The organism is Streptomyces sp. NRRL WC-3605 (genome assembly GCF_001509795.1).
GTDB lineage: Bacteria > Actinomycetota > Actinomycetes > Streptomycetales > Streptomycetaceae > Streptomyces > Streptomyces viridochromogenes.
Map to the genome: position 1 here is coordinate 1 of NZ_LLZN01000057.1, position 89,474 is coordinate 89,474.

General features: G+C 72.7%; 71 protein-coding genes and 1 other RNA gene. 37 read left to right on the forward strand and 35 right to left on the reverse strand.

The features are described 5' to 3' along the window. Positions 1–97: biotin carboxylase N-terminal domain-containing protein (locus ADL34_RS34900; RefSeq protein WP_279617129.1), on the reverse strand; the 97-nt coding region annotated here is incomplete at its 3' end. A 299-nt stretch (positions 98–396) separates the two neighbouring features. Next, positions 397–1,128 (reverse strand): response regulator transcription factor, encoded by a 732-nt coding sequence (locus ADL34_RS17960; protein ID WP_370686470.1) that lies wholly within the window; start codon positions 1,126–1,128, stop codon positions 397–399. A gap of 571 nt (positions 1,129–1,699) precedes the next feature. Between ADL34_RS17960 and ADL34_RS17965 the strand changes: the two genes are divergently transcribed. Then, positions 1,700–2,410 carry a ScbR family autoregulator-binding transcription factor gene (locus tag ADL34_RS17965; RefSeq protein ID WP_159038934.1) on the forward strand — a complete coding sequence of 237 codons (711 nt, stop codon included), beginning with the start codon at positions 1,700–1,702 and terminating at the stop codon, positions 2,408–2,410. Here the strand turns inward: ADL34_RS17965 and ADL34_RS17970 are convergent. Further along, complete coding sequence (locus ADL34_RS17970; RefSeq protein WP_079034208.1) at positions 2,347–3,375, reverse strand: NAD-dependent epimerase/dehydratase family protein; 1,029 nt, start codon at positions 3,373–3,375, stop codon at positions 2,347–2,349. The two genes, ADL34_RS17965 and ADL34_RS17970, sit on opposite strands and share 64 nt — an antisense overlap. Continuing rightward, positions 3,372–4,463: a ScbA/BarX family gamma-butyrolactone biosynthesis protein gene (locus ADL34_RS17975; protein ID WP_079034209.1), complete on the reverse strand. Its 1,092-nt coding sequence runs from the start codon at positions 4,461–4,463 to the stop codon at positions 3,372–3,374. The genes ADL34_RS17970 and ADL34_RS17975 overlap by 4 nt, the downstream gene beginning before the upstream one ends. Before the next feature lie 119 nt (positions 4,464–4,582). On the opposite strand from ADL34_RS17975, the gene ADL34_RS17980 reads away from it, so the two are divergent. Then, a complete protein-coding gene (locus ADL34_RS17980; protein WP_062668755.1) occupies positions 4,583–5,278 on the forward strand; it encodes a ScbR family autoregulator-binding transcription factor in 696 nt (231 codons plus the stop codon). A 44-nt stretch (positions 5,279–5,322) separates the two neighbouring features. Here ADL34_RS17980 and ADL34_RS17985 read toward each other — a convergent pair whose 3' ends face one another. Continuing rightward, entirely contained in the window at positions 5,323–6,078 is a 756-nt protein-coding gene (locus ADL34_RS17985; RefSeq protein ID WP_062668756.1) for a response regulator transcription factor, read from the reverse strand. A gap of 65 nt (positions 6,079–6,143) precedes the next feature. Continuing rightward, positions 6,144–6,836 (reverse strand): antibiotic biosynthesis monooxygenase family protein, encoded by a 693-nt coding sequence (locus tag ADL34_RS17990; RefSeq protein WP_062668757.1) that lies wholly within the window; start codon positions 6,834–6,836, stop codon positions 6,144–6,146. Positions 6,837–7,059: 223 nt separating this feature from the next. Here ADL34_RS17990 and ADL34_RS17995 point away from each other — a divergent pair, with 223 nt between their 5' ends. Genes ADL34_RS17995 through ADL34_RS18005 form a run of 3 tightly spaced genes read left to right on the forward strand, consistent with a single transcriptional unit; the run spans position 7,060 to position 9,372 of the window. Then, on the forward strand, positions 7,060–7,503 hold the full coding sequence (locus tag ADL34_RS17995) for a nuclear transport factor 2 family protein (RefSeq protein WP_062668758.1): 444 nt from the start codon (positions 7,060–7,062) through the stop codon (positions 7,501–7,503). Beyond that, a complete protein-coding gene (locus tag ADL34_RS18000) occupies positions 7,500–8,810 on the forward strand; it encodes a cation:proton antiporter (protein WP_062668815.1) in 1,311 nt (436 codons plus the stop codon). The genes ADL34_RS17995 and ADL34_RS18000 overlap by 4 nt, the downstream gene beginning before the upstream one ends. Before the next feature lie 13 nt (positions 8,811–8,823). Then, positions 8,824–9,372, forward strand: coding sequence for a flavin reductase family protein (locus ADL34_RS18005; protein ID WP_079034211.1), 549 nt, complete (start codon positions 8,824–8,826; stop codon positions 9,370–9,372). Positions 9,373–9,376: 4 nt separating this feature from the next. On the opposite strand, the gene ADL34_RS18010 is transcribed toward ADL34_RS18005, so the two are convergent. After that, on the reverse strand, positions 9,377–9,796 hold the full coding sequence (locus ADL34_RS18010; RefSeq protein WP_079034212.1) for a winged helix-turn-helix transcriptional regulator: 420 nt from the start codon (positions 9,794–9,796) through the stop codon (positions 9,377–9,379). Between the two features lie 164 nt (positions 9,797–9,960). On the opposite strand from ADL34_RS18010, the gene ADL34_RS18015 reads away from it, so the two are divergent. The 3 genes from ADL34_RS18015 to ADL34_RS18025 all read left to right on the forward strand — a co-directional run bounded on the left by ADL34_RS18015 (position 9,961) and on the right by ADL34_RS18025 (position 13,505). Continuing rightward, positions 9,961–11,442, forward strand: coding sequence for an MFS transporter (locus tag ADL34_RS18015; protein ID WP_062668759.1), 1,482 nt, complete (start codon positions 9,961–9,963; stop codon positions 11,440–11,442). Positions 11,443–11,457: 15 nt separating this feature from the next. Then, the gene (locus ADL34_RS18020; protein ID WP_062668760.1) at positions 11,458–11,853 is read left to right on the forward strand and encodes a pyridoxamine 5'-phosphate oxidase family protein; all 396 of its coding nucleotides are present in this window, start codon (positions 11,458–11,460) and stop codon (positions 11,851–11,853) included. Between the two features lie 179 nt (positions 11,854–12,032). Beyond that, positions 12,033–13,505, forward strand: coding sequence for an FAD-dependent monooxygenase (locus ADL34_RS18025; RefSeq protein ID WP_062668761.1), 1,473 nt, complete (start codon positions 12,033–12,035; stop codon positions 13,503–13,505). Here the strand turns inward: ADL34_RS18025 and ADL34_RS37245 are convergent. Next, positions 13,418–13,630 (reverse strand): PGF-CTERM sorting domain-containing protein, encoded by a 213-nt coding sequence (locus ADL34_RS37245; RefSeq protein WP_360558227.1) that lies wholly within the window; start codon positions 13,628–13,630, stop codon positions 13,418–13,420. The genes ADL34_RS18025 and ADL34_RS37245 overlap by 88 nt on opposite strands. Between ADL34_RS37245 and ADL34_RS18030 the strand changes: the two genes are divergently transcribed. After that, complete coding sequence (locus ADL34_RS18030; protein ID WP_234375044.1) at positions 13,536–15,263, forward strand: NAD(P)/FAD-dependent oxidoreductase; 1,728 nt, start codon at positions 13,536–13,538, stop codon at positions 15,261–15,263. The genes ADL34_RS37245 and ADL34_RS18030 overlap by 95 nt on opposite strands. Positions 15,264–15,407: 144 nt before the next feature. Next, complete coding sequence (locus ADL34_RS18035; protein WP_062668762.1) at positions 15,408–16,925, forward strand: FAD-binding oxidoreductase; 1,518 nt, start codon at positions 15,408–15,410, stop codon at positions 16,923–16,925. A 71-nt stretch (positions 16,926–16,996) separates the two neighbouring features. On the opposite strand, the gene ADL34_RS18040 is transcribed toward ADL34_RS18035, so the two are convergent. Continuing rightward, positions 16,997–17,599: a TIGR03086 family metal-binding protein gene (locus tag ADL34_RS18040; protein WP_062668763.1), complete on the reverse strand. Its 603-nt coding sequence runs from the start codon at positions 17,597–17,599 to the stop codon at positions 16,997–16,999. A gap of 64 nt (positions 17,600–17,663) precedes the next feature. On the opposite strand from ADL34_RS18040, the gene ADL34_RS18045 reads away from it, so the two are divergent. After that, a complete protein-coding gene (locus ADL34_RS18045; protein WP_062668764.1) occupies positions 17,664–18,632 on the forward strand; it encodes a helix-turn-helix transcriptional regulator in 969 nt (322 codons plus the stop codon). Between the two features lie 112 nt (positions 18,633–18,744). Further along, positions 18,745–19,590 (forward strand): SDR family oxidoreductase, encoded by an 846-nt coding sequence (locus ADL34_RS18050; protein WP_062668765.1) that lies wholly within the window; start codon positions 18,745–18,747, stop codon positions 19,588–19,590. Positions 19,591–19,726: 136 nt separating this feature from the next. On the opposite strand, the gene ADL34_RS18055 is transcribed toward ADL34_RS18050, so the two are convergent. The 8 genes from ADL34_RS18055 to ftsE all read right to left on the reverse strand — a co-directional run bounded on the left by ADL34_RS18055 (position 19,727) and on the right by ftsE (position 26,442). Beyond that, entirely contained in the window at positions 19,727–20,713 is a 987-nt protein-coding gene (locus ADL34_RS18055) for an alpha/beta hydrolase family esterase (protein WP_062668766.1), read from the reverse strand. A 77-nt stretch (positions 20,714–20,790) separates the two neighbouring features. Continuing rightward, positions 20,791–21,348: a hypothetical protein gene (locus tag ADL34_RS18060; protein ID WP_062668767.1), complete on the reverse strand. Its 558-nt coding sequence runs from the start codon at positions 21,346–21,348 to the stop codon at positions 20,791–20,793. Continuing rightward, positions 21,345–22,355 carry a DUF4232 domain-containing protein gene (locus tag ADL34_RS18065; protein ID WP_062668768.1) on the reverse strand — a complete coding sequence of 337 codons (1,011 nt, stop codon included), beginning with the start codon at positions 22,353–22,355 and terminating at the stop codon, positions 21,345–21,347. The genes ADL34_RS18060 and ADL34_RS18065 overlap by 4 nt, the downstream gene beginning before the upstream one ends. A gap of 147 nt (positions 22,356–22,502) precedes the next feature. Then, positions 22,503–22,871: a transfer-messenger RNA gene (gene ssrA / locus ADL34_RS18070) on the reverse strand. 89 nt (positions 22,872–22,960) lie between these two features. Next, positions 22,961–23,503: an SsrA-binding protein SmpB gene (gene smpB, locus ADL34_RS18075; protein WP_062668769.1), complete on the reverse strand. Its 543-nt coding sequence runs from the start codon at positions 23,501–23,503 to the stop codon at positions 22,961–22,963. A gap of 59 nt (positions 23,504–23,562) precedes the next feature. Continuing rightward, complete coding sequence (locus ADL34_RS18080; RefSeq protein WP_079034213.1) at positions 23,563–24,729, reverse strand: S41 family peptidase; 1,167 nt, start codon at positions 24,727–24,729, stop codon at positions 23,563–23,565. Positions 24,730–24,797: 68 nt separating this feature from the next. Then, positions 24,798–25,715 (reverse strand): permease-like cell division protein FtsX, encoded by a 918-nt coding sequence (ftsX, locus tag ADL34_RS18085; RefSeq protein WP_062668771.1) that lies wholly within the window; start codon positions 25,713–25,715, stop codon positions 24,798–24,800. Positions 25,716–25,752: 37 nt separating this feature from the next. Beyond that, a complete protein-coding gene (ftsE, locus tag ADL34_RS18090; protein ID WP_055624645.1) occupies positions 25,753–26,442 on the reverse strand; it encodes a cell division ATP-binding protein FtsE in 690 nt (229 codons plus the stop codon). A gap of 238 nt (positions 26,443–26,680) precedes the next feature. Here ftsE and ADL34_RS18095 point away from each other — a divergent pair, with 238 nt between their 5' ends. Beyond that, positions 26,681–26,872 (forward strand): hypothetical protein, encoded by a 192-nt coding sequence (locus ADL34_RS18095; protein WP_062668772.1) that lies wholly within the window; start codon positions 26,681–26,683, stop codon positions 26,870–26,872. A 109-nt stretch (positions 26,873–26,981) separates the two neighbouring features. On the opposite strand, the gene ADL34_RS18100 is transcribed toward ADL34_RS18095, so the two are convergent. The 4 genes from ADL34_RS18100 to ADL34_RS18115 form a co-directional block, all read right to left on the reverse strand. Continuing rightward, entirely contained in the window at positions 26,982–27,581 is a 600-nt protein-coding gene (locus ADL34_RS18100) for a hypothetical protein (RefSeq protein ID WP_062668773.1), read from the reverse strand. 302 nt (positions 27,582–27,883) lie between these two features. After that, on the reverse strand, positions 27,884–28,990 hold the full coding sequence (gene prfB / locus ADL34_RS18105; RefSeq protein WP_062668774.1) for a peptide chain release factor 2: 1,107 nt from the start codon (positions 28,988–28,990) through the stop codon (positions 27,884–27,886). Positions 28,991–29,071: 81 nt separating this feature from the next. Beyond that, complete coding sequence (locus ADL34_RS18110) at positions 29,072–30,313, reverse strand: serine/threonine-protein kinase (protein WP_062668775.1); 1,242 nt, start codon at positions 30,311–30,313, stop codon at positions 29,072–29,074. A gap of 236 nt (positions 30,314–30,549) precedes the next feature. Further along, positions 30,550–32,247 carry a serine/threonine-protein kinase gene (locus ADL34_RS18115; RefSeq protein ID WP_062668776.1) on the reverse strand — a complete coding sequence of 566 codons (1,698 nt, stop codon included), beginning with the start codon at positions 32,245–32,247 and terminating at the stop codon, positions 30,550–30,552. 358 nt (positions 32,248–32,605) lie between these two features. Here ADL34_RS18115 and ADL34_RS18120 point away from each other — a divergent pair, with 358 nt between their 5' ends. The 8 genes from ADL34_RS18120 (at position 32,606) to ADL34_RS18155 (ending at position 48,417) form a co-directional block, all read left to right on the forward strand. Further along, entirely contained in the window at positions 32,606–35,890 is a 3,285-nt protein-coding gene (locus ADL34_RS18120; RefSeq protein ID WP_062668819.1) for an FHA domain-containing protein, read from the forward strand. 184 nt (positions 35,891–36,074) lie between these two features. Continuing rightward, positions 36,075–37,454: an ABC transporter substrate-binding protein gene (locus tag ADL34_RS18125; RefSeq protein ID WP_062668777.1), complete on the forward strand. Its 1,380-nt coding sequence runs from the start codon at positions 36,075–36,077 to the stop codon at positions 37,452–37,454. A 4-nt stretch (positions 37,455–37,458) separates the two neighbouring features. Then, a complete protein-coding gene (locus ADL34_RS18130; RefSeq protein ID WP_079034214.1) occupies positions 37,459–38,805 on the forward strand; it encodes a carbohydrate ABC transporter permease in 1,347 nt (448 codons plus the stop codon). After that, positions 38,802–39,716, forward strand: a complete 915-nt coding sequence (locus tag ADL34_RS18135) for a carbohydrate ABC transporter permease (RefSeq protein WP_062668779.1) — start codon at positions 38,802–38,804, stop codon at positions 39,714–39,716. The genes ADL34_RS18130 and ADL34_RS18135 overlap by 4 nt, the downstream gene beginning before the upstream one ends. Before the next feature lie 168 nt (positions 39,717–39,884). Then, complete coding sequence (locus ADL34_RS18140; RefSeq protein WP_062668780.1) at positions 39,885–42,125, forward strand: bifunctional glycosyltransferase/CDP-glycerol:glycerophosphate glycerophosphotransferase; 2,241 nt, start codon at positions 39,885–39,887, stop codon at positions 42,123–42,125. Between the two features lie 168 nt (positions 42,126–42,293). Continuing rightward, positions 42,294–44,501, forward strand: a complete 2,208-nt coding sequence (locus tag ADL34_RS18145; protein WP_062668781.1) for a bifunctional glycosyltransferase/CDP-glycerol:glycerophosphate glycerophosphotransferase — start codon at positions 42,294–42,296, stop codon at positions 44,499–44,501. A gap of 1 nt (position 44,502) precedes the next feature. Beyond that, positions 44,503–46,740 (forward strand): bifunctional glycosyltransferase/CDP-glycerol:glycerophosphate glycerophosphotransferase, encoded by a 2,238-nt coding sequence (locus tag ADL34_RS18150; protein ID WP_062668782.1) that lies wholly within the window; start codon positions 44,503–44,505, stop codon positions 46,738–46,740. Positions 46,741–46,818: 78 nt separating this feature from the next. Next, on the forward strand, positions 46,819–48,417 hold the full coding sequence (locus ADL34_RS18155) for a hypothetical protein (RefSeq protein WP_062668783.1): 1,599 nt from the start codon (positions 46,819–46,821) through the stop codon (positions 48,415–48,417). Positions 48,418–48,429: 12 nt separating this feature from the next. On the opposite strand, the gene ADL34_RS18160 is transcribed toward ADL34_RS18155, so the two are convergent. Beyond that, a complete protein-coding gene (locus ADL34_RS18160) occupies positions 48,430–48,843 on the reverse strand; it encodes an organic hydroperoxide resistance protein (RefSeq protein WP_062668784.1) in 414 nt (137 codons plus the stop codon). A 157-nt stretch (positions 48,844–49,000) separates the two neighbouring features. Between ADL34_RS18160 and ADL34_RS18165 the strand changes: the two genes are divergently transcribed. The 3 genes from ADL34_RS18165 (at position 49,001) to galE (ending at position 52,317) form a co-directional block, all read left to right on the forward strand. Next, complete coding sequence (locus ADL34_RS18165; RefSeq protein ID WP_062668785.1) at positions 49,001–49,459, forward strand: MarR family winged helix-turn-helix transcriptional regulator; 459 nt, start codon at positions 49,001–49,003, stop codon at positions 49,457–49,459. Positions 49,460–49,670: 211 nt separating this feature from the next. Continuing rightward, on the forward strand, positions 49,671–51,281 hold the full coding sequence (locus tag ADL34_RS18170; RefSeq protein ID WP_062668786.1) for a glycosyltransferase family A protein: 1,611 nt from the start codon (positions 49,671–49,673) through the stop codon (positions 51,279–51,281). Between the two features lie 52 nt (positions 51,282–51,333). Next, positions 51,334–52,317 carry a UDP-glucose 4-epimerase GalE gene (gene galE / locus ADL34_RS18175; RefSeq protein ID WP_062668787.1) on the forward strand — a complete coding sequence of 328 codons (984 nt, stop codon included), beginning with the start codon at positions 51,334–51,336 and terminating at the stop codon, positions 52,315–52,317. 60 nt (positions 52,318–52,377) lie between these two features. On the opposite strand, the gene ADL34_RS18180 is transcribed toward galE, so the two are convergent. Next, positions 52,378–53,004 (reverse strand): TetR/AcrR family transcriptional regulator, encoded by a 627-nt coding sequence (locus ADL34_RS18180; RefSeq protein WP_062668788.1) that lies wholly within the window; start codon positions 53,002–53,004, stop codon positions 52,378–52,380. Positions 53,005–53,240: 236 nt separating this feature from the next. On the opposite strand from ADL34_RS18180, the gene ADL34_RS18185 reads away from it, so the two are divergent. The 4 genes from ADL34_RS18185 to ADL34_RS18200 all read left to right on the forward strand — a co-directional run bounded on the left by ADL34_RS18185 (position 53,241) and on the right by ADL34_RS18200 (position 58,961). After that, positions 53,241–54,161, forward strand: coding sequence for an ABC transporter permease (locus ADL34_RS18185; RefSeq protein WP_062668789.1), 921 nt, complete (start codon positions 53,241–53,243; stop codon positions 54,159–54,161). Next, positions 54,154–54,987, forward strand: a complete 834-nt coding sequence (locus tag ADL34_RS18190; RefSeq protein WP_062668790.1) for an ABC transporter ATP-binding protein — start codon at positions 54,154–54,156, stop codon at positions 54,985–54,987. Before ADL34_RS18185 ends, ADL34_RS18190 begins: the two co-directional genes overlap by 8 nt. A 93-nt stretch (positions 54,988–55,080) precedes the next feature. Next, a complete protein-coding gene (locus tag ADL34_RS18195; RefSeq protein ID WP_062668791.1) occupies positions 55,081–57,303 on the forward strand; it encodes a CDP-glycerol glycerophosphotransferase family protein in 2,223 nt (740 codons plus the stop codon). After that, positions 57,300–58,961 carry a glycosyltransferase family 2 protein gene (locus tag ADL34_RS18200; RefSeq protein WP_062668792.1) on the forward strand — a complete coding sequence of 554 codons (1,662 nt, stop codon included), beginning with the start codon at positions 57,300–57,302 and terminating at the stop codon, positions 58,959–58,961. Before ADL34_RS18195 ends, ADL34_RS18200 begins: the two co-directional genes overlap by 4 nt. Here the strand turns inward: ADL34_RS18200 and ADL34_RS18205 are convergent. After that, positions 58,958–60,436: a hypothetical protein gene (locus ADL34_RS18205; protein WP_062668820.1), complete on the reverse strand. Its 1,479-nt coding sequence runs from the start codon at positions 60,434–60,436 to the stop codon at positions 58,958–58,960. The genes ADL34_RS18200 and ADL34_RS18205 overlap by 4 nt on opposite strands. 119 nt (positions 60,437–60,555) lie before the next feature. Further along, positions 60,556–65,490 carry an NAD-glutamate dehydrogenase gene (locus tag ADL34_RS18210; protein WP_062668793.1) on the reverse strand — a complete coding sequence of 1,645 codons (4,935 nt, stop codon included), beginning with the start codon at positions 65,488–65,490 and terminating at the stop codon, positions 60,556–60,558. 670 nt (positions 65,491–66,160) lie between these two features. Between ADL34_RS18210 and ADL34_RS18215 the strand changes: the two genes are divergently transcribed. After that, the gene (locus ADL34_RS18215) at positions 66,161–66,727 is read left to right on the forward strand and encodes a DJ-1/PfpI family protein (RefSeq protein WP_062668794.1); all 567 of its coding nucleotides are present in this window, start codon (positions 66,161–66,163) and stop codon (positions 66,725–66,727) included. A gap of 163 nt (positions 66,728–66,890) precedes the next feature. On the opposite strand, the gene ADL34_RS18220 is transcribed toward ADL34_RS18215, so the two are convergent. Together ADL34_RS18220 and ADL34_RS18225 are read right to left on the reverse strand one after the other, a co-directional pair. Then, the gene (locus ADL34_RS18220) at positions 66,891–67,556 is read right to left on the reverse strand and encodes an HAD family hydrolase (protein WP_062668795.1); all 666 of its coding nucleotides are present in this window, start codon (positions 67,554–67,556) and stop codon (positions 66,891–66,893) included. Between the two features lie 143 nt (positions 67,557–67,699). Next, a complete protein-coding gene (locus ADL34_RS18225; RefSeq protein WP_062668796.1) occupies positions 67,700–68,212 on the reverse strand; it encodes a DUF6912 family protein in 513 nt (170 codons plus the stop codon). Positions 68,213–68,547: 335 nt separating this feature from the next. On the opposite strand from ADL34_RS18225, the gene ADL34_RS18230 reads away from it, so the two are divergent. Beyond that, complete coding sequence (locus tag ADL34_RS18230) at positions 68,548–69,141, forward strand: Rv3235 family protein (protein ID WP_062668797.1); 594 nt, start codon at positions 68,548–68,550, stop codon at positions 69,139–69,141. A 249-nt stretch (positions 69,142–69,390) separates the two neighbouring features. Here ADL34_RS18230 and secA read toward each other — a convergent pair whose 3' ends face one another. Continuing rightward, a complete protein-coding gene (gene secA, locus ADL34_RS18235) occupies positions 69,391–72,240 on the reverse strand; it encodes a preprotein translocase subunit SecA (RefSeq protein WP_062668798.1) in 2,850 nt (949 codons plus the stop codon). 293 nt (positions 72,241–72,533) lie between these two features. On the opposite strand from secA, the gene ADL34_RS18240 reads away from it, so the two are divergent. Together ADL34_RS18240 and ADL34_RS18245 are read left to right on the forward strand one after the other, a co-directional pair. Beyond that, positions 72,534–73,115: a GNAT family N-acetyltransferase gene (locus tag ADL34_RS18240; protein ID WP_062668799.1), complete on the forward strand. Its 582-nt coding sequence runs from the start codon at positions 72,534–72,536 to the stop codon at positions 73,113–73,115. A gap of 73 nt (positions 73,116–73,188) precedes the next feature. Further along, positions 73,189–74,361: a winged helix-turn-helix domain-containing protein gene (locus ADL34_RS18245; protein WP_062668800.1), complete on the forward strand. Its 1,173-nt coding sequence runs from the start codon at positions 73,189–73,191 to the stop codon at positions 74,359–74,361. A gap of 24 nt (positions 74,362–74,385) precedes the next feature. Here ADL34_RS18245 and ADL34_RS18250 read toward each other — a convergent pair whose 3' ends face one another. The 7 genes from ADL34_RS18250 to mtnA all read right to left on the reverse strand — a co-directional run bounded on the left by ADL34_RS18250 (position 74,386) and on the right by mtnA (position 83,556). Next, positions 74,386–75,132, reverse strand: a complete 747-nt coding sequence (locus ADL34_RS18250) for a response regulator (protein WP_062668801.1) — start codon at positions 75,130–75,132, stop codon at positions 74,386–74,388. 198 nt (positions 75,133–75,330) lie between these two features. After that, complete coding sequence (hpf, locus tag ADL34_RS18255) at positions 75,331–76,023, reverse strand: ribosome hibernation-promoting factor, HPF/YfiA family (protein ID WP_062668802.1); 693 nt, start codon at positions 76,021–76,023, stop codon at positions 75,331–75,333. Between the two features lie 315 nt (positions 76,024–76,338). Beyond that, positions 76,339–77,325, reverse strand: a complete 987-nt coding sequence (locus tag ADL34_RS18260; RefSeq protein WP_062668803.1) for a ComF family protein — start codon at positions 77,323–77,325, stop codon at positions 76,339–76,341. Between the two features lie 327 nt (positions 77,326–77,652). Then, the gene (locus tag ADL34_RS18265; RefSeq protein ID WP_062668804.1) at positions 77,653–79,488 is read right to left on the reverse strand and encodes an LpqB family beta-propeller domain-containing protein; all 1,836 of its coding nucleotides are present in this window, start codon (positions 79,486–79,488) and stop codon (positions 77,653–77,655) included. Continuing rightward, positions 79,478–81,556 carry an MtrAB system histidine kinase MtrB gene (mtrB, locus tag ADL34_RS18270; RefSeq protein ID WP_062668805.1) on the reverse strand — a complete coding sequence of 693 codons (2,079 nt, stop codon included), beginning with the start codon at positions 81,554–81,556 and terminating at the stop codon, positions 79,478–79,480. Before mtrB ends, ADL34_RS18265 begins: the two co-directional genes overlap by 11 nt. Position 81,557: 1 nt before the next feature. Next, positions 81,558–82,247 (reverse strand): two-component system response regulator MtrA, encoded by a 690-nt coding sequence (gene mtrA / locus ADL34_RS18275; RefSeq protein ID WP_015659998.1) that lies wholly within the window; start codon positions 82,245–82,247, stop codon positions 81,558–81,560. Positions 82,248–82,404: 157 nt separating this feature from the next. Further along, entirely contained in the window at positions 82,405–83,556 is a 1,152-nt protein-coding gene (mtnA, locus tag ADL34_RS18280) for an S-methyl-5-thioribose-1-phosphate isomerase (RefSeq protein WP_062668806.1), read from the reverse strand. 140 nt (positions 83,557–83,696) lie between these two features. Here mtnA and ADL34_RS18285 point away from each other — a divergent pair, with 140 nt between their 5' ends. The 5 genes from ADL34_RS18285 to ADL34_RS18305 are packed head-to-tail and all read left to right on the forward strand — an operon-like array spanning position 83,697 to position 89,319. Continuing rightward, positions 83,697–85,034, forward strand: a complete 1,338-nt coding sequence (locus ADL34_RS18285) for a glycerophosphoryl diester phosphodiesterase membrane domain-containing protein (RefSeq protein WP_062668807.1) — start codon at positions 83,697–83,699, stop codon at positions 85,032–85,034. A 4-nt stretch (positions 85,035–85,038) separates the two neighbouring features. Beyond that, on the forward strand, positions 85,039–85,815 hold the full coding sequence (locus ADL34_RS18290) for a DUF4129 domain-containing protein (RefSeq protein WP_062668808.1): 777 nt from the start codon (positions 85,039–85,041) through the stop codon (positions 85,813–85,815). Beyond that, positions 85,812–87,020 carry a DUF4350 domain-containing protein gene (locus ADL34_RS18295; protein ID WP_062668809.1) on the forward strand — a complete coding sequence of 403 codons (1,209 nt, stop codon included), beginning with the start codon at positions 85,812–85,814 and terminating at the stop codon, positions 87,018–87,020. The genes ADL34_RS18290 and ADL34_RS18295 overlap by 4 nt, the downstream gene beginning before the upstream one ends. Next, entirely contained in the window at positions 87,020–88,009 is a 990-nt protein-coding gene (locus ADL34_RS18300; RefSeq protein WP_086872004.1) for an AAA family ATPase, read from the forward strand. Before ADL34_RS18295 ends, ADL34_RS18300 begins: the two co-directional genes overlap by 1 nt. After that, positions 88,009–89,319 carry a DUF58 domain-containing protein gene (locus ADL34_RS18305; RefSeq protein WP_062668811.1) on the forward strand — a complete coding sequence of 437 codons (1,311 nt, stop codon included), beginning with the start codon at positions 88,009–88,011 and terminating at the stop codon, positions 89,317–89,319. Before ADL34_RS18300 ends, ADL34_RS18305 begins: the two co-directional genes overlap by 1 nt. Positions 89,320–89,474: the final 155 nt, after the last annotated feature.

Genomic DNA, 89,474 nt, shown 5'->3' on the forward strand with positions numbered 1-89,474 from the left:
CCGCGTAGACGGCCACGCTCGCGATCCCGGCGTCCCGGCAGGCCCGGGCCACGCGGACAGCGATTTCGCCACGGTTGGCGATGAGCACCTTGCGCACGACGGCCCTCTCCTCGCTCGGCTGGAATTCTGGGATGTGTCGAGCGCGCCCTGGGTATTTCGATTTCCTGGGCCGGCGCTCGAATACCTGTCCATCGTCGGTGCCGGAGAGGGCGGTCTTCAACAGGCGCCTTTCAAGCCTTCGGACCAGATCGACAGGGCCCCTACCGCTTTGTTGGCGCAGGGCCAGGCAAGTGTCAGAAAAGCGTCAGACGGCCCGACGGACCGGGAAAGGCGTCCGGGCAGCGAAAAGGGCGGGCTCCCTCGTGGGGAGCCCGCCCTTCGTGCCGGTTCGTGCCGTCAGCCGCTGCCGAAGCGGAATCCCACCCCGCGCACGGTGACGATCCAGTCGCTGCCGCCGAGTTTGCCGCGCAGACTGCTGACATGGGTGTCCACGGTGCGCCGGGACCAGGAACCGCCCCAGACCTGCTGCATGATCCGCTTGCGCGAGATCACGGTCTCCGGGTGGGAGGCCAGCAGGTGCAGGAGGTCGAACTCCTTGCGGGTGAGTTCCACGACGCGGCCGTGCAGGCTGACCTCGCGGGAGGCCGCGTCGATGCGTAACGGACCGCGCAGGACGACCTGTTCGGCCTGGATCTGCGGACGCGAGCGGCGCATCACCGCGTCCATGCGGGCCATCAGCTCCCGGAAGCCGTACGGCTTGACGAGGTAGTCGTCGGCGCCGGCCTGCAGGCCGAGGACGCGGTCGAGTTCCGTCCCCCACCCGGTGACGGCGATGAGCGGGACGTCGCTGAGCGCGCGGATGGAACGGCACACCTCCAGCCCGTCCACGTCCGGCAGTTCGAGGTCGAGCAGGACGATGTCCGAGAGTTGGTACGACTGGAGGGCCGCGTTCCCCGTGGCGACCCCGTCGACATGGTGGCCGTGCCGCCGGAGTCCGGCGGCCAGCGCCTCCCGGTCGCCGGTGTTGTTCTCGACGACCAGGACCCGCCAGTTGGTGGCCGGCCTGCGGATCTGGGACGGGATGGGCTGTCGGATCTCCAGAGTGCTGCTCGTGGCGCGTTGACTCACTGCTCTCCCCCTGAACACGTAGTTCCCGCTCGAGCACTTCGCTGGACGAGCCTAAAAACCTACCTCTCGGTTTGTCAAAAAAAGACTAGGTAAACTTACCATCCGTCACATCGAATGGGGCTTTCGTCGGAGTTGATGCAAAGTGAAGGATCAATTCCGCTGCACAGTGTCACCAGTTTCAGGATCTTCACTTCGCTCCGCGAGTAATTTTCGACCGTGAACCAGGTGCGAACAGCCACTGACGGCGGCCGCGGTATGTTCTTGACGTCCCCCTGAACAACCAGAGGTGCGCAGGCAGGGCCCTGAAACAGTCGCGCCGGACGTATTCCACTCCCTGAGACGCGGTGGTATACCGTCCAGAACGTTCTCGGTCGTCTGATTCCCCGCTTCCACTTCGCCCTCGGCCTGGTCCTGAGGTGGGAAAGTGTGATCTTCTGGGCAGTACTGACAGAGTGTCGACAACGTTGAGGGCCGCCGAACACGCCGACGCTCCCCTGGGGTGGGCACTCGCGCCCGCTAAACAGACCTTCAAGTCCGTTTCGGGACGGGCGGGATGAGAGGAAGCACGCAGGTGGGACTACAACAGGAGAGGGCGATCCGCACCCGGCGGCTGATGCTCAAGTCGGCGGCCGAGGTCTTCGACCGCGAGGACTACGCCTCGGCCAGGCTCTCCGACATCAGCGCACGGGCCAACATGAGCACCGGCGCGCTGCACTTCCACTTCGCGAACAAGGAGGAGCTGGCGGAGGCCGTCGTGAGCGAGGCGCGCGGCACCCTGTGGCACGCCGCCCGCAGTGCCTACGAGCGCAACCCGGAGCCGCTCCAGGCGCTCACGGACATCTCGCACACCCTGAGCCAGCTGCTCTCCTGGGACGTCGTGGCGCGGGCCGGCCTGCGGCTGGACAACGACCGGTCGCGGCGCGGACGGGAGCAGTTCCTGCACGCCTGGCACGCCGCGGTGCAGCGTCTGCTCGACCGCGCGCGGCGGGAGGGCAGCCTGGCGCAGCAGGTCCACCTGCGGGCGGTGACCTGTGCCATCGTCGCCGCCACGACCGGGATAGGGGTGCTGATCAAGGGGGGTGAGGCGGAGCGGACACGGCTCGCCTTCACCGGGTTCTGGCAGGGCTTCCTGCCGGGGCTCGCCGCACCGGACCTGCTCGGCCGGCTGAACCCCGGCGGGACCGACGAGGTGGTGGAGTACGCGGTGTCCGCCTCCCGCTACCTGCCGTGCGCGCCGGACGAGGCACTGGGCGCGGAGAGGGCGGCGTCGGGCGTGTACTGAGCCCGGCCGGGCCCCCGCGGCGGGGCCGGCTCCGGGTTCCGGTACCGGGCCGCGTACCGGGGGAAGCCCTCGGCGAACGACGGGCCGGGGGAGCAGCCGAGCGCGTCCCAGACCGGCGCGTCGTCGAACCAGTGGTCCGCAGCGAGCAGTTCGAGGTGGTGCAGGGCGACCGGATGACCGCGCAGCCGGGCGCGCGCCTCCTCCAGCGGCAGGCCGGGCACGGTCCCCGGAAAGAGACCGTACGTTTCGGCGACCGCGGTCAGCAGATCCGCACCCGGCACCGGCCGGGGATGGTTGACGAACCGGACACCGCCCGCGTGTCCCGGCGGGGCGAGCGCGGCCGAAAGCAGCGCCCTCCCCAGGGCGGCGGCGTCGACCATCGACTGCCGGCCGAGCCGCCCCTCGGGCCGGGCGCCGAGCGTGCGCAGCAGCGTCAGCACGCCGGGCACCACCCAGCGGTCGCCCGCCCCGTACACGAGGTGGGGCCGCAGGACCGTGCCGCCCGCCGCGAGCACATGGCCCTCGGCCGCGGCCCGCGTCCTGCTGGTGGCGGACCCCGGCGCGTAGGGGACCTCGCCGGGCCGGACCGCGCGGAACGGGCCCCTGCCGTGCACCGCCGCCGTGCTCAGGCACACGAACCGCCGGACGCCGGCCCGCCGTGCCTCCTCGACCAGGGCGCGCGTGCCCAGGTCGTTGACGCGCCGCAGCTCCCCGGGGTCGCCGCCGACTCGGGACGCGCAGTGCACGACCGCGTCGACGCCGTCGCAGACGCCGGTGAGCGAGCCGGGCTCGGCGAGGTCGCCGCGTACGAAGGTGACCGGGGTGCCGGCCGCCGGGCCGGGGCCGGGCGGCGGGCCGGTGCGGACCAGCAGCCGCAGCCGTACGCCCCCCGCGGCGCCGGCCGCGGCGACCACGTGGCCGCCGACGAACCCACCGGACCCCGTCACCAGGACGTGCGGGCTCACCCGTCGTCCCGTACGGCGGTCCCCAGGGTCGCGGTGAAGACGGGCTCCTCCCCCTGGACGCCCCGCACCCGTACGACGGGCCCCTGTTCGGGGTCGGTCTCGTGGCCGGCCAGGAGCCAGCAGGGCTCGGCGAGTTCGCAGTACTTGTGGAAGGCGACCCGCATCGAGGCCGGGCTGAAGTCGTGCCCGGGGGTCAGCGCGGTGGCGGCCTGCCGTGCGGCCTCCAGGAGGACCATGCCGGGGACGTGGTCGTTCGGGCGGGCGAAGAGCGTCGGGTGCGCGGTGTTCAGGCGCAGCCGCCAGCCGGGGCGGTGCTTGGACCGGGCGAGGACGACGTCGGCGGGGTCGGTGCGCCCGGTCTCGTGGGCGGGGACGGCGGGCAGCAGCGGCACCGCGCCGGTGACCGCGCCCATGCTCGCGCCGCGCAGTCTGCGGTAGACGCGGGCGGAGGTGCAGTACAGGATGCCCATGCTGGTGGCGAGCACCCGGCCGAGCCGCTGGAAGCGCAGGTCGACCCGCATCCCGACGAGGCGTCCCGCGCGCAGCTGCACGTCCGAGCAGTCGACGACCACGTCGATCGGGCCCGAGGCGGCGAGCACGGTGAACTCGTCGGTCAGCAGGCGGTAGCCGAGTTCCTGCATCACGAACTGGTCGCCGACCGGGACCCCGTACGCGGCGTGCGCCAGCATCATCGTGGCCTGCCGGGTGGTCTCGGCGACCAGCATCGGGTCCTGGCGTCCGCCGGGCAGCGGGGCGAAGAAGCGGTGGGCGGCGGGCCAGTCGACGCCGACGAGGTAGCGGTGCTCGGACAGGCGCAGCCAGTCGACTGGGAAGCGGTCGGCGGCGTCGGGGCGGTGGCAGAGCTCTCCGGTGGCCCGCCCGTCGGGAATCAGAACCGGGGAGTCGGTCTGGTATGCGAGGCGTACGAGGGTCTGTTCGGAGCGGTTCGCCGGGGCGTGTTCGCCGTTCGGGCGGCCCGGACGGGCCGGTGAGGCCCCCGAAACGGTGTCGGATCGTTCCTGCGCCGGGGTCAGATGCGGACGGGACCCGACGAACCTGTCGACTACGGATATAGCGGGATCAGCCATGGAGTGCCCCCTGAGTCGATGCATGCGGGAATAGTTCCCCTCTCGACAAAAGACTGGCAGTCCGGTTCTCTTTGCGGGGGAACCTGACCAAGCTCTGACATAGAAACAGGCACGGGGGCATGGCACGTCAAGCGCGAGCGATCCAGACCCGCACGTCGATCCTGCTGGCGGCGGCGGAGGTGTTCGACGAGCGTGGCTACAGCACGGCCACCATCACGGAGATCATCGCGCGGGCCGGCGTGACGAAGGGGGCGCTGTACTTCCACTTCTCGTCCAAGGAGGACCTGGCCCTCGGGGTGATAGCGGCGCAGCTGGAGCTGGGGCCGCTGCCCGCGCAGCGCACGAAGCTGCAGGAACTCGCCGACCAGGGACTGCTGTTCGCCCACCAGTTGCAGTACGACCCGCTCACCCGGGCCAGTGTGGGGCTGGCGATGGACCAGTGGAGCGAGAACGCGGAGGGCGGCAACCCGTTCCACGGGCGTCCGTTCCAGGAGTGGGCGGACCGGCTGACCGAGCTGCTCGTCGAGGCGCGCGAGCGCGGGGAGTTGCTGCCGCACGTCGATCCGGCGGAGACGGCGGAGCTGCTGTCCGGGGCCTTCACCGGCATCCAGTGGACGTCGCAGGTGCTGTGCCAGCGGCGGGATCTGACGCGCCGGGTCATCGCGATGTTCCGGCATCTGCTGCCCAGCGTGGCGATGCCGCAGATCCTGCCGACGCTGGAGCTGAGCGAGGAGCGGGCCGTCGCCCTCCTCGCCTCGCGCGACGCCGCGCTGGAGGCGGAGGAGGCCGAGGCCGACGGGGACAGCGCGGCCTGACGGGTGGCCCGCGCGCCCCTTGCCCGCGAGGTCTTCGCCGGTGCTCAGCCGGCCATCCCGTCGAGGTGCCCGGCCGGGCCCGCCTCGGTGCCGGGCCCCGCGCGGCCGGGGGCCGGGGCGGTGCGGCCGGGGGCCGGGGCGGTGCGGCCGGTTTCCTCCAGCCGGTAGCCGACGCCGCGCACCGTGGTGATCCAGCCCTCGCCCAGCTTGGCGCGCAGCGCGCTGACATGGGTGTCCACGGTGCGGCTGGAGATGGCCCACTCGTCCGCCCAGACGCCCGCGATCAGGTTCCGGCGGGAGATCACGGTCTCCGGCGCCGAGGCGAGCAGCAGCAGGATGTCGAACTCCTTGCGGGTCAGCTCCAGCGGCCGCTCCCCCAGCCACGCCTCGCGGGTGCCGGGGTCCAGCCGCAGCGCCCCGCAGGACACCCCGGCCGGTCCGCCGGCGGTGGCGACACGGCGGGTCACCGCGTCCATCCGCGCGGCGAGCTCCCGGAAGCCGTACGGCTTGACCAGGCAGTCGTCGGCGCCGGAGCGCAGGCTGAGCACCCGGTCCAGCTCGGTGTCCCGAGCGGTGAAGGTGATCAGCGGTGTGCCGCCGCGCGCCCTGATCTCGGCGCACACCTGCAGACCGTCGAGGTCGGGCAGGTCCAGGTCGAGCAGGACGACCTCGGCCTGCTCCCACGCCTGCAGCCCCGCCCGACCGGTGCGGGCCCGCCGGACCTGGTGCCCGTTGCGCACCAGGCGGCAGACCAGGGGTTCGGCGGACCCGTCGTCCGGGTCGATCACGAGTACGCGCATCTGGACTCCAGTGGGGGTCCGTCAGGCACGGGCGGGTGGTCCCGCCCGGCCGGCACCCCCTGCCCTCACTCCCCCGCCGACCGGGTGTGCACCACGCGGTAGGTGTTGGAGTCCCGCCAGGTGGCCAGCGCGTCCACGGCGGCGTCGGTCTTCTGCCGCTCCGCCGAGCGCTCGGCGGCCGGCTGCGCGAGGAAGGCGTCGTAGGCCTCCTTGCTGTCCCACTGCGAGTAGACGACGACCCACTTGCCCTCGATGTTGCGTCCGCGCAGTCCGCGCAGCACCGTGTGGCTGCGGTAGCCGGGGACCTTCTGGAGCCAGTCCTGGGACGCGCCGAGCGCCTCGGTCAGGTCGTCCTGGTGCTTCTCGGTGACGCCGTACAGGTCGATGACGGTGTAGTCGTCGCGCTCCGGGGAGATCTCGGTCTCGCCGGCGCCGGGCTTCTGCTGGGTGAAGACCACCTCGTTCTGCAGCAGCCGGATGGCGGTGGTGATCTCGCCGAACAGCGGGAGCGTGCGGTGCTTGAACTCCTCGCCGGCGTACCGGGCCTCCAGGTCCTCGGTGGAGCGCCACTGGATGAAGTTGGCGGTGCCGAACTTGGTCTGCCCGCTGTGCACGGTGCTGGACCGCCAGCCCTCGTAGGCCGCGGAGTCGACGATTTCCCGCATCGCGGCGAGCAGGCTGTCCTGCTTCTCCGCGGAGTCCGTGGAGAACAGGTTGAGGACGGTCAGGTTCTTACCATCGGCGGCGATCTTCGGCATTCTCTCTTCTCTTCCGGTCGGTGATGAAAGAAGCAGAACTCGAATGGTGATCGGTGCTTCCGGACCAGCATGACAAGGCCGCAACCGCTGGTGAAGGGCGTTGTGTTCAGGTCTCCGCGTGGATTGTCAGGTCTTTCCCAGCAGCGTCAGATCTTCTGCGTCTACGTCAGGTCTTCGACAAGTGCTCTTGGGTGGTCGCCGTTCCGCGCGCGATGCTCGGGCAATGAATTCCTCCCCTGCGAAAGCCGAAATCGGCGGGCTGCTCGACCGATATCTCATAGGTCTCGACGACGAAAAGCTCGACGACGACTGGGCGCGCGGGCTGTTCACCGACGACGCCCGTGTGGAGTTCCCGATGGCCCGGCACGAGGGCGTCGAGGGTCTGGCCGGCTGGCACCGGCGGGCGCTGGACGCCTTCGCCCGTACCCAGCACCTCAACTCGCCGGCGGTCGTGGACCTCACGGGTGACGAGCGGGCGGTGCTGCGGGCCAACCTGGTCTCCACGCACGTGCACCACCCGGACACCCCGGGCGATCCGCTGTTCGTCTCCGGCACGCTCGTGCGGGGGGCGGCCCGGCGCACCGGTGACGGCTGGCGGCTGACGGAGCTGGCGTTCCACCTGGTGTGGTCGACGGGCAGCCCGCCCCGCCCGTCGGACGCCCGATGAGGGTCCTGGCCGCCGGCGTCCAGGAGGACCGGATCGCCGCGATGCTGCTGGGCATCGGGGTGATCCTGCTGGTCGGCGCCGGTCTGGGGGCGCTCGCCCGCAAGGTCGGCCAGCCCAAGGTGATCGGGGAGATCACGGCCGGCATCGTGCTCGGGCCGAGCCTGCTGGGCCTGTTCCCCGGCGACCTGACGAACCGCCTGTTCCCGCCGGACGTACGGCCGTTGCTGTCGGCGGTGTCGCAGGTCGGCCTGGTGCTGTTCATGTTCGTGGTGGGCTGGGAGTTCGAACGGCGGCTGATCCGGCCGCACGCCCGGCTGGCGGCCGGGGTCTCGCTGTCGTCGATCGTGCTGGCCTTCGGACTCGGGGTGGCCGCGGCAGCCGTGCTGTACCCGCACCACGACACGGTGGCCGGGAAGCACATCTCGTTCCTGGCGTTCGCCACGTTCATGGGCACCGCGATGTCCGTCACCGCGTTCCCCGTGCTGGCCCGCATCCTGACCGAGAACAAGCTGATGGACACCCGGGTGGGCGCCCTGTCGCTGGCGAGCGCCGCGATCGACGACGTCCTCGCCTGGTGTCTGCTGGCGTATGTGTCGGCGCTGGTCAGCTCGGACGGCGACTACGCGGACCTGGCGCGGATCGGCGCGCTGAGCGTCGTGTACGTGGCCGTGATGCTCGTCGTCGTACGGCCGCTGATCTCGCGGCTGGTGTGGCGGTGGGCGGCGATGGAGCGCTGGCCGGCGCTGCTCGCGGTGCTGTGCGCGGGCGTGTTCGCCTCGTCGTGGCTGACGTCGTGGATCGGCATCCACCAGATCTTCGGCGCGTTCCTGTTCGGCTTCGTGATGCCGCGCGAACCGAGGCGGGTGCTCGCGGCGCATCTGCGCCGGCCGCTGGACGACGTCAGCGTGATCCTGCTGCCGGTCTTCTTCATCGTCACCGGCCTCGGTGTCGACCTCGGCGCGCTGACGGCGGCCGACTGCCTGGCGCTGGCCCTGATCGTCGCCGTGGCCTGCGCGGGCAAGCTGCTCGGCGCGATCGCCCCGGCCCGGCTGTCCGGCCTGTCCTGGCGCGAGGCGAAGGACCTGGGCGTGCTGATGAACACCCGGGGCCTGACCGAACTCATCATCCTCAACGCCGCGGTGAGCCTCGGCGTGCTCGACGGGCGGATGTTCACCCTGCTGGTGATCATGGCCCTCGTGACGACGGCGATGGCGGCCCCGCTGCTGTCCCGGCGCGAGCACCTCACGGCCGGCGGCCTTCCCAAGACACCCACGCGTGTCGCGGACGCGACCGCGCCGCGCACCTGACGAGGGGGATCCAGTGATACCCGTCCAGTCGTTGTCCCCGCACGATCCGCAGCCGCGACCACCGGTCGACGGCCGCGCGCTGCGCACGGTGTGCGGCAGTTTCGCCACCGGCGTCACCGTGATCACCACCGGCGGCCCGGAGGAGGGCGCCGCGACCACGGTGAACTCGTTCACGTCGGTCTCGCTGGAGCCGCCGCTGGTGCTGTTCTGCCTGCACCGGCAGTCCCGGCTGCGTCCGGTGCTCCAGCGCTCCCGCGGTTTCGTGGTGAACTTCCTGACGCACCGCCAGGAGGGGCTCGCCTGGAAGTTCGCGGGCCGCGAGTCGGCGCGGCTGGCCGAGGTCCCGTACCACCGCTCGGCCGGCGGACTGCCCGTGCTCACCGAGGCGCTCGCGTTCCTGGAGTGCCGTCTCGCCGAGGAGTACGACGGCGGCGACCACGCCATCGTGGTCGGCGAGGTCACCGCCCTCGGCACCTCCGAGGAGGAGGCCGATCCGCTGGTGTTCTACCAGGGCGCGATGCGTTTCCTGGACGCCGCGGCGCAGGCTCCGGCGCGGGGCTGAGCCGTCAGCGCGGCGCACCGGCCGGCAGGTCGGCGTCGTCGAACTCCCGCCTGGCGCGCTCGACCTTGTGCAGGTTCTCCGCGGACCAGTCGGCGAGGTGGGCGAAGATCGGCGCCAGGCTGCGGCCCAGCTCGCTGATCTCGTACTCGACCCGGGGCGGCACCTCCGGGTGGTACGTGCGCACCACCAGGCCGTCACGCTCCATCTGGCGCAGCCGCTGCGTGAGCACCTTCGGTGTGATGGTGCCGATGTTGCGCTGGAGCTCGACGAAGCGCTGCCGGCCGAACTCGTTCAGCGTCCACAGGATCGGTGTCGTCCAGCGGCTGAAGACGATGTCGACCACCGGGGAGACCGGGCACGCCAGCTCCGAGTCGATCCCTGCGCCGTGCTTCACGGCGCCACCCATCGTGCCCGTGCCGTCCATGCGGATCCTCCCAGGAAGCCACTTTCCTCTAGGTACCTACTTTACCCAGGATGCTAGCTTCCCGGAAGGCGGTGAGCTTCCCCGCTCCCGGCCCCGCGCCATGTCCTTTCCCTCCTTGCCCCGTCCCTACGGAACCCTTCCGTTCACCTCCCACTAGGAGCGACATGTCGACCCAAGAGTCGCTGCGCCTTCCCCACTCCACCGACGCGTCGGCCCCGCCGAGGCGCCCGGGACTCATCCTGGCGTTCCTCTGCCTGGCCGGGTTCATGACCTTCCTCGACGTGTCGATCGTCAACGTGGCCCTGCCGACGATCGAGGACGAACTGCACATCTCCCAGACGTCGTTGCAGTACATCGTCACCACCTACGGCATGCTGCTCGGCGGCTTCCTGCTGCTGACCGGCCGGCTCGCGGACGCCTTCGGCCGCCGCCGGATGCTCCAGACCGGCCTGATCCTGTTCGCCCTGTCCTCGCTGCTCGCCGGGTTCGGCCAGAGCGCGGCCATGCTGATCGTGGCGCGCGGCGCCCAGGGCCTCGGCGCCGCGTTCATCGCGACCGCCGCGCTGTCCCTGCTCGCCAACAACTTCGAGGAGGGCGCCGAGCGCAACAAGGCGCTGGGCGCGTGGGGCGCGCTGAGCGGCATCGCCGCCGTCGCCGGTGTCACCCTCGGCGGTCTGCTGACCGACGGCCCGGGCTGGCGCTGGATCTTCTTCATCAACGTGCCGATCGGCCTCGTCCTGGCCGTGCTCGCGCCCCGCGTCGTCGCCGAGAGCCGGGCCGCCGAGCGCAGCAGCTCCTTCGACGTCGCCGGCGCCGTCACCCTGACGGCCGGTCTGGTGCTGCTCATCTTCAGCCTGGGCCAGACCGTCGACGACTCCGACGTCCCCATGGCCCGCGTCTACGGCGGCTTCGCCCTCTCCGCGGTCCTGCTCATCGCGTTCCTGCTGATCGAGCGCCGCGCCCAGGCGCCGCTGATCCCGCTCGGCGTCTTCAAGCGCAAGTCGCTGCGGGCCTCCAACGTCGTCGCGGTCCTGCTGCTGGGCACCTGCGTCACCCTGTTCTTCTTCGCCAGCCTGTTCATGCAGCAGGTCCTGAACTGGTCGGCGCTGCGCACCGGTCTGGCGTACGTCCCGCTCGCCGTGATCGTGGCGGTCGGCGCGGGCGTCGCCTCCCAGCTGGTGACGAAGGTCGCCGCCAAGCCGGTGCTGATGGTCGGTCTGACCCTGACCAGCGTGGGCATGTTCCTGCTGTGGCGGGCCCCGTCCGACGCCTCGTACGCGGTGGACCTGCTGCCCGCCTTCCTGATCTCCGGCCTCGGCCTCGGCCTGTCGTTCGTGCCGGTGCAGGTGGCCGCGTTCACCGGAACCGAGGAGGACGAGTCCGGCCTGTCAGCCGGTCTCATCAACACCGCGCAGGAGGTCGGCGGCGCCCTGGGCCTCGCCGTCGCCGCGACCTACGCCTTCCGCCAGGTCGAGGAGCTGACCAAGTGGGCGGACGGGGTGCCCGCGCGGGTGACCGAGGCGCGCACCGAGGTCTTCCACGACGCGTTCCTCGCCGGTGCCTGCTTCGCCGCGGCCGGCCTGGTCCTCACGCTGATCCTGCTGCCCCTGACCAAGGCCGCGGACCAGCCCGCCCCCGACGCCTGAGAGGCGGACCCCGGTATGCCGACGTCACCGCGTCTGTCCCCCGCGGCCGAGGACTTCCTCGCCGAGAACCAGCTGTGCGCCTTCACCACGCTCCGCCCCGACGGCTCGCCCCATGTGACGCCCGTGCGCTTCACCTGGGACGGCGAGGCGGGACTGGCCCGGGTGATGACCGCGGTGACCCGGCGCAAGGCCCGCAACGTGCTGGCCGCGCCCGGCGGCCGGGTCTCCCTGTGCCAGACGGCCGGGCCCCGCTGGATCACCCTGGAGGGCACCGCCACCGTGCACGACGACCCCGAGCGGGTCCAGGAGGGCGTCCGGCGGTACGCCAAGCGGTACTGGTCGCCGCCGCCGGAGCCACCGGGTCTGGTCGTCATCGAGATCGACGTGGACCGGGTGCTGGGCCTGCTGTGAACGGGCCGCACACCCGCCGAGGGCGCCGGGCGCGAAACCGCCGGCGCCCTCGGCGTATTTCCGCCCCCTGACCCTGCTGAGAATTCTCTGACGAAACTTGTCAGAGACCTGTACTTACGGCCGTTCAGCTTCCCCGGCTCCCCCGGAATACTGGTAAAAAATCCACTGGGAGAGGAAACATGAACCGTTTTCATGCCGACGTGATCGTCGCCGGGGCCGGCCCGTCCGGACTCATGCTCGCCGGTGAACTCCGCCTGGCGGGACACGAGGTGCTGGTGCTCGACCGGCTGACCGCACCGATGCAGCAGTCCCGCGCCCTCGGATTTTCCGCGCGCACCATCGAGGAGTTCGGGCAGCGCGGACTTCTCGATGAATTCGGTGAACTGGAGACGATACCCTTCGGCCATTTCGGCGGACTTCCCATCGACTACCAGATCGTCGAGGGCGGCAATTTCGGAGTGCGGGGCGTTCCGCAGTCGCGGACCGAGGCGATCCTGCACACGTGGGCCACCGGCCTCGGCGCCGAGGTCCGCCGCGGGCACGAGGTCGTCGGCATGACCCAGGACGACGACGGCGTCTCCGTGGAGGTCGCCGGCCCCGACGGCACCGAGACACTGCGCGCCGCCTACCTCGTCGGCTGCGACGGCGCCCGCTCCACCGTGCGGCGCCTGGCCGGCATCGACTTCCCCGGCACCAGCGCCACCATCGAGATGCTGATGGCCGACGTCGCCACGAACGAGCTGCGCATCCGCCCGACCGGCGAGGTCGGCGAGTCCGGCATGGTCGTGGTGCTGCCGCTGGGCCCGGGGGCCACCCGCGTGGTCGTCTTCGAGCGCGGCGCCGGGGTCCGCCCGACGACGGAGGCACCCACGTTCGACGAGGTCGCCGGCGCGTTCCAGCGCGTCACCGGGGAGGACATCACCGGGTACCGGCCGCTGTGGACCAGCTACTTCACCGACGCCAGCCGGCACGCCGCCGAGTACCGCAAGGGCCGGGTCTTCCTGGCCGGCGACGCCGCGCACATCCACCTCCCGATCGGCGCGCAGGGCATCAGCGCCGGCGTCGGCGACGTGGTGAACCTGGGCTGGAAGCTCGCCGCCGCACTGAAGGGCCACGCACCCGAGGGGCTGCTGGACACGTACCACAGCGAGCGCCACCCGATCGGCGGCCGGATCGTCGCCAACACCCTGGTGCAGCGCTCCCTCTACCTCGGCGGCCCCGAGATGCAGCCGCTGCGCGAGCTGTTCGGCGAGCTCGTCGGCATCGAGGCGGTGCGCAGGCACCTGGTCGGCCTGGTCACCGGCCTGGACATCACCTACGACATGGGCGAGGGCGGCCACCCGCTGCTCGGCCGCCGGCTGCCCGACCAGGACCTGCTGGTCGGCGACGAGAAGACCAGCACGTACGCGCTGCTCACGCGCGGCCGCCCGCTGCTGCTGAACCTGCGCGGCGGCGAGGCCCTGACGGACGCCGCCGCCGGCTGGGCCGACCGCGTGGACGTCGTCGCCGCCTCCCGGCCCGACCCCGAGGCCCCCGCCGCCGACCTGCTGGTGCGCCCCGACGGCTACATCGCCTGGGTCGGGACGGACGGCACCGCCGACGGTCTGGCCACCGCCCTGCAGCGCTGGTTCGGCGCCCCCGCCGCCGGCTGAGCCCCCGACCGCCAGAAGAGGAGTCCCGAGTTGACCGGCAAGGCCGAGACAGAGATGCCCAGCAAGGCCGAGACGCAGAAGACGGCGCCGAAGCCCGGCGAGTGGACCGAGTGCGACGTCGTCATCCTGGGCGCCGGGATCGGCGGTTCGATCACCGGCGCGATCCTGGCCCGGCAGGGCGCGAAGGTGGTGCTCGTCGACGCCGGCCAGCACCCGCGGTTCGCGGTCGGCGAGTCGCAGAACCCGCAGCTCGTGGAGTGGCTGCACATCCTCGCCGTCCGCTACGACGTGCCCGAGCTCAAGCACCTGCTCGACATCAAGGCCGTCACCAAGCACATCGGCGCCCACCACGGCAGAAAGCAGAGCTTCGGTTTCGTGCGGCACGTCCCCGACCGGGAGCCGGACCCGCGCGAGGCGACGATGTTCGTCATCCCGAAGATGCTCACCGAGGCGTCGCACATGTTCCGCCAGGACACCGACACCTACTACTTCAACGTCGCCGCCAAGTACGGCTGCACGCTGCGCCAGAACTGGCGCGCCACCGGCCTGGACTTCGACGACGACGGCGTCACGGTCACCGGCCAGAACGGCGAGGTGTTCCGCGCGAAGTACCTCATCGACGCCAGCGGCTTCCGATCCCCGCTCGCCGAGAAGTTCGACCTGCGCGACAAGCCGACGCGGATCCGGCACCACGCCCGCTCCATGTTCACGCACTACGTCGGCATCAAGCCCTACGACGACGTGTGCAACTACCCCGACGCGCTGCGCCCGCCCGCCGAGTCCCCCTTCCACGGCGGCACCCTGCACCACCTGATCGAGCGCGGCTGGTTCTGGATCATCCCGTTCGACAACTACAAGGACTCCCGCAACCCGGTGTGCAGCGTCGGGCTGACCTTCGACGAGCGGCTGTACCCGCAGCCGAAGGACAAGACGCCGGACGAGGAGTTCCAGCACTACCTCGACATGTACCCGGCCGTGAAGCGGCAGTTCGAGGGCGCCCGCCGGGTGCGGGAGTGGATCTCCACGCCGGACCGCATCCAGTACTCCTCGAAGCAGACCGTGGGCGACCGCTGGTGCCTGATGTCGCACGCCGCCGGCTTCGTGGACCCGCTGTACTCGCGCGGTCTGTCCAACACCTTCGAGGTGGTGGACGCCCTGTGCTACCGCGTCCTGGAGGCGCTGCGCGACGGCGACTTCTCCGCCGAGCGCTTCGAGTACGTGGAGCGCCTGGAGCAGGGGCTGCTGACGTTCAACGACATGATCGTCGACAGCTCGTACATCGCGTTCTCCCACTTCCGGCTCTGGAACGCGGTCTTCCGGGTCTGGGCCTGCTTCACCACACCCGCCACCATGCGCCAGATCCAGGCCCGCCAGGAGTTCGTCCTGGACGGCGACGACCGGCACTTCCGCGAGATGGAGAAGGCGCCGTACCCGGGCCTGTGGTGGCCGGACAGCCACGCCTTCAAGCATCTGCTCGACGTCACCCACGAGACCTGCGTGAAGTACGAGGCAGGCGAGATCGACGGCGACAAGGCGGCCGACATCGTCTTCCAGGCCATCGACGACTGCGAGTCCGTCAACACGCCGTTCGGCTGGAAGGACGGCGAGGACCACCGCTTCTTCCGGGCCACCACCCCCACGATGATCAAGTTCATGTGGTGGGCCAGCACCAACGGCCCCAAGGAGATGCGCGACCTGGGCCGCTCCATGCTCAAGGGCGTCGCGAAGTCCGCCCTGCGCGGCAAGAAGGTCTCCTGACCTCCTCCCCCCGAACCCCCCACTCCCCCCACTCACCCTCCCCCCGATCCGGTCCGCACAGGGCGTGGTGCCACCCCCAAGCGCGAGGCCCTGTGCGGGCCGCTCCCCGACCGTCCGTCACCCGTATCGACTCTGGGACACCGTGTGATCAGTCGTAGAACCCTGCTCGGTGCCGGCTCCGCAGCCGCCGGTCTCGCTCTCGTACCCGCCGCTCCGGTGGCCGCCGAAGGCGCGGGCGTGCCGTACGCCCGGCTCGCGGGCCGCCTCTCGGGCCGGCTCGTGCTGCCCTCCGACCCCTACTACACCGTCGCCCGGCAGGTGGAGCTCGGCCAGTTCGACGCGGTGAACCCGCAGGCCGTCGCCTACTGCCGCAGCGCGGCGGACGTCTCGGTGTGCGTGCGCTTCGCCCAGGACCACGGCGTGCGCACGGCGGTCCGCAGCGGAGGCCACAACTACGGCGGCTGGTCCACGACGCCGGGCCTGATCATCGACGTGTCGCAGCTGAACGCCGTGACGGTGAACAGCGCCTCGTCGGTGGACATCGGCCCGGGCGCGCAGAACGTCACCATCCTGAACGCGCTGGCCCCGCACCATCTGGTGGTCAGCGAGGGCGGCTGCCCGACCGTGTGCGCGGGCGGCTTCCTGCAGGGCGGCGGCTTCGGCTTCCTGACCCGGCCGACCGGCATGGCCTGCGACGCGGTGACCGCCGCGCAGGTGGTGCTCGCCGACGGGCGCGTGGTGACCGCCTCGGCGAAGCAGAACCCGGACCTGTTCTGGGCGATCCGCGGGGGCGGCGGCGGCAACTTCGGCGTCGTCACCCGGTTCACGGTGACCCCGCACACCGGCGACCAGATGGCGATCAGCAACCTGATCTTCCCGTACGACCGGATGGCCGACGTCCTCGACGGCGTGGCCCGCTGGCTGGTGGACGCCCCCCACACGATCGGCGGCGGCGCCTACGTCGTGCAGCCCGACGCGGCGCCGGGCTCGGTGCCGCAGGCCAACGTCTTCCTCGCCTCCCGGGGCACCCCGGCCGAACTGAGCTCCGAGGCGGCCCGGTTGCTCGCCCTGACCGGTGCGCCGGTACAGCGCCAGGACGGCGTGATGACGTACCAGCAGCTCATGATGATGATCTTCGGCTGTGCCACCCTCACCGAGGACCAGTGCCAGCGCTCCGAGAAGACGCCCTCCGGCACGCTGTCCCGCCCCGCCTACGGCCTGGAGCGCACCCGCCTGGGCAGCGCTCCGTACGCGGCGAGCGGCTGGGCGGACGTGATGACGGCGTTCGACGCGGACCGCCGGGCCGGCCAGGCGCGCTACCTGGACTTCCACTTCTTCGGCGGCGCCGCCAACGAGCCGTCCCGCACGGCGACGGCGTACGTGCACCGTGACTCGCTCTTCTCGGTCAACTACCGGGTCCTGATCAACGATCCGGCGCAGGTGACCGACGAGGCCAAGGCCGTGGCGAACACCTGGGTGGACCGGGGCTTCGCCACGATCGACCCGCTGTCCAACGGCGAGAGCTACCAGAACTGGATGGACCCCTCGCTGACGGACTGGAAGCGGTCGTACTACGCGGAGAACTACGCGCGGCTGGCCCGGATCAAGAGCGCCTACGACCCGCACCGGTTCTTCCGCTTCCCGCAGTCCATAGGCGCCTGAGCGCCGGCCGGCCGTCCGCCTCGCGGGTGCCCTCCCCTCCGGGCACCCGCGGGGACGGGACGGCTCCGGGGTCAGGGCCTGCGGCCGTACCAGCCGACCAGGCGGTCGATGGCGGGGGCGTCGTCGGGGACGTCCACGACGGGGCCGAACGGCACCTGGCCGCCGCGCGGTTCGCGGGGCACCGCCCGGTGCATCGCGGCCAGCGGCGCGGCCAGCACGGCGTCGTCCCACGCGGGCTTCTGGCCGGTGGCCTTGGCCAGGTCCCAGGTGTGCAGCACGAACTCATTGGTGTAGATGACCGCGGCGGCGGCGCCGGGGACGGGCCCCCAGGGCAGCCCGATCTCCCGGCCGAGGACCGCCGGATCCGACCAGACCGACCGCAGTTCCTTCGTCCCGGCGGCCCAAGCCTCGGCCCAGGCGCCGTCGGCGACGTCCTCGGCGAAGTGCGGCACGGAGAAGAACTGACCGCCCGCGCCGATCACGGCGACGCGGCGGAGCACGGAGACGAGGTGAAGGGACAGTTGGCGCACCGAGTAGTCCGGACAGGGCGTGGTGCCGTCGTGGTCCTCGGGCCGCACGGCGGCGAGCACGTCACCGGCCAGGTCGACGGCCTTGAACAGGCCGTCGCGGGGGTCGGCGAGCGGGGTGGCGGAAGCGTTCACGGGTTGGGTCATGCCGTCGAGTCTTCCGGCGAAATGGGCCACCCTCCGGCCTGTTTACCCGAAGGGGTGAGCGCTGATGCGCGCTGACCGGCTGGTGGCGGCCCTGTTGTTCCTCCAGGCGCGCGGCCGGGTCACGGCGGCGGAGCTGGCGGCCGAGCTGGAGGTCTCCGAGCGGACCGCGCGCCGCGACCTGGAGGCGCTGACCGCGTCGGGTGTCCCCGTCTACGCCCAGCGCGGCCGGGGCGGCGGCTGGCGGCTGGTCGGCGGGGCGCGTACGGATCTGACCGGGCTGACCTCGCCGGAGGTGCGGGCCCTGTTCCTGGCGGCCGGCTCGTCGGCTGCCTCCCCCGAACTGCGCGCGGCGCTGCGGAAGCTGCTGCGCGCGGTGCCGGAGCCGCTGCGGCCGCACGCGGAGGCGGCGTCCCGGGCGCGGATCGTCGACGAGCTGGACTGGTCGGGCACCGCCGTGACGGCGGCCGACCCGCATCTGGCGGAGCTGGAGGGCGCGGTCCTCGACGGGGTACGGGTCCGGCTGGGGTACGCCCGGCCCGGCGAGGAGCCGGCCGAGCGGACCGTGGACCCGTTCGGCCTGGTCCACAAGGCGGGCCACTGGTACCTGGTGGCCGGCACCGCTGACGGGCTGCGGTCCTTCCGGCTGGGCCGGGTCTCCTCGGTGGAGCCGACGGGCGAGCCGGTGCGGCGGCCCGCCGGTTTCGACCTGGCGGCGGCCTGGCGTTCGCTGGCGACCCGGCTGGAGGACAGGCTGCTCGCGGCGAGCGTCACCGCACACGCCGACCAGGACGCCCTGCCCGTGCTGCAGCGGCTGTTCGGCGGGCGGCTGCGGATCGGGCGGCTGCTCGGCGACGGCCGCCGGGAGATCGAGGCGGCCGGGCCCTCCCTGGAGGTGCTGGCGGCCCAGCTGGCGGGGCTGGCCGACCGGGTGGAGGTGGTGGGCCCGCCGGCGGCCCGCGCCCATCTCGCCCAGCTGGGCCGCGCCCTGCGGGTCCGCTACGAGGAGCTGGAGGAGGCGGCGACGACCTCCTAGTCACTTTCCTCTAGGTACCTACTATACCGAGGATGCTACCGTCGAAGACATCGCACCACATCGCACCACTTGACCCCAACTCACCCTTGTTCATTCCTATTTGGGAGTTCTCATGATCGTTGTCACCGGAGCCTCCGGGAACGTCGGCCGTCCGCTCGTCGAGGCGCTCGCCGCCGCGGGCGAGAAGGTCACGGCCGTCTCCCGCAGTCCCCTCTCCCACGACCTGCCGGAGGGAGCGCGGCATGTCCGCGCCGACCTCGCCGATCCCTCGACGCTCGGCCCCGCCCTGGAGGGCGCCGAGGCGCTGTTCCTGTTGCTCGCCGGTGACCTGCTCGGCGGCGGCGCGCCCGCCACCGAGGTGCTGGCCGCCGCCCGTGAGGCCGGGGTGCGGCGCGTGGTGCTGCTGTCCTCGCAGATCAACGCCACCCGCCCGGACGCCCTCTCGCACGGCCGGCTGCGCGAGTTCGAGGAGGCCGTGCGCGGCTCCGGCCTGGACTGGACGATCCTGCGTCCGGGCGGCTTCGCCTCCAACGCCTACGCCTGGATCGAGACGGTCCGCACCCAGCGTGCGGTGATCGCCCCGTTCGCCGACGTGGCCCTGCCCGTCGTGGACCCGGCGGACATCTCCGCCGTGGCGGCCGTGGTGCTGCGCGAGGACGGCCACTCCGGGCAGACGTACGAGCTGACCGGTCCGGCCGCCGTCACCCCGCGCGAGCAGGCCGCCGCGCTCGCCGAGGCCCTCGGCGAGAAGGTGGGCTTCGTCGAGCTGACCCGCGAGCAGGCCCGCGAGCACATGGCGCGGTTCATGCCGGAGCCCGTCATCGACGGCACCCTCGACATCCTCGGTGAGCCGCTGCCCGCCGAGCAGCGCGTCAGCCCCGACGTCGAGCGCCTCCTCGGCCGTCCCGCGGGCTCCTTCGCGGGCTGGGCCGAGCGCAACGCGCCCGCCTTCGCGTGACCCCCGCCCCCTGAGGCCGGCGCCGGCGTCTCCCCCGTCGCCGGCGCCCCGAACAGCCGCGGCCCTCTCCCACACGGCCGTGGCACCGGCACCGCCCCGGACCCGGAAATCCCCCGTACGGGTCCGGGGCGGGCCATCACCCGTCCAGCCCCCAGGCCCGGCCCATCCGGTAGGCGGCGCACAGGTTCACGTCGAGCAGATACGCCCCGGCCGTCCCGCACTGTTCGCCGCCGCTGCCGGGGTCGACGGGCTGCCCGTGGCCCATCCCGGTGAGGCTGTACGTCTCCACGACCGCGCGCCCGGAGGCGTCCCGGAACACCTGGTGCGGGAACCCGCCGACCGTGTCACTTGCGTCGGCGCTCTGGTCGGTGCCGTGCGCGTCGGTCCACTGCCGGGTCAGGTCGGTCATGTTGACCGGCTTCACGGTGTAGTCGGCCGTGCCCTGGAAGGCGACGAGCGTGGGCCAGGGACCGGTGTACCCGGGCCGCGCGGCCCGCACCCGGTCACCCCACTGCCGTGCGGTCTGGGTGGCGCCGACGTACATGCAGACGTACGGCGAACCGGCGGCCTGCGCGCACCCGTACGGCAGCCCGGCCACGATGCCGCCGGCCGCGAACTTCTCCGGGTAGGCCGCCATCATCACGGCGGTCATGCCGCCCCCGGCGGACAGCCCGGTCACCTGGACCCGGGAGGCGTCACCGGAGGTGTCGGCGAGCTGGCGGTCCACCATCTGAGCGATCGACGCGGCCTCGCCCTGGCCGCGAGCGATGTCCCCGGTCTGGAACCAGTTGAAGCAGGACGAGAGGTTGTTGGCACTCTGCTGCTGAGGCAGCACGACGGAGAACTTCCAGCGGTCGGCGAGCTGGAGCCATCCGCCGCCGGTGCCGTACCCGGCGGCGTTCTGGGTGCACCCGTGCAGCGCGACGACCACCGGCCGGCCGGCGGGCAGCCCGTCGGGGACGTACCGGAACATGCGCAGGGCACCGGGGTTGGACCCGAACCCGGTCACCTCCTGGAGCGAGGCGGCGGCGGCCCGGCCGGGGGCGAGGAGGACGGAGGTCAGGGCGACCAGCAGGGTCACCAGGACGGCGAGTCGAGGGCGTGCGGCTCTGGTCGGTGTCATGCGGACGGACCGTAGAAGCACCGAGGGGACGCCGATATGGGGCCGGACACCACAACGGGCGCCCGTCGCATGGTGGTTCAGTCGCGGCCGGACCACTGGAAGCGGCGTGCCACCGCCCGCGGATCCCGTACGGCCCGGACGAGCCCGAGCGCGAGCAGCGCCACGCTGACGGCCAGGCAGACCCAGAACACGGCCTGGGCGACCGGCGCGAGGTCGAGGGTGCTGCCGTCCGTGAAGCGGCAGTACGCCCGGGGCGGGAAGACCTCGGAGACGCCGGTCCCGCCGTGATGCAGCGAACAGGGATCCTCGCCGGGGTCCTTGAGGGTGTCGTCGGCGGTGACGACCAGCAGCCAGGCCAGCGCCGCCCCCGGCACGGTTCCGAACACCGCGAGCTTCGCCCCGAGCGGCAGCCGGGGGTGCTCCAGGAGGCCGTTCAGCGCGACCAGGACCACCAGGTACACCGCGCCGACGGCGACCGCGACGGCCCGCCGGCCGAACACCTCGTCCAGCAGCCACATCACCGCCGCGACCGGGGGCGCTGTGAGGACGGCGACCTTGAAGCCGGGCGGCACCGGCGCCCTGCCGAGCAGATACAGCGCGGCCGCCCCGGCGAGGACGACGAAGAAGAAGCTCACGGGCGTGCGGTCGCGCCCGGGTCCCGGTACGTCTCGTCCCGCTGCCATGGGCCGACCCCGAGCCGGCCCGTCGTCCCGAGGTCGAGTTCGGGGACGACCGTCACCGGGTCGGCCCCGGGCCTGGCCCACACACGGGCGTAGGGCGCGTTCACCGGCGTACCGGCCTGGGTGGTGTTGCGCCAGGCCAGCGTGGTCCTGGCGGCCTCTCCCGGACGCAGCGTCAGCGGCCGCGGGGCTTCCTGGCCGCCGATCCCGGTGCCGATCTGCTCGGTCCCCCGCAGGATCCGGACGTCCTTCACGGTGTCGTGGTCCTCGTCCTGGATCTCCAGCTCCGGATACCCGTCGAGCGCGTACGGCGTTGTCCCGCAGTTCACCAGGTGCAGACCGACGACCCGCAGCCCCATGGCCGCGTCCCCCCGGTCGGCGTACACCCGCACCCCCGACGCCGGGCAGGGCCCCGACGCCGACGACGCCTCGGCGACGGGGACGCTGCGCACCCTGAGCACCTTCACGCCCGTGACCTCGGCGTCGCCCAGGTTCGTGCTGGTCATGGCGGCGGCGCCCTTGCCGGTCCGGCCGGGCCCGACCGCCTCGACGACGTGCTCCGCGGTGCCGGCCGCGCCCCCGGACGCCGAGCTGAACGAGAGGGTCACGGTGTAAGTGGCCGCGGCGGAGGTCTTGTTGACGACCTCGAACTCCGCGCTGTAGTCGACGCCCACACAGCCGCTCTCCGGACCCCAGGCGTACAGCTTCGTGACCCGTACGCCGTTCTCCTCCGTCACGGGGGACGGCAGGGGCAGCGTGGTGGGGGTGCCCGAGGGGGTCGGCGTCGGCCGGCCCGCCGAGGGCGTGGCCCCGTACTGGGTGTAGTCCGAGGGGCACAGGGCCCGGGCGCGGACCCGCCCGTCACCGCCGTCCGCGCCCGATGAGGCGTCGTGCGAGCCGCACGCGGTCAGCAGCAGGAGGCCGACCAGGACAGGGGGCACGGCACGCGGGAGTCTGGGCATCCGCCCACCCCACCAGGGGAGCGCTCCCAGAGCTGTGACACACCCCACACCAGCCGTCACAGCAGTGTCACAGACGACCAAGGCCCCGCCGCTCGGAAGCGACGGGGCCTGGGCCGACATGGGTTGAGAGGGCCGGAGCCTTCTCGATCGTGGAGATGGCGGGAATCGAACCCGCGTCCAACGGTGCAGAATCAGGGCTTCTCCGTGTGCAGTTCGCTGCGATTTTCTCGGCCCCGGCGATCACGCGAACAAGTCGCCGACGGGCCCAGTCACTGTTTGATTTCCCTCTTCACCCCGTGACCGGGATCAAGGTTTAGTTCCCTAGCTGATGCCAGGATCCGGGTCGGGAACAGCCCCGGGCTGACACTTCGCAAGTCGCTACTTAGGCAGCGAGGGCGAAGGAATCGCGCTTGGTGTTGGCGATTATTTTTTGCGACATATGGTTTACGAGATCATTGCCGCTTCCTCGACACGCTTCCCCTGCTTCGACAGCCGCTGTCGAAACCGATCATCCCCATGTGGTGTTTTCAAGAGCCGCACCCTCTGTGAGGTGCGTTGCCATCGTACGTGACCAACGCCGGACGATGCCAGTGCATTCCCGTCCGTCAGTGGCCCCGCTGCCGGCGCTTGGCCGCCGCGATCGCGCGGTCCGACTCCCGCCGGTCCTGCTTCTCCCGCAGCGTCTGCCGCTTGTCGTACTCCTTCTTGCCGCGCGCGAGCGCGATCTCGGCCTTGGCGCGGCCGTCCTTGAAGTACAGGGCGAGGGGCACGATGGTGTGACCCGTCTCCTGGGACTTCGCCTCCAGCTTGTCGATCTCCTCCCGGTGCAGGAGCAGCTTGCGCTTGCGGCGCGCGGAGTGGTTGGTCCAGCTGCCCTGGTGGTACTCCGGGATGTGGGCGTTGTGCAGCCACGCCTCGCCCCCGTCGATCTGGACGAAGCCGTCGGTCAGCGACGTCCGGCCCTCGCGCAGCGACTTGACCTCGGTGCCCATGAGGACCAGACCGGCCTCGTAGGTGTCGATGATCGCGTAGTCGTGCCGGGCCTTCTTGTTCTGGGCGACGATCTTCTTGTTGCCGCCCTTCTCGCCGTCCCTGGCCTTCGCGGCGGACCCGCCCTGCTTGGGCTGGGACTCCTTCGGTACGTACATTCCCTTGCTCATAGTGCCGTCCATTTTCGCACTACGGACGGGGTGCGCGGGAAGCCGTTTTACGAGTCGCCGAGGCCGCTGAGGACCGTCTCGGCCCGCTGCAGCACCTTCTGGTCCGCCTCCAGGTCGGGCGCGATGCCCCGGCCGTCCACGGTCCGCCCCGACGGGGTGCGGTAGTGGCCGACGGTCAGTTCGGCGACCGATCCGTCCGGCAGCCGGCTCGGCATCTGCACGGAGCCCTTGCCGAAGGTGCGGCTGCCCACGACGACGGCCCGGCCGCGGTCCTGGAGGGCGCCGGTGAGCAGCTCGGCGGCGCTCATCGTGCCGCCGTCGACCAGCGCGACGAGGGGCCGGCCGGTGTCGCCGCCGGGTGCGGCGTGCAGGGCGCGCTGGGCGCCGTCGACGTCGTAGGTGGCGACGAGCCCGCCGTCGAGAAAGGCGGAGGCGGCGGTGACGGCCTCGGTGACCAGGCCGCCGGAGTTGCCGCGCAGGTCGAGGACGACCCCGGCGGCGGAGGGCGCCCGGCGCAGGGCGGCGCGTACGGCGTTCCCGCTGCCCTTGGTGAAGGAGGCGATCCGGATGACGGTGACGCCGTCGGCGCCCTTCCGCACGGTGACCGGGTCGGTGGAGAGCCTCGCCCGGCGCAGGGTGAGCTCCCAGGCGTGCCCGTCGCGCTCCAGGCCCACCACGACGGACGTGCCGGCGGCCGCGTCCTCGGCGTCGCCTCTCAGTAAGGCGACGACCTCGCTGACGGGGCGGCCCTCGACCGGCGCGCCGTCGACAGTGCGCAGCCGGTCCCCCACCTCGATGCCGGCCTCGGCTGCGGGCGAGCCCGCGCGCACCTTCGTCACCTCGACGCCGCCGTCGCGCTGGCGCCGGGCCCACAGCCCGACCCCGGTGTACCGGCCGTCGAGGGCCTCCTGGAACTCCTCGTACTCGCCGCGGGAGTAGACGGCGCCCCAGCGGTCGCCGCTGCGGCTGACCGCCCGTTCGGCGGCCTCCACGGGGGACTTGCCGGCGGCCATGGCGTCGGCGGCGGCCGCGGCGACGTCCTCGTGCCGGGGCCCGGGGCCCGCCGAACGGGCGGCGCCGGACGGGGACTTCCGCTCGGGTCCGGGCAGGGAGCCGGTCGCCGCACCGGCGACGAGCACGCTCGCGAACACCAATGTCAGGGCGGCCCCGCGGCCGAAGCGGCGGGGCTGACAGAACAGGTCACGGCCTGACATGCCGGTGAGTCTAGGACAACGCGAAGGGGCCGTACGGTCCGATCCCCGTACGGCCCCCTTGGCGTTGGTCACACCTTGAGGTACTTGCGCAACGCGAAGAACGCCGCCAGCGCCGGCATCAGCAGGCTCGTCGCGAGGATGAGCGGCAGCTTGGTCAACACCGCGTCCCAGCCGATGAAGTTGATCAGATTGAGCTTCTCCGACAGGGCCAGGCCGTGGTCGATGATGAAGTACCGCGCGACCACCAGGAAGCCGCAGGCGACCGCTCCGCCGATGAGCCCGGCGACGGCGGCCTCCATGATGAACGGCGCCTGGATGTAGAAGCCGGAGGCGCCGACCAGGCGCATGATCCCGGTCTCGCGGCGGCGGCTGAACGCGGACACCCGGACGGTGTTGACGATCAGCATCAGCGCGACGACGAGCATCAGCGCCATCACCGCCCGCGCGGCCCAGTTCATGCCGTTGAGGAGCCCGAAGAGGTTGTCCAGGATGCCCTTCTGGTCCTGGACGGACTGCACGCCGTCCCGTCCGTCGAAGGCGGTGGCGACGACCTCGTACTTCTCGGGGTCCTTCAGCTTGATCCGGTACGACTCCTGCATCTGGTCCGGCGTCAGCGACGCGGCCAGCGGGGAGTCGCCGAACTGCTCCTTGTAGTGCTTGTACGCCTGGTCCTGGGACTCGTAGGTCACCTTGTCGACGACCGTCATCTTGCCCAGGTCGGCGCGGATCTCCTTCTTCTGGTCCTCGGTGACCGCGCCCTTGGCGCAGTTGGGGTCGGACTCCGCGTCGCTCTTGTTGCAGAGGAAGACGGAGACGTTGACCTTGTCGTACCAGTAGCCCTTCATCGTGTTGACCTGGTCGCTCATCAGGAGCGACCCGCCGAACAGGGCGAGCGACAGGGCGACGGAGACGATGACGGCGAACGTCATCGTCAGGTTGCGGCGGAGACCGACACCGATCTCGGAGAGTACGAACTGGGCGCGCATGGCGTCTCTTTCAGGCCTTTCCGTGGACTGGTACGGGTCAGTGCTGGTAGCCGTAGACGCCGCGTGCCTGGTCGCGGACGAGGCGGCCCTTCTCCAGCTCGATGACGCGCTTGCGCATCTGGTCCACGATGTTCTGATCGTGCGTGGCCATGACGACCGTCGTGCCGGTCCGGTTGATCCGGTCCAGCAGCTTCATGATGCCGACGGAGGTCTGCGGGTCGAGGTTGCCGGTGGGCTCGTCGCAGATGAGCAGCTTGGGGCGGTTCACGAAGGCACGGGCGATCGCCACGCGCTGCTGCTCACCACCGGACAGCTCGCCCGGCATCCGGTCCTCCTTGCCGCCGAGTCCGACCAGGTCGAGCACCTGCGGCACGGACTTGCGGATCTCGCCGCGCGACTTGCCGATGACCTCCTGCGCGAAGGCGACGTTCTCGCCGACGGTCTTGTTGGGCAGGAGGCGGAAGTCCTGGAACACCGTCCCCAACTGGCGGCGGATCTGCGGCACCTTCCAGTTGGAGACGCGGGCGAGGTCCTTGCCCAGGACGTGCACCTGGCCGTGGCTGCACCGCTCCTCGCGGAGGATGAGCCGCAGGAAGGTGGACTTTCCGGAGCCGGAGGACCCCACGAGGAAGACGAACTCGCCCTTCTCCACTTCCAGGGAGACATCCCTGAGTGCGGGGCGGGTCTGCTTGGGGTAGACCTTGGAGACGTTGTCGAATCGGATCACGGATGCACCACGGGTCGCCGGGGGTAGGTGAGCGTGACCATACGCGAACCGGGCCGGGGAGCGCAGGCACCGTAGGGGTTGTGTAAAGGGTTGTGCGCATTTGTACCGGTGCCCGCTACGCCCTGAGAGAGCGCCCGCGCCCTTTGCGGGGGAACCTGGCAGAGTAGGGAGAGAGGGGAACGTATCCGGGACCGGACCCGTTGAACCTCTCGGAGGTACAGCGCGAGGAGGGTGGCGCATGACGTACGACCGGTTGGTGTGCGCGAACTGCGCCGCACCCGTGAGCGAGGGCCGCTGCCCCGTCTGCCGGGCGAACCGCCAGCGGCTCCAGCAGGAGAACCCGTTCGCGGGCCTGAACCCGATCGCGCTGGTCGCCCTGCTCGCGGTGCTGATCGCGGCAGTGGCCCTGCTGGCCCACCAGACGGTGTGAGGCACCGCCTCCCCCACGAACCGACATGACGAGGGGCCCGGAGCGAAGATCGCTCCGGGCCCCTCGGCCGTAAGGCGCTGCTCACGCGGTGTGCGCGGGACGGCTACCGTCAGGCAGCGGCACCGCCACGGCCGCCCACGAGGCGCGGCAGGAAGCGGAAGCCGACACCGCCGGCGATCATGGTGGCGGCGCCGACCAGCAGGAACGTGGTCTGCGCGGCACCCGTCTCGGCCAGCTCGGCGCCGCCGCCCTGGGCGGTGGTGCTGGTGCCGGTGGCGGCCGAACCGGTGTCGGTCAGGGAGGAGGAGCCCTCCTCCTGGGTGGACGTGCCACCGTCGGGGTCGGCGTTGTTGCCGCCGCCGTTGCCGTTGCCGTTCCCGCCGCCGTTGCCGTTCCCGTTGCCCGGGTTGGACGGCTCGTCGGTGGGCTCGGCCGGGTCGGTCGGCTCCTGCGGCTCCGTCGGCTCCTCGGTGGGCTCCGTCGGGATGGTGGGCTCTTCGGTCGGCGGGTCCGTGGGGACCTCGGTGGGCGGGTCCGTCGGCTCCTCGGTGGGCGGGGTGGTCGGGTCCTCGTCACCGCAGAGGATGCCGAGGATGCAGTCCTCGGTCTCGGCGGCGGAGGCGGCGCCCGCGGCGGTCAGCGAGGCGCCGGCCGCGATCACGGCACCGGCGGCGAGGCGCGCGATACGGATCCGCGTCTTCTTGGTCATCAGGTTGCTACCCCCAGTAGCTGAATCGTCGGTGAGGCGGCGTTCAGGGGCCGGCCGTGATCGACGGAGGTAACGCAACTCGAGCCCCCCGGTTCACATGCGCCCCAGAAATACGCATGCCACGCTTCACCTTTCCCATTTTTCAAGAACACGTCAAGGCCGTTGCGGGCGCGATGTCCAACTACGGGCTTTTTACTAGGGGTTGGAAGCTGTGAGTGTGATGTAAAACCCAGACATGCAGGCACACAAAAGGCAACTGCCGCCGGATGGGCGGCAGTTGCCTTGTCGACAAAGGGCTTCTCTTACTTCTCCTGCTGCTTGCGCCAGCGAATCCCGGCCTCCAGGAAGCCGTCGATCTCGCCGTTGAAGACGGCCTCGGGGTTGCCGACCTCGTACTCGGTCCGCAGGTCCTTGACCATCTGGTACGGGTGCAGCACGTACGACCGCATCTGGTTGCCCCAGGAGTTGCCGCCGTCGCCCTTGAGGGCGTCCATCTTGGCCTGCTCCTCCTGGCGGCGCCGCTCCAGCAGCTTGGCCTGGAGGACGTTCATCGCGGTGGCCTTGTTCTGGATCTGCGACCGCTCGTTCTGGCAGGAGACGACGATGCCGGTCGGGATGTGCGTCAGGCGCACGGCGGAGTCGGTGGTGTTGACGCCCTGTCCGCCGGGGCCCGAGGACCGGTACACGTCCACGCGCAGCTCGGACTCGTCGATCTCGATGTGGTCGGTCTGCTCGACCACGGGCAGCACCTCGACGCCGGCGAACGACGTCTGGCGGCGGCCCTGGTTGTCGAACGGCGAGATGCGCACCAGCCGGTGCGTGCCCTGCTCGACCGAGAGGGTGCCGTAGGCGTACGGCACCTGCACGGCGAAGGTGGTCGACTTGATGCCGGCCTCCTCCGCGTACGAGGTCTCGTAGATCTCGGTCTTGTAGCCGTGCTGCTCGGCCCAGCGCAGGTACATCCGCTGGAGCCGCTCCGCGAAGTCGGCGGCGTCGACGCCCCCGGCCTCCGCGCGGATGTTGACGAGCGCCTCACGGGCGTCGTACTCACCGCTGAGGAGCGTGCGGACCTCCATCTCGTCCAGCGCCTTGCGGACGGCGGTGAGCTCGGACTCGGCCTCGGCGCGGGTGTCCGGGTCGTCCTCCTCCTCGGCCATCTCGAACAGCACGGCGAGATCGTCGATCCGCCCGCGCAGGGCCTCGGCCTTCCTCACCTCCGCCTGGAGGTGGGAGAGCTTGCTGGTGATCTTCTGCGCTTCGTCCGGGTTGTCCCACAGGGACGGCGCGGCCGCCTGCTCCTCGAGCACGGCGATGTCTGCCCTCAGCTTGTCGAGGTCCAGAACGGCCTCGATCGACTCCATGGTCGAGGAGAGGGACTTGAGCTCTTCGGATACATCGACGACTGCCACGCCTCCAGCGTAACGGCTCCGCCGGGCGGCGAGCTCCGGGTGCCGTACCCGCCGCTGGGCGCCCCGCCCGCGCGGAGCGGGTCAGGGCGTCGCGGGAGCCGTGGTGCGGGTGTCCCGGGGGGTCGCCCCGGCGTCGTCGTCCGAGACCGCCAGCCAGGTCCCCACGCCCGCCGCGGCCACCAGCACCACCGCGGCCCCGCCGAGCGCCAGCCGGCGCCGCCGGGTCGCGGCGCGGTGCCTGGCCGAGCCCGGGCGCGGGGCGCCCGCCGCGCGCGGCACCCGGGCCGTGCCGCGGGCGCCGCCGGCCAGCTCGTCCGGGGCCGGGACCCGCATGGAGGTGTGGGTGTCCCGGTTGGAGTCGGCGGGCCGGGCGCCCGGCACCAGCGGCACCGCGCCCCGGCGCCGGACCCGCTCCTGCGCCGGGCCGGCCGGGCCGGCGGCCGGGGCCTCGTCCTCCTCCGGCTCCCCGTCGGGCTCGTCCACGTCGAGCGGCGGCATCCCGGCGACCAGCGGCAGCAGCTCGCGCAGCCGCGCCCCCAGCTCGGAGGCGCGCAGCCGGGATGCGGGGGCCTTGGCCAGGCACTGGACGATCAGCTGCCACAGCTCGTCGGGGATGCCGGGCAGCGGCGCCACCGTCTCCGTGACGTGGCGGCGCAGCACCGCGCCGGGGTGGCCGCCGCCGAACGGGGTGAAGCCGGCCAGCAGCTCGTACAGGACGGTGGCGAGGGCGTAGATGTCCACCGCCGCGCGGGGCGGCAGGCCCTCGACGATCTCCGGGGCCAGGTAGTCCGGGGTGCCGATGATCTTCGTGGCGCGGGTGCGGCGCGGGGAGTCGATGAGCTTGGCCACGCCGAAGTCGGTCAGCAGGGCCGGGTGGGCACCGCCGGGGCCGAGGGGGCCCTGCATGTCCAGCAGGATGTTCTCCGGCTTCACGTCCCGGTGGACGACGCCGGCCGCGTGGGCCGCCGCCAGGCCGTCGGCGACGTCGGCGACGATCGCGACGGCCGCCTCGGGCGCGAGCCTGCGGTCCCGGTCGAGCCGGGTGCGCAGGTCGGTGCCGCGGACCAGGTCCATGACGAGGGCGAGGTCGTTGCCGTCGACCACCAGGTCGCGGACGGAGACGACGTTCGGGTGCTCGAGGCCGAGCAGGGCGGTGCGCTCCTGCACGAACCGCCCGACGAGTTCCTGGTCGGAGGCGAGGTCCTCGCGCAGCAGCTTGACGGCGACGGGGCCCTCCGGTCCCTCGCCCAGCCACACCGTGCCGGCGCTGCCCCGCCCCAGGATCTGGTTGGCGGTGTACCGGCTGCCGATCTTCCGTGCCAAGACTGCTCCTACCGACGCGTTGTGCCGCCGCTGCGTCCTCCCGGGGGCCGACCCCCGGACCCCCAGCCGACAGACCCTGGGAACCCCCGGTCGACAAAACTACGCGGTCGGACGGCCGGCCTTCACCGCGGAGGCGGAAATCACCCACCGGGTGTCGACAAATCTCCAGACACGCGAAGGCCGTACGGTCCCCGGTGGGGTCCGTACGGCCGTCAGCGGTCGTCGTCGGGGGAGGGTCAGCCGGTGCCGGAGCCGCCGCCCGAGCTCCCGCCGAGCTCGCCGATCCAGTCGGTGACCGTGCCGAACCAGCTGCTGAGCTGCTCCCAGTAACCCTTGCCGGTGCCGATCCACTCCTGCAGCGGGCTCAGCTCCCAGACCAGCCAGCCGGCGACGAAGAGGATGACGATCGTGAACAGGCATCCCTTCAGGCAGCCGAGGCCCGGGATGCGCATCGGGTTGGCGCCGCGGCGGCGCGGCTCACGCGGCTCGCGCTGCGGGCGCTGCGGCTCGGGCGCGTAGCGCTGCGGGGGCTGCTGCGGCTGGCGCGGCGGCGCGTACGGCTGCGGCTGGTGCTGCTGCGGCTGCGTGTAGCCGCCCTGCCGGCCGCGCTGCGGCGGGCGTTGCTGCGGCTGCTGGTGCTGCGGGGGCTGCTGGGGCTGCTGGGGCTGCGGCTGGGGGCGTGCCACCTGCCGCTGCGGGCGGCGGCGCAGGGGGTCCTGGTTGGGGTCGAGGTACTGGACCTGGGTCTGCTCGTTGCGGTCCCGGGCGGCGCGCAGCTGGTTCTGCCAGGGGTGCGGGTCCTCGGGGCCGGGCCCGCCGGGCGGTCCCTGCGGCACCGGCGGCATCACCGCCGTCGGGTCGGCCGCGCCGCGCCCGCCCGTGTTCGGCAGGACGGCGGTGGGGTCGGCGGCGCCGGGGGCGCCCGTGTTCGGCAGGAAGCTGGTCGCGGCGTTGGGGTCGAAGGAGCCCGCGCCGTGCGGCAGCACCTGGGTGGGGTCGGCCGAGCCCGGCACGGTGGCCGGGGCGGGGTCCGGGGCGAGGAGGGCGCCGACGCCCTCGGCGGCGGCGATCTGCGCGGAGTTCGCGTGCACGCCGATGCCCTCGGCGACGACGCGCAGGGCGCGGGCGAGGTTCTCGGCGCTGGGCCGGTCGTCGGGGTTCTTGCGCAGGCAGCGCTCGATGACGGTCCACAGCGGGTCGGGGACCGTGGAGGGGCGGCGCGGTTCGGCGCTGAGGTGCTGGTGCAGCACTTCGAGGGCGGAGCCCCCGCCGAACGGCGGACGTCCGGTGACCAGCTCGTACAGCAGGATGCCGGCGCCGTAGATGTCGACGGCGGAGGTCTGCGGGTGGCCCTCGGCGGACTCGGGCGCGACGTAGGCGGGCGTCCCGACGAACTCGTGGGTGCGGGTCAGACCCGGGGAGTCGGCGAGGCGGGCGATGCCGAAGTCGGTGAGCAGCGGGTGCATCTCGCCGCCCTGCTGGCGCAGCAGGACGTTGGCGGGCTTCAGGTCGCGGTGGACGACGCCGTCGGCGTGGCTGGCGGCGAGCGCGTCGGCGATCTGGGCGGTGAGCAGGGAGGCCGCGACCGGGGTGAAGGGGCCGTTCTCCCGCAGGTAGCGGTGCAGGTCGGGGCCCTCGACGAGGTCCATGACCAGGGCCAGCAGCTCGCCCTCGACGACCAGGTCGCGGACCCGGACGATGTTGGGATGGGTCAGGCGCAGCAGCACGGACCGCTCGCGCAGGAAGCGCATGACGATGTCCGCGTCGCCGGCGAGCTCCTCCTTGAGGACCTTGATCGCGACCGTCTCGCCGGGCTGCCCCGGCACGGCCGCCTCGGCGCCCGCGGTCTCCCGCTGGCGGGCTCGCCAGACGGTCCCCGTGGCGCCGCGACCCAGCGGCTCCTCGAGGATGTACTTGCTGCCTACCGGCCGCACGTCGCGCTCCCTGCTGCTTGCCTACGTTCCGACCCACTGTAGTGCCGGGCCCCCGGGCACCGGCGGTCGTCATTCTGTGCGTCTTACGTACGGCCTCCCGTACATGTTCGAAGGAAAGACGCTCGGCTCCGTCCGGTGGTTGCCGCGAACGGACGTGAGCGATCTCAAGTGATCACCGGCCGGGCCGTTGTCCGGCACTTTTACGGGCAGAGCCGACCAATCAAGATCACTTGCCTTCGGGCAGGGGGCGGGTTGTCGGTGGCAGGTGCGAGGATGCGGGGAGTACTGGCCGATGTGCTCGTGTGGGGTGGGGTGGTTCCGTGCCCGCGCCCGCGCGCAGAAGGGACCGCTGACGCCGATGCAGATCCGGCTGACCGTCGTAGACCCGCTGGCCCCGCCCTCCGCGGTGCGCGGCGCCGCCGCGAGCTGCGACGTGCTGGTCACGGCGCCCGCGGGCACGGCCCTGTCGGCGGTGGCGTCGGCCCTGGCCTCCGTGGTGTCCGGCGAGTCCGGCGCCTCCCGGGGCTCGGACGGCGAGCGCGGCGGCGGCCCGGTCGTGCTCTACGCGGGCACCGAGCGGCTGGACGACCGGCGCAGCACCCTCGGCGAGCCCCCGCTGACCGACGGGGCGGTGCTGTCCCTGGGCGCCCCGGCGGCCCCCGAGCCCCACCCCGAGCTGGACGACGCCCCGACCCAGCTGCATGTCGTGGCCGGCCCGGACGCGGGCGGCGTCCACCTTCTGCACGGCGGCGAGATCCGCGTCGGCCGCTCCGCCGACGCCGACGTCCCGCTGGACGACCCGGACGTCTCCCGGCTGCACTGCGCGGTGACGGTCGGCGCGGACGGCCGCGTCGCGGTCGCCGACCTCGGCTCGACGAACGGCACGACGCTCGACGGCACCCGGCTGACCACCCGCCCGGTGCGGTTCGTCCCCGGCGCGCTGCTGCGCCTCGGCGAGTCCACGCTGCGGCTCGCGCCCGCCGGCGGCCCCGGCGCGCGGGTGCCCACGGAGCCGGACGGCGAGGGGCACGTACGCGTGTGCCCGCGAAGCGGCGAAGGCCCGGCCGCGCACACGCGCGTGACGGACGGCACCCCGGCCTCCCCCGACGGCCCGGCCGCCCGTGAGCACAACCCTGCCGAACCGCCCCTGGTCCCCGCGCAGGGCGGGGCGCCGCGTGCCGAGCGGCCCGGCGCGCACGGCTCCGTCCCGCGCCCGCGCGGTGGCGACACCCACGCCACCGGCTTCGAGGTGGGCCCGCTCGACGGCCCCCGACCGGCGCCGGACACCGGCCGCCGGGGCACCGAGCCGCGCGGCGCCGACGAACCGGCGGGCGCGCGCAGGCGCGGCGGCCTGTCGGCCTGGGCGCGGCGGCTGGCGGGCGGACGCGGCGAGCCGGAGCCCGCCCCCGACGAGACGTACGACGACGAGCCGGCCGAGCCGGTCGGCCCCACGGCGGCGGGACGCGGCGCGATGCTGCCGGAGACCTGGCCGGACCCGGCGTCTCTGCTGCTGACCGCCCTCGGTCCGGGCCCCCGCCTCTGGGAGCGCGCGCCCGGCCACCCCGAAACCCTCACGGTGCGGCTCGGCACCGCCGACCGCGCCGCGCCCGACGGCTCGGGCCTGCTGCCGGCCGTACCGGTGACCGCCGATCTGCGGGAGGCGGGGGCGCTGGGACTGGCCGGTCCGCGCGAGCGCCTCGCCGGGCTGACCCGCGCCGTGCTCGCGCAGCTCGCCGCGCTGCACTCACCGGACACCCTGGAGATCGTGCTGGTCAGCGCGGACCGGGGGCGCCCGGTCCCCGAGCGCACCGCCGAGTGGGCGTGGCTGGGCTGGCTCCCGCACGTCCGCCCGGGCCACGGCCAGGACTGCCGGCTGCTGCTGGCCCACGACCGTGAACAGGCCACCGCGCGCGTGGAGGAGCTGCTGCGGCGCCTGGAGGACCTGACCGGCCGCGACGGAGGCGCGTCGGGCCCGGAGGGCCGGATGCCCGCGCCGCGCGCCGCCGGGCACCGCCCCTCGTGGGCGCGCGACGGCGAACCGGCCTCAGGGGCCCCGGAGTTCACCGGCCCGTACTCCGTGCTTGTCGTGGACGGCGATCCCGGCGGCGCGGACCTGCGTGAGGCGGTGGCCCGGCTGGCCCTGGAAGGCCCCCGGGCCGGCATCCACGTGGTGTGTCTCGCCGAGACGGCGGCGGCGTCGCCCGCCTCCCCGGTCACGGACACCTACGAGGCGGCCTGCGCGGTGGCCCCGGCCTTCCGGGCCTGCGGCGCGGTCGCGCTGCTCAGCGGTGACGTGGCGACGGCGCTGCGGCTGATGCGGGTCGCGCCCGACGGCGGTGCGGCCGCGACGGCCCACGAGGGCGCGGTGCGCGGCCCGGTCGGCCACGGCACGGTGGCCACCGTGGACGCCGTGTCCCCCGCCTGGGCGGAGCGTTTCGCGCGGGCGCTGGCGCCGCTGCGCACGGACCGGGCGGCCGGGGAGGGCCAGGTGCGGGTGTCCGTGCCGCTGCCCCAGTCGGCCCGGCTGCTGGACGAGCTGGGCCTGGCGCGGGCCACCCCGGCGTCCCTGATGGCGCGTTGGGCCGACGCGGCGGACGACACCCGGGCACTGGGCGGCCGGGTGGCCGCCGTGCTCGGCGCGGGACCGCACGGCCCGGTCGGTGTGGACCTCGGCGCCGAGGGGCCGCATCTGCTGGTGGAGGGCCCGCCCGCCGCCGGGCGCACCGAGCTGCTGCGGGCGGTCGTCGCGTCGCTCGCCGCGGCCGAGCGGCCGGACCGGCTGGGCATCGTGCTGATCGACGGCCGTGACACCGCGGGCGCGGGCGGCGCCCACGGCGAGGGCCTGGGCGTGTGCACGGACGTCCCGCACGTCACCACGCATCTCACCGCCAACGACCCCGTCCGGATGCGGGAGTTCGCGCAGTCGCTGAGCGCCGAGCTGAAGCGGCGCGCGGAGCTGCTCGGGCGGTCCGACTTCACCGAGTGGCACACCGGCCGGGCGCTGACCGGCCGGATGGTCGCGCAGCGTGCGGCCGGGGCGGGTGCCGGCGACGGTGATCTGGAGTCGCCGCCCAGCGCTACGATCCGGCTGCGGCCGGGCGCGGCCCGCCGGCAGGCGGAGGCCGTGCCGCCGCTGCCCCGGCTCGTGGTGGTCGTGGACGACCTGGACGCCCTGGTCCACCCCTCCCTGGGGTCGCCGGGCCGGCCGGCCGCCGGGTCGGTGATACGCGCGCTGGAGGCGGTGGCCCGGGACGGCGAGCGGCTCGGCGTGCATCTGGTGGCCGCGACCGGACTCGGGGGCCGGGCTGCGGAGTCGGAGCCTGCGCGGCTCGCCACCCTGCGGGTGACGCTGGACGCCGTGACGACCGGCCCGGACGCCCCGGCGCCCGGGCGGGGCCGGCTCGTCCGGGCGGACGGAAGGGCCGTGCCGTTCCAGGGCGGCCGGGTCACCGGCCGTATCCCGCGCACCGCGACCCTGCGGCCCACCGTGGTCCCGCTGGAGTGGCACCGCATGGGCGACCCCCCGGCCAGGCGCCCCGTCCGCGAACTCGGCAACGGCCCCACCGACCTGGCCCTCCTGGCCAGCGCTCTGGAACGGGCGGCCCGCGAAGTCTCGGCCACCGAGGTGCCGTCACTGCTCTGACGCGTCCCGCGCGTCCCCGGCACCGGCGCGGGCGGCGGGCCCGTGCCCGGCGCCTGGTCACGAGGCGGTCACGATCCCCGAGTTGACAGAGGACGCGGTCTTGCCGACCCCCAGGGCAGGGCGTAGACCAGACGCACGGGACAGCGCTCGCACGTTCGACGAGGCACGAAGAACGGGGCAGTGAATGCACAGCACGAGCAGCAAGAACCGGACACGCAGGGCCGCCAGGGCCGCGGCGGCCGTCTTCGCCGGCGCCCTCGCCCTCTCCCTCACCGCCTGCGGCGGCGACGACAACGACAGCGGCAAGGAGAAGGACGGCGGCGGCAAGGAGCCCGCCTCGACCGTCACCCTGCCGAAGCTCGACGGCGAGACCCTGGAGGTCGCGGCCGTCTGGACGGGTGCCGAGCAGGCCAACTTCAAGAAGGTCCTCGCGGAGTTCGAGAAGCGCACCGGCGCGACGGTGAAGTTCGTCCCCGCGCAGGACCCCATCATCAACTTCCTCGGCTCCAAGGTCGCGGGCGGCCAGCCGCCGGACGTCGCGATGCTGCCCCAGCCCGGCGCCATCAAGCAGGCCGTGGACAAGAAGTGGGCCAAGCCGCTCGGCGCCGAGGCGCTCAAGGAGCTCCAGGAGAACTACTCCCAGGGCTGGCAGGACATCGGCAAGGTCGACGGCAAGCAGTACGGCGTCTACTACAAGGCCGCCAACAAGTCCCTGATCTGGTACAACGCGAAGGCTTTCGAGAACGCGGGCGCCGCCGAGCCCAAGACGTGGGACGAGCTCCTGACGACCGCTCAGACGGTGTACGACTCGGGTGTGACCCCGTTCTCCGTCGGCGGCGCGGACGGCTGGACGCTCACCGACTGGTTCGAGAACATCTACCTCTCCCAGGCCGGTCCCGAGAAGTACGACCAGCTGGCGAAGCACGAGATCAAGTGGACGGACCCGTCCGTGAAGGACGCGCTGACCACGCTCGCCCAGGTGTGGGGCAAGAAGGACTACGTGGCGGGCGGCGCCAAGGGCGCGCTCCAGACGGACTTCCCGACCTCGGTCACCCAGACCTTCACGGGTGGCGACCAGCCGAAGGCCGCCATGGTCTACGAGGGCGACTTCGCGCAGGTCAACATCGTGCAGGCGAAGGCGGACGTCGGCAGCGACGCCAAGGTGTTCCCGTTCCCGACGGTCGGTGACACCGCGCCCGTCGTCTCCGGCGGCGACGCGGCCGTCATCCTCGACGACTCCAAGGCGGCGCAGGCGCTGGCCACCTTCCTCGCCTCCCCGGACGCGGCGACGATCCAGGCGAAGCTCGGCGGCTATCTGTCGCCGAACAAGAGCGTGGACAACGCGGCGTACCCGAACGAGGTGCAGCGCACGATGGCGAAGGCCCTCGTCGACGCCGGTGACGACTTCCGCTTCGACATGTCCGACCAGGCACCGCAGGCGTTCGGCGGCACGCCCGGCAAGGGCGAGTGGAAGGCGCTGCAGGACTTCCTGAAGAACCCGTCGGACGTCGCGGGCACCCAGCAGAAGCTGGAGGCCGACGCGGCCGCGGCCTACGGAAACTGACGCGATGGCGTCGGCTCAGGCGGCGGGGGCCCCTCCGGCCCCTGCCGCTCCCAAGTCGCGCAAGAGCGTGACCGGCACCCGCAGAACGGTGGCGGTGCTGTTCCTGCTGCCCGCCATGGTGCTGCTCGGCGCGCTCGTGGTGTACCCGATCGGGTACTCGGTGATCCGCAGTTTCTACGACCAGTCCGGCGACGGCTTCGCCGGGTTCGACAACTACCAGGCGCTGTTCACGGACGACGGCATCCGCACCGCCCTGAAGAACAACGTCATCTGGGTGGTGTTCGCCCCGACCGTCGCGACCGCGCTCGGCCTGATCTTCGCGGTGCTCACCGAACGGGTCAGCTGGGGCACGGCGTTCAAGCTGGTCGTCTTCATGCCGATGGCGATCTCCATGCTGGCGGCGGGCATCATCTTCCGGCTGGTGTACGACCAGGACCCGGACAAGGGCGTCGCCAACGCGGTGTGGGTGGGCGTCCACGACACGTTCGCGCAGTCGTCGGCGTTCCCCAAGGCCCACCCGGGCCGTGAGTCGCCGCTGCGGGCCGCGCCGGGCGGCGGATTCCTCACCGAGGACCCCGTCAGCGCCGGCACCCCGGTCTCCCTGCCGCTCGTCGGCGTGGCCCCCGACAAGATGCCGGACAGCGCCGCGAAGGCCGCGCGGGCGAAGGCGGAGCCGGACGAGGTCACCGGCACCACCTGGCAGGACTTCACCCGCGGCAAGGGCGTCGGCACCCTCGGCGGCATCGACCCGGCCGAGCTCGGCTACGCCGGGATGAGGATCGAGGCGGTCAAGGACGGCGAGGTCGTGGCCTCCACGACGGCCGCCGACGACGGCACCTTCACCCTGCCGGCCGCGGCGGACGGGGCCCGGCTGCGGCTCCCGGCCGACAACTTCAAGGAGCCGTACAACGGCGTCGACTGGCTCGGCCCGTCCCTGGTCACCCCGGCCATCATCGGGTCGTACATCTGGATGTGGGCCGGTTTCGCGATGGTGCTGATCGCGGCGGGGCTCGCGGGCATCCCCCGCGATCTGCTGGAGGCGGCCCGCGTGGACGGCGCCAACGAGTGGCAGGTGTTCCGCCGGATCACGGTGCCGCTGCTGGCGCCCGTCCTCGCGGTCGTCACCGTCACCCTGATGATCAACGTGCTGAAGGTCTTCGACCTGGTCTTCATCATCGCCCCGGGCTCCTCGCAGGACGACGCCAACGTGCTGGCGCTGGAGCTGTACCGCAAGGGCTTCTCCGAGGACCAGCCCGGTGTCGCGAGCGCCATCTCGGTGTTCCTGCTGCTGCTGGTGATCCCGGTGATGTGGTTCAACGTCCGTCGGCTCAGGCGGGAGGTGCGGCGATGAGTGCGGACGCCGGCAGGCTGACGAAGGCGGCGCCCGAGCCGCTCACCGCCGTCGAGGGCGAGCGCTCCCTCGGCGCCCGGCTCGTCTCGTTCGTCAGCGGCGGAATGGTACGGGTGTTCCTGATCGTCGTGGGCCTGTTCTGGCTGGTCCCGACGCTCGGGCTGCTGCTGTCGTCGCTGCGGCCGCCCGACGAGATGTCCGCGAGCGGCTGGTGGGAGGTCTTCGGCAAGCCGTCCCAGCTGACCTTCGACAGCTACGACAAGCTCCTCGGCAACAGTGACATCACGGACTCGATCCTGAACACCGTGCTGATCACGGTCCCGGCGACGGTCCTCGTCGTCGTCATCGGCGCGCTCGCGGGCTACGCGTTCGCGTGGATGGAGTTCCCGGGCCGCGACTGGTGGTTCCTGGGCGTGGTCGGGCTGCTCGTCGTGCCCGTGCAAGTGGCGCTGATCCCGATCGCCGAACTCTTCGGCAACATCGGCATCTTCGGCTCCCTGATCGGCGTGGTCCTCTTCCACGTCGGGTTCGGGCTGCCGTTCGCGGTGTTCCTGCTGCGGAACTTCTTCGCGGAGATCCCCCGGGAGCTGCTGGAGGCGGCCCGGCTGGACGGCGCGGGTGAACTGCGCCTGTTCTTCCGGGTCGTGATGCCGCTCGGCGGTCCCGCGATCGCCGCGCTCGGCATCTTCCAGTTCCTGTGGGTGTGGAACGACATGCTGGTGGCGCTGATCTTCACGGACGCCGACAGCCAGCCGATCACGGTCGCCCTGCAGACGCAGGTACGGCAGTTCGGCAGCAACGTCGACGTCCTGGCGCCCGGCGCGTTCATCTCGATGGTGATCCCGCTGGTCGTGTTCTTCGCCTTCCAGCGGCAGTTCGTGTCCGGTGTGATGGCGGGCGCGGTCAAGTAGGCGCCGCGGCAGCGCGTTTCGACGGGGGCGGGCCGATACCGGCCCGCCCCTCGCCGTTCACCCGACCGGTCCCCCGGATGCCTCGGATCGCGTAACCAAGTCACTCCATCGGCCGTTCCCGGCACGGCGACAGCGCCCGTCGTCCCCGGCCGACCGAGTGGATGTGCCTTGCCCAGGTTCAGTGTCATCGTCCCCGCGTACAAGGTGCAGGCGTACCTGCACGAGTGCCTGGAATCGGTGCTCACCCAGTCGTACCCGGACCTCGAACTGATCGCGGTGGACGACTGCTCGCCGGACGCGTGCGGCGCGATCATCGACGAGTTCGCGGCCCGCGACCCCCGGGTGCGTGCCGTGCACCTGCCGCGCAACCGCGGCCTGGGCCCCGCCCGCAACGCCGGCATGGCCGAGGCCACCGGCGACTACCTGGTCTTCCTCGACAGCGACGACACCCTCACCCCGGACTCCCTGCAGGCCATCGCCGGCCGGCTGAAGGAGACCGGCGAACCCGACGTGCTGGTCTACGACTACGCGCGCACGTTCTGGACCGGCGAGACGGTGCGCAACCAGGCCGCGGCCCACCTCACCGAGGAGGGCCCGGCGCCCTTCCGGCTGACGGACCGGCCCGGCCTGCTGCGGCTGCTGATGGTCGCCTGGAACAAGGCGTACCGCCGGGAGTTCGTCGAGGCCGAGGAGCTGCTCTTCCCCACCGGCTACTACGAGGACACGCCCTGGACCTACCCGGTCCTGATGTCGGCCGGGTCGATCGCGACCCTGGACCGGGTGTGCGTGCACTACCGGCAGCGGCGCCACGGCGGCATCCTCGGCACGGTCAGTCCCCGCCACTTCGACGTCTTCGAGCAGTACGACCGGGTCTTCGCGTATGTCGACCAGCGCCCCGAGCTGGCCCGCTGGCGGCCGCTGCTGTTCCGGCGGATGGTGGACCACCTGGTCGTGGTGTTCGCCCGCCGGGACCGTCTGCCGCCCCGCAGCCGCGCCGAGTTCCTGCGCAAGGCCCGTACGTACTACCGGCGTCACCACTGTCCCACCGGTCCGCTGCCGGCCCGGGTGCGGCTGCACCACGCCCTGGTCCGGATGGGGCTGCACCGCACGTACCACCTGCTGCGCGGCACGGCGGCGCTGCTCCGCCGTGCCGCGCGGACCGCCGTACGGCTACGCAGGGCGCTGCGGACGGGCGCTCTGCGCCTGCACTACCGGGTGCAGCGCTGTCTTCCGGTGCGCGCGGACCGGGCCGTGTTCGCCGCGCACGGCGTGTCCGGTCACGGCTGCCACCCGGGCGCCCTGGAGCGGGCGTTCCGCGCCCACGCCCCGCACATCCGCACCGCCTGGGTCACCGGCGCCGGAGAGCGGGGCGCGCTGCCGTCCGGGGTGCGCCCGCTGCGCCCGGACACCGCCGCCTACTGGACGGCGCTGGCCCGCTCCCGGTACCTGGTGCACAACGCGGCCTTCGACCGCCGGCTGGTCAAGCGGCCCGGCCAGGTGCTGGTGCAGACCCGGCGCGGCACCCCGCTCAAGCGCACGGGCCTCGACCTGCGCGGGCGCCCGGGGGCCGATCCGGACGTCGACCGACTCCTGGCGGACGTCGACACGTGGGACTACCTCGTCTCCCCCAGCCGGCACGCGACCCTGACCTGGGAACGCGCCTTCCCCGGCGCGTACACCGTCCTGGAGTACGGCAGCCCGCGCGCGGACGTGTTCCAGCGGGCCACCCCGGCGGACACGGTCCGGGCCCGCCAGGCGCTCGGCGTGCCGGAGGACGCGGTCGTGATCCTCTACGCCCCGACCTCCCGCGCCTACCGCCGCACCCCCGTCGACCTGCACCGCGTGGTGCGCCGGCTGGGGCCGCGCCACGTCGTCCTGGCCCGCGCCCCGCACGGCCACGACGGTCCGCTCGCCGCGCCCTCGGACCGGGTCCTCGACGTGAGCGGCCACCCGAGCGTCGAGGAGCTGTGCCTCGCGTCGGACGCGCTGGTCACGGACTACTCGTCGATCATGGCGGACTACGTCTGCCTGGACCGGCCGGTCGTGCTCCTCACCGACGACTGGGAGGCCCACGAGGCGGTCCGGGGCACCTACGTCGACCTGCGTGCCTGTCCGCCGGGCGCGGTGGCGCGCGGCGAGGACGAGCTGATCGACATCTTCACGTCCGGTCACTGGCGCGGATCACGCTCGGCGGAGCTGCGGACCGCGTTCCGCCGGCGCTTCTGCCCGCACGACGACGGCCGGGCCGCCGAGCGGGTCGTGCGGCACGTGGTGCTGGGCGAGCCGGACAGTCCCGTGGTGGCGTCCGCCCGGCGGCCGGTGCAGACGCCCGCCGCGCCGCGCCTGCGCGCGCCGCTGGGGGTCGTGCCGCAGCCAGGTTCGTCCCGGACCGTCACCGAGAGCCGCTGAACACCGTTGTCCCCGAGAGGAGTCCGCATGCCCTCCAGTCCGTCCCGGCCCACGCCGAGCCGTCCGCACACCTGGCGCCCCGCCGGGCGGCCCGGCCGGTGCCGGGCCCGCTGACCCGGCCCGAACCGCCGTCGGCACGGCCACCCGTATCTCGACAGAAAGAGCAGTATGCCCCGCTTCAGCGTCATCGTTCCGTCCCATGGTGTCGCGGGCCGGCTGTCCCGCGCGCTGGACTCGGTGCTCACCCAGTCCTTCGGCGACGTGGAGCTGATCGCGGTCTGCGACGGTCCCGGCTGCCCCGCGGCGGACGTCGTCTCCCGGTACACGGGGCGGGACCGGCGGGTGGTGCCGGTGCACGCGCCACCGTCGGAGGGCACGGCCGGGGCACGCAACGCGGGGCTGCGCTCCGCCACCGGTGACTGGGTGCTGTTCCTGGACGGCGACGACGAGCTGGCGCCGGGCGCGCTGGCGGCCCTGGACGGACGGCTGCGGGAGACCGGCGAGGCGGACGTCGTGTACTGCGGGCACGAGCGGGTCCCGTGGTGGACGGGCGAGCCGACCGAACCGGCGGCGCCGCTGCTGGCCCGCGCCCCCGACGGGGCCTTCCCGCCCGAGCGGGCCCCGTGGCTGACCGGCGTCGGGCTGCCCGCCTGGAGCGCGGCCTACCGGCGCGCCTTCCTCACCGAGCAGGAACTCGCGTTCCCCGGCGGTCACTTCACAGACGTCGGCTTCGGCGGGCTGGCCGCCCTGGCCGCCGGGCGGATGGCGGTGCTGCGCCGGGTCGTCGTACGGCATCGGGTGCGGCGGCAGGGCAGCCGGCTGAACCGGCCGGGCCCGCACCACACCGAACTGCTGGACCAGGTGGAGCTGGTGCTGACCCGGGCCGCCGAACAGCGGCTGCCGGGGCACCGCCACGGGCCGCTGTTCCGGGAGTTGTTCGCCGCCGTGCTGAAGACGGCCGCCCATCCGCGGCGGCTGCCGGACGGGCGGCGCGCGTTCTTCCGCCGGGCCGGGGTGCTGTACCGCCGGCACCGCCCGGCCGGTTTCCGCGTGCCGGGCGGCAGTCCGGGGGTGCAGCACCGGCTGCTGGCGGTCGGCGCGTACGGCGCGTTCCGGGTGCTGCGCGCGGCGAACCGGGCGGTGGGCGGGGTCCTCGCGCGGGTGCCGCGCCCGCGCGGGCTGCGCACCCGGCTGCGCTACCGGCGCCGGCTGCGCCGCCCCCTGGACCGCGACCTCGTGGTGTACTGCGCGTACTGGGGCCGCGGCTACCTCTGCAACCCGGCCGCGATCCACGCCAAGGCCCGAGAACTGGCCCCACACCTGCGCTCGGTGTTCCTGGTCGAGGCGGAGCAGGCGGCCACGCTGCCCGACGGCGTGGAGCACGCCGTCATCGGCTCCCGTGCGTACTGGGACGTGCTGGCCCGTGCCGCGTATCTCGTCAACAACGCCAACTTCTCGGACGCGGTCGTCAAACGCCCGGGCAGCGTGCACCTGTCCACCCAGCACGGCACGCCGCTGAAAAAGATGGGTGCCGACCAGGCGACGTACCCGGTGGTGGCCGCCGCGACCGGCAGCTTCGCCCGGCTGCTGGCCCGCGTGGACCGCTGGGACTACAACGTGACCTCCAACCGGCACTCCACGGAGATGTGGGAGAGCGCCTACCCCGCCGCCCACGAGACGCTGGAGTACGGCTATCCGCGCAACGACGTCTACTACACGGCGACCGCCGAGGACGTCGCCCGCGTCCGGCGTGAACTCGGCGTCCCGGAGGGGAAGAAGGCCCTGCTGTACGCGCCGACGCACCGCGACCACGCGTCCGGCTTCGAGCCGGGCCTGGACCTCGCGGCGCTGTGCGAGGAGATCGGCGACGAGTACGTCGTGCTGCTGCGCGCCCACTACTTCTACGACCGGGGCGACCGGCGCGCGTCCGGCCGGATCATCGACGTGACGGGGCATCTGTCCTCGGAGGACGTGTGCCTGGCCGCGGACGCGCTGATCACCGACTACTCGTCCATCATGTTCGACTACGCCAACCTGGACCGGCCGATCGTCGTGTACGCCGACGACTGGGACGTCTACCAGGAGGTGCGGGGCGTCTACTTCGACCTGATGCGGGAGCCGCCGGGCCGGGTGGCGCGCACCCCCGGCGAGCTGGCGGCGCTGCTGCGGGACGGCTCGTACGCGGACGAGGAGGCCCGGGCGCTGCGGGCCGCGTTCCGGGAGCGCTTCTGCCAGTTCGACGACGGGCGGGCCGCCGAGCGTGTGGTGCGCCGGGTGCTGCTGGGCGAGCCACCCGAGGCGCTCCCCCCGGTGGTCCCGCTCGCCGAGCGCGTCCCCGCCCCCGTCCCCGCCGCGACGACCCTCACCAGGAGCTGACGTGCCCCGCTTCAGTGTCATCGTGCCCGTCTTCAAGGTGCAGGGCTTCCTGCGGGAGTGCCTGGACTCGGTGCTCGGGCAGTCGTACGCCGATCTGGAGGTGATCGCGGTCGACGACCGCTCCCCCGACGGCTGCCCCGCCATCCTGGACGGCTACGCCGAGCGGGACCCCCGGGTGCGGGTGCTGCACCTGCCGGAGAACGTCGGCCTGGGCCGGGCCCGCAACGCGGGGCTGGCGGAGGCGAGCGGCGACTACGTGCTGTTCCTGGACAGCGACGACCGCTGGACGCCGGGTCTGCTGGAGGCGGTCGACGCCCGGCTGACGGCGGCCGACGAGCCGGACATCTTGGTCTTCGACCATGTGCGCACCCACTGGTGGGGCCGCGGAGGCCGCAGCGAGGCCGCCGACCTGCTGGCGGCGGCCGGGACGGACGTGGTGAACGTCCGGGAGAGTCCTCAGTACCTGCGCCTGTTCCTGGTCGCGTGGAACAAGGCGTACCGCCGGGACTTCTTCCTGGGGCACGGTCTGCGGTACGCGCCGGGCCTGTACGAGGACGCGCCGGTCACCTACCGCTCGATGGTGCTGGCCGAGCGGATCGTGTGCCTGGAGCGGATCGGCGTCGAGTACCGGCAGCGCCGCCAGGGCGCGATCACCAGGACGCCGGGGCGGCGGCACTTCGACATCTTCCCCCAGTACGACGGCCTGTTCGCCTTCCTTGCGGAGCGGCCGGACCTGGTGTGGGCGCGGCCCTTGCTGTTCGAACGCGCGCTGGACCACATGCTGTTCGTGCTGGCCCGCGAGGACCGGGTGCGCCCGGCGGACCGGCCGGCCTTCCACCGCGAGATCCGCGCCTTCCACGCGCGGCACCGCCCCGAGGGCTTCGTCCCGCCGGAGGGCCGGCGCGGCACCGAGATGCGGCTGCTGGCGTCGGCGCCCTACGCCTCGTACGCGGCGGTCCGCGGGCTGCGTGAGCTGCGGCGGGTGGCCGGGGGCGGCGCCCGGAAGGTGACGGGGGCGGTGTCGGGGCGGGCGCACCGCGCCTGGTACGCGGCCTGTTCACGGCGTCCGCTGGATCCGGATCTCGCCGTCTACTCGGCGTTCTCGCACCGGGGCGTGCTGGGGGACCCCGCGGCGATCCACGCCAAGGCGCGGGAGATCGCCCCGCATCTGCGGGGCGTGTGGGTGGTCCGGGAGGACGCGGTGGCGGACCTGCCGCCCGGCACGGACTTCGTGACGCCCGGCTCGCGGCACTTCCACGAGGTCATGGCGCGGGCCACGTACTGGGTGAACAACGTCAACTGGCCGGGCACGCTGGCCAAGCGGCCGGGCAGCGTGCACATCCAGACCCACCGGGGCACCCCGCTGAAGTACATGGGGGCCGACCTGCTGACCAAGCCGGGTGCCCGGCACGGGTTCGACGTGCCGAAGATGCTGTGGCGGGCGGACCGCTGGGACTACAGCCTGGTGGCGAGCCGGCACGCGGAACTGGCGTGGGAGCGGGCCTACCCCTGTCACTACACCTCGGTCAGGACGGGCAGCCCCCGCAACGACGTGCTGGTCACGGCGGGCCCCGAGGCGACGGAGGCGGCCCGGGCGCGGCTGGGCGTGCCGCCGGGGAACACCGTGGTGCTGTACGCGCCGACCCGCCGGGACTACCGCAAGGGCGGGCACGTCGACCGGATCGACCTGGCGCGGTTCGCCCGCGACCTCGGGGAGGGCCGCACGCTGGTGGCGCGGCTGCACCCGTCGCTCGCGCAGGGCGTCGCGCGCGGGCTGGGCCTGGCGGATCTGCACCGCAGGGGCGTGCTGGTCGACGCGACGGACGTGCCGCGGGCCGAGGACGTGCTCCTCGCGGCGGACGTGATGGTCACCGACTACTCGTCCCTGATGTTCGACTACGCCCTGCTGGACCGGCCTCTCGTGGTGCACGCGGACGACTGGGGGGCGTTCACGGCGAGCCGGGGCGCCTACGTCGACCTCATGGCCGAGGCGCCGGGGCATGTGACGCGCTCGTACGGGGAGTTGGCGGAGCTGTTCGCGTCCGGGGCGTGGCGGGACGGGGAGTCGGCGCGGCTGCGGCGGCGGTTCAAGGAGCGGTTCTGCGAGTTCGACGACGGGCTGGCCGCCGAGCGGGTCGTGCGGGCGCTGATGCTGGGCGAGCCGATGCCGGGACGGGCGGCGGGGACGGGCCGGGTGCCGGGTCCGGCGGGCCCTCGGTCGCTCCTGGACACGCGCTGACCGGCATCCGCAGCACGGAACTCACCCGAAGAGGTGAAGAGCGTCAGAGCCGTTGACCCGAGCGGGAAGACTCGGCAGATGCCTGGAACCCCCACACCCTCCTCGACCCGAGACGCGGGTGCCCCCACGGGGACCCTCGTGCGGAGGGCCGTGCGCGGCGCGAGCGCGCTGCGCGGCGGTCGCGGCCCGCGCCCGACGCCGTACCAGGCCGTCGGGTTCGTGTTCTGCCTGGTGATGCTGCTGGCGTACTGGGCGGTGCCGTTGTGCTGCGACGCAGGGCAGCACGCGGCGGTCGTGGAGCGGCTGCGGGCGGACCTGTTCCATCCGCGCCATCCGATGGCGGACCTGCCGGGCGCCGGCAGCCCCTACTACTCCCCGTACGCGGTCGCCGAGGCCGTCTTCGCGCTGCTGACCGGGCTGGGCGGCTGGGAGGTGGTGCGGCTGGCCGGGGTGCTGAACCTGCTGGTCCTGCTGACCGGGATCGGCCGGCTGACGCGCGTGCTGACCCCGCGGCCGTGGGCGCCGGTGCTGGCGCTGGGCGCGATGACGCTGCTGTGGGGCACCGAGCGGGCCTGGTGGAGCGGCTATCTGAACCTGATGTCGATGACCGGGAACCTGGGGTACCCGTCGGCGTTCGCCATCGGGCTGACCTTCTGGGCATGGGCCCTGACGGGGGCACGCGCCCGCGGCGGGCGGGCGGTCCGGTACGTCGGCCCGAGCGGCCTGCCCGGCTGGGCCGGGTACGCCGCACTCGGGGTGCTCTACGGGCTGATCCTGCTGATCCATCCGATCACGGCGGTGGCCGCGGCCCTGGGGGCGGTGGCGTTCGTCGCCGGATGGCAGCGCCCGTGGCAGGCCGCCGCCGTGGCGCGCTGGGGGCTGACGGCGGCCGTGGCGGTGCTCGTCGCCCGGTCCTGGCCGTACTTCGACGTGTTCGCGCTGGCCGGGGACGGCAGCGTGGACGCGATGCACCGGCAGCTGTACGAGCACCTGGGCGGGCAGTTCTGGCTGGCGCTGCTGGGCCTGCCCGCGCTGTGGCTGCGCGGGCGCCGCGCGTCCTGGCGGGACCCGCTGGTCCTGCTGTTCGCCCTGGACTGCCTGCTGGTGGCGTACGGCTGGGTGAGCGGCCGCTATACCTACGGCAGGATCCTCGGCCTCACCGTGGTGCCGCTCCAGTTCGCGCTGGCGGTGGAGCTGGCGGCGCCCCGGCCGTGGGGCGCGGCGCGCCGGGCGCTGGGCCTGGCCGCCGCGGCCGGTGCCTGTGCCGGGTTCCTCACCGTGCAGGGCGGGGCGGTGCTCCCCACGGCCCTGGATCCGCTGGACCTGGAGCAGCCGTCGCGCTGGCCGTCGTACGCCTGGGTGGCGCGGCATGTGGCGAAGGGCGAGGTGGTCGTCTCCGACGGGCACTACGCGCCGCGCTCCCTGCCCGGCTACGGAGTGAACCTCGCGGCGCCGGTGTGGCCCGACCCCGCGCTCGACGAGCGGCAGCGGGAGCGCCGGGCCGCCGACGTCCGCGCGTACCTCGCCCCCGACTCCACCCGCGCCACGCGGACGGCCGTCGCCCGCCGGTACCACGCGCGCTGGCTGCTGCTGACGCGCTGGAAGAAGGTGCCGGAGGAGGCGGTCGTCGTGGCGTGGAGCCGGGAGACGGGGGAGGTACTGGCGCGGATCGGCTGACGGGCGCCGGGGTTACTCGATGACGAGGTCCACGTCGATGTTGCCGCGGGTGGCGTTGGAGTAGGGGCAGACCTGGTGGGCCTGCTCGACCAGCTTGCGGCCGGTCGGCTCGTCGAGGGTGTCGGGCAGCTCGACACGCAGGGTGACCTTGAGACCGAAGCCCTCGCCCTGCTTGCCGATGCCGACCTCGGCGGTGACGGCGGCCTCGGAGACGTCGACCTTGGCCTGCCGGCCGACCAGGCCGAGCGCGCTGCCGAAGCAGGCGGCGTACCCGGCGGCGAACAGCTGCTCCGGGTTGGTGCCCTCGCCGTTGCCGCCCAGCTCCACCGGCGGGGCCAGCTTGACGTCGATGCGGCCGTCGTTGGAGACGGCGCGACCGTCGCGGCCGTGGGTGGCGGTGGCGACTGCGGTGTAGAGCGCGTCCATGGAGAACCATCCCTCTCGTAGGTCGTGACGGACGCCGGGGCGTCCGTGACTGTGCGGTCCGCCCCGTTCCGTCCCGGGGCCGCCGTACGACCACAAGTAGAGCACGCAATTCAATTGCGTGCAACTGAGTGGCCCACAGGGGAGCTACTCTGGAGTCATGACGAGCACGCCCACGGCCGACTGGCTCCGCCTCGACCAGCAGATCTGCTTCTCCCTGAACGCGGCCTCGCGCGCCTTCGGCGGCGTCTACCGCGTGGTCCTGAAGGATCTGGGCCTCACCTACCCGCAGTACCTGGTGATGCTGGTGCTGTGGGAGCAGGGCGAGCTGCCCGTGAAGCGGCTCGGGGAGCACCTGCGCCTCGACTCCGGCACCCTGTCGCCGCTGCTCAAGCGGCTGGAGGCGGCCGGCCTCGTCCGCCGGGAGCGCAGCGCCCGCGACGAGCGCTCGGTGGAGGTGCGACTGACGGAGGAGGGCGACGCCCTGCGCGAGCGCGCGCTCGAGGTGCCGCGCCGGATCTCGGCGGCCACCGGGTTCGACGTGGACGAGATCCGCGAGCTGCGGGAGCGGCTCGACCGGCTCACCTCCGCGCTGGACACGGCGGCACGGGACGCGTAGAGCCCGGCCGCCCGATGGGCCGTATTCGTACTATTAGCCGACATTCATGACGGATATGCGGCGTATCTCCACCCGCATGCCATTTGTCCGTCCTACGATCCGCGGTGACGAGCACTGAACCGGCCCGCGGTCGTCGTCGTCTTCCGCCACGGGCCGCACCTCCCGCCCTCGGGATCCGCCGCACCATCCCTACGACCCGGACCGTGGCCCCATGCACCCACCGCCCCCGCCCACCGCGCCCGACCGGCAGGTCGCCGTGGTCGTCATCGGCTACGACGACGCCGCCCATGTGACGACCGCCGTCCGCTCGGCGCTGGCCCAGGGCCCGGTCGTGCGGGAGGTCGTCGCCGTCGACGACTGCTCCACCGACGACAGCGCCGCCCGGCTGGCCGCCCTCGCCGCGACCGAGCCGCGCCTGAGGGTCGTACGGCGGCGGGTCAACAGCGGCGGCTGCGGCAGCCCGCGCAACACCGGCCTGGACCGGGTGACCGCGCCGTACGTCATGTTCCTGGACAGCGACGACGTCCTCGCGGCGGGCGCCGCCGGGACGCTGTGGGCGGCGGCGGACGGCTCCGGCGCCCAGGTCGCGGGCGGCCTGTGCGTACGACGGGAGCTGCCCGAGGGGCGCGAGGTGCCCTGGGAGCCGTCCCTGTACGCCGCGCACGCCGTGTTCGAGCGCCCCGCGCAACGCCCCCGGCTGGTCCACGACACCCTCTGCGTGAACAAGCTCTACCGCACCGACTTCCTGCGCGCCCACGGCATCCGCTTCCCCGAGGGCCGCTTCCCCTACGAGGACTTCGTGTTCACCGCGCGCGTCCTCGCCGCCCGCCCGCGGATCGCCGTCGTCCCCGACCTGGTCTACGTCTGGCACGTGCGCCGCGCGGCGGGCCGGCTGTCCATCTCCCTGGACCGCGCGGACGTCGCGAACTGGCGGGCCCGCACCGAGGCGAGCCGGCTCGCCCACGAGATCCTGCTGGGCTCCGGCCAGAAGGAGCTGGCCCGGGCCGCGCGCGCCAAGTTCCTCGACCACGAGATGCGGATGTACGTCCGCGAGCTGGGGCTGCGCGACGCGTCCTACCGGCGCGCCTGGTGGGCGCACACCCGGGCGTACCTCGCCGAGTACGACGCCTCGGACTGGGCGCACAACCCGACCGCGCCCGGCCGCCTGATCGGGCGGATCGTCCTGGCCTCGCCCGAGCCGCTCGACCTGCCCCGGCTGCGCGACCTCGCCTCCCGCCCCGCCCGCCTGCTGCCGCCGTACGCCCGGGCCGCCGACGGCACCCCGGTCTGGTCGGCCGCGCTCCCCCAGGTCACCCTGGAGCCGCTGCTGACCCGGCCCGTCGATGTCCTCCCGCTCGCCGTGGACGCGGACCTGCGCCCCGGGGCGCGGACCGCCGTCCTGCGGCTGCGCCTGCACGAGCTGTACGGGCGGGTGGCACACGCGGGGCCCGCGGCGCTGGAGGTGGAGTGGCGGTGCCGGGAGACGGGACGCACCGCAGGGCCGCCCACAGCGGTGGTGCCGGAGCCGGACGGGGAGTCCTGGCGGGCCGAGAGCCCGGTGCGCTGGGCCGCGTTCGGCGCCGGCACCTGGGACCTGCGGCTGTGCCTCCGCTTCCGGGAGGGCGCCGAGCGCGAGGTCACCGCCCACGCCGTCACGGGCACCGGGGCGCTGCGCCGCCGCGCGGTCCTGGGCGCCGGGCACACCGTGGTCCTCGTCCAGCCCTACGCCACCCACTCCGGGGCGCTCGCCCTCCGCGTTGCCCCGGGCCTGCGGGGAGTTCTGTCCGTCGTCCGCGGCAGACTCCGCCGCCTGCTTCACTGACAGCGACACCGACCTGCACGAGCACTGGCCACTGATGAGGGGACGGCCGCACATGACCTGGCTGATCACCGGCGGCGCCGGTTACATCGGAGCACACGTGGTACGGGCGATGACCCAGGCGGGCGAGCGTGCCGTGGTGTACGACGACCTGTCCACCGGCATCGCCGACCGGGTGCCCGACGGCGTCCCGCTGGTCGTCGGCTCCACCCTGGACCGCGACCGGGTCGCCCGCGCCCTCGCCGCCCACCGGATCTCCGGCGTGGTCCACCTGGCGGCGAAGAAGCAGGTCGGCGAGTCGGTCGACCGGCCGCTGCTGTACTACCGGGAGAACGTCGAGGGGCTGCGCGTCCTCCTGGAGGCGGTGACGGCCACGTCCCACGTGCGCTCCTTCGTCTTCTCGTCCTCGGCGGCCGTGTACGGCACCCCGGACGTCGACCTGGTGACCGAGGAGACGCCGTGCGCGCCGATCTCGCCGTACGGCGAGACCAAGCTGGCGGGCGAGTGGCTGGTCCGGGCGACCGGCCGGGCCACGGGCCTGTCCACGGCGTCGCTGCGCTACTTCAACGTGGCGGGCGCCGCCGCCCCGGAGCTCGCCGACACCGGTGTCTTCAACGTGGTCCCGATGGTCTTCGAGAAGCTGACGCAGGGCGCCGCGCCGCGCATCTTCGGCGACGACTACCCGACCCCGGACGGCACCTGCGTCCGCGACTACATCCATGTGGCCGACCTCGCCGAGGCCCATGTCGCCGCGGCCCGCGCCCTGCAGTCCTCGCCAGGTCACTCCCTCACCCTCAACGTCGGCCGGGGCGAGGGCGTGTCGGTGCGCGAGATGATCGACGTCATCAACGCCGTCACCGGCTACGACCACCCGCCGACGGTCACCCCGCGCCGCCCCGGCGACCCGGCCCGCGTGGTCGCGTCCGCCGATCGCGTCGCCACCGAGCTGGGCTGGAAGGCGAAGTACGACGTCCTGGACATGATCACGTCGGCCTGGGCCGGCTGGGTGCGCAGCCACCCCGAGGCGGCCCGGGACTGAGCGCCCGGGACTGAGCGCGCGGGCCCGCGTGCGGGCCCGCGTGCGGACCGCCGGGCGCGGTCAGAGGGCCTTGAGGGCCGCCGAGGTGGCGCGGGACAGGGCGTCGAGGTGGCCCTTGGGCAGCTTCGGGCTGCGGATGACGACCGAGCGCCAGTACAGGGGACCGGAGATCAGATCGAGGGCCAGCTCCTCGTCGAGGCCGGACCGGACCTCCCCGCGCCGCTCGGCGGCCCGCACGATGGTGCTGGCGACGCTCGCCTGGCCGTCGCGCAGCGCCTTCTGCACGGCCTCGGCCATCTCCGGGCTGCGAGCGGCCTCGGCCTGCAGGTCGGGCAGGATCTGCGAGGCGAGGGGGTGCCGCAGGGCCCGGGCGGTCACCTCGTAGAGCATCCGCAGATCGCCCTCCAGGGTGCCGGTGTCCGGGACGGGCAGGCCCAGCACGGCGACCGCGGACACCACGTCGAGCACCAGGTGCAGCTTGGAACGCCAGCGCCGGTACACAGCCGTCTTGCCGACGCCCGCGCGGCGCGCGATGCCCTCGATCGACATGCGCGCGTAGCCGACGGCCGCCAGTTCCTCGAAGACGGCCGCCCGGATCGCCTCGGTCACGTCCTCCCGGAGCACGGCCGCCCCGGCGGGGGCCCGGCGGCGCGGCGGCGTCGAGGACTGATCGGCGTCGGTCGTCATGCCGACAGCATAGGGCGTCGCGACGATACGGCACCGTCCCCACGCACGCGGCCACCGCGTGTTCGCCCGCGGGCCATCTTCCCGTCACGACGGAACGGTTGCGTTCCGACGCCGACTCGTCCTACGCTCACGTTGCGACGAAACGGTCCCGTCCCGACGTAAGAGAACGCGAAGAGAACGGTGAGAACCGCACCGGCCCTTCGCCCCCGCCCCCTCCTCCAGCGAAAGCAGCGGATGTGACTCAGGCCCTGCACACACCGCCCCGGACGGCCGAGGCGCCGCCCGGGACCGACCTCGCGGCCCTGGCCGCCCGGCACGGGCTGTCCGTCAGCGGCGCCCGCCCCACGCTGCCGCAGTACGTCCGCCAGTTGTGGGCGCGGCGGCACTTCATCACGGCGTTCTCCACCGCCAAGCTCACCGCCCAGTACAGCCAGGCGAAGCTGGGCCAGGTCTGGCAGGTGCTGACGCCGCTGCTGAACGCGGCGGTGTACTACCTCATCTTCGGCAAGCTCATGGGCACCAGCCGGGGCGTGCCGGACTTCGTCCCGTTCCTGGTCACCGGCGTGTTCGTCTGGACGTTCACCCAGAGCTCGATCATGGCGGGCACCCGCGCGATCTCCGGGAACCTGGGCCTGGTGCGCGCCCTGCACTTCCCCCGGGCCGCGCTGCCGATCTCCTTCTGCCTCCAGCAGCTCCAGCAGCTGCTGTTCTCGATGGCGGCGCTGGTCGTGATCCTGCTGTGCTTCGGCGTCCCGGTCGCCGCCTCCTGGCTGCTGGCGCTCCCGGCGCTGGTGCTCCAGTTCGCCTTCAACGCGGGCGTCTCCCTCGTCGTGGCCCGGATGGGCGCCAGGACGCCGGACATCGCGCAGCTGATGCCGTTCCTGCTGCGGACGTGGATGTACGCGTCCGGCGTGATGTTCAGCATCAGCCACATCATGAGCAAGCACACGGACGCGCCCTCCTGGCTGACCGCGGTCCTGCAGGCCAACCCGGCCGCCGTCTACATCGACCTGATGCGCTTCGCCCTGATCGACAGCTTCCACGGGAGCCAGCTCCCGCCGCACGTCTGGGCGCTCGCGGCCGGCTGGGCCCTGCTGGCCGGCGCCGGCGGTTTCATCTACTTCTGGAAGGCTGAGGAGACGTACGGCCGTGGCTGAGCACACCGAGAAGGTCCCCACCGTCGTCGCCGACGGCGTCGACATCGTCTACCGCGTCAACGGCACGGGGGCGGGCCGGGGTTCGGCCACCGCCGCGCTCAACCGCATCCTGCGCCGCGGCAAGGCCGAGAAGGCGGCCGGCGTGCGCACGGTGCACGCCGTGCGGAACGTGTCCTTCGTCGCGTACCGGGGCGAGGCCATCGGCCTCATCGGCACCAACGGCTCCGGCAAGTCGACCCTGCTCAAGGCGGTCGCCGGTCTGCTGCCCGTGGAGAACGGCCGGATCTTCACCGACGGCCAGCCCTCCCTCCTCGGTGTGAACGCCGCCCTGATGAACGACCTGACGGGGGAGCGCAACGTCCACCTCGGCGGGCTGGCGATGGGCATGTCCCGCGAGCAGGTCAAGGCGCGCTACCAGGAGATCGTCGACTTCTCGGGCATCAACGAGAAGGGGGACTTCATCACGCTGCCCATGCGCACGTACTCCTCGGGCATGGCGGCCCGGCTGCGGTTCTCCATCGCCGCCGCCAAGGACCACGACGTGCTGCTGATCGACGAGGCGCTGGCCACCGGCGACCGCTCCTTCCAGAAGCGCTCCGAGGCCCGCATCCGCGAACTGCGCAAGCACGCCGGCACGGTGTTCCTGGTCAGTCACAACAACAAGTCGATCCGCGACACCTGCGAGCGCGTGCTGTGGCTGGAGCGGGGCGAGCTGCGCATGGACGGGCCGACCGACGACGTGCTGAAGGAGTACGAGGCGTTCACCGGCGACAAGGCGGCCAAGCCGAAGCCGAAGCCCCGGACGGCGGCGCCCGTTCCCTCGTGAGGCGCAGTACGGGCTCACCCTTTCGTCCTATAAGTGCCACTATGGCCGAGCAGGGTGCCCCACAGCGATGACGAAGGTGAAGGAGTCTTTACGATGCCCGAGCTCAGCGTCGTCGTCCACGGGCCGAACACGCAGGACCGGCTGACCGGGCTGCTGGACTCCCTCGCCGGCCACCCCCACGGCGACGTGGAGGTGGTCGTCGCCGCCGTCGGCGCCTGGGCCGAGGAGACGGCCCGGCGCCACACCCCGGACCTGCTGGTGGTCCCGCTGCCGGAGGGGACCGGCGACGCGGCTGCCCGCGCGGCGGGGGCGGCCCGCGCCTCGGGCCGCTGGCTGCACTTCGTGCACTCCGCCGACGGTCTGCCCGCGGGCGGCCCGCGCCTGGTCGCCGAACGCGTCGCGGAACTGCCGGACGACGTGGACGTCCTCCTCTTCGATCACGTCCGGTCCACCTGGGAGACCACCGGCCTGCCCTCCCCCGACGGCCGCGCGCTCGCCCGCGCGGGCCGCGCGCCCCGCCTCCTGGACGACGTCGCCCGCAGCGCGCTGCGCGTCACCCCGCTGCTCGGCAACCGCGCGCTGCGCGCCTCCTTCTGGCGGGCGCACGAGGAGCGGCTCACCGCCGGCGACGAGGCGTTCGCGGCGTACGCGGTCCTGCTGCTCGCCGGCCAGGTCGCCGCCTGCGACCAGGTGGCGTACCTCCACCACGAACTGCGCCCCGAGAGCCTGCCCCCGGTCGCCCCCGAGGACCGCTACGCCCTCGTCGACCGGTACACGGCACTCCTGGACCTCGCGCGTGAACGCGCCGCCGCCCGCCCCGGAGCGGCCGCCCGGGTGCCGTACTCCGTGCTGTACGACGTCATGGTCCGCACCTGTCTGCGGACCTTCGCCCGCACCGCCCTGCCGGACGCGGTGGCCCGGGAGTTCTTCCGGCGCGCCGCCGACGCGGCCGTGCGGTACCGGCCGCCCGAGTACCGCCGCCCCGCCGGGCCGGAGGGCATGCGCCGCGCCCTGCTGGAGGACAACGCGTACGGCGGGTACCGGGCGTTCCAGGCCGCCAACCGGGCCCGCCGCACCACCCGCACGGCCGTGCGCTCGACGCGGCGCCGGATCGTGGGCGCGCTCGGCGACCGGCGGTACCGGGCGGCCCTGTCCCGGCCGGTCGATCCGGGGCTCGCCGTGTTCGCCGCGTACTGGTACCGGGGCGTGGCCTGCAACCCGGCGGCGATCGCGGCCAAGCTGACCGAACTCGCCCCGCAGATCCACCCGGTGTGGGTGGTGACCCCGGAGAACGCGGCGCTGCTGCCCCCGCACACCGACCACGTCCTCCCCGGCACCCCCCGCTACCGCGAGGTGCTGGCGACCGCGAAGTACCTCGTCAACAACGTCAACTTCCCCAACGCCGTCGTGAAGCGCCCGGACGCCGTCCACCTCCAGACCCACCACGGCACCCCGCTCAAGCGCATGGGTGTGGACCAGATGGACTTCCCGGCCGCCGCCAAGGGGTTGGACTTCCCTGCCCTGCTGTCCCGGATCGACAAGTGGGACTTCAGCGTCTCGGCGAACAGCCACTCCACCCGGATGTGGGAGCGCGCCTACCCGTCCCGCTTCGTCTCCCTCGACCACGGCTATCCGCGCAACGACGTGTACTACCGCGCCACGGCCGCCGACATCCGGGCGATCCGCGCCCGTCTGGGCATCGCCCCGGAGCGCCGGGCGATCCTCTACGCCCCCACCCACCGCGACTACGAGGCCGGCTGGACCCCCCGCCTCGACCTCGCCACCCTCGCCGATCGGCTGGGCGAGGACACGGTCCTGCTGGTGCGCGGCCACTACTTCTACGACGGCACGCCCTCCCCGCTGACCGCCCTGCGCCGCACCGGCCGGATCATCGACGTCTCCTCCTACGACCCGGTCGAGGACCTGGCCCTGGCGGCCGACGTCCTGGTCACGGACTACTCGTCGATCATGTTCGACTACGCCAACCTGGACCGCCCGATCGTCGTGTACGCCGACGACTGGGAGACGTACCGCTCCACCCGCGGGGTCTACTTCGACCTGATGGCCGAGCCGCCGGGCCAGGTGGCCCGCACCCAGGCGGAGCTGACCGAGATCCTCACCACCGAGGCCTGGCAGGACGAGGGCGCCGCGAAGGCACGGGCCGCGTTCCGCCGCCGCTTCTGCGAGTACGACGACGGGCACGCCGCCGAACGGGTCGTACGCCGGGTCTTCCTCGGTGAGAGCGAGGACGCCCTGCCACCGGTGGTCCCGCTGGAGGACCGCACGCCCGCGCCGAGCCCCCGGGAGGCCGTATGACTCCGGACGTCACGGTGACGATCATCGTCTACAACGACGCCGATCGTCTCCCCCGGGCCGTGGAGTCGGTGCTCCGGCAGACCCACGGCAACATCGAGATCATCATCAGCGACGACCACTCGACCGACGGGACGCCGTTCGTCGCCCGGGAGTTCGCCGCCCGGGACCCCCGCGTCCGGCATCTGCGGCTGCCCGAGAACAGCGGCGGGTGCAGCGCCCCTCGCAACCGCGCCCTGGACGTCGCGACGGCCCCGTACGTGATGTTCCTGGACAGCGACGACGAACTCACCGAGGACGCGGTCGAGCTGCTGCTCGCGGCCCACCGGGAACGGGAGATCGACTTCGCGATGGGCGCGGTCGTCCGGGTCCGCGAGGACAGCGGCCGCCGCACGCGGTGGATGCCGCACCTGGTCGCCGAGCGGCGCACGGTCCTCGGCATCGAGTCCGAGCCGCGGCTGCTCTTCGAGCACCTGTCGACGAGCAAGATGTACGCCCGGGCCTTCCTGGACCGGCACGACCTGCGGTTCCCCGAGGGCATCCACTACGAGGACCAGCTGTTCACCACGCAGGCGTACTGCCTCGCCAAGGAGTTCACGATCATCCCGGAGCCGGTGTACCGCTGGCACATCGCGCCCTTCGCGGCCGCCGACACCGCCTCCATCTCCAACCAGCGCGACCGGCTCGACAACGTCCGCGACCGGGTCGCCGTCCAGCGGCTCATCGACGACTTCCTCACCGAGAGCGGCCACGGGAGCCTGCGCGAGGACAAGGACTACAAGTTCCTCAAGCACGACTTCCGGATGTACGCGGGCGACCTGCCCTACCGCGACGACCCCTGGCTGGCCTCGTTCGCCGACCTGACCATCCCCTACCTCGACACCCTCTCCCCGGCGGCCTACGCCCGGCTGCCCCGGCCGGAGCGGGTGGTGCTCCAGCTGGTCCGCGAACGCCGCTTCCCCGAGGCCCGGCTGGCCGCGCGCGGCCTCGGCCACGGGGTGGCACCACGGCAGGTCACCCCGGACGCCGACGGCCGCGTCCACTGGGGCGGCACCGTCCCCACGGACGACCGGGCCCGCCGCGAGCTGGACGTCACCGACCTGGAGCTGGACACCCGTCCTTTCCGCAGCGCCCTGTTCCGGCACGAGATCACCGAGCTCACCCGGGGCCCCGGCGCCTCGGTCGACCTCGCCGTACGCACCTACGACCCCGGGCTGCGCCTGCCCGTCGGGCCGGTCCGGGCGAGCCTCGTCGTCGCTCCGGGCCGGCGCCGCCTGAAGGTGCCCTTCCGGCTCACCCCGGTGCGCCCCGGCGTCTTCGAGGGCCGGGTGCACCTGGACCTGACCTCGACGCCGATCCCCCGGCACGGCTTCGCGGGCGTACGCCACCCGCTGCTCCGCATCGAGCACCAGGGCCTCGCGCACTCCGCCGTGCTGCTGGCCCCCCTGTCCTTCCCCGTCCTCACCACCCGGATCGGCCACCACTCCGGGACGGCCCCGCACCGGGTGACGATCGAGCCGGAGAACCGCGGCCCGGGGCGCCTGCAGATCCGCTGGCAGCCGGTCGGCGTGACGGCCCGGCTGGTGCGCCCGGTGGTGCGGCGCCTCGACCGGCCGAGGGTGCGCAGGGCGGCCCGGCTGGTGCGGACCGTGCTGCGCTAGGGGGTGTCTCGGCGCGCGGAGGGCTTCAGCACCTCGTACAGCACCTGCCCGTCCGGGCCCGTGGCCACCCTGCGCAGCCCCTCGCCGGCCGGCGTCCCCCGGTCCACCACCCAGCGCACCCCGTACTCCCGCACGATCGCGCGCCGCGCCTCCAACGGCGTGCCCGGCGCGAAGTACGTCCGCACGGCCGCCGCCCGCCGGTCCTCGTCCGGCAGGAAGAAGTCGGGGTAGCCGGGCGCCACGGTGTACGGGCCGTACGCCGGGATCTGCCGCGCGGGCAGGGTGCGGGCCATGACGACGTCCCCGTACCGCACCCACGGGGTCAGCCAGTGGTACCCGGCCCACGGCTCCCGGAACCTGTCGGCGACCGCCCGCGGCAGGGCGGTGCGGGGCACGACGTAGCCCAGGGTGCCGGTCTGCGTCCACGCCCCGGCCAGCAGCGCCGCCGTCAGGGCCGCCGCCCAGGCGGTGCGCCTGCGGCCGGGCCGGGCGGCGGCCACCGCGAGCGCGGCGGCGAGCTGCGCGGGGATCACCACGGCGGGCAGCGCGCGGCCCCACGAGTAGTGCCCGCTCAGCCAGCCGGCCGCGACGACCAGCACGCCCAGCCCGAAGAACAGCGCCAGCGGATCGAGCCGGTCCCTGCGCCACCTCGGCACGAGCGCCGCCACCCCGAGCAGCACCAGCCAGTACCGCCCGGGCAGGTCCCGGTACAGGCCCCGGTGCACCGACTCCAGGTCGGCCCCCGCCCCGAACAGCGCGAAGAAGTCGTAGTACGGCCACGCCCACAGGACCACCGCGCCGACCGCGAGGGCACCCGCGAGCCGTGCCGTCACCGCGCGTCCCGGCCGCCCGGCGACCGCCGTGGCCAGCGCGCCGAGCGAGGCGACGACCCCGGAGAACTGGTGGCAGAGCAGGATCACCGCCCACAGCACGCCGAGCCCCAGCCACACCCCCCAGCCGGCCTCCGCCCGCACCGCCCTGGCCAGCCACGCCCACAGATGGAAGGCCAGCCCCAGCGCGAACACGCTCGGGTACGACACCGTCAGCGCCAGCGAGTTCAGCCCCAGGAAGCCGCTCCACGCGAACAGGGACGTGCCCCACAGGAACACCAGGCACAGCAGGGCGAGTGCGGGGGCCGCCCGGTCCGCGGTCAGCGTCCGGACGTACCGCCAGACACCGGTGACCAGCAGCGCAAGGCCCACCAGGGCGCCGATCCGCAGCACCACGAAGACCGACAGGCCGGTCAGCCGGGCCACGCAGCCCAGGACGAGCATCCACGGCGAGTAGTAGGGGCTGGGAGTGTCCGCGTCGACCAGGGGGTTGCCGGGATCGGCCAGGCTGTGGCGCAGGCGTTCCACGGTCGCCGCGTGCATGCCGAGGTCCCCGGCCCACGGGAGCCGGACGATCACCAGGAGCAGCAGGGCGAGGACCAGCGCGCCGGCGGCCCCCGCGACGACCGCCGCCCTCGGCGGCATGGCCCGGATCGTGGTCACACCGGCACTGTAATTCCCGTTTTGTCCGTGATGCGGGAGCGCCCCGGACCGATGGGGTCCGGGGCGCTCCGCCGCACGTCCGCCTCAGGCGGCCGGGCGGCTCAGGTGTGCGACCGCAGCAGCGTGCGCATGGTGCGCATCGCCACCGAGAGGTTGGCCAGGTCGAACGCGTCCGAGCCGCGGATCTCCTCCAGCGTGGTACGCGCCCGGCCCAGGATCGCCGCGTTCTTGCGCTCCCACGCCTCGAAGCGCTGCTCGGGCGTCGCGGTGCCGTCGCCGACCGCCAGGACGTCCGAGGTCAGCGCCGCGTGGGCGGCGTACAGGTCCTCGCGGATGGAGGCGCGGGCCATGGACTGCCAGCGGTCGGACCGCGGCAGCTCGATGATCCGGTCCATGAGCTGGCTGATGTGCAGCCGGTCACCGAGGTCGTAGTAGACCTCGGCGACGTCCATCGGGTCCTTGCCCATACGGTCGGCCACCGAGACGATGTCGAGCGTCGGGAAGGCCGAGGAGAACCCGGCGACCCGCTGGGCCAGCTCGACGGGCACCCCGGCATCGGTCAGCTCGTCGTGGATCTGCTGGTACCAGTCCAGATCGGCGCCGCGCAGCAGCTTCGGCAGCTGCGACCACACCTGCTCCACCCGGTCGGAGAAGAAGTCGACCGTGTCCGCGAGCGCGAGCGGCTGCTGCCGGTTGTTCAGCAGCCAGCGCGTGCCGCGCTCGACCAGGCGCCGCGAGTGCAGCCGGATGCGGGTCTGGACGGCGGCCTCGACCTTGTTGTCCAGCGCCTCGACCGCGTCCCACACCTCCGCCGAGCGGAAGATCGCGCGGGCCACCGTCTGCGCCCGGACGATCTCCTCCAGCGAGGCCCCGGTCTCCTCGCGCAGCCGGTGGAGATACGTCGTACCGCCCGTGTTGACCGTGTCGTTGACCAGCACGGTCGTGGTGATCTCACGGCGCAGCGGGTGACTGACGAGGTGCTCGGGGAACCGCTCGCGCAGCGCCGTCGGGAAGTAGGAGTGCAGCAGCGTGCTCAGGTACGGGTCGTCCGGCAGCGAGGTGTGCAGCAGCTCCTCGGCGACCGTGATCTTCGTGTACGCCATCAGCACGGCCGTCTCCGGGCCGGTCAGGCCGTGGTCGGAGTTCAGGCGCTCGCGGATCTGCCGGTCCGTGGGCAGGAACTCCAGCGCACGGTCCAGGTGCCCCTCCCTGACCAGGTGCTTCATGAAGCGCTGCTGGGCGTGGAGCATGGCGCCGGACTGGGCGAGGGCGTTGGCGATCGCCGTGTTCTGCGCGTAGTTGTTGCGCAGGACCAGGCGGCCGACCTCGTCCGTCATCTCGGCGAGCAGCTTGTTGCGCTGCTTGACCGTCATGTCGCCGTCGGCGACCAGGCCGTTGAGCAGGATCTTGATGTTCACCTCGTGGTCGGAGGTGTCCACGCCCGCGCTGTTGTCGATGGCGTCGGTGTTGATCCGGCCGCCGCTCCGGGCGAACTCGATCCGGCCGAGCTGGGTCAGGCCCAGGTTGCCGCCCTCGCCGACCACCTTGACGCGCAGGTCGGCGCCGTCGACCCGGATGGCGTCGTTCGCCTTGTCGCCGACGTCGGCGTTCGACTCGGTGCTGGCCTTGACGTAGGTGCCGATGCCGCCGTTCCACAGCAGGTCCACCGGGGCCTGGAGGATGGCCTTCATCAGCTCGGCCGGGGTCATCTTGGCGACCTTGCCCTCGATGCCCAGGGCCTCGCGGATGTGCGCGTTGACGCTGATGGCCTTCGCGCTGCGCGGGAAGACGCCGCCACCGGCCGACAGCAGCGAGGGGTCGTAGTCCTCCCAGCTGGAGCGCGGCAGCTCGAACAGGCGCCGGCGCTCGGCGTAGGAGGTCGCCGCGTCCGGGGTCGGGTCGATGAAGATGTGCCGGTGGTCGAACGCGGCGACCAGCCGGATGTGCTCGCTGAGCAGCATGCCGTTGCCGAACACGTCACCGGACATGTCGCCGACGCCGACGACCGTGAAGTCCTCGCTCTGCGTGTCGACGCCGAGCTCGCGGAAGTGCCGCTTGACGGACTCCCAGGCGCCCCGGGCGGTGATGCCCATGCCCTTGTGGTCGTAGCCGGCCGAACCGCCGGAGGCGAAGGCGTCCCCGAGCCAGAAGTTGTAGGACTCGGCGACCTCGTTGGCGATGTCGGAGAACTTCGCGGTGCCCTTGTCGGCGGCGACGACGAGGTAGGTGTCGTCCCCGTCGTGCCGGACGACGTCCGCCGGGGGCACGACCTCGCCGGCCACCATGTTGTCGGTGATGTCGAGCAGCGCCGAGATGAACGTCCGGTAGCTGGCGATACCTTCCGCCATCCAGGCGTCCCGGTCCACGGCCGGGTCGGGCAGCTGCTTGGCGACGAAGCCGCCCTTGGCGCCGACCGGCACGATCACGGTGTTCTTCACCATCTGCGCCTTGACCAGGCCGAGGATCTCCGTGCGGAAGTCCTCACGCCGGTCGGACCAGCGCAGACCGCCGCGGGCGACCTTGCCGAAGCGCAGGTGCACACCCTCGACGCGCGGCGAGTACACCCAGATCTCGTACGCCGGGCGCGGCGCCGGGAGGTCCGGGATGGCCTGCGGGTCGAACTTCATGGAGACGTAGTCGTGCGGCTCGCCCGCGGCCGCCTCCTGGAAGAAGTTGGTGCGCAGCGTCGCCTTGATGACGGTGAGGAAGGACCGCAGGATCCGGTCCTCGTCCAGGCTCGCCACCTGGTCCAGGGCCGCGTCGAGCTCCTCGAGCAGCGCGTCCACGATCTCGCGGCCCGCGCGCTGGCGGTCCGGCGACAGCCGCGCCTCGAACAGGGAGACGAGGAGCCGGGTCGTGTGGACGTTGTGGCGGAGGGTGTCCTCCATGTAGTCCTGCGAGAAGGTCGACCCGGCCTGCCGCAGGTACTTGGCGTACGCCCGCAGCACCATGGCCTGCCGCCAGGTCAGCCCGGCGCTCAGCACGAGGGCGTTGAAGCCGTCGTTCTCGGCCTTGCCGGTCCAGGTGGCGGCGAACGCCTCCGAGAAGCGCTCACGCGCGTCGTCGCCCGCGTAGTCGGCGGCGGCGGCCTGGCTCGGCATGCGCAGACCGAAGTCGTAGATCCAGGCGACGCTGCGGTCGGAGCAGCGCAGCTCGTACGGCCGCTCGTCGACGACCTCGACACCGAGCCGGCTGAGCACCGGCAGGACGGCGGACAGCGAGACGGCCGCGCCCTTCCGGTAGATCTTGAAGCGGCGCTCCTCGGGGGCGGCGCCGACCGGCTCGTACAGGCTCAGCGAGAAGTCCTTCTCCTCGGTGAGCTGTTCGATGTGGACGAGGTCGGAGACCGCGGAGCGCGGGCCGTGGTCGGCCTTGTAGCCCTCGGGGAAGGCGTTGCCGTAGCGGCGCAGCAGTTCGGCCGCGTGCTCCTCGCCGAGCTCGGCGTTCAGCGCGTCGGCGAAGCCGTCGGCCCAGGACCGGGCGGCGTCCACCAGCCGGGCCTCGATGCGCTCCTTGTCGGCGTCGGACAGCTGCGGCAGCTCGGTGCCCTGCGGGACGCGGACCACGAAGTGCAGCCGGGAAAGGATCGACTCGGTGTTCCAGGCGGTGAAGTCGACGCTGATGCCGCCGAGCTCCTCCTTCAGGATGTCGATGATCCGCAGGCGCACGCCGGTGGTGTAGCGGTCGCGGGGGAGGTAGACGAGGGCCGAGTAGTAGCGGCCGTACTCGTCCTGGCGCAGGTACAGCCGCAGGCGGCGGCGTTCCTGGAGGTAGAGGACCGACGTGGCGATGCCCCGAAGCTCGTCGACCGGGGTCTGGAAGAGCTCGTCGCGCGGGTAGGTCTCCAGGATCTGGAGCAGGTCGCGTCCGTCGTGGCTGTGCGGCGAGAAGCCGGCGCCGCTGAGCACCTCGTCGACCTTGCGGCGGATCACGGGAACGCGGCGCACGGACTCGGTGTAGGCGGCCGAGGAGAACAGACCCAGGAAGCGGCGCTCGCCGACGACCTCGCCGTTCTCGTCGAACTTCTTCACGCCGACGTAGTCGAGGTACGACGGCCGGTGGACGGTGGCCCGGCTGTTGGCCTTGGTGAGGATGAGCAGCTTGTGCTCGCGGGCCTTGGCGCGGGCGTCGGCGGGCAGCCGCTCGAAGGACGGGCTGACGGGGTGGGCGTCGTTCTCGGAGTGGTGCGGGTCCGAGCGCAGTATGCCCAGGCCGGTGCCCGGCACGGCGGCCAGCGAGTCGTCCTCGCGCAGCTCGTACTCGCGGTAGCCGAGGAAGGTGAAGTGGTCGTCGGCCAGCCAGCGCAGCAGCTCGCGGGCCTCCTCGATCTCCTGCTCGCGCAGGTCGGAGTGGGGCTCGCCCGGCAGCTCGTCGGCCATGCGCAGGGCCGCGTCCCGCATCTTGCTCCAGTCCTCGACGGCCTCACGGACGTCGGACAGGACGCGGAGCAGGTCGGCGGTGATCTGCTTGAGGTCGCCGCGGTCGGTCTCGCGGTCGATCTCGACGTGGATCCAGGACTCGATGTGCGTGTCGTGCGGCAGGTCCCCGGCGGGCGCCGCGGGCAGCACCTCGATGAGCTTGCCGGTCAGATCGCGGCGGACGACGACGAGGGGGTGGATGACCAGGTGGATCCCCCGCCCCTGCCGGGTCAGCTCGTTGGTGACGGAGTCCACCAGGAACGGCATGTCGTCGGTGACGACCTCGACGACGGAGTGGCTGCACGTCCAGCCGTTCTCCTCGACCGTCGGCGTGTGGACCCGGACGTTGGCCGTGCCCTGCGGGCGGTTCTCGGCCAGCCGGTAGTGCGAGAAAGCGGCTCCGAAGACGTCGACCGGGTCGCGGTCGAGCAGGTCCTCCGGGGCGGTGTGCAGGTAGTAGCGCTGGAGGAACGAGAGCACCTTGTCGTGGTCCGGGGTGCCGGAACCGCCCTCGCCCTTGGTCCCGGTCGGTAGGTGCCCCCCGACCGGGCTGTTCTCAGCTACCCGGGCGGCCCGTTCGAGCAGCTCGGCCTTGGCTTCGTCCAGCTTGGTCTGCATTGTCCTCTGGCTCCTGTCGCGCGCCGTTGCGTGACGTTGAAGGAAGTACGGTCTCTTCCCCTCCGGCGTGACGCCGCGACGCGGGGTGTCCGGTCTGCTTCGACGCTATGCCGAGAGGTGAGATGAGCGGGGGTATATGAGCCATTCTTGAGCTGCCCAAGGGGTGTGACGCCGCTCTCCGCGGCACCCGGGCCCGGGGGACCGATCGCGTCCCGGGGGCCCGTACACCCCCCTCCCGCCCGTGAAGACCAGCGAGCGCCGCCCGGTCACGGATGTCCTCCGTGGTCGCCGGGCGCGGGGCAGGGGCATCGTCGCCCCCGCGAGCTATCGCGCTGATCACGCCACCCAGGCTATCGCCCCGCACAGGGGGCCCGTCATGAGCCGTATGTGTACAAAACCGGGGGGTGAACTTTGACGTTCTGCACAGGGGCGAACCGGGCGGGCGGGGCGTAACTGGCGGGGCGGGACACCCGGGGGCAGCCTGGTGAGCAGACGCGGCGGCACGGGAGCCGCGGGACGGCACCGGAATCCGGCCGTCCGTACGCGGCCCGTGTCCGAAAAGAGCGGTCGTCTCCCCGCCGCACGGTCTTGCCACGTCCCGCGCGCGGCGGCACGTTGCCCACAGGCCGGCCGGACAGAACCGCCGGCCCGGCAAGGAGAGGAGCCCGGCATGACAGCGAAGATCCTCATCGTCACCGGCGACGCCGCGGAGTCGCTGGAGGTCCTCTACCCCTACCAGCGCCTGCGCGAGGAGGGCTACGAGGTCCACATCGCGGCGCCCACCCGCAAGAAGCTGCGGTTCGTCGTGCACGACTTCGAACCCGGCTTCGACACCTACACCGAGAAGCCCGGCTACACCTGGCCGGCCGACCTCGCCTTCTCCGAGGTCGACCCCGGCGCGTACGTCGCCGTCGTGGTCCCGGGCGGCCGGGCGCCCGAGTATCTGCGCAACGATCCGGAGCTGCGGAAGATCCTGAAGTCGTTCTTCGACTCCGACAAGCCGGTCGCGCAGATCTGCCACGGTCCCCTGCTCACCGCAGCGATCGACACCCTGCGCGGCCGCCGTGTCACGGCCTATCCGGCCCTGGAGCTGGACATGCAGGCCGCGGGCGCCACCTTCCAGGACGCCGAGGCGGTCGTCGACGGCACCCTGGTGTCGTCCCGCGCCTGGCCGGACCACTCCGCGTGGATGCGTGAGTTCCTGACGGTGCTGCGGGCGAAGGCGCCGGTGAGCTGAGGCCGGGCAGCTGTGTGAGGCCGGGCACCGGTCTGACGTCGGGTACTGGTCTGACGTAGGGCACTCCGGGACCGGCCCCGCCTCGGGTCGGCCGCTGCTTCAGGGGCGGCCACCGTTGTGAGGCCGGCCGCCGTTCTGGGGCGGGGCCCGCGCCGGGCCCGCCTCAGGCGGCCAGCCGCTCCGCCTCGGCGACGGCTTCCGCGAGCGAGTCCACGACCGGCACGCCAACCGTCTCCAGGCTCGCGCGGCTGTGCGAGCCGCCGGTGTAGAGCACGGCCCGCGCCCCCACGTGCAGCGCGGCCACCGCGTCGTCGGCGGCGTCCCCGATCACCACCGTGCGCGTCGGGTCCACGCCCGCCAGCGCCTCGATGTGCCGCACCATGTGCTCGGCCTTGCTGCCCCCGGACGGCCCGACCCGGCCGTCGACGCGCAGGAAGTGCGCCTCGATCCCGAACCCCCGCACCAGTGGCACCAGCTCGTCGTGCGTGTACATGCTGAGCAGCGACTGGCTGCGCCCGGCCGACCGCCAGCCCGACAGCAGCTCCCCCACGCCCTCGGTGAGCCCGCACGACACCCGGTGCTCGGCGTAGTGGCGGTGGAAGGTCACGTCCATGACCTCCCACTCGGCGTCCGTCGGCAGCCGGCCGAGCAGCCGCTCGTAGAACTTCGGCACCGGTACGCAGTACATCGCCCGGTACTGCTCGATCGTGATCGGGGCGAGCCCCAGCTCCCCGAAGGCCGCGTTGGTCGCCCCGATGATGGCGTCGTTGTCGTGGAACAGCGTCCCGTTCCAGTCCCAGACGATGTGCGCCCCTGACTGCTTCCCCATGTCCAGAACCGTACCCGGCCGCACCGACAATCAAGAGAGGAGCAGGTCACCGGCCGGGAGCACTCGGGGGCAGGCCGCGCGACCGGGAGCGCTCGAGAGCAGGCCGACGACCGGGAGCGCCGGGAGGCCGGCGCGCGACCGGGTCAGTCCGGGAGGTCCACCAGGTTCGGGATCTCCTGCGTGGCGAACCAGAGCAGTTCGTGGTCCTCGGCGCCGTCCACGACGAACTGGGCGTCGTCGTCCCCGCCGTCCGCCGCCTCCAGCGCCGCCGCGGCCGCCGCCACGTCCGCCTCGGCGTCGTCGGCGTCCACGTGCACCGCGGCGGCCTTGGCCAGCCGTACGCCCCCGGAGACCCGCACCTCGCCCAGCGCCGACGGGTCCAGCCCGCGGTCCGGGTCGGCGACGGCCGCCCCGTCGGGCACGTCGACGGCGACCACGACCCGGCGGCGCCGCGCGCCCGGGTCCGCCGCGAGCAGCCGCAGCGAGGCCATGGCGGCCCGGTTCAGCGCGGCGTACTCCAGCTCCTCGATGTCGTCGGAGAGATACCACTCGCGCAGGCCCGGGGTGACCGCGTACGCGACGAGCCCGGTCCCCAGATCACCCGTCTTGTACGCCTCGGCGAGACCGGGGAGGGTCAGGGGGACGTAGACGCGCATGACTGACCGCTTTCTCGCACTCGCTCGTGTGGCTCGACACCGCCTCGGGCGGGCCGCTTCCGCGCCGTCCGAGGCGGCCTTCAGGATACGTGGGGACGTCCCCTTTCGAGTCCCCGTCACCTCTTCCGCCCGCGTCCACCTCCGTCCCCCGATTCACCCGGTACCGCCCCGCCGACACGGGCCCGAGCGCCCGCCCGTCACCCTGATAGGTGAACCTTCCGGCTGCTCCGACCCGGGCTCCCGCTTCCTTGCCGCCGCCCCGGGCGACCCCGTACAAGATCAGCGAGCACGAAGTTACCGCCCGGTATGCGCCGGGCCCGCCGATCGGGGACTCGATGAACAAGGTCATGACCAGGGCCGTCCAGCACCGCCCCGGCAGCCGTCCGCCGGCCCGCCGTGACACCCGCCGGCCCGCCGGCTCCCCGCCCCGCACACCGAGCGGCGGCACCTCCCGTACGACCTCCCCGGGCGCCCGGCCCCCAGGCTCCCCCGGCGCCACCCCGCCCCGGTCCCGCACCCGGCCCGCGGACAGCCGCCCGGCCACCGTCCCGAGCCGGGGAACGGCCGGTACCGCGGGACCTCTCCCCCACCCGCGCCCCACCGACGTCTTCGCCGACCGCCTGCTCCTCGTCCTGAGCGGCCAGCGCCCCGTCCACTCGATGCTCCGCCACACCGCGGGCCGCGCCTACGACGACCTCGCCCACCTCGCCGAGCGCGGCCCGCTGCGCACCCGGGGCACCCGCCCGGTCGTCCGGGACCTCGGCTGGTTCGAGCCCCGCCCGGGTGCCGTCGAGGTCTTCGCCCGCATCGGCGCCGGCGACCAGCTCCGTGCGATGGCCTTCCGCCTGGAACAGGGCCCCGACCTCCGCTGGCGCTGCACAGCGGTGGAACTGGGCGGTCCCCGCGCGCCGCGCGGCGAGGACGACTGAGCGAAGGGGGCCGTGCGGCCGTGTGCAAGGGCGGTCAGGCGCCGCCCGGAGCGTGGCGAGCCCTGGCGTCACACCGGCGCCCCGCCGCCCGCCGTCCGGCCCGCCAGGCCCGCCACCCCGCCATGGCTGCCATGGCGGCCATGGCTGCCATGGCGGCCACGGCCGCACACGGCGAAGGGCCGGGTCCTCCCGAAGGAGGCCCGGCCCTGCCGACCGCTGTGACCGTCGACGCGCCGACGCGCGTCCCGGTTACTTCTTGCGGCGGCGGCCGCCGCGCGCCTGCTTGCGGCGCTCCGCGCGCGTGAGGCCGTCGGCCTCGGAACGCACCGGCTCGTCGCCGTTGTCGAAGTCGCCCTCGATGATGTCACCCTCGCCGTCGACCTTGGGCGCGGTGTAGTGCAGCCGGTCCGGACGGCGCGGCGCCTCCAGGCCCTTGGCGCGGATCTCGGGGCGGGCGCCCGCCTGCGCGGGCACCGCGTCCTGCTTCTCCAGGTCCGCCACCGGCTTGGTGTCCTCGACCGGGACCTCCTCGACCTGCTGCTCGACCTGGACCTCCAGGTTGAACAGGTAGCCGACGGACTCCTCCTTGATGCCCTCCATCATGGCGGTGAACATGTCGAAGCCCTCGCGCTGGTACTCGACCAGCGGGTCCTTCTGCGCCATCGCGCGCAGGCCGATGCCCTCCTGGAGGTAGTCCATCTCGTAGAGGTGCTCGCGCCACTTGCGGTCCAGGACCGACAGCACGACCCGGCGCTCCAGCTCCCGCATGATCTCGGAGCCGAGCTGCGCCTCACGGGCCGCGTACTGCTCGCGGATGTCGTCCTTGATGGACTCGGCGATGAAGTCAGCGGTGAGCCCGGCGCGGTCGCCGGCCGCCTCCTCCAGCTCCTCGATGGTGACCTTCACCGGGTAGAGCTGCTTGAAGGCGCCCCACAGCCGGTCCAGGTCCCACTCCTCGGCGAAGCCCTCGGCGGTCTCCGCGGCGACGTAGGCGTCGATGGTGTCGTCCATGAAGTGCTGCACCTGCTCGTGCAGGTCCTCGCCCTCCAGGACGCGGCGGCGCTCGCCGTAGATGACCTCGCGCTGGCGGTTGAGGACCTCGTCGTACTTCAGGACGTTCTTACGGGTTTCGAAGTTCTGCGTCTCGACCTGCGACTGGGCGGAGGCGATCGCGCGCGTGACCATCTTGTTCTCGATCGGCACGTCGTCCGGGACGTTCGCCATCGACATCACGCGCTCGACCATCTGGGCCTTGAACAGGCGCATCAGGTCGTCACCGAGGGACAGGTAGAAGCGGGACTCGCCCGGGTCGCCCTGACGGCCGGAACGACCGCGCAGCTGGTTGTCGATCCGGCGCGACTCGTGCCGCTCGGTGCCGAGGACGTACAGGCCGCCGAGCTTCTCGACCTCGTCCTTCTCGGCCTTCACCGCCTGCTCGGCCCGCTCCAGGGCGGCCGGCAGGTAGTGCGCCCACTCCTCGATGTGCTCCTCGGGGTCCAGGCCCCGCTGGCGCAGCTCGGCCTCGGCGAGGTCCTCGGGGTTGCCGCCGAGCTTGATGTCCGTACCACGGCCGGCCATGTTGGTGGCCACGGTGACCGCGCCCTTGCGCCCGGCCTGGGCGACGATGATCGCCTCACGGTCGTGCTGCTTGGCGTTGAGCACCTCGTGCTGCACACCGCGCTTGCTGAGCTGCTGGGACAGGTACTCGGACTTCTCGACCGACGTCGTGCCGACGAGGATCGGCTGGCCCTTCTCGTGCTTCTCGACGATGTCGTCGACGACCGCCTCGAACTTCGCGACCTCGGTGCGGTAGATGAGGTCGGACTGGTCCTTGCGGACCATGGGCCGGTTGGTCGGGATGGGCACCACACCGAGCTTGTAGATCTGGTGGAACTCGGCGGCCTCGGTCATCGCCGTACCGGTCATGCCGGACAGGCCCGGCATCTCCTTGCCGTTGTGGTCGTGCCGCTTGTAGAGGCGGAAGAAGTTCTGGAGGGTGATCGTGGCGAGCGTCTGGTTCTCGTCCTTGATCGGCACGCCTTCCTTGGCCTCGATGGCCTGGTGCATGCCCTCGTTGTAACGGCGGCCGGCGAGGATACGTCCGGTGTGCTCGTCGACGATCATGACCTCGTCGTCGATGATGACGTAGTCCTTGTCCTTCTTGAAGAGCTCCTTCGCCTTGATGGCGTTGTTCAGGTAGCCCACCAGAGGGGTGTTGACCGACTCGTAGAGGTTGTCGATTCCCAGCCAGTCCTCGACCTTGGCGACGCCCGACTCGTGGATGGCGACGGTGCGCTTCTTCTCGTCGACGTCGTAGTCGCCGGTCTCCTCGATGCCCTTGAGCGGCTGGCCGGCCTCGCCGCGCTTGAGGCGCGTGACCAGCTTGGCGAAGTCGCCGTACCACTTGGTGGCCTGGTCGGCCGGGCCGGAGATGATCAGCGGCGTACGGGCCTCGTCGATGAGGATCGAGTCGACCTCGTCGACGATGGCGAAGTTGTGGCCGCGCTGCACCAGCTCGTCCTTCGACCACGCCATGTTGTCGCGGAGGTAGTCGAAGCCGAACTCGTTGTTCGTGCCGTAGGTGATGTCGCAGGCGTACTGCTCGCGGCGCTGGGCCGGCGTCATGTTGGCGAGGATGCAGCCGACGCTCAGGCCCAGGAACTTGTGGACGCGGCCCATCATCTCGGAGTCGCGCTCGGCCAGGTAGTCGTTGACCGTGATGAGGTGGACGCCCTCGCCGGACAGCGCGTTCAGGTACGCGGGGAGCGTGCCGACGAGCGTCTTGCCCTCACCCGTCTTCATCTCGGCCACGTAGCCGAGGTGGAGCGCCGCGCCACCCATCATCTGCACGTCGTAGTGACGTTGGCCCAGGACGCGCTTGGCCGCCTCGCGCACGGTGGCGAAGGCCTCGGGCAGCAGGTCGTCCAGGGTCTCGCCGTCGGCGTAGCGCTGCTTGTACTCATCGGTGAGGGCCCGCAGCTCGGCGTCGGAGAGGTCGACGAAGTCCTCTTCGATGGAGTTGACCTGGTCCGCGATGCGGTGCAGCTTGCGCAGGATCTTGCCTTCGCCTGCACGCATGATCTTCGAGAGGACGGACACGGGGGTTGGTCTCCTTGCCGGTCGGGCCTGGGACGGTCGGTTTTCCTTCTGACTTGACTGAGCAACGGCCATCGTATGCGAGGACCCCGCCGCGTCGGGAGCCTGCCGGGGGCGCCGGGCCTCAGCTGCTTCAAATCTCCGTCAAAGGGGACAACGGCCAGGGGTGCCGGATGGTGCCGCGTTCCGCCGACGAATTGTGCCGAACGCGGTCGCGCGCTCACTCACCGCGGCCGTGTCGCCGTTCGCCGCTCATCGGATGGCGCGCCCCGGGCGCCATTGAGGAGAATCGGCCGATGGAACCCGTCACGCTCACCACCGGCCGCCTCCTGATGCGCACCGTCGGCCCGGGCGACTCCGACGCCGTGTACGAGGCGGCCCAGGATCCCGACATCCAGCGCTGGACCACCATCCCGTCCCCCTATCTACGCGAGCACGCCCACAGCTTCACGCACGAGCTCGTCCCGGACGGCTGGCGCAGCGGCACGATGTTCACCTGGGGGCTGTTCCTCCCCCGCGACGGGGACCTGGCGGGCATGATCGGCCTCACGATGCGTTCCATGAGCTCCGTCGAGATCGGCTACTGGGGCACCAAGCGGCATCGCGGCCGCGGCCATGTCACCGAGGCGGTGCTCGCCGCCTCCCGCTGGGCCTTCTCCGATCTGCGGGTGGACCGTGTCGAGTGGCGCGCCGAGGTGGGCAACGGGCCCTCCCGCGCGGTCGCCGAGCGCGCCGGTTTCACCGTCGAGGGCACCTTGCGCTCCGCCCTCATCCAACGGGGTGTGCGCCGCGACTGCTGGGTGGGTTCCCTGCTCCCGTCCGACCTGGGGCTGCCGTCCGCGGCCCCCTATCTGCCCGCGGGACGCCCGCCGTCGTAGACCCGCCGTGCCCGTCCCGGGAGAAGTCCCAGCTCACGCCCGAGTGTCAGTGCCACGCCCTAAGGTGCGCACCATGACGACCCCGCGCCCCACCCTCCACCTCTCGGCCGACGAGGCCCGTCGTATCGTCCTCCGCGCGCAGGGCTTCCTCGGCGCCCCCGACCGCCGGGGCGGTGTCCGCGGCGTCCTGCGGCACCTCGGCGCGGTCCAGCTCGACACCATCTCCGTACTGGCCCGCAGTCACGAACTCGTCCCGTACGCACGCCTGGGCGCGGTCGGCCGCAAGACGGTCGAGGCGGCCTACTGGACCGACACACACGCCTTCGAATACTGGTCGCACGCCGCGTGCATCCTGCCCGTGGAGGAGTGGCCGCACTTCGCGTTCCGGCGCCGCGCCTACCGCGCCCGCCCGCACTGGAACCACGAGCTCCCCGAGGGCGCCTACGACCAGGTGATCAAGCAGCTCCGCGCCGAGGGCCCGCTGACCGCGACCGAGCTGGGCGGTGCCAAGCGCACCAGCGAGTGGTGGGACTGGTCGGGCGCGAAGGTCGCCGTCGAGCGCGCCCTGATGTACGGCGAGGTGGTCTGCGTCGAGCGCCGCGGCTGGAAGCGCCTGTACGACCTGGCCGAGCGCGCCATCCCCGCGTCCCTCCTCCACGACGACCTGGACGACGCCGAATGCCTGCGGCGCCTCGTCGGCCTGGCGGGTCAGGCGCTCGGGGTGGGCACCCGCGCGGACATCGCCGACTACCACCGTCTGAAGGGCGAGCAGGTCGACGCCGTGATCGCCGACTCGGGGCTGGTGCCGGTGACGGTGGAGGGCTGGGCCAAGCCGGCCTGGGCGGACCCGACGGCGCTCGGCACACCGCCGCGCGGCCGTCACCGTACGACGCTGCTGTCGCCGTTCGACTCGCTGATCTGGGAGCGGGCGCGCACGGAGCGGATCTTCGGCTTCACCCACCGTCTGGAGGCGTACGTCCCCCGGCAGAAGCGCGTCCACGGGTACTTCGCCATGCCGGTCCTGGCCGGCGGCCGACTGGTCGGCCGGGTCGATCCGGCCCGGGAGGGCCGCACCCTGGTGGCGAAGCAGGTCTCGCTGGCCGGCCCGAAGGCGGTGCCGGCGGTGGCGCAGGCGCTGGCCGAGGCGGCGGGCTGGGTCGACTGCACGGACGCGCGGGTGGAGCGCGTCGACACCCCGGAGCTGCGCGAGCCGCTCGCCCGGGAGCTCGCCCGCCTGATGGCGTGACCGGCGAGGCCGCCGCCCGGCCGGTCAGCGGATCTCGAGGATCTTCTCCCGCATCGCGTAGACCACGGCCTCCATCCGGGAGTGCAGCTGCAGCTTCTCCAGGATGTTGCGCACGTGGTTCTTCACGGTGTTCTCCGAGATGAACAACTCCTTGGCGATGTCCCGGTTGTTCATCCCGGTGGCGACGAGCTTGAGCACCTCCAGCTCGCGGTCGGTGAGGCGCGGCGCGGGCACGAGCCGGCGCTCGTCCGTCCGCTGGATCATCGACTTGAACTCGGTGAGCAGCTTCGACGCCATGGACGGGCTGATCTGGGACTGTCCGTCGGCCACGGCGCGGATGGCGGTGGCGACCTCGTCCGTGGAGATCTCCTTGAGGAGGTAGCCGGTCGCGCCCGCCTTGATGGCGTCGTAGAGGTCGGCCTCCTCGTCGCTGATCGTCAGCATGATGATCTTCGCGCTGGGGGCCACCTCCTTGATGGAGGTGCAGGCCTCGATGCCGCCTCGCCGGGGCATGCGGACGTCCATCAGCACGATGTCGGGCAGCAGGTCGGCGGCCTTGTCGACGGCCTCGGCGCCGTCGCCCGCCTCTCCCACCACCTGGATGTCCTCCTCGGCGGCGAGCACGATCTCCAGCCCACGGCGGAACAGGGCGTGGTCGTCCACGACGAGGACTCTGATCGGCTCCTTGCGCGGAGAGCCCGCGTCCGGGCCCGCGCCGACGACATCACCGTCGGCGTCCTCGTCCCGCATCGGTCCGAAGCTGTCCGTCATGGTTCCTCCCCCTGAGGCTGTGGCTGGTCGCATGCCATCGCCAACCCAAGGCAGTGGCCCATCGGTTGGGCCGTCCGGTCATGATTCCATGCCTGGCCGACAGTGCGGTGACGTGCGGGGCGCGAAGTGGTCGCACACCGGTGCCCCTGGGGGCGCACACGCGCTCCAGGGGCACCGCTCAGCCGTCGGCCGGGTGGGTCAGCCGCCCAGCGTGCCACCGGCCGCTGGTGCTTGCGCCTCGGTGACCATCGGGTCCGTGCTCAGGTGGATGACGCCGTAGTCGTAGGCGTGGCGCCGGTAGACGACGCTCGGTTCCTTCGTCTCGGAGTCGACGAACAGGTAGAAGTCGTGCCCGACCAGCTCCATCTCGTAGAGGGCCTGGTCGAGGGTCATCGGGGAGGCGACGTGGGTCTTCTCGCGCACGACGAGCGGGCCTTCGCCCTTCACCTCGAGCGAGCCGATCTTCTTGGTGGGAATCGCGTCCGGCTCTTCGGTCTCGAAGGTCTGCCCGTTGCCGTTCAGCGTCGCGGCACCGGGGACGTGGTCGGGCACCTCGGCCGCTGTGATCCGGCGTGCGCCCCGGCGCGAGAACCGCTTGTCGTGCTGCTTGCGCAGCCGGGCGTCCAGCTTCTCCGCCGCGAGGTCGAGCGCCGCGTACGGGTCGCTGGCCGCGGCCTCCGCCCGGATCACCGGACCGCGGGAACGCAGGGTGATCTCCACCCGGTCGCAGCGGTCGGCCTGTCGCGGGTTGGGCTCCTTGGACACCTCGACGTCGAGGCTGATCACCTTGGCATCGAGCCTCTGGATCTTCTCCAGCTTCAGCTTCTCGGCCACGTGCTTGCGGAACCGCTCGGGCACCTCGGTCTTGCGGCCCTTGACGACGATGTCCACGCAGAACTCCGTTCCCGGATCGCTCCGCTCCGACGGCGGAGCATCTCCCTTTTGCACCAGGCTCCGGTAGGCCCCGGAACCTCGGACTCGGCGACTTCCACCTCCTCCTCCCCCATGGGCAAGATCTCCACCCCACGGCCGGGGGCGATGGTTCAAAACCCGCGGCACGGCATTCGGATACTGCGGGGATGGCCTGCGCCTTTCCCTCACAACCGAACATATCTCGCCCGGAGGGATGTCGTCACCCTCTACTGGCGTGTACCTCCGTTCAGGTGAATTGATCCTCTCGTCACCTGCAACGATGCAACTTCCCTGTCAGTTCCGGTTTATTTCGAAAGAATCAGGGGCGGCGGCGACCACGGCCGCGCGGATCGTGGAACCGGCCCGTCCGCGGCCGTCGATTCCCGGCGTGCCTCGTGTTCGCCGCACCGCATCCTCCGTCCATCCGGCACTGTCTTCCCCTCTGCCTTCCCGGCTTCCCACGCGATACACGGCCGTTGACGCGTCACCGGTCTCCCCGTTCCCCTCGTGCCCTCCTCCATACGCGCGCCAGCCCTCCCCCGTTCGGACGGAGCGGCCGCCGGCCGAGCGGAATCCCAGGTCGTCGCCCACCCGCCCGGCCCCCATGGCCTCCCGGACGGCGCGCGCCGACTCCGCCAGGGACGCCCCCGTCGTCATCAGGTCGTCGACCAGCACCACGGTCCCGCCCCCGGCGAGCAGCCGCCCGCCGCCGGGGACGACGGAGAGCGCGCCCGCCAGATTGACCAGCCGCTGCCGGGAACTGAGCCCCGTCTGGTCGGCCACCCCGCGCGCCTGCCGCAGGACGGCGGCCACCCGTGCCGGCGTCCCGCCCCGCCGCAGCGCGCCCGCCGCCGCGAGCGCGATCCGCCGGGCCGGATCGTGGCCACGCGCCCGCACCGCCGCCCGCGCCGACGGGACAGGCACGAGCAGCACGGAGCCGTCCCCACCGGCGACGAGGGACGCCCCGGGGCCGTCGGCGTCCCCGCTGTCGCGCAGTCCCGCCCGCACGGCCCGCGCCAGCGACGCCCCGAGCGGTGCCGCCAGGGCCAGGGCGCCGCGTTCCTTGTGGGCCAGCAGCACGGCCCGCACCTCGTCCGTGTACCGGGCCGCCGCGTGCACCACGGGCAGCCCGGGCGGCTCCGGCTCCGGTCGCACCCGGCACGGCGCGGTCCCGGTCAGGACGGCACGGCACTCCGGGCAGAGCACCGTACGAGGCCTCCCACAGCCTCCGCACTCGGCCGGCAGCACCAGATCGGTGAGGTCCTGCCACCACCCCCGCATGGCCTCCACTCTGCCAACGGACGGCACGGACCGGCCACCCCTGTGGATAACCGCCTGTGGAAAAGCAGGAGTCACTTCCGGAACCGGTTTCCCGCCGGCCGGACCGAATTCCGTTCACTCCCCACGGAATCGGAAATTGATCCGACACCCTCCGAGCACCCCCGAGCGCCCCGAGCACCTTTGAGGAAACAAGCGAGGCGCGCGCCCGCGAAAACCGGCCGAAGGCCGTACGCAATCCGTCCGGGGCGAAAGCGACCGCCCCGAACACAAAACCCGGTGCCGGGTCCCGCCCGGCGCCCGCCCGGAAACCGGACGGGCGCTCACGGATCAGCCCGGGTAGACCGGCGCCGTCCCGTCCGTGACGATCTTCTGCCACTGCGCCCCGGACGGCAGCCGTACGATCCCGTCCTCCGAGTACCCGACCAGCGGCAGCCGCGCGTCCTCGGACGCGGTGATCTCCTTGACGCCGCTGAGGGCGGCCGGCGCGGGCCCCTCCGGGGTGGAGCCGTCCACCTGCACGTACCGCATCGTCTGCACGCCGTCCTTCTCGCGGCCGACCACGACGAGCCGGCTGTCCCCGGCCCACGACATGGCCGTGACCTCCTCCAACTCGGGCGTCGCGGAGCGCAGTTCGTGCACGGAGACACCGGAGCCGTCGCCGGCCCCTCCGTCATCGCCTCGCTCGATCCGCCCGATGAGCAGGGAGGACTTCTCGCCGTCCTTCACGACGAGCGCGACACGGACACCGTCGGCGGCCACCCGGACCGACTCGATCCGGCCCTCGAGGCCCGGCGGGGTCTTCACCTCGACCGGGTCGTCCACGCCCTTCTTCAGCAGGAGCAGGCGCGGCTTGCCGGGGTCGCGGTCGGCCACCCACAGGTCGCCCTGCGCGTCCCAGCTGGGCGCCGACAGCCGCTTCCCGGCGGACGGACCCGCGCTGGTCAGCTCGGGCTCCCCGAGCGGGCCGCCCGACACCAGGGCCCCGACGTACAGGTTCTTGCCGTCGAGTCCGACCCCGGCGGCCATGTCCTCGTCGCGCGAGACGGCCGCCGACCCCAGCTGCACGTCCTCCCCGAGGGCGCCCGGCACCGGGGTCGGCTCGGTGTCGTCGGTCGCCGCCGCCAGCCGTACCAGCCGGTGCTTGTCGTTGAGGAAGTACAGGTAGTCGGCACGCTTCACCGAGCCCCGCACGGCGATGTCCTCGGCGTCCTCCGCGGTGAGGTGGCACAGCTGCCGGTCGCCCGCGCGCAGTTCGACCTCGTCCATCGTGGGAGTGAGGTTCTGGAGGGTGAACAGCAGCTGGGCGGCCATCTCCCGGCACTTGTCCACGCCCACCCGCGCCGCCTTGCCGTTCAGCGGCACCGTCAGCTTGTTCTGGTCGTCCGGTGTCAGCGACTCCGAGGCCCGCAGCGCCGTACCGGTCGGGAAGCTCGAACGGACCACCGGGTCGAGCCAGCGCGTGGGCCCGCGGAGCAGCGAGCGCACCGCCTCGGTCACCGGATCGACGTTCCTGCGCACGTAGACGGGGTCGGCGACGGCGGCCGTGTGCGGGGCCGTCCCGGCTCCGGTGCCCGTGGCGAAGTAGTAGCGGTCGACCGACAGGTAGTTGCGCTGGAAGTCCGACCGGCCCATGACGACCCCGCGCGGCGGCACGTCGATGCGCCACTGGCGGGTCTTCTTGTCCCGGGCGAGGTGCATGCTCTCGCGGTAGTCGCCGTCGGCGGGCGCGTACGACTGCTCCGCGTCCACCGTGGCGACGCGCGTGCCGGTCAGCGTGTACGACAGGCTGTCCGTCTCCTCCCGGCTCAGCCGGTCGGGCTGGGCGCCGGGGCCGTCGGCGAGGACGGTCGTGGACCGCAGCGGGTGCCACTTGGCCGACGCCTGCGGGGTCAGGTACTTGCGGGCTATCTCGTAGTCAGGGTCGTCGCTGGTCAGCGCCTCAAGGAAGCCCGTGACGATCTCCGAGTACGACGCGTCCTCGTGCGGCGGAACGGCGAAGACCCGCACCTGCGCTTCCTGCCGGGGCGTGGACTCCACGCCACGCAGATCACCGCTGTCGGGCATCGATGCGCACCCGGCCAGCAGGACGGCTCCGCAGGCCGCGAAGGCCGCCGCGCGCCCCGGTCCGTGCCGCCGGGCGGCCCGCTTGCGGTCAGCGCCCACGAGTTGTCTCCCCCTGCTTCTCCGACTCCTCGGCCTTCCCGGCCCCCTCACCCGGCACGGCTCTCTCGCCGGGCTGCTCACCGATGGTGTCGTCCAGCCGCCGCGTGCCCGACGCGGGCCGGGGCACCACCCGGGCACCGTTGCCGGGCAACGCCGTCGGGTCGGCCTTGGGCGCCGCGCTCTGCCGCGGCCCGATCGGGTCGCGCGCGGGCCGCAGCGGCCCCTGCTCGCCCTGCGGCTGGGCCGGCACCGTCGCCGACTTGCCCCCGGAGGGCAGACCGGCGTCGTCCAGGCCGCGGTTGCGCCGCGAGTCCTTCGGTTCCAGGGGTATAGGTGAGCCCCGCAGCGGTTCGTCGGCCGTGCGCGGCAGTGTCAGCCGGAACTGCGAACCGCCGCCCGGCTCGCCCCACGCCTGGAGCCAGCCGCCGTGCAGCCGCGCGTCCTCCAGCGCGATGGACAGGCCGAGACCGGTACCGCCCGTGGTCCGCGCGCGGGCCGGGTCGGCCCGCCAGAAACGGCTGAACACACGGGTCGCCTCGCCGGGCTTGAGCCCGACGCCGTAGTCGCGCACCGCGACCGCGACCGCTCCGCCGGCCGCCGCCAGCTTGACCACGACGTCCCGGCCCTCACCGTGCTCGACGGCGTTGACCACCAGGTTGCGCAGCACGCGCTCCACCCTGCGCGTGTCCGCCTCGGCGACGACGGGCTGCTGGTCACCGGCGACCCGTATCCGGGTTCCCTTGCGCTCGGCGAGCGGTTCCGCGCCGCTGACGACGCGCCGCACGACCTCCCGCAGGTCGATCGGCTCCGCCTCCAGCGCGGCGGCACCGGCGTCGAAGCGGCTGATCTCCAGCAGGTCGGCGAGCAGCGACTCGAAGCGGTCCAGCTGGTCCGCGAGCAGCTCCGCCGACCGAGCGGTCACCGGATCGAAGTCCTCGCGCGCCTCGTGGATGACGTCGGCCGCCATCCGGACGGTCGTCAGCGGGGTGCGCAGCTCGTGCGACACGTCGGAGACGAACCGGCGCTGCATCCGCGACAGGTCCTCCAGCTGCTGGATCTTCACCTGGAGGTTCTGCGCCATCTTGTTGAAGGCCTCACCCAGGCGGGCGATGTCGTCCTCGCCGGTGACCTTCATCCGTTCCTGGAGCCGCCCGGCCGACAGCCGCTCGGCGATCCCCGCCGCCATCCGTACGGGCGTGACGACCTGGCGCACCACCAGCCACGCGATGGCGCCGAGGAGGACGACGACGAAGAGCCCGGCGGTCGCGAGCGTCGTCTTGACGAGGCTGAGCGACTTCTCCTCCTGCGTGAGCGGGAAGAGGTAGTAGAGCTGGTACTGGTCGCCGTTGGGGTCGCTGACCTGCTTGCCGATCACGAGGCCCGGCTGGGACTCCTTGTGGGCGCTCGGCTGGTAGACGATGCGGGTGTAGCTCTGGAAGACGCCGTTGGCGCCGTCGATCCGCTCCCGCAGCGCCTCGGGCACGCTCGCGCTCGGGTCGACCCCGCCGGAGGCACGCCGGCCGCGCCCCCCGGTCTCGCTGCCCGCGGCGGCGGGGAGCGTCACGACCTCGAAGGCGCCCTGGCCGCCGCTGGACAGCGACGAGACGGTGTCGCTCATCCACTGGATGACGTTCTGCCGGGACCGCTCGTCCGCCGCGGCCCCGTCGTCGGCGGAACCCGCCGCGAACTCGTCGGCCCGTTGCTTGGCCGCCGCGAACCCGCCGGTCGCCTGGCTCTGCGACGCCTTCACCTTCGCGTCCAGCAGGCCGTTGCGGACCTGCCCGATGACGACGAAGCCCAGCAGCAGGACGACGCCCAGCGACATCACCAGGGTCGAGACGACGACCCTGAGCTGGATGTTGCGCCGCCACAGCCGCATGACCGGCAGCAACGGCCGGCGCACCCAGCGCAGCAGCAGACGGAGGACCGGGCTGCCCTGGACCCCTCCTTGCAGCAACCCGCCTTCCAGAAACCGCCCCCAGCGGGAACCCGCCGTCTTCCGGCCGACAGGCCGCTCCCGACGGGTCCCGGTCCGACCGGGGGCCGTAGCGGCACTGTCCTGGGACATGTCAGCTCGGCCCTGCCTTGTATCCGACACCGCGGACGGTCACGACGATCTCCGGGCGCTCGGGGTCCTTCTCGACCTTGGAACGCAGTCGCTGGACGTGGACGTTCACGAGCCGGGTGTCGGCCGCGTGCCGGTAGCCCCAGACCTGCTCCAGGAGCACCTCACGCGTGAACACCTGCCACGGCTTGCGGGCCAGCGCGACCAGCAGGTCGAACTCCAGCGGCGTCAGCGCGATGGACTGCCCGTCCCGCTTCACGGAGTGCCCCGCCACGTCGATGACCAGGTCACCGATGGCGAGCTGCTCCGGCGCCGGCTCCTCCGACCTCCGCAGCCGCGCCCGGATCCGGGCGACGAGCTCCTTCGGCTTGAACGGCTTCACGATGTAGTCGTCGGCACCGGACTCCAGGCCCACGACGACGTCGACCGTGTCGCTCTTCGCCGTCAGCATCACGATCGGCACGCCGGACTCCGCCCGGATCAGGCGGCAGACCTCGATGCCGTCCCGGCCGGGAAGCATCAGATCGAGCAGCACCAGATCGGGCTTGGTCTCGCGAAACGCGGCCAGCGCCTTGTCGCCGTCGGCTACGAAAGACGGCTCAAAACCTTCACCACGCAGCACAATGCCGAGCATCTCGGCCAGTGCGGTGTCGTCGTCGACGACAAGGACTCGTCCCTTCATAAACGACATCATCCCATTCTCATAACGGTGGCGAAGGCAGTGGTGAGATAGGTCACCGACCAGCGACCTTAGTCGTAGGTCATCCGCACTGTCTGCCCTCGTCCCCCACACAGTGCGTGACCTTTGGAGGGGTTTGACCCCCTCTGCCCACCCTGTCGCCACGGCTGGATCATGTCGTTCGGGCCGTCGACCCCGCCTTCGCGCACAGCTGGGCCAGCGCCTCGGCCGTCACCGGGGACGCGGTGCCCTCCTCCGTCACGATCGCCGTGATCAGCTCGGGCGGCGTCACGTCGAACGCCGGGTTGTACGCCTGCGTCCCCAGCGGCGCCACGGGGATCCCGCTGCCGGGCCCCCCGCCCACGACGGACGCCTGCGGCGCGGCGAACTCCGTCACCTCGTAGCCCGGACGCTGCTCCACCTCGATGGACGCCCCGTCCGGCGTCGCCGGATCCACCGTGGTCAGCGGCGCCACCACGATGAACGGCACATGGTGGTAGCGCGCCAGCACCGCGAGCGGATAGCTCCCGACCTTGTTCGCCACCGAACCGTCGGCCGCGATCCGGTCCGCCCCGATCAGCACCGCGTCCACCTCACCGGCCGCGAACAGCGAACCCGCCGCGTTGTCCGCGAGCAGCGTGTACGCCATCCCGGTGCGCGCCGCCTCGTACGCCGTCAGCCGGGACCCCTGCAACAGGGGCCGCGTCTCATCCACCCACAGCCGCCTCAGCCGCCCCACCCGGTGTGCCGCGAGCGCCACCGCGAACGCGGTGCCCTCACCGCCCGACACCAGCGCCCCGGTGTTGCAGTGCGTGAGGATGCGGTGCCCGCCGCCGGGCAGCAGCTCGTCCAGCAGGGCCAGTCCCCGCCCGGCCATCCTGCTGCTCGCCTCGGCGTCCTCCGCGTGCAGCGCCCGCGCCGCCCCGAGCGCCGCCGACGCCGCCCGCCGCGCGTCCCCGCCCGCGGCGAGCTCGGCACCGTAGGCGTCCCGCGCCCTGCGTACCCCGAGCGCGAGGTTCACCGCCGTCGGACGGGCACCCGCCAGCTCGTCGGCGGCGGCGTCCACGTCGAACCCGCGCGCGGCGGCGAGCGCGACCCCGTACGCCCCGGCGATCCCGAGCAGCGGTGCGCCGCGCACGGCCAGCGAACGGATCGCCTCCACCAGCACGGAGGCGTCCGTGCACACCAGCTCGACCTCCTCCGCGGGCAGTTTCGTCTGGTCCAGCAGGACCACGACCGGACCCTCGGGCCGCTCGTCCCACCGGATCGCCGGTATCTCGGCCGGCCTGTCGTCCTCGCCGGAATGCGCGTACTGATCAGCCATGCCGTCAGTCTGCCCCGCATCCGGCGGACAATTGAAGGGAAGCAGGCCATACCTCGGCGGGTACCTCCCCGGTGCCCCCATGGCACGATGGCTGCCGAACTGCCGCCGCGACCGCGGACGGGCACCGTGAAGGAGCGACGATGAAAGACACTCCGGGCTGGGCCTCGCCCGGATCCGCCCCGTCCGACGGGCAGGAACCCGGTGCGTCCGGTCCCGCCGAGCCCGCCGACAGTGCCGACTCCGCGCAGCAGCCACCGGCGGACCAGCAGGCCCCCGGCCCGAAGTGGTCCAAGGAGCAGCCCCCGGCGGGCCAGTGGTCCGCCCCCACGGGCACCCAGGCACCACCCGGCCAGGCTCCGCCCCCACCGGCCGGCCCGGGCTGGGGCGCCAGGCCCCCGGCCGGCCCCGGAGCGCCCGGCGGCTGGGGCGGCGCCCCCCAGGGCTACGGACCTCCCGGCGGATACGGCGGCTGGGGCGGTGGCTGGAACGGACCCCCGCCGGCCGCCAAGCCCGGCGTGATCCCGCTGCGCCCCCTGGGCGTCGGCGAGATCCTCGACGGCGCCGTCTCCACCATGCGCACCCACTGGCGCACGGTCCTCGGCATCTCCCTGACCGTCGCCGTCGTGACGGAGATCCTCGTCATCCTCGTCCAGGGCTTCCTCCTGGACGAGCGCGTCAGCACCGACGCCCTGAACGACCCGAGCGCCACCCTCGACGAACTCACCCGCGCCATGGGCAACTCGCTGCTCAACTCCGGCGTGATCTTCCTGATCTCGGCGATCGGCACCGTCATCGCCACCGCCCTGCTGACGACCGTCACCAGCCGCGCCGTGCTCGGCAAACCGGTCAGCACCGGTGAGGCGTGGCGCGACGCCCGCCCGCAGGTTCCGCGCCTCTTCGGCCTGCTGTTCCTGCTGCTCCTCATGACCCTGGGCGTGGCCTTGGCGGGCGCCGTCCCGGGCATCGTCCTGGCCGCCTCGGGCGCCGGGGGCGCGGGCTTCGCCCTCGCCCTCCTCGGCGCGATCGGCGGCTTCGTCGTCGCGCTGTGGCTGTGGTTCCGCTTCTCGCTCGCCTCCCCCGCGCTGATGCTGGAGAAGCAGGGCATCAAGAAGGCGCTGAGCCGCTCCGCCAAGCTGGTCAAGGGTGCCTGGTGGCGGGTGTTCGGCATCCAGCTGCTCGCCATGATCATCGCGAACGTCGTCGCGGCGATCGTCGTCATCCCGTTCACGTTCCTGGCGGGCGCGGTCAGCGGCCAGGGCGCCGCCGGCATCCTCGACGGGACCACCGAGTTCGGCTGGACGTTCCTCATCGTCAGCGGCGTGGGCTCGGTGATCGGCTCCACGATCACCCTGCCCATCACGGCCGGCGTGACCGTGCTGCTCTACATCGACCAGCGCATCCGCCGTGAGGCACTCGACCTCGAACTGGCCCGCGCGGCCGGCATCCAGAGCACCGGCACCGGCACCCCGGGGAGCTGAATCGGTGAGTCCGACGGGGGGAGTTCTCACAGCGGTACCGGGGCTGCCAGGGGCAGCCGCACGAGCCCTCGTGCGCGCCGGTGACACCGCCGTACGGGCGTCGGTGGCGGCCTCGGACGACGCGCCGCCGCTGACCACGCCGCGCGACCCCGCGCGGGAGGCGGCCCGGCGCGAGCTGTCCAAGAGCATGTACCACGAGGACGACCCCAGCTGGTTCCAGCGCGCGCTGGACACCTTCTGGGACTGGGTCGAGGACCTGTTCGACAGCGCCGCGACCGTCACTCCCGGCGGCCCGCTCGGACTGGTCGTCGTCATCCTCGTCGTCCTCGCCGTGATCGGCCTGCTGTGGTGGCGCCTGGGCACCCCGCGCCGCGAACCCACGTCGTCCGCCGCCCTGTTCGACGACCGCCCCCGCAGCGCCGCCGACCACCGCTCCGCCGCCGAGGCCCACGCCGCCCAGGGCCACTGGAACCGAGCCGTCCAGGAACGCATGCGCGCCATCGTCCGCGCCCTGGAGGAACGCGCCCTCCTCGACGTCCGCCCCGGCCGCACCGCCGACGAGGCCGCCGCCGACGCCGGCCGCCCCCTGCCCGCCCACGCCGACCGGCTGCGGGCCGCCGCCCGCGCCTTCGACGACGTCACATACGGCGGACGGACCGCGACCCGGCAGACGTACCAGAGTCTCGCGGCCCTCGACCGCGACCTGGAGACCACCAAGCCGCAGCTCGCCGCCCAGGCCCCCGGCACAGGCCCCCAGGACCACCAGGGAGCCGCCGGATGACGACCGAGGCCACGCACCCGTCCACCTCGGCCTCGCCCACCGCCCGTCATGTGTGGACCCGCACCCGGGGCATCGCTCTGGGCGTCGTCCTCCTGCTCGCGGCGGCCGTCGCGATCGCCGTGATCCGCTCCGACGCCCGGCACGGCACCCTCGACCCCCGCTCCGCCGACCGCCAGGGCAGCAGAGCCGTCGCCGAACTCCTCGCCGACGGCGGGGTGGACACGAACGTCGTCACCACCCTGGGCGGAGCCCGCGCCGCAGCCGACGCCGACACCACCCTCCTCGTCGCCGCCCCCGACCTGCTCACCCCCGCACAGCAGCGGGCGCTGCGCACGGCGACCGCCGACGCCGGAGGCCGCACGGTCCTCGTCGCACCCGGCAGCCCGTCGGTCGAACGGCTCGCCCCCGGCGTCACCGCCGACCCCGCGAACAGCCTCGACTCGGCGCTCTCCCCCGACTGCGCCCTGCCCGCCGCACGCCGGGCCGGCACCGCCGAGACCGGCGGCATCCGCTACACCACCACCCACCTCGACGCCGACGAGTGCTACCCCAGCAACCGCCTCGCCACCCTCCTGCGCATCCCGGAGACCGGCGGCGACGGCACCGGCGACACCGTCGTCATCGGCGCGCCCGACATCCTCTTCAACGACCGCCTCGACGAGCAGGGCAACGCCTCGCTCGCCCTCCAACTCCTCGGCTCCCGCCCCCATCTGGTCTGGTACCTCCCCACGCTCTCCGACGCCTCGGCCGCCGACCCGGACGACCAGCGCAGCTTCTTCGACCTGCTCCCCTCGGGCTGGCTCTGGGGCACGCTGCAGCTCTTCATCGCCGCGGCCGTCGCCGCCCTGTGGCGGGCACGCCGACTGGGCCCCCTGGTGCCCGAGAAACTCCCCGTGGCGATCCGCGCCTCCGAGACCGTCGAAGGCCGGGCCCGCCTCTACCGCAAGGCAAACGCCCGCGACCGCGCGGCCACCGCTCTTCGCTCCACCACACGCATCCGCCTCGCCCCCCTCGTAGGTGTCCCCCTCACCCAGACGCACGCGCCCGAGGCCCTGCTCCCCGCACTCTCCGCCCACCTGCGCCGGGACGGGGACGGACAGACCCTGCACACGCTCCTCTTCGGCCCGCCGCCCGGCGACGACGCGGCACTCGTCTCCCTCGCCGACCAACTCGACGCCCTCGAAAGAGAGGTACGCCGTCCATGATGGACCCGACCACTGACAACGCCGGGAACACCGGGGACCAGGGCACCGCCCGGGCCTCCCTGGAGGCCCTGCGCGCCGAGATCGCCAAAGCCGTGGTCGGCCAGGACCCCGCCGTGACCGGCCTCGTCGTCGCGCTCCTCTGCCGCGGACACGTCCTCCTCGAAGGCGTCCCCGGCGTCGCCAAGACCCTGCTCGTCCGCACGCTCGCCTCGGCCCTCGAACTCGACACCAAGCGTGTCCAGTTCACCCCGGACCTCATGCCGAGCGACGTCACGGGCTCCCTCGTCTACGACACCCGCACCGCCGAGTTCTCCTTCCAGCCCGGCCCGGTCTTCACCAACCTCCTGCTCGCCGACGAGATCAACCGCACCCCGCCGAAGACCCAGTCCTCCCTCCTGGAGGCCATGGAGGAACGGCAGGTCACCGTCGACGGCACCCCCCGCCCCCTCCCGGAGCCGTTCCTCGTCGCCGCGACACAGAACCCCGTCGAGTACGAGGGCACCTACCCCCTCCCCGAAGCCCAGCTGGACCGCTTCCTCCTCAAGCTGACGATCCCGCTGCCGTCCCGCCAGGACGAGATCGACGTCCTCACCCGCCACGCCGAGGGCTTCAACCCACGCGACCTGCGCGCCGCCGGCGTGCGCCCCGTGGCGGGCCCCGCAGACCTCGAAGCCGCCCGCGCCGCCGTCGCCAAGACCGCGATCTCCCCCGAGATCACGGCCTACGTCGTCGACATCTGCCGCGCCACCCGCGAATCGCCCTCGCTGGCCCTCGGCGTCTCCCCGCGCGGCGCCACCGCCCTCCTCGCCACCGCCCGCGCCTGGGCCTGGCTCACCGGCCGCGACTACGTCATCCCCGACGACGTCAAGGCCCTGGCCCTGCCCACCCTGCGCCACCGCGTCCAGCTCCGCCCCGAGGCCGAGATGGAGGGCGTCACCGCCGACTCCGTCATCAACGCGATCCTCGCCCACGTCCCCGTGCCGCGCTGATGGCCTTCACCGGACGCGCCGCACTCCTCGCGGCCCTGGGCTCCCTCCCCGTCGGCATCTGGGACCCCGGCTGGACGGGCATCCTCGCGGTCAACGCGCCCCTGGCCGCCGCCTGCGCCTGCGACTTCGCCCTCGCGGCCCCCGTACGGCGCCTGCGCCTGACCCGCTCCGGCGACACCTCCGTCCGCCTGGGCGACACGGCCGACGTCACCCTGACGGTCACCAACCCGTCGAACCGCCCGCTCCGCGCCCACCTCCGCGACGCCTGGCCACCGAGCAGCTGGCAGCCCGGCACCGAGGTCGCGTCCTCCCGTCACCGGGTGAAGATCCCCCCAGGCGAACGCCGGCGCCTGACCACCCGCCTCCGCCCCACCCGCCGAGGCGACCGCCAGGCCGACCGCGTCACGATCCGCTCCTACGGCCCCCTCGGCCTGTTCGCCCGCCAGGGCACCCACAAGGTCCCCTGGACCGTCCGCGTGCTGCCGCCCTTCACGAGCCGCAAGCACCTGCCCTCCAAGCTGGCCCGCCTCCGGGAACTCGACGGCCGCACCAGCCTGATCACCCGCGGCGAGGGCACCGAGTTCGACAGCCTGCGCGAATACGTTCCCGGCGACGACACCCGCTCCATCGACTGGCGGGCGACCGCCCGGCACTCCGCCGTCGCCGTACGCACCTGGCGCCCCGAGCGCGACCGCCACATCCTCCTCGTCCTGGACACCGGGCGCACCTCGGCGGGCCGCGTCGGCGACGCCCCACGGCTCGACGCCTCCATGGACGCCGCCCTCCTGCTGGCCGCCCTGGCCTCACGGGCCGGCGACCGCGTCGACCTGCTCGCCTACGACCGCCGGGTCCGCGCCCTCGTCCAGGGCCGTACGGCCCGAGACGTCCTCCCCTCCCTGGTCGACGCGATGGCCTCGGTGGAACCCGAACTCGTCGAGACGGACGCACGAGGACTCACGTCCACAGCCCTGCGTACGGCTCTCCGCCACTCCCTCATCGTCCTGCTCACGGCGCTCGACGCGGCCCCCATCGAGGAGGGCCTGCTTCCGGTCCTTCCTCAACTGACCCGGCGCCACACGGTCCTTCTCGCTTCCGTCGCCGACCCGCACATCGCGAGCATGGCGACCGCCCGCGGCCGCACGGACGCCGTCTACGAGGCCGCGTCGGCGGCCCAGGCCCAGACCGAACGCCACCGCACGGCGGAACAGCTGCGCCGCCACGGCGTGACCGTCGTGGACGCGGCCCCGGACGACCTCGCCCCGGCCCTGGCCGACGCCTACCTGGCCCTCAAGACGGCCGGCCGCCTGTAGCCCAGAAAAGCAAAAGGCCCTCTCTGCTACCAGAAAGGGCCTGCCATATATGCGGAACCGGAAATGCAGAAAGGGCCCACACCGTAAGGTGTGAGCCCTTTCTCAAAAATTGTTCGGCGGTGTCCTACTCTCCCACAGGGTCCCCCCTGCAGTAC

Bases quoted from the DNA above. Each gene is read 5' to 3' on its own strand.
- ADL34_RS17975 (WP_079034209.1), bottom strand. From the start codon at position 4,463: ATGGCTGATCCCGCTATATCCGTAGTCGACAGGTTCGTCGGGTCCCGT.
- ADL34_RS17980 (WP_062668755.1), top strand. From the start codon at position 4,583: ATGGCACGTCAAGCGCGAGCGATCCAGACCCGCACGTCGATCCTGCTG.
- ADL34_RS17985 (WP_062668756.1), bottom strand. From the start codon at position 6,078: ATGCGCGTACTCGTGATCGACCCGGACGACGGGTCCGCCGAACCCCTG.
- ADL34_RS17990 (WP_062668757.1), bottom strand. From the start codon at position 6,836: ATGCCGAAGATCGCCGCCGATGGTAAGAACCTGACCGTCCTCAACCTG.
- ADL34_RS17995 (WP_062668758.1), top strand. From the start codon at position 7,060: ATGAATTCCTCCCCTGCGAAAGCCGAAATCGGCGGGCTGCTCGACCGA.
- ADL34_RS18000 (WP_062668815.1), top strand. From the start codon at position 7,500: ATGAGGGTCCTGGCCGCCGGCGTCCAGGAGGACCGGATCGCCGCGATG.
- ADL34_RS18010 (WP_079034212.1), bottom strand. From the start codon at position 9,796: ATGGACGGCACGGGCACGATGGGTGGCGCCGTGAAGCACGGCGCAGGG.
- ADL34_RS18015 (WP_062668759.1), top strand. From the start codon at position 9,961: ATGTCGACCCAAGAGTCGCTGCGCCTTCCCCACTCCACCGACGCGTCG.
- ADL34_RS18020 (WP_062668760.1), top strand. From the start codon at position 11,458: ATGCCGACGTCACCGCGTCTGTCCCCCGCGGCCGAGGACTTCCTCGCC.
- ADL34_RS18025 (WP_062668761.1), top strand. From the start codon at position 12,033: ATGAACCGTTTTCATGCCGACGTGATCGTCGCCGGGGCCGGCCCGTCC.
- ADL34_RS37245 (WP_360558227.1), bottom strand. From the start codon at position 13,630: ATGACGACGTCGCACTCGGTCCACTCGCCGGGCTTCGGCGCCGTCTTC.
- ADL34_RS18040 (WP_062668763.1), bottom strand. From the start codon at position 17,599: ATGACCCAACCCGTGAACGCTTCCGCCACCCCGCTCGCCGACCCCCGC.
- ADL34_RS18045 (WP_062668764.1), top strand. From the start codon at position 17,664: ATGCGCGCTGACCGGCTGGTGGCGGCCCTGTTGTTCCTCCAGGCGCGC.
- ADL34_RS18050 (WP_062668765.1), top strand. From the start codon at position 18,745: ATGATCGTTGTCACCGGAGCCTCCGGGAACGTCGGCCGTCCGCTCGTC.
- ADL34_RS18055 (WP_062668766.1), bottom strand. From the start codon at position 20,713: ATGACACCGACCAGAGCCGCACGCCCTCGACTCGCCGTCCTGGTGACC.
- ADL34_RS18065 (WP_062668768.1), bottom strand. From the start codon at position 22,355: ATGCCCAGACTCCCGCGTGCCGTGCCCCCTGTCCTGGTCGGCCTCCTG.
- smpB (WP_062668769.1), bottom strand. From the start codon at position 23,503: ATGTACGTACCGAAGGAGTCCCAGCCCAAGCAGGGCGGGTCCGCCGCG.
- ADL34_RS18080 (WP_079034213.1), bottom strand. From the start codon at position 24,729: ATGTCAGGCCGTGACCTGTTCTGTCAGCCCCGCCGCTTCGGCCGCGGG.
- ftsX (WP_062668771.1), bottom strand. From the start codon at position 25,715: ATGCGCGCCCAGTTCGTACTCTCCGAGATCGGTGTCGGTCTCCGCCGC.
- ADL34_RS18095 (WP_062668772.1), top strand. From the start codon at position 26,681: ATGACGTACGACCGGTTGGTGTGCGCGAACTGCGCCGCACCCGTGAGC.
- ADL34_RS18100 (WP_062668773.1), bottom strand. From the start codon at position 27,581: ATGACCAAGAAGACGCGGATCCGTATCGCGCGCCTCGCCGCCGGTGCC.
- ADL34_RS18120 (WP_062668819.1), top strand. From the start codon at position 32,606: ATGCAGATCCGGCTGACCGTCGTAGACCCGCTGGCCCCGCCCTCCGCG.
- ADL34_RS18125 (WP_062668777.1), top strand. From the start codon at position 36,075: ATGCACAGCACGAGCAGCAAGAACCGGACACGCAGGGCCGCCAGGGCC.
- ADL34_RS18130 (WP_079034214.1), top strand. From the start codon at position 37,459: ATGGCGTCGGCTCAGGCGGCGGGGGCCCCTCCGGCCCCTGCCGCTCCC.
- ADL34_RS18135 (WP_062668779.1), top strand. From the start codon at position 38,802: ATGAGTGCGGACGCCGGCAGGCTGACGAAGGCGGCGCCCGAGCCGCTC.
- ADL34_RS18145 (WP_062668781.1), top strand. From the start codon at position 42,294: ATGCCCCGCTTCAGCGTCATCGTTCCGTCCCATGGTGTCGCGGGCCGG.
- ADL34_RS18155 (WP_062668783.1), top strand. From the start codon at position 46,819: ATGCCTGGAACCCCCACACCCTCCTCGACCCGAGACGCGGGTGCCCCC.
- ADL34_RS18160 (WP_062668784.1), bottom strand. From the start codon at position 48,843: ATGGACGCGCTCTACACCGCAGTCGCCACCGCCACCCACGGCCGCGAC.
- ADL34_RS18165 (WP_062668785.1), top strand. From the start codon at position 49,001: ATGACGAGCACGCCCACGGCCGACTGGCTCCGCCTCGACCAGCAGATC.
- ADL34_RS18170 (WP_062668786.1), top strand. From the start codon at position 49,671: ATGCACCCACCGCCCCCGCCCACCGCGCCCGACCGGCAGGTCGCCGTG.
- galE (WP_062668787.1), top strand. From the start codon at position 51,334: ATGACCTGGCTGATCACCGGCGGCGCCGGTTACATCGGAGCACACGTG.
- ADL34_RS18180 (WP_062668788.1), bottom strand. From the start codon at position 53,004: ATGACGACCGACGCCGATCAGTCCTCGACGCCGCCGCGCCGCCGGGCC.
- ADL34_RS18195 (WP_062668791.1), top strand. From the start codon at position 55,081: ATGCCCGAGCTCAGCGTCGTCGTCCACGGGCCGAACACGCAGGACCGG.
- ADL34_RS18200 (WP_062668792.1), top strand. From the start codon at position 57,300: ATGACTCCGGACGTCACGGTGACGATCATCGTCTACAACGACGCCGAT.
- ADL34_RS18205 (WP_062668820.1), bottom strand. From the start codon at position 60,436: ATGCCGCCGAGGGCGGCGGTCGTCGCGGGGGCCGCCGGCGCGCTGGTC.
- ADL34_RS18210 (WP_062668793.1), bottom strand. From the start codon at position 65,490: ATGCAGACCAAGCTGGACGAAGCCAAGGCCGAGCTGCTCGAACGGGCC.
- ADL34_RS18215 (WP_062668794.1), top strand. From the start codon at position 66,161: ATGACAGCGAAGATCCTCATCGTCACCGGCGACGCCGCGGAGTCGCTG.
- ADL34_RS18220 (WP_062668795.1), bottom strand. From the start codon at position 67,556: ATGGGGAAGCAGTCAGGGGCGCACATCGTCTGGGACTGGAACGGGACG.
- ADL34_RS18225 (WP_062668796.1), bottom strand. From the start codon at position 68,212: ATGCGCGTCTACGTCCCCCTGACCCTCCCCGGTCTCGCCGAGGCGTAC.
- ADL34_RS18230 (WP_062668797.1), top strand. From the start codon at position 68,548: ATGAACAAGGTCATGACCAGGGCCGTCCAGCACCGCCCCGGCAGCCGT.
- ADL34_RS18240 (WP_062668799.1), top strand. From the start codon at position 72,534: ATGGAACCCGTCACGCTCACCACCGGCCGCCTCCTGATGCGCACCGTC.
- ADL34_RS18245 (WP_062668800.1), top strand. From the start codon at position 73,189: ATGACGACCCCGCGCCCCACCCTCCACCTCTCGGCCGACGAGGCCCGT.
- ADL34_RS18250 (WP_062668801.1), bottom strand. From the start codon at position 75,132: ATGACGGACAGCTTCGGACCGATGCGGGACGAGGACGCCGACGGTGAT.
- ADL34_RS18260 (WP_062668803.1), bottom strand. From the start codon at position 77,325: ATGCGGGGGTGGTGGCAGGACCTCACCGATCTGGTGCTGCCGGCCGAG.
- mtrB (WP_062668805.1), bottom strand. From the start codon at position 81,556: ATGTCCCAGGACAGTGCCGCTACGGCCCCCGGTCGGACCGGGACCCGT.
- mtrA (WP_015659998.1), bottom strand. From the start codon at position 82,247: ATGATGTCGTTTATGAAGGGACGAGTCCTTGTCGTCGACGACGACACC.
- mtnA (WP_062668806.1), bottom strand. From the start codon at position 83,556: ATGGCTGATCAGTACGCGCATTCCGGCGAGGACGACAGGCCGGCCGAG.
- ADL34_RS18285 (WP_062668807.1), top strand. From the start codon at position 83,697: ATGAAAGACACTCCGGGCTGGGCCTCGCCCGGATCCGCCCCGTCCGAC.
- ADL34_RS18295 (WP_062668809.1), top strand. From the start codon at position 85,812: ATGACGACCGAGGCCACGCACCCGTCCACCTCGGCCTCGCCCACCGCC.
- ADL34_RS18300 (WP_086872004.1), top strand. From the start codon at position 87,020: ATGGACCCGACCACTGACAACGCCGGGAACACCGGGGACCAGGGCACC.
- ADL34_RS18305 (WP_062668811.1), top strand. From the start codon at position 88,009: ATGGCCTTCACCGGACGCGCCGCACTCCTCGCGGCCCTGGGCTCCCTC.